The 110,903-nt window shown below is 68.6% G+C and carries 125 protein-coding genes, 4 tRNA genes and 2 pseudogenes (2 of these 131 running past the window's edge); 105 read left to right on the forward strand and 26 right to left on the reverse strand.

Annotation, left to right across the window (positions count from 1 at the left end; translation table 11 throughout):
* The 8 genes from V1227_RS30565 to V1227_RS30600 form a co-directional block, all read left to right on the forward strand.
* On the forward strand, nt 1-25 hold the final stretch of the coding sequence (locus tag V1227_RS30565; RefSeq protein WP_329788798.1) for a DUF3592 domain-containing protein. It extends 407 nt beyond the left edge of the window; 25 of the gene's 432 nt are visible here — the last part of the coding sequence; the start codon falls outside the window, past its left edge; it ends in the stop codon at nt 23-25.
* A 9-nt stretch (nt 26-34) separates the two neighbouring features.
* Entirely contained in the window at nt 35-976 is a 942-nt protein-coding gene (gene paaA / locus V1227_RS30570) for a 1,2-phenylacetyl-CoA epoxidase subunit PaaA (protein ID WP_329788799.1), read from the forward strand.
* Nucleotides 973-1,257, forward strand: coding sequence for a 1,2-phenylacetyl-CoA epoxidase subunit PaaB (gene paaB, locus V1227_RS30575; RefSeq protein ID WP_089915556.1), 285 nt, complete (start codon nt 973-975; stop codon nt 1,255-1,257). The genes paaA and paaB overlap by 4 nt, the downstream gene beginning before the upstream one ends.
* A 64-nt stretch (nt 1,258-1,321) precedes the next feature.
* Complete coding sequence (gene paaC, locus V1227_RS30580) at nt 1,322-2,206, forward strand: 1,2-phenylacetyl-CoA epoxidase subunit PaaC (protein WP_329788800.1); 885 nt, start codon at nt 1,322-1,324, stop codon at nt 2,204-2,206.
* Complete coding sequence (paaD, locus tag V1227_RS30585) at nt 2,203-2,694, forward strand: 1,2-phenylacetyl-CoA epoxidase subunit PaaD (protein WP_329788801.1); 492 nt, start codon at nt 2,203-2,205, stop codon at nt 2,692-2,694. The genes paaC and paaD overlap by 4 nt, the downstream gene beginning before the upstream one ends.
* A gap of 1 nt (nt 2,695) precedes the next feature.
* Nucleotides 2,696-3,751 (forward strand): 1,2-phenylacetyl-CoA epoxidase subunit PaaE, encoded by a 1,056-nt coding sequence (gene paaE / locus V1227_RS30590; RefSeq protein ID WP_329788802.1) that lies wholly within the window; start codon nt 2,696-2,698, stop codon nt 3,749-3,751.
* 53 nt (nt 3,752-3,804) lie between these two features.
* Nucleotides 3,805-4,527 (forward strand): hypothetical protein, encoded by a 723-nt coding sequence (locus V1227_RS30595; protein WP_329788803.1) that lies wholly within the window; start codon nt 3,805-3,807, stop codon nt 4,525-4,527.
* Nucleotides 4,473-5,102: a hypothetical protein gene (locus V1227_RS30600; RefSeq protein ID WP_329788804.1), complete on the forward strand. Its 630-nt coding sequence runs from the start codon at nt 4,473-4,475 to the stop codon at nt 5,100-5,102. Before V1227_RS30595 ends, V1227_RS30600 begins: the two co-directional genes overlap by 55 nt.
* On the opposite strand, the gene V1227_RS30605 is transcribed toward V1227_RS30600, so the two are convergent.
* On the reverse strand, nt 5,087-5,920 hold the full coding sequence (locus tag V1227_RS30605; RefSeq protein ID WP_236216858.1) for an inositol monophosphatase family protein: 834 nt from the start codon (nt 5,918-5,920) through the stop codon (nt 5,087-5,089). The two genes, V1227_RS30600 and V1227_RS30605, sit on opposite strands and share 16 nt — an antisense overlap.
* Nucleotides 5,921-6,079: 159 nt before the next feature.
* On the opposite strand from V1227_RS30605, the gene V1227_RS30610 reads away from it, so the two are divergent.
* The 21 genes from V1227_RS30610 (at nt 6,080) to V1227_RS30710 (ending at nt 28,185) form a co-directional block, all read left to right on the forward strand.
* Entirely contained in the window at nt 6,080-7,138 is a 1,059-nt protein-coding gene (locus V1227_RS30610; protein WP_329788805.1) for a glycosyltransferase family 4 protein, read from the forward strand.
* Nucleotides 7,135-8,238, forward strand: a complete 1,104-nt coding sequence (locus V1227_RS30615; protein WP_329788806.1) for a glycosyltransferase — start codon at nt 7,135-7,137, stop codon at nt 8,236-8,238. The genes V1227_RS30610 and V1227_RS30615 overlap by 4 nt, the downstream gene beginning before the upstream one ends.
* 29 nt (nt 8,239-8,267) lie before the next feature.
* Nucleotides 8,268-8,975, forward strand: a complete 708-nt coding sequence (locus tag V1227_RS30620) for a demethylmenaquinone methyltransferase (protein WP_329788807.1) — start codon at nt 8,268-8,270, stop codon at nt 8,973-8,975.
* Between the two features lie 32 nt (nt 8,976-9,007).
* Nucleotides 9,008-9,412: a hypothetical protein gene (locus V1227_RS30625; RefSeq protein ID WP_329788808.1), complete on the forward strand. Its 405-nt coding sequence runs from the start codon at nt 9,008-9,010 to the stop codon at nt 9,410-9,412.
* Between the two features lie 139 nt (nt 9,413-9,551).
* Nucleotides 9,552-9,959, forward strand: a complete 408-nt coding sequence (locus tag V1227_RS30630; RefSeq protein WP_329788809.1) for a hypothetical protein — start codon at nt 9,552-9,554, stop codon at nt 9,957-9,959.
* Between the two features lie 38 nt (nt 9,960-9,997).
* Entirely contained in the window at nt 9,998-11,263 is a 1,266-nt protein-coding gene (locus tag V1227_RS30635) for a geranylgeranyl reductase family protein (RefSeq protein WP_090094636.1), read from the forward strand.
* Nucleotides 11,264-11,530: 267 nt separating this feature from the next.
* Entirely contained in the window at nt 11,531-11,896 is a 366-nt protein-coding gene (locus V1227_RS30640) for an NADH-quinone oxidoreductase subunit A (RefSeq protein WP_030478224.1), read from the forward strand.
* Between the two features lie 7 nt (nt 11,897-11,903).
* Entirely contained in the window at nt 11,904-12,455 is a 552-nt protein-coding gene (locus V1227_RS30645) for a NuoB/complex I 20 kDa subunit family protein (RefSeq protein WP_090094637.1), read from the forward strand.
* Nucleotides 12,452-13,204 carry an NADH-quinone oxidoreductase subunit C gene (locus tag V1227_RS30650; protein ID WP_329788810.1) on the forward strand — a complete coding sequence of 251 codons (753 nt, stop codon included), beginning with the start codon at nt 12,452-12,454 and terminating at the stop codon, nt 13,202-13,204. Before V1227_RS30645 ends, V1227_RS30650 begins: the two co-directional genes overlap by 4 nt.
* Nucleotides 13,201-14,643 (forward strand): NADH-quinone oxidoreductase subunit D, encoded by a 1,443-nt coding sequence (locus V1227_RS30655; RefSeq protein WP_329788811.1) that lies wholly within the window; start codon nt 13,201-13,203, stop codon nt 14,641-14,643. The genes V1227_RS30650 and V1227_RS30655 overlap by 4 nt, the downstream gene beginning before the upstream one ends.
* The gene (gene nuoE, locus V1227_RS30660) at nt 14,640-15,359 is read left to right on the forward strand and encodes an NADH-quinone oxidoreductase subunit NuoE (protein ID WP_329788812.1); all 720 of its coding nucleotides are present in this window, start codon (nt 14,640-14,642) and stop codon (nt 15,357-15,359) included. The genes V1227_RS30655 and nuoE overlap by 4 nt, the downstream gene beginning before the upstream one ends.
* 10 nt (nt 15,360-15,369) lie before the next feature.
* Nucleotides 15,370-16,650, forward strand: coding sequence for an NADH-quinone oxidoreductase subunit NuoF (gene nuoF, locus V1227_RS30665; protein ID WP_329788813.1), 1,281 nt, complete (start codon nt 15,370-15,372; stop codon nt 16,648-16,650).
* A complete protein-coding gene (locus V1227_RS30670) occupies nt 16,647-19,094 on the forward strand; it encodes an NADH-quinone oxidoreductase subunit G (RefSeq protein WP_329788814.1) in 2,448 nt (815 codons plus the stop codon). Before nuoF ends, V1227_RS30670 begins: the two co-directional genes overlap by 4 nt.
* 23 nt (nt 19,095-19,117) lie before the next feature.
* Nucleotides 19,118-20,413 (forward strand): NADH-quinone oxidoreductase subunit NuoH, encoded by a 1,296-nt coding sequence (gene nuoH, locus V1227_RS30675; RefSeq protein ID WP_329794153.1) that lies wholly within the window; start codon nt 19,118-19,120, stop codon nt 20,411-20,413.
* Nucleotides 20,414-20,415: 2 nt separating this feature from the next.
* Nucleotides 20,416-20,931, forward strand: a complete 516-nt coding sequence (gene nuoI, locus V1227_RS30680) for an NADH-quinone oxidoreductase subunit NuoI (RefSeq protein ID WP_086666379.1) — start codon at nt 20,416-20,418, stop codon at nt 20,929-20,931.
* Nucleotides 20,928-21,776, forward strand: coding sequence for an NADH-quinone oxidoreductase subunit J (locus tag V1227_RS30685; protein WP_329788815.1), 849 nt, complete (start codon nt 20,928-20,930; stop codon nt 21,774-21,776). The genes nuoI and V1227_RS30685 overlap by 4 nt, the downstream gene beginning before the upstream one ends.
* Nucleotides 21,773-22,072, forward strand: a complete 300-nt coding sequence (gene nuoK, locus V1227_RS30690) for an NADH-quinone oxidoreductase subunit NuoK (RefSeq protein WP_030473209.1) — start codon at nt 21,773-21,775, stop codon at nt 22,070-22,072. Before V1227_RS30685 ends, nuoK begins: the two co-directional genes overlap by 4 nt.
* 10 nt (nt 22,073-22,082) lie before the next feature.
* Nucleotides 22,083-24,020, forward strand: a complete 1,938-nt coding sequence (nuoL, locus tag V1227_RS30695) for an NADH-quinone oxidoreductase subunit L (RefSeq protein WP_329788816.1) — start codon at nt 22,083-22,085, stop codon at nt 24,018-24,020.
* Nucleotides 24,017-25,585 carry an NADH-quinone oxidoreductase subunit M gene (locus V1227_RS30700; RefSeq protein ID WP_329788817.1) on the forward strand — a complete coding sequence of 523 codons (1,569 nt, stop codon included), beginning with the start codon at nt 24,017-24,019 and terminating at the stop codon, nt 25,583-25,585. The genes nuoL and V1227_RS30700 overlap by 4 nt, the downstream gene beginning before the upstream one ends.
* A 1-nt stretch (nt 25,586) precedes the next feature.
* Nucleotides 25,587-27,164, forward strand: coding sequence for an NADH-quinone oxidoreductase subunit NuoN (gene nuoN, locus V1227_RS30705; protein WP_236216832.1), 1,578 nt, complete (start codon nt 25,587-25,589; stop codon nt 27,162-27,164).
* Nucleotides 27,165-27,201: 37 nt separating this feature from the next.
* Nucleotides 27,202-28,185, forward strand: a complete 984-nt coding sequence (locus tag V1227_RS30710; RefSeq protein ID WP_236216905.1) for a polyprenyl synthetase family protein — start codon at nt 27,202-27,204, stop codon at nt 28,183-28,185.
* Here the strand turns inward: V1227_RS30710 and rarD are convergent.
* Complete coding sequence (rarD, locus tag V1227_RS30715; protein WP_329788818.1) at nt 28,182-29,111, reverse strand: EamA family transporter RarD; 930 nt, start codon at nt 29,109-29,111, stop codon at nt 28,182-28,184. The two genes, V1227_RS30710 and rarD, sit on opposite strands and share 4 nt — an antisense overlap.
* 145 nt (nt 29,112-29,256) lie before the next feature.
* Here rarD and V1227_RS30720 point away from each other — a divergent pair, with 145 nt between their 5' ends.
* On the forward strand, nt 29,257-31,251 hold the full coding sequence (locus tag V1227_RS30720) for a sunset domain-containing protein (protein ID WP_329788819.1): 1,995 nt from the start codon (nt 29,257-29,259) through the stop codon (nt 31,249-31,251).
* A 65-nt stretch (nt 31,252-31,316) separates the two neighbouring features.
* Here the strand turns inward: V1227_RS30720 and V1227_RS30725 are convergent, their stop codons facing one another.
* From V1227_RS30725 to V1227_RS30740, 4 genes are all read right to left on the reverse strand, one after another.
* Entirely contained in the window at nt 31,317-32,366 is a 1,050-nt protein-coding gene (locus V1227_RS30725; protein ID WP_236216826.1) for a 2-oxoacid:ferredoxin oxidoreductase subunit beta, read from the reverse strand.
* Nucleotides 32,363-34,201 (reverse strand): 2-oxoacid:acceptor oxidoreductase subunit alpha, encoded by a 1,839-nt coding sequence (locus V1227_RS30730; RefSeq protein ID WP_090094651.1) that lies wholly within the window; start codon nt 34,199-34,201, stop codon nt 32,363-32,365. The genes V1227_RS30725 and V1227_RS30730 overlap by 4 nt, the downstream gene beginning before the upstream one ends.
* A gap of 211 nt (nt 34,202-34,412) precedes the next feature.
* Nucleotides 34,413-35,153 (reverse strand): enoyl-CoA hydratase, encoded by a 741-nt coding sequence (locus tag V1227_RS30735; protein ID WP_329788820.1) that lies wholly within the window; start codon nt 35,151-35,153, stop codon nt 34,413-34,415.
* Between the two features lie 9 nt (nt 35,154-35,162).
* On the reverse strand, nt 35,163-35,603 hold the full coding sequence (locus V1227_RS30740; protein ID WP_166044709.1) for an Lrp/AsnC family transcriptional regulator: 441 nt from the start codon (nt 35,601-35,603) through the stop codon (nt 35,163-35,165).
* Nucleotides 35,604-35,678: 75 nt separating this feature from the next.
* On the opposite strand from V1227_RS30740, the gene ddaH reads away from it, so the two are divergent.
* Complete coding sequence (gene ddaH, locus V1227_RS30745) at nt 35,679-36,563, forward strand: dimethylargininase (protein ID WP_442916391.1); 885 nt, start codon at nt 35,679-35,681, stop codon at nt 36,561-36,563.
* Nucleotides 36,564-38,031: 1,468 nt separating this feature from the next.
* Here ddaH and V1227_RS30750 read toward each other — a convergent pair.
* Nucleotides 38,032-38,397: a MerR family transcriptional regulator gene (locus V1227_RS30750; protein WP_329788821.1), complete on the reverse strand. Its 366-nt coding sequence runs from the start codon at nt 38,395-38,397 to the stop codon at nt 38,032-38,034.
* Between the two features lie 862 nt (nt 38,398-39,259).
* On the reverse strand, nt 39,260-39,559 hold the full coding sequence (locus tag V1227_RS30755) for a GNAT family N-acetyltransferase (RefSeq protein ID WP_329788822.1): 300 nt from the start codon (nt 39,557-39,559) through the stop codon (nt 39,260-39,262).
* 181 nt (nt 39,560-39,740) lie between these two features.
* Between V1227_RS30755 and V1227_RS30760 the strand changes: the two genes are divergently transcribed.
* Nucleotides 39,741-39,962 (forward strand): hypothetical protein, encoded by a 222-nt coding sequence (locus V1227_RS30760; RefSeq protein WP_329788823.1) that lies wholly within the window; start codon nt 39,741-39,743, stop codon nt 39,960-39,962.
* Here the strand turns inward: V1227_RS30760 and V1227_RS30765 are convergent.
* A pseudogene (locus V1227_RS30765) lies at nt 39,915-40,235 on the reverse strand (hypothetical protein); the annotation flags it as partial. The gene V1227_RS30760 and the pseudogene V1227_RS30765 overlap by 48 nt on opposite strands.
* Nucleotides 40,236-41,181: 946 nt before the next feature.
* Between V1227_RS30765 and V1227_RS40735 the strand changes: the two are divergent.
* Both V1227_RS40735 and V1227_RS30775 read left to right on the forward strand, forming a co-directional pair.
* Nucleotides 41,182-41,532, forward strand: a pseudogene (locus V1227_RS40735) (transglycosylase SLT domain-containing protein); the annotation flags it as partial.
* Nucleotides 41,533-41,683: 151 nt separating this feature from the next.
* The gene (locus V1227_RS30775) at nt 41,684-41,833 is read left to right on the forward strand and encodes a hypothetical protein (protein WP_236216808.1); all 150 of its coding nucleotides are present in this window, start codon (nt 41,684-41,686) and stop codon (nt 41,831-41,833) included.
* Between the two features lie 253 nt (nt 41,834-42,086).
* On the opposite strand, the gene V1227_RS30780 is transcribed toward V1227_RS30775, so the two are convergent.
* On the reverse strand, nt 42,087-43,118 hold the full coding sequence (locus tag V1227_RS30780) for a LysR family transcriptional regulator (RefSeq protein ID WP_329788825.1): 1,032 nt from the start codon (nt 43,116-43,118) through the stop codon (nt 42,087-42,089).
* A gap of 225 nt (nt 43,119-43,343) precedes the next feature.
* Here V1227_RS30780 and V1227_RS30785 point away from each other — a divergent pair, with 225 nt between their 5' ends.
* The 4 genes from V1227_RS30785 to htpX are packed head-to-tail and all read left to right on the forward strand — an operon-like array spanning nt 43,344 to nt 45,606.
* A complete protein-coding gene (locus V1227_RS30785) occupies nt 43,344-43,754 on the forward strand; it encodes an NADH-quinone oxidoreductase subunit B (protein WP_090094656.1) in 411 nt (136 codons plus the stop codon).
* The gene (locus tag V1227_RS30790) at nt 43,751-44,278 is read left to right on the forward strand and encodes an NADH-quinone oxidoreductase subunit C (protein ID WP_329788826.1); all 528 of its coding nucleotides are present in this window, start codon (nt 43,751-43,753) and stop codon (nt 44,276-44,278) included. Before V1227_RS30785 ends, V1227_RS30790 begins: the two co-directional genes overlap by 4 nt.
* The gene (locus tag V1227_RS30795) at nt 44,275-44,727 is read left to right on the forward strand and encodes a 4Fe-4S binding protein (protein ID WP_329788827.1); all 453 of its coding nucleotides are present in this window, start codon (nt 44,275-44,277) and stop codon (nt 44,725-44,727) included. The genes V1227_RS30790 and V1227_RS30795 overlap by 4 nt, the downstream gene beginning before the upstream one ends.
* Before the next feature lie 18 nt (nt 44,728-44,745).
* On the forward strand, nt 44,746-45,606 hold the full coding sequence (gene htpX / locus V1227_RS30800) for a zinc metalloprotease HtpX (protein ID WP_236216800.1): 861 nt from the start codon (nt 44,746-44,748) through the stop codon (nt 45,604-45,606).
* Here the strand turns inward: htpX and rfbA are convergent.
* Entirely contained in the window at nt 45,603-46,475 is an 873-nt protein-coding gene (gene rfbA / locus V1227_RS30805; RefSeq protein WP_236216798.1) for a glucose-1-phosphate thymidylyltransferase RfbA, read from the reverse strand. The genes htpX and rfbA overlap by 4 nt on opposite strands.
* Nucleotides 46,472-46,963, reverse strand: coding sequence for a YajQ family cyclic di-GMP-binding protein (locus tag V1227_RS30810; protein WP_236216797.1), 492 nt, complete (start codon nt 46,961-46,963; stop codon nt 46,472-46,474). The genes rfbA and V1227_RS30810 overlap by 4 nt, the downstream gene beginning before the upstream one ends.
* Nucleotides 46,964-47,082: 119 nt before the next feature.
* Between V1227_RS30810 and V1227_RS30815 the strand changes: the two genes are divergently transcribed.
* Nucleotides 47,083-47,163, forward strand: a tRNA-Tyr gene (locus V1227_RS30815).
* Nucleotides 47,164-47,259: 96 nt separating this feature from the next.
* Here V1227_RS30815 and V1227_RS30820 read toward each other — a convergent pair.
* Nucleotides 47,260-48,054, reverse strand: a complete 795-nt coding sequence (locus V1227_RS30820) for a MerR family transcriptional regulator (protein WP_329788828.1) — start codon at nt 48,052-48,054, stop codon at nt 47,260-47,262.
* Between the two features lie 78 nt (nt 48,055-48,132).
* Here V1227_RS30820 and V1227_RS30825 point away from each other — a divergent pair, with 78 nt between their 5' ends.
* From V1227_RS30825 to V1227_RS30840, 4 genes are all read left to right on the forward strand, one after another.
* The gene (locus tag V1227_RS30825) at nt 48,133-48,495 is read left to right on the forward strand and encodes a nuclear transport factor 2 family protein (protein WP_329788829.1); all 363 of its coding nucleotides are present in this window, start codon (nt 48,133-48,135) and stop codon (nt 48,493-48,495) included.
* A 38-nt stretch (nt 48,496-48,533) separates the two neighbouring features.
* Nucleotides 48,534-49,322, forward strand: coding sequence for an SDR family oxidoreductase (locus tag V1227_RS30830; RefSeq protein ID WP_329788830.1), 789 nt, complete (start codon nt 48,534-48,536; stop codon nt 49,320-49,322).
* A 456-nt stretch (nt 49,323-49,778) separates the two neighbouring features.
* Nucleotides 49,779-50,456: a protein phosphatase 2C domain-containing protein gene (locus tag V1227_RS30835; RefSeq protein WP_329788831.1), complete on the forward strand. Its 678-nt coding sequence runs from the start codon at nt 49,779-49,781 to the stop codon at nt 50,454-50,456.
* Entirely contained in the window at nt 50,453-51,199 is a 747-nt protein-coding gene (locus tag V1227_RS30840; protein ID WP_329788832.1) for a hypothetical protein, read from the forward strand. The genes V1227_RS30835 and V1227_RS30840 overlap by 4 nt, the downstream gene beginning before the upstream one ends.
* On the opposite strand, the gene V1227_RS30845 is transcribed toward V1227_RS30840, so the two are convergent.
* Nucleotides 51,196-51,549: a winged helix-turn-helix transcriptional regulator gene (locus V1227_RS30845; RefSeq protein WP_329788833.1), complete on the reverse strand. Its 354-nt coding sequence runs from the start codon at nt 51,547-51,549 to the stop codon at nt 51,196-51,198. The genes V1227_RS30840 and V1227_RS30845 overlap by 4 nt on opposite strands.
* 82 nt (nt 51,550-51,631) lie before the next feature.
* On the opposite strand from V1227_RS30845, the gene V1227_RS30850 reads away from it, so the two are divergent.
* The 3 genes from V1227_RS30850 to V1227_RS30860 all read left to right on the forward strand — a co-directional run bounded on the left by V1227_RS30850 (nt 51,632) and on the right by V1227_RS30860 (nt 53,698).
* A complete protein-coding gene (locus V1227_RS30850) occupies nt 51,632-52,456 on the forward strand; it encodes an NAD(P)-dependent oxidoreductase (RefSeq protein WP_329788834.1) in 825 nt (274 codons plus the stop codon).
* Nucleotides 52,453-53,187, forward strand: coding sequence for an SDR family NAD(P)-dependent oxidoreductase (locus tag V1227_RS30855; RefSeq protein ID WP_329788835.1), 735 nt, complete (start codon nt 52,453-52,455; stop codon nt 53,185-53,187). Before V1227_RS30850 ends, V1227_RS30855 begins: the two co-directional genes overlap by 4 nt.
* A gap of 85 nt (nt 53,188-53,272) precedes the next feature.
* Complete coding sequence (locus V1227_RS30860; RefSeq protein WP_329788836.1) at nt 53,273-53,698, forward strand: carboxymuconolactone decarboxylase family protein; 426 nt, start codon at nt 53,273-53,275, stop codon at nt 53,696-53,698.
* A 111-nt stretch (nt 53,699-53,809) separates the two neighbouring features.
* Here V1227_RS30860 and V1227_RS30865 read toward each other — a convergent pair whose 3' ends face one another.
* Both V1227_RS30865 and V1227_RS30870 read right to left on the reverse strand, forming a co-directional pair.
* Nucleotides 53,810-54,019 carry a hypothetical protein gene (locus V1227_RS30865; protein ID WP_236216773.1) on the reverse strand — a complete coding sequence of 70 codons (210 nt, stop codon included), beginning with the start codon at nt 54,017-54,019 and terminating at the stop codon, nt 53,810-53,812.
* A 140-nt stretch (nt 54,020-54,159) separates the two neighbouring features.
* Complete coding sequence (locus tag V1227_RS30870) at nt 54,160-54,978, reverse strand: GNAT family N-acetyltransferase (protein WP_329788837.1); 819 nt, start codon at nt 54,976-54,978, stop codon at nt 54,160-54,162.
* 30 nt (nt 54,979-55,008) lie between these two features.
* Between V1227_RS30870 and V1227_RS30875 the strand changes: the two genes are divergently transcribed.
* From V1227_RS30875 to rplA, 12 genes are all read left to right on the forward strand, one after another.
* Nucleotides 55,009-55,761 carry a PhzF family phenazine biosynthesis protein gene (locus tag V1227_RS30875; RefSeq protein WP_329788838.1) on the forward strand — a complete coding sequence of 251 codons (753 nt, stop codon included), beginning with the start codon at nt 55,009-55,011 and terminating at the stop codon, nt 55,759-55,761.
* A 159-nt stretch (nt 55,762-55,920) separates the two neighbouring features.
* Nucleotides 55,921-58,527: a putative bifunctional diguanylate cyclase/phosphodiesterase gene (locus V1227_RS30880; protein WP_329788839.1), complete on the forward strand. Its 2,607-nt coding sequence runs from the start codon at nt 55,921-55,923 to the stop codon at nt 58,525-58,527.
* Between the two features lie 72 nt (nt 58,528-58,599).
* A tRNA-Thr gene (locus V1227_RS30885) sits at nt 58,600-58,672 on the forward strand.
* Nucleotides 58,673-58,717: 45 nt separating this feature from the next.
* Nucleotides 58,718-58,790 (forward strand) — tRNA-Met (locus V1227_RS30890).
* A gap of 101 nt (nt 58,791-58,891) precedes the next feature.
* Complete coding sequence (gene rpmG / locus V1227_RS30895) at nt 58,892-59,056, forward strand: 50S ribosomal protein L33 (protein WP_015105301.1); 165 nt, start codon at nt 58,892-58,894, stop codon at nt 59,054-59,056.
* Nucleotides 59,057-59,147: 91 nt separating this feature from the next.
* The gene (locus V1227_RS30900) at nt 59,148-59,597 is read left to right on the forward strand and encodes a MaoC family dehydratase N-terminal domain-containing protein (RefSeq protein ID WP_236216765.1); all 450 of its coding nucleotides are present in this window, start codon (nt 59,148-59,150) and stop codon (nt 59,595-59,597) included.
* Entirely contained in the window at nt 59,594-60,001 is a 408-nt protein-coding gene (locus V1227_RS30905) for a MaoC/PaaZ C-terminal domain-containing protein (protein ID WP_329788840.1), read from the forward strand. Before V1227_RS30900 ends, V1227_RS30905 begins: the two co-directional genes overlap by 4 nt.
* Before the next feature lie 236 nt (nt 60,002-60,237).
* A tRNA-Trp gene (locus V1227_RS30910) sits at nt 60,238-60,310 on the forward strand.
* A 34-nt stretch (nt 60,311-60,344) separates the two neighbouring features.
* Nucleotides 60,345-60,758 carry a preprotein translocase subunit SecE gene (gene secE, locus V1227_RS30915; RefSeq protein WP_236216762.1) on the forward strand — a complete coding sequence of 138 codons (414 nt, stop codon included), beginning with the start codon at nt 60,345-60,347 and terminating at the stop codon, nt 60,756-60,758.
* 40 nt (nt 60,759-60,798) lie between these two features.
* A complete protein-coding gene (gene nusG / locus V1227_RS30920; protein ID WP_329788841.1) occupies nt 60,799-61,605 on the forward strand; it encodes a transcription termination/antitermination protein NusG in 807 nt (268 codons plus the stop codon).
* An 85-nt stretch (nt 61,606-61,690) separates the two neighbouring features.
* Nucleotides 61,691-62,125, forward strand: coding sequence for a 50S ribosomal protein L11 (gene rplK, locus V1227_RS30925; RefSeq protein WP_053733180.1), 435 nt, complete (start codon nt 61,691-61,693; stop codon nt 62,123-62,125).
* Between the two features lie 81 nt (nt 62,126-62,206).
* Complete coding sequence (gene rplA / locus V1227_RS30930; RefSeq protein ID WP_167970833.1) at nt 62,207-62,917, forward strand: 50S ribosomal protein L1; 711 nt, start codon at nt 62,207-62,209, stop codon at nt 62,915-62,917.
* A 63-nt stretch (nt 62,918-62,980) separates the two neighbouring features.
* Here rplA and V1227_RS30935 read toward each other — a convergent pair whose 3' ends face one another.
* Nucleotides 62,981-63,952, reverse strand: coding sequence for a helix-turn-helix domain-containing protein (locus tag V1227_RS30935; RefSeq protein WP_329788842.1), 972 nt, complete (start codon nt 63,950-63,952; stop codon nt 62,981-62,983).
* Nucleotides 63,953-64,037: 85 nt separating this feature from the next.
* Between V1227_RS30935 and V1227_RS30940 the strand changes: the two genes are divergently transcribed.
* The gene (locus V1227_RS30940; protein ID WP_329788843.1) at nt 64,038-64,919 is read left to right on the forward strand and encodes an NAD(P)-dependent oxidoreductase; all 882 of its coding nucleotides are present in this window, start codon (nt 64,038-64,040) and stop codon (nt 64,917-64,919) included.
* A gap of 61 nt (nt 64,920-64,980) precedes the next feature.
* Here V1227_RS30940 and V1227_RS30945 read toward each other — a convergent pair whose 3' ends face one another.
* Nucleotides 64,981-65,706 (reverse strand): hypothetical protein, encoded by a 726-nt coding sequence (locus V1227_RS30945; protein WP_329788844.1) that lies wholly within the window; start codon nt 65,704-65,706, stop codon nt 64,981-64,983.
* 245 nt (nt 65,707-65,951) lie between these two features.
* On the opposite strand from V1227_RS30945, the gene rplJ reads away from it, so the two are divergent.
* The 15 genes from rplJ (at nt 65,952) to V1227_RS31020 (ending at nt 86,359) form a co-directional block, all read left to right on the forward strand.
* Nucleotides 65,952-66,506: a 50S ribosomal protein L10 gene (gene rplJ, locus V1227_RS30950; protein WP_329788845.1), complete on the forward strand. Its 555-nt coding sequence runs from the start codon at nt 65,952-65,954 to the stop codon at nt 66,504-66,506.
* 56 nt (nt 66,507-66,562) lie between these two features.
* A complete protein-coding gene (rplL, locus tag V1227_RS30955; protein WP_089915389.1) occupies nt 66,563-66,949 on the forward strand; it encodes a 50S ribosomal protein L7/L12 in 387 nt (128 codons plus the stop codon).
* Nucleotides 66,950-67,310: 361 nt separating this feature from the next.
* On the forward strand, nt 67,311-68,378 hold the full coding sequence (locus tag V1227_RS30960) for an ABC transporter ATP-binding protein (protein ID WP_329788846.1): 1,068 nt from the start codon (nt 67,311-67,313) through the stop codon (nt 68,376-68,378).
* On the forward strand, nt 68,375-69,157 hold the full coding sequence (locus V1227_RS30965) for an MlaE family ABC transporter permease (protein ID WP_329788847.1): 783 nt from the start codon (nt 68,375-68,377) through the stop codon (nt 69,155-69,157). The genes V1227_RS30960 and V1227_RS30965 overlap by 4 nt, the downstream gene beginning before the upstream one ends.
* On the forward strand, nt 69,157-69,966 hold the full coding sequence (locus tag V1227_RS30970; protein ID WP_329788848.1) for an MlaE family ABC transporter permease: 810 nt from the start codon (nt 69,157-69,159) through the stop codon (nt 69,964-69,966). The genes V1227_RS30965 and V1227_RS30970 overlap by 1 nt, the downstream gene beginning before the upstream one ends.
* A complete protein-coding gene (locus tag V1227_RS30975; protein WP_329788849.1) occupies nt 69,963-71,285 on the forward strand; it encodes an MCE family protein in 1,323 nt (440 codons plus the stop codon). The genes V1227_RS30970 and V1227_RS30975 overlap by 4 nt, the downstream gene beginning before the upstream one ends.
* Nucleotides 71,282-72,313: an MCE family protein gene (locus V1227_RS30980; protein WP_329788850.1), complete on the forward strand. Its 1,032-nt coding sequence runs from the start codon at nt 71,282-71,284 to the stop codon at nt 72,311-72,313. Before V1227_RS30975 ends, V1227_RS30980 begins: the two co-directional genes overlap by 4 nt.
* On the forward strand, nt 72,310-73,311 hold the full coding sequence (locus tag V1227_RS30985; protein WP_329788851.1) for an MCE family protein: 1,002 nt from the start codon (nt 72,310-72,312) through the stop codon (nt 73,309-73,311). Before V1227_RS30980 ends, V1227_RS30985 begins: the two co-directional genes overlap by 4 nt.
* Nucleotides 73,308-74,474, forward strand: coding sequence for an MCE family protein (locus V1227_RS30990; RefSeq protein WP_329788852.1), 1,167 nt, complete (start codon nt 73,308-73,310; stop codon nt 74,472-74,474). The genes V1227_RS30985 and V1227_RS30990 overlap by 4 nt, the downstream gene beginning before the upstream one ends.
* The gene (locus V1227_RS30995; RefSeq protein WP_329788853.1) at nt 74,471-75,610 is read left to right on the forward strand and encodes an MCE family protein; all 1,140 of its coding nucleotides are present in this window, start codon (nt 74,471-74,473) and stop codon (nt 75,608-75,610) included. The genes V1227_RS30990 and V1227_RS30995 overlap by 4 nt, the downstream gene beginning before the upstream one ends.
* Entirely contained in the window at nt 75,607-76,836 is a 1,230-nt protein-coding gene (locus V1227_RS31000; RefSeq protein WP_329788854.1) for an MCE family protein, read from the forward strand. Before V1227_RS30995 ends, V1227_RS31000 begins: the two co-directional genes overlap by 4 nt.
* A complete protein-coding gene (locus V1227_RS31005; RefSeq protein WP_329788855.1) occupies nt 76,836-77,336 on the forward strand; it encodes a hypothetical protein in 501 nt (166 codons plus the stop codon). The genes V1227_RS31000 and V1227_RS31005 overlap by 1 nt, the downstream gene beginning before the upstream one ends.
* An 86-nt stretch (nt 77,337-77,422) precedes the next feature.
* The gene (locus tag V1227_RS31010) at nt 77,423-78,208 is read left to right on the forward strand and encodes a hypothetical protein (RefSeq protein ID WP_329788856.1); all 786 of its coding nucleotides are present in this window, start codon (nt 77,423-77,425) and stop codon (nt 78,206-78,208) included.
* Between the two features lie 666 nt (nt 78,209-78,874).
* Nucleotides 78,875-82,360, forward strand: a complete 3,486-nt coding sequence (gene rpoB, locus V1227_RS31015; protein WP_236216150.1) for a DNA-directed RNA polymerase subunit beta — start codon at nt 78,875-78,877, stop codon at nt 82,358-82,360.
* Between the two features lie 102 nt (nt 82,361-82,462).
* On the forward strand, nt 82,463-86,359 hold the full coding sequence (locus V1227_RS31020) for a DNA-directed RNA polymerase subunit beta' (RefSeq protein WP_236216148.1): 3,897 nt from the start codon (nt 82,463-82,465) through the stop codon (nt 86,357-86,359).
* Between the two features lie 99 nt (nt 86,360-86,458).
* Here the strand turns inward: V1227_RS31020 and V1227_RS31025 are convergent, their stop codons facing one another.
* The 8 genes from V1227_RS31025 to V1227_RS31060 all read right to left on the reverse strand — a co-directional run bounded on the left by V1227_RS31025 (nt 86,459) and on the right by V1227_RS31060 (nt 91,116).
* Nucleotides 86,459-87,589 (reverse strand): DUF418 domain-containing protein, encoded by a 1,131-nt coding sequence (locus tag V1227_RS31025; protein ID WP_329788857.1) that lies wholly within the window; start codon nt 87,587-87,589, stop codon nt 86,459-86,461.
* Between the two features lie 70 nt (nt 87,590-87,659).
* A complete protein-coding gene (locus V1227_RS31030) occupies nt 87,660-87,941 on the reverse strand; it encodes a DUF4287 domain-containing protein (protein ID WP_329788858.1) in 282 nt (93 codons plus the stop codon).
* Between the two features lie 106 nt (nt 87,942-88,047).
* Nucleotides 88,048-88,485 (reverse strand): hypothetical protein, encoded by a 438-nt coding sequence (locus V1227_RS31035; protein WP_236216145.1) that lies wholly within the window; start codon nt 88,483-88,485, stop codon nt 88,048-88,050.
* Nucleotides 88,482-88,928 carry a hypothetical protein gene (locus tag V1227_RS31040; protein WP_329788859.1) on the reverse strand — a complete coding sequence of 149 codons (447 nt, stop codon included), beginning with the start codon at nt 88,926-88,928 and terminating at the stop codon, nt 88,482-88,484. Before V1227_RS31040 ends, V1227_RS31035 begins: the two co-directional genes overlap by 4 nt.
* A 90-nt stretch (nt 88,929-89,018) precedes the next feature.
* Nucleotides 89,019-89,324, reverse strand: coding sequence for a TFIIB-type zinc ribbon-containing protein (locus V1227_RS31045; RefSeq protein WP_090094696.1), 306 nt, complete (start codon nt 89,322-89,324; stop codon nt 89,019-89,021).
* Nucleotides 89,325-89,364: 40 nt separating this feature from the next.
* Nucleotides 89,365-90,189, reverse strand: a complete 825-nt coding sequence (locus V1227_RS31050; RefSeq protein ID WP_329788860.1) for a phosphotransferase family protein — start codon at nt 90,187-90,189, stop codon at nt 89,365-89,367.
* Nucleotides 90,190-90,202: 13 nt separating this feature from the next.
* The gene (locus tag V1227_RS31055; RefSeq protein ID WP_329788861.1) at nt 90,203-90,655 is read right to left on the reverse strand and encodes an LppU/SCO3897 family protein; all 453 of its coding nucleotides are present in this window, start codon (nt 90,653-90,655) and stop codon (nt 90,203-90,205) included.
* On the reverse strand, nt 90,652-91,116 hold the full coding sequence (locus V1227_RS31060; protein WP_329788862.1) for a hypothetical protein: 465 nt from the start codon (nt 91,114-91,116) through the stop codon (nt 90,652-90,654). The genes V1227_RS31055 and V1227_RS31060 overlap by 4 nt, the downstream gene beginning before the upstream one ends.
* 332 nt (nt 91,117-91,448) lie before the next feature.
* On the opposite strand from V1227_RS31060, the gene rpsL reads away from it, so the two are divergent.
* From rpsL to rpmJ, 31 genes are all read left to right on the forward strand, one after another.
* Nucleotides 91,449-91,823 (forward strand): 30S ribosomal protein S12, encoded by a 375-nt coding sequence (gene rpsL / locus V1227_RS31065; RefSeq protein WP_030473471.1) that lies wholly within the window; start codon nt 91,449-91,451, stop codon nt 91,821-91,823.
* Between the two features lies 1 nt (nt 91,824).
* Nucleotides 91,825-92,295, forward strand: a complete 471-nt coding sequence (gene rpsG / locus V1227_RS31070) for a 30S ribosomal protein S7 (protein ID WP_065915967.1) — start codon at nt 91,825-91,827, stop codon at nt 92,293-92,295.
* Nucleotides 92,296-92,372: 77 nt separating this feature from the next.
* Complete coding sequence (gene fusA, locus V1227_RS31075; RefSeq protein WP_236216137.1) at nt 92,373-94,475, forward strand: elongation factor G; 2,103 nt, start codon at nt 92,373-92,375, stop codon at nt 94,473-94,475.
* Between the two features lie 145 nt (nt 94,476-94,620).
* Nucleotides 94,621-95,814, forward strand: coding sequence for an elongation factor Tu (tuf, locus tag V1227_RS31080; protein ID WP_090094700.1), 1,194 nt, complete (start codon nt 94,621-94,623; stop codon nt 95,812-95,814).
* A gap of 589 nt (nt 95,815-96,403) precedes the next feature.
* The gene (rpsJ, locus tag V1227_RS31085) at nt 96,404-96,709 is read left to right on the forward strand and encodes a 30S ribosomal protein S10 (RefSeq protein WP_003938093.1); all 306 of its coding nucleotides are present in this window, start codon (nt 96,404-96,406) and stop codon (nt 96,707-96,709) included.
* A gap of 27 nt (nt 96,710-96,736) precedes the next feature.
* Nucleotides 96,737-97,387 carry a 50S ribosomal protein L3 gene (gene rplC, locus V1227_RS31090; RefSeq protein ID WP_089949042.1) on the forward strand — a complete coding sequence of 217 codons (651 nt, stop codon included), beginning with the start codon at nt 96,737-96,739 and terminating at the stop codon, nt 97,385-97,387.
* Complete coding sequence (gene rplD / locus V1227_RS31095; RefSeq protein WP_236216135.1) at nt 97,387-98,073, forward strand: 50S ribosomal protein L4; 687 nt, start codon at nt 97,387-97,389, stop codon at nt 98,071-98,073. The genes rplC and rplD overlap by 1 nt, the downstream gene beginning before the upstream one ends.
* Nucleotides 98,070-98,369: a 50S ribosomal protein L23 gene (gene rplW / locus V1227_RS31100; RefSeq protein ID WP_090046572.1), complete on the forward strand. Its 300-nt coding sequence runs from the start codon at nt 98,070-98,072 to the stop codon at nt 98,367-98,369. The genes rplD and rplW overlap by 4 nt, the downstream gene beginning before the upstream one ends.
* A 19-nt stretch (nt 98,370-98,388) precedes the next feature.
* Nucleotides 98,389-99,222, forward strand: a complete 834-nt coding sequence (gene rplB, locus V1227_RS31105; RefSeq protein WP_089949047.1) for a 50S ribosomal protein L2 — start codon at nt 98,389-98,391, stop codon at nt 99,220-99,222.
* A gap of 18 nt (nt 99,223-99,240) precedes the next feature.
* Nucleotides 99,241-99,522: a 30S ribosomal protein S19 gene (gene rpsS / locus V1227_RS31110; protein WP_030478300.1), complete on the forward strand. Its 282-nt coding sequence runs from the start codon at nt 99,241-99,243 to the stop codon at nt 99,520-99,522.
* Nucleotides 99,523-99,556: 34 nt separating this feature from the next.
* On the forward strand, nt 99,557-99,955 hold the full coding sequence (gene rplV, locus V1227_RS31115) for a 50S ribosomal protein L22 (protein WP_090094703.1): 399 nt from the start codon (nt 99,557-99,559) through the stop codon (nt 99,953-99,955).
* Entirely contained in the window at nt 99,955-100,788 is an 834-nt protein-coding gene (rpsC, locus tag V1227_RS31120) for a 30S ribosomal protein S3 (RefSeq protein WP_090094704.1), read from the forward strand. The genes rplV and rpsC overlap by 1 nt, the downstream gene beginning before the upstream one ends.
* 3 nt (nt 100,789-100,791) lie before the next feature.
* On the forward strand, nt 100,792-101,211 hold the full coding sequence (gene rplP, locus V1227_RS31125; RefSeq protein ID WP_030473461.1) for a 50S ribosomal protein L16: 420 nt from the start codon (nt 100,792-100,794) through the stop codon (nt 101,209-101,211).
* Entirely contained in the window at nt 101,211-101,453 is a 243-nt protein-coding gene (gene rpmC, locus V1227_RS31130) for a 50S ribosomal protein L29 (RefSeq protein ID WP_090094705.1), read from the forward strand. Before rplP ends, rpmC begins: the two co-directional genes overlap by 1 nt.
* Nucleotides 101,450-101,731, forward strand: coding sequence for a 30S ribosomal protein S17 (gene rpsQ, locus V1227_RS31135; protein ID WP_065915974.1), 282 nt, complete (start codon nt 101,450-101,452; stop codon nt 101,729-101,731). Before rpmC ends, rpsQ begins: the two co-directional genes overlap by 4 nt.
* A gap of 70 nt (nt 101,732-101,801) precedes the next feature.
* On the forward strand, nt 101,802-102,170 hold the full coding sequence (rplN, locus tag V1227_RS31140) for a 50S ribosomal protein L14 (protein WP_030478306.1): 369 nt from the start codon (nt 101,802-101,804) through the stop codon (nt 102,168-102,170).
* Between the two features lie 2 nt (nt 102,171-102,172).
* Complete coding sequence (rplX, locus tag V1227_RS31145) at nt 102,173-102,487, forward strand: 50S ribosomal protein L24 (protein WP_030473457.1); 315 nt, start codon at nt 102,173-102,175, stop codon at nt 102,485-102,487.
* A 2-nt stretch (nt 102,488-102,489) separates the two neighbouring features.
* Nucleotides 102,490-103,053, forward strand: coding sequence for a 50S ribosomal protein L5 (gene rplE / locus V1227_RS31150; RefSeq protein ID WP_090094707.1), 564 nt, complete (start codon nt 102,490-102,492; stop codon nt 103,051-103,053).
* 4 nt (nt 103,054-103,057) lie between these two features.
* Complete coding sequence (locus V1227_RS31155; protein ID WP_030473455.1) at nt 103,058-103,243, forward strand: type Z 30S ribosomal protein S14; 186 nt, start codon at nt 103,058-103,060, stop codon at nt 103,241-103,243.
* Nucleotides 103,244-103,364: 121 nt separating this feature from the next.
* Nucleotides 103,365-103,763, forward strand: a complete 399-nt coding sequence (gene rpsH / locus V1227_RS31160) for a 30S ribosomal protein S8 (protein ID WP_030473454.1) — start codon at nt 103,365-103,367, stop codon at nt 103,761-103,763.
* Nucleotides 103,764-103,775: 12 nt separating this feature from the next.
* On the forward strand, nt 103,776-104,315 hold the full coding sequence (rplF, locus tag V1227_RS31165) for a 50S ribosomal protein L6 (protein WP_090094708.1): 540 nt from the start codon (nt 103,776-103,778) through the stop codon (nt 104,313-104,315).
* Nucleotide 104,316: 1 nt separating this feature from the next.
* The gene (rplR, locus tag V1227_RS31170) at nt 104,317-104,718 is read left to right on the forward strand and encodes a 50S ribosomal protein L18 (protein WP_236216131.1); all 402 of its coding nucleotides are present in this window, start codon (nt 104,317-104,319) and stop codon (nt 104,716-104,718) included.
* 34 nt (nt 104,719-104,752) lie between these two features.
* Nucleotides 104,753-105,361 carry a 30S ribosomal protein S5 gene (gene rpsE, locus V1227_RS31175; protein WP_030473451.1) on the forward strand — a complete coding sequence of 203 codons (609 nt, stop codon included), beginning with the start codon at nt 104,753-104,755 and terminating at the stop codon, nt 105,359-105,361.
* A gap of 2 nt (nt 105,362-105,363) precedes the next feature.
* Nucleotides 105,364-105,549 (forward strand): 50S ribosomal protein L30, encoded by a 186-nt coding sequence (rpmD, locus tag V1227_RS31180; protein WP_090046919.1) that lies wholly within the window; start codon nt 105,364-105,366, stop codon nt 105,547-105,549.
* Complete coding sequence (gene rplO / locus V1227_RS31185) at nt 105,546-105,989, forward strand: 50S ribosomal protein L15 (RefSeq protein WP_236216129.1); 444 nt, start codon at nt 105,546-105,548, stop codon at nt 105,987-105,989. The genes rpmD and rplO overlap by 4 nt, the downstream gene beginning before the upstream one ends.
* A 1,024-nt stretch (nt 105,990-107,013) precedes the next feature.
* Nucleotides 107,014-108,324, forward strand: a complete 1,311-nt coding sequence (gene secY, locus V1227_RS31190) for a preprotein translocase subunit SecY (RefSeq protein ID WP_090095905.1) — start codon at nt 107,014-107,016, stop codon at nt 108,322-108,324.
* The gene (locus V1227_RS31195; protein ID WP_236216126.1) at nt 108,325-108,885 is read left to right on the forward strand and encodes an adenylate kinase; all 561 of its coding nucleotides are present in this window, start codon (nt 108,325-108,327) and stop codon (nt 108,883-108,885) included. It abuts the gene before it with no gap.
* 53 nt (nt 108,886-108,938) lie between these two features.
* Complete coding sequence (gene map / locus V1227_RS31200; protein WP_329788864.1) at nt 108,939-109,721, forward strand: type I methionyl aminopeptidase; 783 nt, start codon at nt 108,939-108,941, stop codon at nt 109,719-109,721.
* Between the two features lie 142 nt (nt 109,722-109,863).
* On the forward strand, nt 109,864-110,505 hold the full coding sequence (locus V1227_RS31205; protein ID WP_329788865.1) for a hypothetical protein: 642 nt from the start codon (nt 109,864-109,866) through the stop codon (nt 110,503-110,505).
* A 122-nt stretch (nt 110,506-110,627) separates the two neighbouring features.
* Nucleotides 110,628-110,849, forward strand: a complete 222-nt coding sequence (gene infA / locus V1227_RS31210) for a translation initiation factor IF-1 (RefSeq protein ID WP_005166804.1) — start codon at nt 110,628-110,630, stop codon at nt 110,847-110,849.
* A 25-nt stretch (nt 110,850-110,874) separates the two neighbouring features.
* Nucleotides 110,875-110,903: the 5' portion of a 50S ribosomal protein L36 gene (gene rpmJ, locus V1227_RS31215; RefSeq protein WP_010148647.1), read on the forward strand. It continues 85 nt past the right edge of the window; the window shows 29 of its 114 coding nt (coding positions 1-29); its start codon is at nt 110,875-110,877; its stop codon lies off the right edge, out of view.

A 110,903-nucleotide genomic window follows, 5' to 3' on the forward strand; every position in this document is an offset into this window, starting at 1 on the left:
ACGCAGATTCGGCACTCAGGTGTAACATCGGGGCATGGCGGATGACCTGGAGCTGCGTTTCGAGCGCACCGTGCAGGCCGAAGCGCGCATCGAGCCGCGCGACTGGATGCCCGACGGCTACCGCAAGACCCTGATCAGGCAGATCGCCCAGCACGCGCACTCCGAGATCATCGGGATGCAGCCGGAGGGCAACTGGATCAGCCGCGCGCCCTCGCTGCGGCGCAAGGCGATCCTGCTGGCGAAGGTGCAGGACGAGGCGGGCCACGGCCTGTACCTGTACTCGGCGACGGAGACGCTCGGCGCCGACCGCGAGGACCTGACGACCAAGCTCATCGAGGGCCGCCAGAAGTACTCCTCGATCTTCAACTACCCGACGCTCACGTTCGCCGACGTCGGCGTGATCGGCTGGCTGGTCGACGGCGCCGCGATCTGCAACCAGGTGCCGCTGTGCCGCACGTCCTACGGGCCGTACGCGCGCGCGATGATCCGCATCTGCAAGGAAGAGTCGTTCCACCAGCGTCAGGGCTACGAGCTGCTCATGACGATGATGCGCGGCACGCAGCAGCAGCGCGACATGGTGCAGGACTCGGTCAACCGCTGGTGGTGGCCGGCGCTGATGATGTTCGGCCCGCCGGACGCCGAGTCCACGAACACCGAGCAGTCGATGGCGTGGCGGATCAAGCGCGACACCAACGACGAGCTGCGGCAGAAGTTCGTGAACATGAGCGTGCCGCAGGCCGAGGCGCTCGGCGTGACGTTCCCCGACCCCGAGCTCAAGTGGAACGAGGAGCGCGGCCAGTACGACTTCGGCTCGCCGGACTGGGACGAGTTCTGGCAGGTGGTCAAGGGTGGCGGCGTCTGCAACGAGCAGCGCATCGCCCACCGCCGCAAGGCGCACGAGGACGGCGCGTGGGTCCGCGAAGCCGCGGCCGCCCACGCCGCCAAGCACGCCCCGTCGAAGGAAGGTGCCGCGTGAGCACGTCTTGGCCCCTGTGGGAAGTGTTCGTGCGCGGCAAGCGCGGGCTGAACCACGTGCACGTCGGTTCGCTGCACGCGCCGGACGCCGAGATGGCGCTGCGCAACGCCCGTGACGTCTACACGCGCCGCAACGAGGGCGTGTCGATCTGGGTCGTGCCCGCCACGGAGATCACGGCCTCCTCGCCGGACGAGAAGGACCCGTTCTTCGCGCCGTCCGGGGACAAGGTCTACCGGCACCCGACGTTCTACGCGATTCCCGAGGACGTGCCGCACCTATGAAACTCGGGTGCGGGTGTCCCGCAAAACACAGTGACAATGCCTCACCCCGCGAATGGGTGGCCTGATGGGCTTCGACAACGCCTACGAGTCCCTGCTGGGTGGTGAGGACGCGCACTGGGCGTTCGGAACGGGCTTCTCCGAGGCCCTGTCCGGCGTCGACCGCGAGTTCCCGGCCGGCGTCGACCGCGACGCCCTCGCCGCGTACTGCCTGATGCTCGGCGACGACGCGCTGATCTTCTCGCAGCGGCTCGCGGAGTGGTGCTCGCGCGCCCCCGAGCTCGAAGAGGACATCGCGCTCGCCAACATCGCGCTGGACCTCCTCGGCCAGGCCCGCATGCTGCTCACGCGCGCCGGCGAGGTACTCGGCAAGACCGAGGACGAGCTGGCGTACCTGCGTGACGAACGCGAGTTCCGCAACGTGCACCTCGCCGAGATCGACTGCGGTCCCGGCCCCGGCGGCGACTTCGCGACGACCATCGCGCGCCTGCTGGTGTTCTCGTCGTGGCGTCTCGCGCTCTTCTCGCGGTTGCGCGGCTCGGCCGACCCGGTGCTCGCCGCGATCGCCGAGAAGGGCCTCAAGGAGCTGGCGTACCACCGCGACCACGCCGCGCAGTGGACCGTCCGCCTCGGTGACGGCACCGACGAGTCGCACCGCCGCATGCAGGCGGGCCTGGAGCGCGTGTGGCCGTACGTGGACGAGCTGTTCGCGCCGCACGCGGTCGAGGCGCGCTTGAGCGGTGTCGCCGTCGACCCGGCGTCGCTGCGGTCCGAAGTGGACGGTGTGCTGGAGGCGGTGCTGTCCGCCGCGGGCCTGACGCGTCCCGCCGACACGAAGGCCGCCCGCGTCGCGGGCATGGCGGGTCGCGACGGCGTGCACACCGAGGCCATGGGCTACCTGCTCGCCGAGATGCAGCACCTGCACCGTTCGCTGCCGGGAGCGGTCTGGTGACGACGGCGCTGGAGGTCGCGTCGGCCGTGCGGGACCCGGAGCTCCCGGTCCTCACGCTGGCGGACCTCGGCGTGCTCCGCGACGTGTCCGAAGTGGACGGTCGCGTTGTCGTCACCATCACCCCGACCTACTCGGGCTGTCCCGCGATCGACGAGATGGGCGCGGACCTGCGCCGGTCGTTGCTCGGCGCGGGGTTCTCCGAGGTCGAGGTGCGCCTGTCGCTGTCCCCGGCCTGGACCACGGACTGGATCAGCGCCGAGGGCCGCGAGAAGCTCGCCGCCGCGGGCATCGCGCCGCCCGCGCGCATCGGCCCGTCGGTCGCGGGCCCGGTGCCGCTGAACCTGGTGCCGCCGTCGAGGCAGGTCGCCTGCCCGCGGTGCGGCTCGCCGAACACCTCGGAGATTTCGCGGTTCGGCTCCACGGCGTGCAAGGCCCTGCGCCGCTGCAACGCCTGCTCCGAACCGTTCGAGCACGTCAAGGAGATCTGAGTTGTCGTCCAAGACCGGAAAACGCGCGGCTGCCTTCCACAAGCTCACCGTCGCCCGCGTCGACCGCCTCTGCGACGACGCCGTGGCGGTCACCTTCGACGTGCCCGGCGACCTGGCGGACGAGTTCGCCTTCACCGCGGGCCAGTACCTGACCCTGCGCCAGGGCGACGAACGCCGCTCGTACTCGATCTGCGCCCCGGCCGGCGCCGCCCCGCGCATCGGCGTCCGCCGCGTCGACGGCGGCCAGTTCTCGACCTGGCTCGTGGACCGCCTGGTCCTGGGCGACGTGGTCGAGGTCCTGCCGCCGCTGGGCAGGTTCACCCCGTCCGGCACCGGCACCCACCACGGCCTGGTCGTCGCCGGCTCGGGCATCACCCCGGCCCTGTCGATCGCCGCCACGGTCCTCGCCACCGGCGCCCGCGTGACCCTGCTGTACGGCAACCGCAGCACCAACACGGTGATGTTCGCCGACGAGCTCGCCGACCTGAAGGACCGCTACCCGGCGACGTTCCAGCTGATCCACGTCCTGTCCCGCGAACCGCGCGACGTGGAGCTCTTCACCGGCCGCCTGACCGCCGAGAAGCTGACGGCGCTGTTCGGCAGCGTCGTCCCGTTCGACGCCATCGACGAATGGTGGCTCTGCGGCCCGTACGAGATGGTCCAGGACGCCACAGCCGTGCTGCGTGATCGCGGCGTAGCTCCCGAACGCGTGCACCACGAGCTCTTCTACGTCGACGCGCCCCCGCCCCCTCCGCGCCGCACGGAGACCGTCGTGGACGCCGCCTCGTCGGTGACGGTCGTGCTCGACGGCAGGTCGACGACCCTGCCGCTCCCGGCCGACGAACCGATCCTGGACGCCGCCCAACGTGTGCGCGCCGACCTGCCGTTCGCCTGCAAGGGCGGTGTCTGCGGCACCTGCCGTGCGCTGGTCACGGAGGGCACGGTCGAGATGCGGCGCAACTACGCGCTCGACGAGTCCGAGGTGGCGGCCGGGTTCGTGCTCACCTGCCAGGCGGTGTCGACCAGCGAGTGCGTGACGGTCGACTTCGACGCCTGAACGGAGCAGTCCGTTACTCCTTTGAGACCATATGGTCCATGTGGCATGGGTTCTTGGACGAGTCGCGTCGTGGTGCGACCTACCTCATCGCAGTGACCTTGGTGCGTTCGCGTGATCTGGACGCGATGCGATCGGTGATGCGTGGGCTGGTGAAGCGCGGGCAGCGGCGAATCCACTTCAACGATGAAGGGGACCGCCAGCGCAAGGAGGTGCTCGCGCAGATCAGCACTCTCGGCGTGCGCGCCCATGTCTGGACGTGCAAGCACAACAACGACGCCTCGGCGCGCTCCGCCTGTCTGTTCGACATGATCCCCCGCTTGGTGGACCTCGACGTATCGCGTCTGGTGCTGGAAAGCTGCCAGCACCAGGACGCTGCTGATCGTCGCGTGCTGGCGTCGGGTATCCGCAAGTTCGGGGGAACCTTCACGTACGAGCATCTGAAGCCGGTCGAGGATCCGTTGCTGTGGATCAGCGATGCGATCGCATGGTCGTACGGCGCAGGTGGGGACTGGCGCAGGCGAGCTGTTGACCTGATCGAAGAGGTATCGGCGCAGAAAGCCCCTAGACAGCGCGAAACCCGGCAACCCGTCGTCCGGCGGGTGAACCGGGTCCACTTCCGGCTCCTATTGGAACCGGCAAGAAGAACTATAGCAGCAACAGGATGCAATCCGTGGACCAGACGGCCCACGAACGGTCGAAGAACATGGCACGATCACGTGGCATGGGGGTTGTGGCCCGTTCAGCGCTCTGGGGTGCCGGCATCGGCACCCTGCTGATGGGCGCGCTCACACTGGCGATCGACCTGGCCGTGCCGAACACGAGCGGCAAGCCGCCCGCGTCCGCCCTGGTCACGCTCGTCGCGATCGTGATGGTCGCCCTGCTGTTCGGCGGCATCCCCGGCACGGTCATCGGCACCGGTGTCGGTTTCCTGCGCCGCTCGGTGCAGCGCCCGCGCGCCGCGCCGCGCCCGATGCACCCGCCGATCCCGCAGCAGCCCTACGACATGTGGTCCGACCTGGTCGAACGCTGTGCCGAGTCGACGCGCCGGGTGGCGGCCGCGGTGCAGACCGTGCCGAACTCGCCCGCCAAGGAGTGGCTGCGGCGGATCAGCGAGCAGCTGACCGGAGAGCTCGACGACGTGCGCGGCATCGCGCAGCTCGGGCGGGCGCTGGGTGCCGTCGACCGGCAGCACCCCGTCTACCAGCGGTTGCTCAAGGCCACGCACGACTTCCACCAGTTCGAGAACGAGGTCGGGCGCGTCGCCCTGCAGATGTTCGACCACCCCGAGCTGGACGAGGCGCGCACGCACCTCGAGTTCCTGGAGAAGCAGCTGCCTCAGCTGTCGGCCTGAAGCGCCGACTGCCACCAGGCGAGCACCTCGTCGGCCGCGTCCGGGGCCGCCACCAGTAAGCCGTCCACGGGCAGTTGAGCACCCTCGCCTCGTCTGTCGAGCACGACCGCACCCGACTCCACGGCCAGTGACACCGCGCCGGCGACGTCCCATTCGTGGTAGCCGTGCAGCACGGCTGCGGCCACGTGACCCAGCGCCACTTGTGCGACGGCGAGGCACTTCGACCCGAGGACGCGTACGCCCGTTCCGGCTATCGCGGCCGTGGAGATGAATTCGCCCATGCCCGGCCACGGACCGGTACGCGTCATCTCGGTGCACACGACAAGAGAGTCGCCTTGGCGTTCGGTAAGGCGGACCGGGGTCCCGTTCGCGCGCATGCCACGGCCGCGCGCGGCGGCGTAGATCTGCGAGCGGTACGGGTCGGCGACGACGCCCACGACGGGGCCCCAGCGGTCCACCAGGGCGAGGCTGTAGGCGCACCACGGCATGCCCGCCGTGTAGTTCGCGGTGCCGTCCACGGGGTCGACGACCCAGCGGAACTCCGAGTCACCGGGGACGTCGGCGTCGGTGTTCTCGCAGAACACGGGGATCGAGGGGAACTCCGCCGTGAGCACGCGGCGGGTGTGGCGTTCCAGGGTGCGGTCGGTGTCGGTGACCCAGTCGAACGGGGACTCGCCGGAGTCCGGACGCACGCCGCGGCCGGCGGTGGCCATGATGACGTCCGAGGCGTCGTTCGCCAGGCGACCGGCCACTTCCAGCGCGATGGACACCAGGCCGGGGTCTACCGGGTGCGCGGGACGGGACGACAAGACGGTCATGCTGGCCTAGTTTCACCGCGTCGTGTGTCCGGAAACCGAAGCGCAGATGACGAATCGACGATCACCTGGCCACGACGTGAGGTGTTCTGTCCGCGTCAAATCCCGCGTCACGCGGACTTCATGCGGGCACCTCAGGGTGTCGGTGTGCGAGTAGCGATCGTGACCGAGAGCTTCCTGCCCCAGGTGAACGGCGTCACCAACTCCGTGCTCCGCGTGCTGGAGCACCTGCGCCGAGGCGGCCACCAGGCGCTCGTCGTGGCGCCCGGCGCCGGCGCGGACGACCACCACGGCACGCCCGTCGTCAGGGTCCCCTCCGTCGACGTGCCGCTGGTGACCAGTCTTCCGATCGGCGTGCCGGGCCCGAGGGTGCTGCACGCCCTCGCCGGCTTCCAGCCCGACGTCGTGCACCTAGCGTCGCCGTTCGTGCTGGGCGCCTACGGCCTCAGAGCCGCGCGCAAGCTCGACGTGCCGACCGTGGCCGTCTACCAGACCGACGTGGCCGGGTTCGCGGGCAACTACGGCCTCGGCCTCACCAAGCGCGCCGCGTGGCGGTGGACCAAGCGCCTGCACACCCTCGCCGACCGCACCCTGGCGCCGTCCAGCTCGGCGGTCGAGGCGCTGGAGCGGCACGGCGTGCCGCGGGTGCACCGCTGGGGCCGCGGCGTCGACGTCGACCTCTTCCACCCGCGGCCGAGGCGCAACGACGAGCTGACCATCGGCTACGTCGGCCGCCTGGCCCCGGAGAAGCAGGTCCACCGGCTCAAGGAGCTGCACGGGCTGCCCGGCGTGAAGCTGCGGATCGTCGGCGACGGCCCGGACCGCGAGCAGCTCGAGGCGGACATGCCGGACGCCGAGTTCCTGGGCTTCCGCACCGGCGAGGAGCTGGCGGAGGCCTACGCGTCGTTGGACGTCTTCATCCACACCGGCCCGCACGAGACGTTCTGCCAGGCCGTCCAGGAAGCCCTGGCCACCGGTCTGCCGGTGCTGGCCCCGAACGCGGGCGGCCCGCGCGACCTGGTGCGCCACGGCCGCACGGGGTACCTGTTCGAGGACGACATCGTCCGGTACGTCGACCTGCTGCGCGACCCGCTGCTGCGCAGGCGGTTCGGCGTCGCCGCCCGCAGGTCGGTGCTCACCCGCACGTGGCCCGCGGTCTGCGAGCAGCTGATGGGCCACTACGCGGCGGTCATGGGACTCACCCACCAGGCGGCCGCTTGAGGATCGTCCAGCTCGCCAACTTCTACGGACCGAAGTCCGGCGGCCTCCGCACGGCGCTGCACCACCTCGGCACCGGCTACGCGCAGCTGGGCCACGAGGTGGTGCTGGTCGTGCCGGGTTCGCGCCACGCGGACGAGGAGCTCCCCGGCGGAGTCCGGCGCATCACCCTGCCCGCGGTCAAGATCCCGTACACGGGCGGCTACCGCGTGGTCGACCCGTGGCGGGTGAAGACGCTGGTCGACCACCTCCGCCCGGACCGCCTGGAGGTCTCCGACCGCCTGACCCTGCGCGGCATGGGGGCGTGGGCGGGCGAACGGGACATCCCGAACGTGGTCATCTCCCACGAACGCCTGGACCGCCTGCTCCGGTTCGTCCTCCCCGAACCCCGGGCCGTCACGGCCGCGGACTGGGCGAACCGCCGCATGGCCGCCTCCTACGACACCGTGGTCTGCACGACGGGCTTCGCACGGGAGGAGTTCGACCGCATCGGCGCCACGAACGTCACCCAGGTGCCGCTCGGAGTGGACCTCGCCACGTTCACGCCGACCCGCCACTCCGCGGACCTGCGGCGAGACCTGTTGCAGGGCAGCGAGAACCTGTTGATCCACTGTGGACGGCTGTCGCCGGAGAAGCACGTCGAACGCTCCGTCGACACCCTCGCCGAGCTCCACGACCAGGGCCACTCCGCCCGCCTCGTGATCGCCGGCGACGGCCCCCGGCGCGCCGCCCTGGAGAAGCGCGCGGCCGGCCTGCCGGTGACGTTCCTCGGCTTCGTGAAGTCCCGCTCGGACGTGGCGAACCTCCTCGCCTCGGCCGACCTCTCCCTGGCGCCGGGCCCGCACGAGACGTTCGGCCTGGCCGCCCTGGAGGCGCTGGCCAGCGGCACGCCGGTGGTCGTGAGCAGGAGCAGCGCCCTGAAGGAGATCGTGCAGCCCTCGTGCGGGGCCGCCGTCCCCGACCACGCCGCGGCCTTCGCGACGGCGGCCCGGCACCTCCTGGCGACGGGCTCGCGGGAGGCCGCGAGGGCCCGCGCCGAGCAGTACCCGTGGCACACCGCCGTCACCGGCATGCTCGCCGCGCTGAAGGTGCCCTGGAGATGATCCCGGCGACCCTGACCTAGTCTGGGAGCATGTCGCGAGCCGGCCTGGACAAGAACCCCCGCGAGGTAGCCGAGATGTTCGACGGCGTGGCCAAGGGCTACGACCGCACGAACTCGGTCATGACGCTGGGCTTCGACCGCCGCTGGCGGGAGTGGAGCAGGCGGGTCCTCGACGCCCGCCCCGGCGAGAGGGTCCTCGACCTCGCCGCGGGCACCGCGGTCTCCACCGTCGAGTACGCCGCCTCGGGCGCCTGGTGCGTGGCGGCGGACTTCTCCGTGGGCATGCTCGCCTCGGGCTCCCACCGCCGGGTCCCGAAGGTGGCCGCGGACGCCCTCCGCCTGCCCTTCAAGGACGAGTCCTTCGACGCCGTCACCGTCTCCTTCGGCATCCGCAACTTCAACGACACCGTCGCCGCCCTGCGCGAGATGGCCCGCGTGACGAAGCCCGGCGGCCGCATGGTCATCTGCGAGGTCTCCACCCCCGTGTGGAGGCCGTTCCGCTTCGTCTACATGCGCTACCTGCTCAAGCTCCTCCCCCTCATCGCGAGGTTCGTGTCCTCGAACCCGGTCGCTTACTCCTACCTGGCCGAATCCATGGCCAGCTGGCCGGACCAGCGCGCGCTGGGCGAGCTGATCTCGCAGGCGGGCTGGGAGGACGTGGCCTGGTTCAACCTGACCGGCGGCATGGTGGCGCTGCACCGCGCCACGAAGCCGAAGGTCACCCGAAACGACAGCTGATCCGACCGCCGCACCACGTCACACTGGGTCGTGTGCACGCGAACGACCTCGGTGAGAACCACGGCAACGCCGTGCAGGCGGCGTACGTCGCGCACCTGTCCGTGGGCGCGGTGCCGGACCGGCCGGCGGTTCCGAGGCAGCTGCCGTTCGCCTCACCCGGCTTCGTCGGCCGCACCGGGCACCTGGCCGTCCTCGACCGGCTGACCACCGCGCTCGACACCGGCGCCACCGTGCTCGCCGCCGTGGTCGGCACTGCGGGGGTGGGCAAGACGTCCCTGGTGCTCAGGTGGGCGCGGGAGGCCCAGCGGCACTTCCCCGACGGCACCCTGTACGTGAACCTGCGCGGCTACGGACCCGGCGGGCCGGTCGCCCCCGGCGACGTCCTGGCCGAGGCGACTGGCGGCGTGCCGAAGAGGTCTACCGCGCCAACGCGGTGACCGCGCGAGAGCTCGGCGACACGGAGCTGGTCGCGGAGGCATGCGTACACCTCGGCTGGGTGGCGGTGGAGGTGGGACGGCACGCCGCGCGCTAACCCACCTTCGCGAGGCTCTGGCCGCTCGTCCACGCGGCGCCAAGATGCGCAGCTTCATCGAGTTCTGCTTCAGCGGGGCGCACGCGGGCCTCGGTGATCACGAACGCGCGCTCGCGCACGCGGAACGGAGCCTCCGCCTGCTCGGCGAGACGGACAGCCACCGGAGCTTCGCGTGGCAGGCGGTGGCACGGGCGAGGCAGGTCGCGGGAGCCCACGCCGAAGCCGCCGAGCTGTGCGAACGTGCGCTGGCCTGGGAGGACCACCACGACAACCCCCGCAACCACGCGCTGCGGCTCGACATCCTCGGCGAGTCCCTGCGGCACCTCGGCGACACCGCGCGGGCGCTGGAGTGCTGGCGGGAAGCGCTGCGGGTGCTGGAGGAACGCGGTGACCACCGCGCGCCCGACCTGCGGCAGCGACTGGCGGCGCTGGTCTCAGCGGACTCCGGTTAGAGTCGCGGAGGAGTCACGGCACACGTTAGGGAGTCTGGATGAGCAGGCGCGGGATCAACGAGGACGCCGACGTCATCGTGGTGGGCGCGGGACCCGCGGGCTCGACCGCGGCGACCTACCTGGCCAGGGCGGGCCTCGACGTCCTCCTGCTGGAGAAGAGCACCTTCCCCAGGGAGAAGGTCTGCGGCGACGGCCTGACCCCCCGAGGCGTCAAGCAGCTCATCGACCTGGGCATCGACACCCGCGAAAGCAACGGCTGGCTGCACAACAAGGGTCTGCGCGTGGTCGGCGGCGGCGTCACGATGGAGCTCGACTGGCCGGACCTGGCGACCTTCCCGAACTACGGCGTGGTCCGCCCGCGCATGGACTTCGACGAGATGCTCGCGAACGCCGCGAAGGCTGCCGGCGCGCGCATGCACGAGCACACGACCGTCACGAAGGCCATCGTCGAGAACGGCCGGGTCGTGGGCGTGGAGGGCAAGCAGGGGCCGGAGAGGAACCCGGTCACCTACAGGGCCCCGATCGTCGTGGGCTGCGACGGGGTGAGCGCCAGGCTCGCTCTCTCCGTCGGCCTGCAGAAGGACGACGCCAAGCCCATGGGCGTCGCGGTCCGCCGGTACTACAACAGCCCGCGCACCAAGGACGACTACCTCGAGTCGCACCTCGAGCTGTGGGCGCCGGACGGCCAGCTGCTGCCCGGCTACGGCTGGATCTTCGGCATGGGCGACGGCAGCGTGAACGTCGGCCTGGGCATCCTCAGCACCTCGAAGGCCTACGGCACCACCGACTACCGCCAGCTCCTGCGCAGCTGGCTCGACGCGACGCCGGAGGAGTGGGGCTTCCGCGAGGAGAACGCGACGAGCCGCATCGGTGGCGCCGCGCTGCCGATGGGCCTCAACCGCAAGCCGCACTACCGGGCCGGGCTCGTGCTCGTCGGCGACGCCGGCGGCATGGTCAACCCGTTCAACGGCGAGGGCATCGGCTACGCCATGGAGTCGGCCAAGATCGCGAGTGAGTCGATCGTCCAGGCCCTCGCGCGGACCGGCGTCAACCGTGAACGGGCGCTGCACGGCTACCCGGTCCGGATCGAGGAGGCGCTCGGCAGTTACTACCGGCTCGGGAACGTCTTCTCGAAGCTCATCGGCAACCCGGCGATCATGCGGACCGCAACGAAGTACGGAATGCCGCGGAAACGCCTGATGAAACTCGTGCTCAAGCTCCTGGCGGGCCTCTACGACCCCAAGGACGGCGACGCAATGGACAAGCTGATCGTGGCCGCGACGAAGCTCGCTCCGACGGCATGAATTACTCCGAATAGGTGACGGCACCGGCTCTATACGAGCCGGTGCCGTTTCGTATGTTGCCCCCAGATTAAACCCCCAGGTCAGACCCTGTGACCTAGGTCATTTACAGGCGTTCTACACTGGCGATCGAGCTTGTGAATCACTTCACAACAGTGTGATCGAGCTTGTGAACTGTTTCACAAGCGTTTGTTAGGTCCGCCTAACAAACGCTTGGCAGATCTACACCCTTAGGGTGCGCCTCGACACGCGAGGAAAGGACGACGGAGCGTGCTTGACCCTTACCTCCCCCTCGTATTGATGTTCGCGCTTGCCGGGGCGTTCGCACTGTTCTCGGTGACCGCAGCTCCCTACATCGGACCCCGCCGCTACAACAAGGCGAAGCTCGACGCGTACGAGTGCGGCATCGAGCCGAGCCCGCAGCCGGTCGTGGGTGGGGGGCGCATGCCCGTCGCCTACTACCTGACGGCGATGCTGTTCATCCTGTTCGACATCGAAATGGTCTTCCTCTACCCGTTCGCCGTGGCCGCCGACAAGCTCGGCCTGTTCGGGCTGGTGGAGATCGTCCTGTTCGTCGCCACGGTCGGCTTCGCGTACGTCTACGTGTGGCGTCGCGGCGGCCTCGACTGGAACTGAGGAAGTCATGGGTCTCGAGGAGAAGCTCCCGAACGGCATCCTGCTGGTCAGCGTCGAGAAGCTGGTCAACTGGACCCGCAAGTCCTCGCTCTGGCCTGCCACCTTCGGCCTGGCCTGCTGCGCCATCGAGATGATGACGACGGGTGGTCCGCGCTACGACCTCGCCCGCTTCGGCATGGAGGTCTTCCGCGCCTCACCGCGCCAGGCGGACCTGATGATCGTCGCGGGTCGCGTCACCAACAAGATGGCGCCGGTCCTGCGGCAGATCTACGACCAGATGCCCGAGCCGCGCTGGGTGCTGGCCATGGGCGTGTGCGCCAGCAGTGGCGGCATGTTCAACAACTACGCGGTTGTGCAGGGCGTCGACCACGTCGTGCCCGTCGACATGTACCTGCCGGGCTGCCCGCCGCGGCCGGAGATGCTGATGGACGCGATCCTCAAGATCCACGCCAAGATCATGGACGAGCCGCTGGGCGCCGTGCGCGCCAAGGCGCTCGCCGACTCGGGCCACCGCACCGATCTCATCCCGTCGTCCGAGCGTTTTGCGAGGAAGAAGTGACCGAGCCAGGGGGAGAGCACTCCAGCGTCAACAACCGCGCGGGAGAGGACCTCGAGAAGACCAACGGGGACGAGGCGAAGGCCAAGGCGCCGATCCTCGCGGGCAAGGAGCGCAAGGGCCTGTTCGGCGTCACCGGCTCCGGTGACACGTCCGGCTTCGGCGGCCTGCGCCTGCCCGCCCACGTGGCGGCTCCGTCCGAGCGCCCGTTCGGCGGCTGGTTCGACGAGGTCGCGGACGAGCTGTTCGCCGCCATCGCCGACAAGGGCCTGCCCGCCGACACGGTGCAGCAGGTGACGGTCGACCGCGGCGAGATCACCTTCTACCTCAGGCCGGAGACGCTGCTGGAGGTGGCGCGCCTCTGCCGCGACACCCCGTCGCTGCGCTTCGAGCTCTGCAGCTCGGTGTCCGGTGTCGACTACGGCGTCGGCGTGTCGCAGCGCCTGCACTCGGTCACGCACCTGACGTCCATGACGTACCGCCGCCGCATCCGGCTGGAGGTCGCGGTCGACGTCGAGCACCCGCACGTGCCGAGCCTCGTCGAGGTCTACCCGACGGCGGACTGGCAGGAGCGCGAGACCTGGGACATGTTCGGGATCATCTACGACGGTCACCCCGGACTGACCCGCATCCTCATGCCGGACGACTGGGACGGCCACCCGCAGCGCAAGGACTACCCGCTGGGCGGCATCCCGGTCGAGTACAAGGGCGCGGAGATCCCTCCGCCGGACCAGAGGCGGTCGTACTCATGACCGAGCGGCTTTCGGACTTCACCACCGGGACGAACACGAGCGCGACCGGTAGCGACAGCACGGACGACGTCAAGACCCGCACCGAGGCCCCGCAGGTCGCGGACTCCGGGGGGACCAACGGGACCAACGGGACCCCCGAGGTCGCGGACTCCCGGAAGACCACCGAGGGCACCGTCTACACGGTGACCGGCGGCGACTGGGACGATGTCCTCGCGGACGCGGTCCACGACGAGCGCATCGTCATGAACCTCGGCCCGCAGCACCCCTCGACCCACGGCGTGCTCCGCCTGGTCCTGGAGCTCGAGGGCGAGACGGTGACCCACGCCCGCAGCGTCATCGGGTACCTGCACACGGGTATCGAGAAGAACTGCGAGTACCGGACCTGGGTCCAGGGCGTCACGTTCGTCACGCGCACCGACTACCTGGCGCCGCTGCACCACGAGGCCGCGTACTGCATGGGCGTCGAGAAGCTGCTCGGCATCACGGTGCCGGACAAGGCGCAGGCGATCCGCGTGCTGCTGATGGAGGTCAACCGCATCAGCTCGCACCTCGTCGCGCTCGCCACCGGCGGCATGGAGCTCGGCGCCCTCACGGGCATGACCTCCGGCTTCCGCGAGCGTGAAGAGGCGCTGCACCTGCTGGAGCACCTCACCGGTCTGCGCATGAACCACGCGTTCATCCGGCCCGGCGGTCTCGCGCAGGACCTGCCGGACGACGCGGTCGAGAAGATCACCGCGTTCGTCAAGGTCATGGAGAAGCGCCTCCCGGACTACGACAAGCTGCTCACCGGCCAGCCGATCTGGCGCAACCGCCTCGCGGGCGTGGGCTACCTGCCCGTCGACGCGTGCCTCGCGCTCGGCATCACCGGCCCGATCCTGCGCTCCGCCGGCCTCGCCTGGGACCTGCGCAAGATCGAGCCGTACAGCGGCTACGAGAACTACAGCTTCGACGTGCCCACCTCGAACGCGGCGGACTGCTTCGCGCGGTACCTGCTGCGCCTCGAGGAGATGCACCAGTCGCTGAAGATCATCAAGCAGGTCGTGAAGAGCCTGCCGACCGGTCCGGTGATGGTGGAAGACGCGAAGATCGCGTGGCCCGCGCAGCTCACGATCGGCAGCGACGGCATGGGCAACTCGCTCGAGCACGTCCGCAAGATCATGGGCCAGTCCATGGAGTCCCTGATCCACCACTTCAAGCTGGTGACCGAGGGCTTCAAGGTGCCGGCCGGCCAGGTGTACGTGCCGGTCGAGTCGCCGCGCGGCGAGCTGGGCTACCACCTCGTCTCCGACGGCGGCACGAGGCCGATGCGCGTGCACCTGCGCGAGCCCAGTTTCGTGAACCTCCAGTCGATGCCCGCGATGTGCGAGGGCGGCATGGTCGCCGACGTGATCGCCGCCGTCGCCTCGATCGACCCGGTGATGGGTGGTTGCGACCGATGACCCAGGCAGCTGAGAACACCACGTTCGACCAGACCGCCGTGGACCGCGCGCAGGCGATCATCGCCCGCTACCCGCAGGCCCGCAGCGCCCTGCTGCCGATGCTGCACCTGGTGCAGTCGGTGGAGGGCTACGTCTCCCAGGACGGCATCCGGTTCTGCGCCGGGCAGCTCGACCTGACCGAGGCCGAGGTCAGCGCGGTCGCGACGTTCTACACGATGTACAAGCGCCGCCCGTGCGGTGAGCACCTCGTGAGCGTCTGCACCAACACGCTGTGCGCGGCGCTGGGCGGCGACGAGATCTACTCGACGCTCAAGAACCACCTCGGCGTGGGCCACGAGGAGACCGCGGGCGAGCCGGGCACGCCGGGCTCGATCACGCTGGAGCACGCCGAGTGCCTCGCCGCGTGCGACCTCGGCCCGGTGCTGCAGGTGAACTACGAGTTCTACGACAACCAGACGCCCGAGAAGGCGCTGGGACTCGTGAAGGCGTTGCAGGCGGGGGAGAAGCCCGACCCCACCCGCGGCGCCCCGCTCACCGACTTCAAGCAGGCCGAGCTGCAGCTCGCCGGGTTCTTCGAGGGCCGCGACGCGGACCTCGACGGCCCGTCGGCGGCTCCGGAGTCGCTGCGCGGCGCGAAGATCGCCCAGGAACGCGGCTGGGACGCGCCGGCCATGCCGGACAACGCCGAGTTCCCGGCCCTGCCGGAAAAGAAGTAGGGGGCACAAGATGGTCGACCCGCTGACTCCCGTCCTCACCAAGCGCTGGACCGAGCCCCGGTCCTGGACGATCGAGACCTACGAGCGCACCGGTGGCTACACCGCCCTGCCCAAGGCGCTGAAGGCCCACCCGGACCAGCTCATCCAGCAGTGCAAGGACTCCGGGCTGCGCGGCCGCGGCGGCGCGGGGTTCCCCACCGGCATGAAGTGGGGCTTCATCCCGCAGGGCGACGGCAAGCCGCACTACCTCGTCATCAACGCCGACGAGGGCGAGCCGGGGACCTGCAAGGACATCCCCACGATGATGGCGGACCCGCACTCGCTGATCGAGGGCGTGATCATCACGTCGTACGCGATCCGCGCGAACTTCGCGGCGATCTACGTCCGCGGCGAGGTCCTGCACTGCATCCGCCGCCTCAACGCGGCGGTGCGCGAGGCGTACGCCAAGGGCTACCTGGGCAAGGACATCCTCGGCAGCGGGTTCGACCTGGACGTCGTCGTCCACGCGGGCGCCGGCGCGTACATCTGCGGCGAGGAGACCGCGCTGCTCGACTCGCTGGAGGGCCGTCGCGGCCAGCCGCGGCTCAAGCCGCCGTTCCCCGCGACCTCGGGCCTCTACGCGTCGCCCACCGTGGTGAACAACGTCGAGACGATCGCGTCGGTTCCCTTCATCGTCAACGGCGGCGCCGACTGGTTCCGCACGATGGGCCGCGACCGGTCGCCCGGTCCGAAGATCTACTCGCTGTCCGGCCACGTGACGAACCCCGGCCAGTACGAGGCGCCGATGGGCACGACCCTGCGGCAGCTGCTCGACATGGCCGGGGGCATGAAGGACGGCATCCCGCTGAAGTTCTGGACGCCGGGTGGCTCGTCCACCCCGCTGTTCACGGCGGAGCACCTCGACGTGCCGCTGGACTTCGAGGGCGCGGCCGAGGCGGGCTCGATGCTCGGCACGACCGCGATCCAGATCTTCAACGAGACCGTGTCCGTGCCGTGGGCCGTCATGAAGTGGACGGAGTTCTACAAGCACGAGTCGTGCGGCAAGTGCACGCCGTGCCGCGAGGGCACGTACTGGCTCGTGCAGATCCTGCAGCGGATGGTGGCGGGCAACGGCACGGCGAGCGACATCGACACGTTGCTCGACGTCTGCGACAACATCCTCGGCCGTTCCTTCTGCGCGCTCGGTGACGGTGCGGTCAGCCCGATCACCAGTGGCATCAAGTACTTCAAGGACGAGTTCCTGGCTCTCTGCGACCAGAACTCCAAGGTCCTGGCTGGAGCGAACGCATGACCATCGCGCCTGACAAGCCCAACGCAACCGAGCTCGTCGTGCCCGAGGGTCACGTCAAGCTCGTCATCGACGGTGTGGAGGTGGTCGCTCCCAAGGGAGAGCTGCTGATCCGCACCGCCGAGCGCCTCGGCACGGTCATCCCGCGCTTCTGCGACCACCCGCTGCTGGAGCCCGCGGGCGCCTGCCGCCAGTGCCTCGTCGAGGTCGAGATGGGCGGCCGGCCGATGCCGAAGCCGCAGGCCTCCTGCACGATGACGGTCGCGGACGGCATGGTCGTGAAGACCCAGCTGACCTCGCCGGTCGCGGACAAGGCCCAGCAGGGTGTGATGGAGCTGCTGCTCATCAACCACCCGCTGGACTGCCCGGTCTGCGACAAGGGCGGTGAGTGCCCGCTGCAGAACCAGGCGATCGCCCACGGCCGCAGCGACTCCCGCTTCCACGAGCACAAGCGCACGTTCCCGAAGCCGATCAACATCTCCACGCAGGTGCTGCTCGACCGCGAACGCTGCGTGCTCTGCCAGCGCTGCACCCGGTTCTCCGCGCAGATCGCCGGTGACCCGTTCATCGAGCTGCTGGAGCGCGGTGCGCTGCAGCAGATCGGCACGGCGCCGGAGAAGCCGTTCCAGTCGTACTTCTCCGGCAACACCATCCAGATCTGCCCGGTCGGTGCTCTCACCAGCGCCGCCTACCGGTTCCGCGCCCGGCCGTTCGACCTCGTGTCGACGCCGAGCATCTGCGAGCACTGCTCGTCGGGCTGCGCCGAGCGCACCGACTGGCGGCGCGGCAAGGTGCAGCGCAAGCTCGCCGGCGACGACCCGCAGGTCAACGAGGAGTGGATCTGCGACAAGGGCCGGTTCGCCTTCCGCTACGCCACGACGGCCGACCGCATCAAGCGGCCGATGGTGCGCGACGCGGAGACCGGTGAGCTGCGCGAGTCGTCCTGGACCGAGGCGCTGCAGGTCGCGGCGGCCGGTCTGACGGCGGCCCGCGAGGCGAACGGCGTCGGCGTGCTGACCGGTGGCCGGCTGACCGTCGAGGACGCCTACGCGTACTCGAAGTTCGCCCGGATCGCGTTGCGCACCAACGACATCGACTTCCGCGCCCGGCCGCACAGCGCCGAGGAGCTGGAGTTCCTGTCCGGCACCACGGTGTTCACCAACCCGGACAACGGCGTCACGTTCGGGGGCATCGAGTCCGCACCGGCCGCGCTGCTGGTCGCGTTCGAGCCGGAGGAAGAGGCGCCGATCGTCTTCCTGCGCCTGCGCAAGGCCGCCCGCAAGGGCACCAAGGTCTTCCACCTCGGCCAGTTCACGACCCCGGCCGTGGAGAAGACGCTCGGCACGCTGCTCGCCTGCGTGCCCGGTGCCGAGGCGAACGCGATCAACGCGCTGCCGGACCACGCGGCCGACGTCGTCGAGCTGCTGTCCAAGCCCGGTGCGGTGATCCTCGTCGGCGAACGCGCCGCCGTGATCCCCGGTGCGTTCACCGCGGTCGCCCGGCTGGCCGAGCGCACCGGCGCCCGGGTCGCGTGGATCCCGCGCCGCGCCGGTGAGCGCGGTGCGCTCGCGGTCGGTGCCACGCCGAACCTGCTGCCCGGTGGCCGTCACGTCGCGAACGCCGCGGCGCGCCTGGAGGTCGAGCGCACCTGGGGCGTCGAGGAGGGCTCGCTGCCCGCGACGCCCGGCCGCGACACCACCGGCATCCTCGAGGCCGCCGCGAGCGGTGAGCTGTCCGGCCTGGTGGTCGGCGGCGTCGACCCGTTCGACCTGCCCGACCCCGTGCTGGCCGAGAAGGCCCTGGCCGGCGCCGGATTCATCGTGAGCCTGGAGCTGCGGCCGAGCGCGGTCACCGCGCACGCGGACGTCGTGCTCCCGATCGCCCCGGCGGTCGAGAAGGCCGGCAGCTACCTCAACTGGGAGGGCCGCCGCCGCGAGTTCGGCACCACGCTCGAGGGCACCGGCTCGCTGCCGGACTGCCGCGTGCTCGACACCCTCGCGGTGGAGATGGACGCGGATCTGTTCACGCAGACGCCCGCCGCCTCGGCCGCCGACCTGGCCCGCCTCGGCGAGGGTGCCGCCACCGGCTCCTCGCTGAACGTCGCCGCGCCGCTGGTGTCCCCGGCCGGTCCCGGCAAGGCCGTGCTCGCCACGTGGCACCGCCTGATCGGCAACGGCTCGCTGCAGGTCGACGAGCCGCACCTCGCCGGCACGGCCCGCCCGGTCGTCGCGAAGGTCGCGGAGACCACCGCGGCGCAGTTCGGCCTGGAGACCGGCGGCCACGTGACGGTCTCCACGGAGCGCGGCGCGATCACGCTCCCGGTCGAGACCGACGACCTGCCCGAGGGCGTCATCTGGCTGCCCACCAACTCGGGTGACGTGACCGTCCGCGCCACGCTCGGCGCGGGTCACGGCTCGATCGTCTCCGTCAGCGGAGGAAAGTCATGACCCAGCAGTTCGTCGCAGCGGAGATCGGCGAGACCGCCAAGCTCCTCGCGGACGACCCGATCTGGCTGATCCTGGTCAAGGTCGTCGCGATCTTCGCGTTCCTCGTGGTCATGACGCTGTTCATGATCAACTGGGAGCGCAAGGTCGTCGCCCGGATGCAGCACCGCCCCGGCCCCAACCGGGTCGGCCCGAACGGCTGGCTGCAGTCGCTCGCGGACGGTCTGAAGCTCGCGTTCAAGGAAGACATCCGCCCGGTCCTCGCGGACAAGTGGGTGTTCTTCCTCGCGCCGGTGATCTCCTGCATCCCCGCGTTCCTCGCGTTCTCGGTGATCCCGCTCGCGGGCGAGGTCAACCTGTTCGGCGAGCAGACCGCGCTGCAGCTCGTCGACCTCCCGGTCGGCGTGCTCGTGGTGCTCGCCTGCTCCTCGATCGGCGTCTACGGCATCGTGCTGTCCGGCTGGGCCTCCGGCTCGCCGTACCCGCTGCTGGGCGCGCTGCGGTCGGCCGCGCAGGTGATCTCCTACGAGATCGCGATGGGCCTGTCGATCGTCGCGGTGATCATGTTCACCGGCTCGATGTCGACCGGTGACATCGTCGGTGCGCAGGCGTCCACCGTGCTCGGGTTCGCGCCCGGCTGGTTCGGACTGCTGCTCTTCCCCAGCTTCGCGATCTACGTCGTGTCGATGGTCGGCGAGACCAACCGCGCCCCGTTCGACCTCCCCGAGGCCGAGTCGGAGCTCGTCGGTGGCTTCCACACGGAGTACAGCTCGCTGAAGTTCGCGCTGTTCTTCCTCGCCGAGTACGTGAACATGGTGACCGTCTCGGCGCTCGCGACGACGCTCTTCCTCGGCGGCTACCACGCCCCGTGGAGCGGCGACTTCATGAACACCGGCTGGTGGGGCCTGCTCTGGTTCATCATCAAGACGCTGGGCTTCCTGTTCCTGTTCATCTGGCTGCGCGGCACGCTTCCCCGCATGCGCTACGACCAGTTCATGCGCCTGGGCTGGAAGGTGCTGGTCCCGACCAGCCTCGTCTGGATCATGGCCGTGGCGGTCATCCGCACCGGTGCGATCCAGCAGCTCTCCACGGCACAGCGGCTCATCGCGCTGGGCGTGGTCGTCGGCCTCGTGCTGCTGGTCTCGTTCCTGCTGCCGGACAAGAAGGTCCAGGACTCCAAGGGCGTTCCGCTCGCGGGTTCGGGCTTCCCCGTCCCGCCGCTCGACCTCGCGGTCCCCAAGTCAGCGCCCAAGCGCAAGGTCAAGGTCGCCACCATCCCCGCGGAGAAGGCAGCCGTCACCACCGGTAAGGAGGCTGAGTAGGGATGTTCGAGTCCCTGAAAGGCTTCGGCGTCACCTTCGGCACCATGTTCAAGAAGGTGGTGACGGAGGAGTACCCCGAGGTCAAGAAGGTGACCGCGCCGCGGTTCCACGGTCGTCACCAGCTGAACCGGCACCCGGACGGGCTGGAGAAGTGCGTCGGCTGCGAGCTGTGCGCGTGGGCCTGCCCCGCGGACGCGATCTTCGTCGAAGGTGGCGACAACACCGAGGAGGCGCGCTACTCACCCGGTGAGCGCTTCGGTGCCGACTACCAGATCAACTACCTGCGCTGCATCGGCTGCGGCCTGTGCATCGAGGCCTGCCCGACCCGTTCGCTCACGATGACGAACGAGTACGAGCTTGCCGACGACAACCGCCAGGACCTGATCTTCACGAAGGAGGACCTGCTCGCCCCGCTGCTGCCCGGCATGGAGCAGCCGCCGCACCCGATGCGGCTCGGCGAGAACGAGCAGGACTACTACGTGAACGGCCCGCAGCTGGCCAAGGAGGCCCAGCAGTGAGCCTCCTCGCGTTCCTCGCCCAGCAGCCGGAACCGGTGCAGCGCGCGGTCGACACCGTGACCACCGGCGAGGCGATCTCGTTCTGGGTGCTCGGCCCGCTCGCGCTGGCCGGCGCGCTCGGCATGCTCTTCGCGCGCAACGCGGTGCACTCCGCGCTGTGGCTCGTCGTGACGATGCTCAGCCTCGGTGTGCTCTACATGGTCCAGCAGGCGCCGTTCCTCGGCTTCGTGCAGATCATCGTCTACACCGGCGCGATCATGATGCTGTTCCTGTTCGTGCTCATGATGGTCGGCCGCGACAGCTCGGACTCCGTGGTCGAGGTCATCCGCGGGCAGCGGCTCGCGGCCGCGTTGCTCGGCATCGGCTTCGCCGTGCTGATGGTCGCCTCGATCGCCCGCGCGCTCACCTCGGTGCAGTCCGCCGGCCTGGCCGAGGCGAACACCACCAATGGCGGCAACGTCGGCAACATCGGCACGAAGCTCTTCACGGAGTACCTCTTCGCGTTCGAGCTCACCTCGGCGCTGCTGATCACCGCCGCCCTCGGCGCGATGATCCTGGCGTTCGTCGGCCGCGACGGGAAGCCCGCCAAGAAGACGCAGAAGGAACTCGTCGAGGAGCGCTTCCAGGAGGGCAGGCGGGTCGGGTCCATCCCCGGCCCCGGTGTCTTCGCCACCGCGAACTCGGTGGCCACCCCCGCCCTGCTGCCCGACGGCAGCGTCGCGGAGGAGTCGCTGTTCGACGTCATCGAGACGACCGACAGGTCCGCCCTCTCCGACGACGTCTCCGAGGTCGCGGGCACCGGTCACCAGCCGGACTCGCACGCGCTCAAGGGAAGTGAGTCGTGACTCCCACGTACTACCTGCTGCTGTCGGCACTGCTGTTCAGCATCGGCGCCGTCGGTGTCCTGGTGCGGCGCAACGCCATCGTGGTCTTCATGTGCGTCGAGCTCATGCTCAACGCGGTCAACCTGAGCCTCGTGACGTTCGCGCGGATCAACGGCTCGCTCGACGGTCAGGTGATGGCGTTCTTCGTGATGGTCGTCGCCGCGGCGGAGGTCGTCGTCGGCCTCGCGATCATCATGTCCATCTTCCGGACGCGTCGCTCGGCCTCGGTCGACGACTCGAACCTGCTGAAGTACTGAGGGGTCACCGGTGACGGAACCTGTTGTCGCCAGCGGGGTCGCGAGCTTCGCCTGGTTGCTGTTGGCGCTGCCCGCGTTCGGTGCGGCGGTGCTGTTGGTCAGTGGTCGGCGCGCGGACAGGTGGGGCCACCTGCTCGGCAGCGCCACGCTGCTGGCGTCGTTCGGCTACGCGCTCGCGCTGTTCTTCTCGACGCTCGGTGTGTCGAACCCCGAGGAGCGGGTGCAGAACCTGCACCTGTTCAACTGGATCGACGTCAACGCGCTGACCGTCGAGTTCGGACTGCGGCTCGACCCGCTGTCGCTCACGTTCGTGCTGCTGATCACCGGTGTGGGTTCGCTGATCCACATCTACTCGATCGGCTACATGGCGCACGAGGAGGGCAGGCGCAAGTTCTTCGCCTACCTCAACCTCTTCGTCTCGGCGATGCTCCTGCTGGTGCTGGGCAACGGTTTCGTGACCCTGTACTTCGGCTGGGAGGGCGTCGGTCTCGCCTCGTACCTGCTGATCGGCTGGTACCAGTACAAGCCGGAAGCGGCGTCGGCGGCCAAGAAGGCCTTCCTGATGAACCGCGTCGGTGACCTGGGCCTCGCGATCGCGATCTTCCTGATGTTCAACAAGCTCGGGACGACGCAGTACACCGAGGTCTTCGCGCGGGTGAGCGAGTTCTCCTCCGCCGAGGTCCTCGCGATCACGCTGCTGCTGCTCCTGGGCGCCTGCGGCAAGTCGGGCCAGTTCCCGCTCCAGGCCTGGTTGCCGGACGCGATGGCCGGCCCGACCCCGGTGTCCGCCCTGATCCACGCGGCGACGATGGTCACCGCGGGCGTGTACCTCATCGCCCGCTCGAACCCGCTCTACAACCTGAGCGCGGACGGCCGCCTGGTCGTGATGATCATCGGTGGCGTCACGCTGCTGATCGGCTGCATCATCGGTTGCGCCTACGACGACTTCAAGAAGGTCCTGGCGTACTCGACGGTCTCGCAGATCGGCTACATGATCCTCGCGGTGGGCCTCGGCCCGATCGGGTACGCGCTCGGCATCATGCACCTGCTGACGCACGGCTTCTTCAAGGCCGGGCTCTTCCTCGGTGCCGGTTCGGTCATGCACGGCATGAACGACGAGGGCAACATCCGCCGGATGGGCGGGCTCTACAAGTTCCTGCCGATCACCTTCGTCACCTGGACGCTCGGCTACCTCGCGCTGATCGGCATCCCGCCGTTCGCGGGCTACTTCTCGAAGGACGCCATCATCGCGGCGGCGTTCGGCGCGGAGGGCTGGCGCGGGTACGTCTTCGGCGGTGTCGCACTGCTCGGTGCCCTGCTGACCGCGTTCTACATGACGCGCCTGCTGATCCTGGTCTTCCTGGGCCAGCCCCGCTGGAAGGACCTGAAGGCGGAGAACGGCAAGGACTACCACCCGCACGAGTCCCCGCTGACGATGACCGTTCCGATGATCGTCCTCGCGGTCGGCTCCGTCGCCGGTGGCTGGTTCCTCTCCTCCGGCGGCCGTCTCGCCGGGTGGCTCGAGCCCTCGCTGGGCGAGCTGCAGGAGTCGCACGGCGTGCTGTCGCACGGCATGGTCGGGATCCTGACCGTCGTCCTGTCGCTCGTCGGCGCCGGCCTCGCGTTCCTGCTCTTCGGCCGCGGCAAGCAGCCGGTCGAGCGGCCGGAGCGGGTGTCGTTCCCGGTGCGCGCGGCCCGTGCGGACCTCTACGGCAACGCACTGAACGAGGCCCTCTTCGCGCGGCCGGGCACCTGGCTCACCCGCGCGCTGGTGTACCTCGACCTCAAGGGCGTCGACGGTGTGGTCAACGGCACCGCGGCGCTGCTCGGCGGTAGCTCCGGCCGGTTGCGCAGGCTGCAGACCGGGTTCGTCCGCTCCTACGCACTGTCCATGCTGCTGGGCTCGATCTTCGTGCTCGGGGCGCTCCTGGTGGTGAGGTTCTCGTGAGCTGGGTTCTGATCGCACTCATGGTGGTGCCGCTCGTCGGCGCACTGGTGGTGGCGTTCCTGCGCAAGAACGACCGCACGGCCAAGCTCGTCGCACTGGCGATCTCGCTCGTGGAGCTCGTGCTCGCCGTTCTGCTGTGGACCGCCTACGACCCGGACGGCGAGCGCATCCAGCTCGCCTCGGGCGTCGACTGGATCCCGGCGTTCGGCGTGCGGCTGTCGTTCGGCATCGACGGCATCGCGCTGGTGATGATCGCGGTCATCGCGCTGCTGATCCCGCTGGTGATCGGCGCGGGCTGGACGGAGAAGCTGCCCGCCGGCCGTTCGCAGGGCGGCTACCTCGCGCTGATCCTCGTGCAGGAGGCCGTGACGGTCGCGGTGTTCGCCGCCACCGACGTCTTCCTGTTCTACGTGCTGTTCGAGGTCATGCTCATCCCGATGTACTTCCTGATCGGCGGCTACGGCGGCGCGCGCAGGCAGTACGCGGCGGTCAAGTTCTTCCTGTACTCGTTCCTCGGCGGCCTGATCATGCTGGCCTCCGCGATCGGCGCCTACGCGATGGCGTCGGACGAGCTGGGCAAGGGCACGTTCGACTGGGCGACGCTCGTGACCGTGGTCCGCGACGCCGACCCGACGACGCAGACCTGGCTGTTCCTCGGCTTCTTCCTCGCGTTCGCGATCAAGGCGCCGCTCGTGCCGTTCCACACCTGGCTGCCCGACGCCGCGGCCGAGGCGCCCATCGGCGTCACGGTGATCGTCGTCGGCATCCTCGACAAGGTCGGCACGTTCGGCATGCTGCGCTACCTGCTGCCGATGTTCCCGGAGGCGTCGAAGAACCTGGCGCCGTACGTGCTCGTGCTCGCGGTGGCCGGTGTCCTCTACGGATCGCTGCTCGCCACGGGCCAGCGGGACATGAAGCGGTTCCTGGCCTACGTCTCGATCGCGCACTTCGGCTTCATCGCGCTCGGCATCTTCTCGTTCACGTCGCAGGCCGGCGTGGGCTCGGTGTCGTACATGCTCAACCACTCGATCTCGACCGGCATGCTGATCCTGGTGATCGGCATGGTGATCGCGCGCGGTGGTTCGTCGCAGATCTCCGACTACGGCGGCATGTCGAAGGTGGCGCCGCTGCTCGCCGGCATGCTGCTGATCTCCGGTCTGACCACCCTGTCGCTGCCGGGCACGAACTCGTTCGTCTCGGAGTTCCTGGTGCTGATCGGCTCGTTCCCGACCCGTCCGGTGTTCACGATCATCGCGACGGTCGGCATGGTGCTCGCGGCGCTCTACGTGCTGTGGCTCTACCAGCGGATCATGACCGGCCCGCTGCGCGGCGACGCCCTCATCGGTGCCGCGGCCGGTCCGGGTGCCGTCGGCGACCCGGAGAAGAAGACCGCCATCGGCGACCTCACCAAGCGCGAGATCGCCGTGCTGGCACCGCTCGTTGTCATCGTGCTGGCACTCGGGTTCTACCCGCAGCCGGTGCTCGACGTCATCACCCCGACTGTCGGGGCGACGCTGACCGAGGTCGGCGTGACCGACCCGGTCACCGTGCAGGAAGGCAAGTGACGTGAACCTTCTCGTCGCTCAGGCGCAGACGATCGAGGCGCCGGAGATCGATTACGGCGCCATCGCGCCGCTGCTGGTCGTGCTCGGTGCCGCGTGCATCAGCGTGCTGCTGGAAGCGTTGCTGCCCAAGCACCAGCGCTGGGCCGTGCAGCTCGTCCTGACGCTCGTCACGATGGTCGGCGCGACCGGTGCGCTGATCCTCTACGCGACGTCGGAGCGTCCCGAGCAGGGCGTGGCGACGCTGGCGGGCGCGATCGCGGTCGACTCGCCGTCGCTCTTCCTGTGGGCCACGCTGCTGGTGCTCGGGTTCGGCTCGGTGCTGCTGATGGCCGACCGCTCGGTGGAGCCGGGCGGCGCGTTCGTGGCGCAGGCCGCGATCCGCCCCGGCACGGTCCAGGACCGCGCGCAGGCGACGAAGACCGGCATGCAGACCGAGATCTTCCCGCTCACGCTGTTCGCGCTCGGCGGCATGATGACGTTCGTCGCCTCGAACGACCTGCTGACGATGTTCATCGCGCTGGAAGTCCTGTCGCTGCCGCTGTACCTGCTGTGCGGCCTCGCTCGCCGCCGTCGCCTGCTCTCGCAGGAAGCGGCCGTGAAGTACTTCCTGCTCGGCGCGTTCGCCTCCGCGTTCTTCCTCTACGGCGTGGCCCTGCTGTACGGCTACGCGGGTTCGGTGAAGCTCTCGGCCATCGCGACCGCCGCGGGCGGCACGGACCGCTCCGACACGCTGCTGTTCGCGGGCTTCGGCCTGCTGGTGGTGGGTCTGCTGTTCAAGGCGGCCGTCGGCCCGTTCCACGCCTGGACGCCGGACGTGTACCAGGGCGCCCCGACGCCGGTGACGGCGTTCATGGCGGCCTGCACCAAGGTCGCCGCGTTCGGCGGCATCCTGCGCGTGCTCACGGTGGCGTTCGAGAACACGCAGTGGGAGTGGCGCGGCGTGCTCTACGGCGTCGCGGTCGTGTCGATGGTGATCGGCGCGGTCCTGGGTCTCACCCAGACCGACGTGAAGCGCATGATCGCGTACTCCTCCGTGGCGCACGCGGGCTTCCTGCTGATCGGCTCGATCGCGCTGACCCCCGAGGGCGACGCCCCCGGTGTGAGCGCGACCATGTTCTACCTGCTGGCGTACGGCTTCACCACGATCGCCGCGTTCGGCATCGTGTCGCTGGTCCGCAACTCGGACGGCGAGGCGACGCACCTGTCGCAGTGGGCGGGTCTCGCCAAGCGGTCGCCGATCGTGGCGGGCGTCTTCACGTTCCTGCTGCTGGCCCTGGCCGGCATCCCGCTGACGTCCGGCTTCATCGGCAAGTTCGTCGTGTTCAGCGCGGCGATCGACGCCGGCCTGACGCCGCTCGTGGTGATCGCTCTCGTGGCCTCGGCCGTGGCGGCGTTCTTCTACCTGCGGGTGATCGTGCTGATGTACTTCAGCGACCCGGCCCCGGACGGCCCGACCGTCACGGTCCCCGGCGCGTTCACCACGATCGCGATCACGCTGGGCGCCGTCGTGACCTTGGTGCTGGGTCTGTGGCCCACCTTCGTGCTCGATTGGGCGGGTACCGGCACCTTCCTCAGCTAGGTGTACGTACGCTGCTGGTGTGACCAGTAGCGAGCAGTTGGGGCCGGGGTTCGCGTTGGTGGACCCCGTGCTCACCGAGGTAGTCCAGGACGGCCTGGCCGAGGTGGAGCGCATCCTGCACGACGTCGTGCAGAGCGAGTTCCACCCGGTCACGGAAACCTCGCTTCACCTTGTGGAGGCGGGCGGGAAGCGGATCCGCCCGCTCTTCACGCTGCTCGCATCGCAGTTCGGCGCCGACTGGGACCGGGACAAGGTCATCAAGGCCGCCACTGTGGTCGAGCTCACCCACCTCGCGACGCTCTACCACGACGACGTCATGGACGAGGCGACCATGCGGCGCGGAGCGGTCTCCGCGAACGTCAAGTGGGACAACAGCATCGCGATCCTGACGGGCGACTTCCTGTTCGCCCACGCGTCCCGGCTGACCGCCGACCTGGGGACGGACGCGGCGCGGATCATCGCGGAGACGTTCTCGGTCCTCGTGACCGGCCAGATGCGCGAGACCGTCGGCCCGCGGCCCGGCGAGGACCCGATCTCCCACTACCTCAAGGTGATCGAGGAGAAGACCGGCGTCCTGATCGCCACCGCGGCGCTGTTCGGCGGCATGTTCTCCGACGCGACCGACGAGCAGACGGACGCCCTGCGCCGGTACGCCGAGGTGATCGGGGCCGCGTTCCAGATCTCGGACGACGTGATCGACATCGCCTCCCCGTCCGTCGAGTCCGGCAAGACGCCCGGCACCGACCTGCGCGAGGGCGTGAAGACGCTGCCGATGCTCCACTCGCTCGCCGACCCGGCCGAGACGCGCCTGCACGAGCTGCTGGCGGGACCGATCACCGACGACGCGCTGGTGGACGAGGCCCTCGAGCTGCTGCGGAAGTCCTCGGGCATGGACAAGGCCCGCGAGACCCTCGACGACTACGCGGACCGGGCCCGCACGGAGCTGGGCAAGCTGCCGCCGTGCGCCGCGCGGGACGCGTTGGAGGAGCTGGCCACGTACGTGGTCGAGCGCACTCGCTAGGGCCCGCTGACCGGCGCGAGCGCCTGCTTGCGCCGGTTCCGCACCGCGTCGACGGTGAAGACCGCCAGGGCCAGCCAGACCAGGCCGAACCCGATCCACCGGCTGGCCGGCATCGGTTCGTGCACGACGAACACGCCCCACGCGAACTGCAGGATCGGCGCGATGTACTGCAGCATCCCCATGGTGCTCAGCGGGATCAGCCGGGCACCCGCGCCGAACGCCAGCAACGGGATCACCGTCACGATGCCGGTGCTGACGAGGAGCAGGGCGTGGCCGGTGCCGGCGGCGGCGAACGTGTTCGCGGTGCCGAGCGTGAGCAGGTAGATCAGCGCGATCGGCGCGATGACGGCGTTCTCGGCGGTGAGACTGGAGATCGCGTCCAGCGGGACCTTCTTCTTCAGCAGGCCGTAGATGCCGAACGAGCAGGCCAGCACCAGCGAGATCACCGGTAGCCTGCCGTAGTCGATGGTGAGCACGATCACAGCGATCACGGCCACACCGATGGCCGCGACCTGAGTGATGCGCAATCGTTCCTTGAGGAAGATCATGCCCAGTGCCACGCTCACCAACGGGTTGATGAAGTAGCCGAGTGCGGCCTCGACGACATGATGGCTGTTCACGGCGTAGATGTACGTTCCCCAGTTGACCGTGATCAGAACGGCCGCCGCGGTGACGATGAGCCAGCCCCGTCCGGACAGCTCGAGCAGGGGACGCCACCGGCGGAGCACCGCGACGACGATGGCGAGCACGACGAACGACCAGACGATCCGGTGTGCGAGCACCTCGACCGGCTGGGCGGGTACGAGGAGTGGCCAGTACGCCGGGAACAGGCCCCAGAGGACGTAGGCGATTGCGCCGTAGGTGACCCCTCGCCCCTGGGTGTGAACTTCTGGCGAAGTGAGGGCAGAGGTTGTCGGAGGGGGCACAAAATCCCACTCTACGCTGGGCTTTCCACCCGTTATTTGCGCTGAACGGCGTAGTGACGGAGCATCATCAAAGGCACTGTAGTTTGGCCATGCTCACCCTTCCGAGTGAGTGAGGTCGGAGTGTGGTCGTAGAAGGGGCTTACCCGTGAACATCTTCGGGCAGGTCTGGCTGTGGAGCCTGCTGTCCTTCGTTGCGGGAGCGCTGGTCACCTGGCTGGTGTACGTACGCCCCGCGCGCAAGCGGATCGCCGACCTCAATGATCAACTTGTCTACGCCCGCAGGTCGTCCGCGCCCGTCGCGGCACCGGCCCCGGTCGACGACTTCGTGATCGACGAGTGGGCCGACGCGCCGCCGCGGTCGCTGAGCGACGAGGTGCCGGCACCCCCGGCACCCGCTCCCGTGCCCGCCGCCGCGCCGTACGTGGAGCCGCCCGCCTACTTCGGCGAGCCCGTCGCGGCACCCGCGCCGCCGACCGTCGTCGAGGAGGAGTCCGCTCCCGCCGCCGAGGAGCGCCGCGACCAGCCGGAGGAGCTCGAGGAGCACGACGAGCCGTCCGCACCGGTCCGCCAGTACCTGGAGCCCGACGAGGCGCAGCGCCGCTTCGAGGAGCAGCTGGCCGAGCAGAGGGCGCTGGCCGACACCGAGGACGACGACCGCCCGCGGTCGCTGTTCGAGCGCCTCTCGCACGACGAGGTGCCCGCCGAGACCCCGGCCGAGCAGACGACGGTCCTGTCGCAGTCCGGCCTCGAGGCCGCGGACTTCGACGACGAGCCGGAGCTCCCGGCCGAGCAGACCTCGTACGTGCCCACGGTCCCGCCGGTCGCCGAGCCCGGCGCCCCGGCGGCGCAGCCGACCGCCGGTCCCGAGGTCGAGCAGACCGACGACTTCGTCTACCAGCCCCGCGAGGTGTGGGCGCAGGACGAGCCGGAGACGTACCTCGACGAGGCCGCCGAGCAGGAGGACGAACCCGCGCCGACGCGCTCCGAGCAGACGACGTTCATCGCCGTCGAGGAGAGCAGCTGGCCCGACAACGACCTCACCGGCGAGTACCCCGGCCTGCGCGACGAGATCTCCGGCCAGCTGGACGGCTTCACCGAGCCGGAGCCCGAGGCCGAGGCCGAGGTCCAGCCGGAGGAGCCCGCCGAGCAGACCGGCCTGATCGAGCCGATCGACCTCGACGCCCCGCAGGTGCGCAACGGCGTCTTCGAGCCGACGCCGGCCGAGGAGCCGCAGCCGGAGCCCGAGCTGGCGGCTCACGCCCCGCGCGAGGAGCCGGTCCACCAGGAGCCGGCTCACCGGGAACCGGTCTACGAGGAGTTCGTCGAGCCCGAGTACACCGGCTCGTTCACCCAGCCGTTCGTGGCTCCGGGAGCCCCCGCCCCCGCACCGTTCTCGGCGTTCGAGCCGCGTGTGGAGACCGACGAAGCCCCGGAACGCACCCCGCGTGCCGTCGGCGCCGCCTTCTCGCACAACGCGGAGACCCCCGAGGCCCCCGCGGCACCGGTGGCCGACCGCCCGCGCTCGCTCTTCGAACCGCTGCTGGACGCCGACGAGCCGCTGCCGCCCCTCGGCCAGACCCGCACGCTCCCGGACACGTCGAACGACCAGCCGTTCGTCCCGAAGTTCGTGCCGAGCGACGAGCCCCTGCTCGCCGCCCCGCCGGAGCCCGAACCCGAGCCGGTGCACCTGCCCCAGCGCCACACCGAGGCGGGCCTGCCCATCCGCGAGGCCAGGCGCACGACCCCGCAACGCCAGCAGAGCTTCCCGGCGTTCGCGGCGTTCGAGTCCCCGAAGCAGGAGGCCCCCAAGCCCGCCCCCGCACTCCCGGCGCGCCCCCGCCCGGTCGGCTTCTCGCCGTCCACCGGCGGCCGCCCGAACGGTGCCCCGGCAGGCGGCGGCACCGGTCCGGCCCGCTTCCAGCAGCCGGAGGGCTTCAACCCGCGCTCGCCGTTCGGCCCGGGCTCGGTGCTGCCGAAGTCGGACGGCACGGCGCCGGCCGCGGACTTCGCCGTGAAGGCCACGCTGACCGGGCGTCGTTACTACTCCGAGGGGTCCGCGAACTTCGTGGAGACGCGGGCCGACGTGTGGTTCCGCACGGAGGCCGACGCGGAGAAGGCCGGGTTCCGCCCGGCACCCTGATCCTCGAAGCACAACGGAAAAGGCCCCCACCGCGTTCGGTGGGGGCCTTTTCCGTCGCTCCGCGGTCAGCCGACCACGGTCCAGGTGTCCTTGCCGTGCAACAGCTTGGCCAGGTCCGCGGCCTTCGTGGCCTTGGCCTCGCCGACCTGCGCCCGCACACCGTCGTCGTACGTGGTGCGGTTCGCCCGCCGGAACACACCGGTGACGGTGTGCGTGAGGTCCTGCGTCGACAGCCGCGACAGCGCGAACGACAGGTTCAGGTCCGACGCGTCGTGCACCACGACGTCGCTCGCGTCCACGTCCGCGGACTTGGCGACCGCGAGCCCGAAGCCCTCGCGCACCACGCAGTACTCGCCCTCGCGGCCGAAGCGGATCGGCTCGCCGTCGACGACGTTGATGATCCGCCGCTGCGCCTCGTCCGCGTCCTTCAGCACGTCGAACGCGCCGTCGTTGAAGATCGGGCAGTTCTGGTAGATCTCGACGAGCGCCGACCCGCGGTGCTCGGCCGCCTGGCGCAGCACCGAGGTCAGACCGGCCTTGTCCGAGTCGAGCGCCCGGCCGACGAAGGAGGCCTCCGCGCCCAGCGCCAGCGACACCGGGTTGAACGGGTGGTCGAGCGACCCGAGCGGGGTCGACTTGGTGACCTTGCCCTCCTCGGAGGTGGGCGAGTACTGACCCTTGGTGAGGCCGTAGATCCTGTTGTTGAACAGCAGGATCTTGAGGTTCACGTTGCGCCGCAACGTGTGGATCAGGTGGTTGCCGCCGATCGACAGCGCGTCGCCGTCACCGGTCACCACCCACACGCTCAGGTCCGGCCGCGCCACGGCGAGACCCGTGGCGATGGCCGGCGCACGGCCGTGGATGGAGTGCATGCCGTAGGTGTTCATGTAGTACGGGAAGCGGGACGAACACCCGATGCCCGACACGAACACGATGTTCTCGCGCTTGAGACCCAGCGAGGGCAGGAACGACTGCACGGTGTTGAGCACGATGTAGTCGCCGCAGCCGGGGCACCAGCGGACTTCCTGGTCGGACTTGTAGTCCCTGGCCGTCTGCTTCTCGTCGGTGGTGGGAACCCCGGTCAAGCCGGGGATTCCGAGGTCGATCGCGGTCACGCCGACACCCCCTTGATCACGTCAGCGAGCACGTCCTGCAACTCCTCCGCCTTGAAGGGCAGGCCCTGGACCTTCGTGTACGACACGGCGTCCACCAGGTACTTCGCCCTCAACAACAACGCGAGCTGGCCCAGGTTCATTTCCGGCACGACCACCTTGTCGTAGCTGCGGAGCACCTCGCCCAGGTTCTTCGGGAACGGGTTGAGGTGCCGCAGGTGCGCGTGCGCGACCGGCAGGCCCAGCTTGCGGACCCGGCGGGCCGCCGCGCCGATCGGGCCGTACGACGAACCCCAGCCCACGACGAGCACGCGGGCGTTGCCGTCCGGGTCCTCGACCTCGACGTCCGGCACCTCGATGCCGTCGATCTTCGCCTGGCGCAGGCGGACCATCTTGTCGTGGTTCTCGGGGTCGTACGAGATGTTGCCGGTGACGTCCTGCTTCTCCAGGCCGCCGATGCGGTGCTGCAGACCGGGGGTGCCCGGCACGGCCCACGGGCGGGCCAGCGTCTCCGGGTCGCGGGAGTACGGCTGGAAGTTCTCCGGGTCGGTCGCGAACTCGACGGTGAGGTCGGGCAGCGAGTCGACGTCCGGGATCAGCCACGGCTCGGAGCCGTTCGCCACCGCGCCGTCGGACAGGAACAGCACCGGCGTGCGGTACTTCAGCGCGATCCGGCACGCGTCGACCACGGCGTCGAAGCAGTCCGAGGGGGACCGCGGCGCCACGACCGGCACCGGCGACTCGCCGTTGCGGCCGAACATCGCCTGCAGCAGGTCGGCCTGCTCGGTCTTGGTCGGCAGACCGGTGGACGGGCCACCGCGCTGCACGTCGATCACGAGCAGCGGCAGCTCGGTCATCACGGCGAGGCCGATGGTCTCGGACTTCAGCGCGATGCCGGGGCCGGACGTCGACGTCACGCCGAGCGCGCCGCCGTAGGACGCGCCGAGGGCGATGCCGATGCCCGCGATCTCGTCCTCGGCCTGCACCGTGGTGATGTCGAAGTTCTTGTGCTTGCTGAGCTCGTGCAGGATGTCCGACGCCGGCGTGATCGGGTACGTGCCGAGCACGACGGGCAGCTTCGACAGCTGCGCGGCCGCGACGATGCCGTACGCCGTCGCCGTGTTGCCGGTGATCTGGCGGTAGGTGCCGACGTTGAGCTTCGCGGGCGCCACCTCGTAGGTGACGGCGAAGGCCTCGGTCGTCTCGCCGTAGTTCCAGCCGGCGCGGAAAGCGAGGACGTTGGCCTCGGCGATGTCGGGCTTCTTCGCGAACTTCTCGCGCAGGAACCGTTCCGTGCCCTCGGTCGGCCGGTGGTACATCCACGAGAGCAGCCCGAGCGCGAACATGTTCTTCGCGCGCTCGGCGTCCTTCTTGCCGAGGCCGGTCTCCTCGAGGGCGCCGATGGTCAGCGTCGCCATGGCGATCTTGTGGACCTGGAAGCGCTCGAGCGAGTCGTCCTCGAGCGGGTTCGAGTCGTAGCCGACCTTCGTCAGGTTCCGCTTCGAGAACTCGTCGGTGTTGACGATGAGGATGCCGCCGTCCGGCAGTTCCCCGACGTTCGCCTTGAGCGCGGCCGGGTTCATCGCGACGAGGACGTCGGGACGGTCGCCGGGCGTCAGGATGTCGTAGTCGGCGAAGTGCAGCTGGAACGACGACACACCGGGCAGGGTCCCCTGTGGTGCGCGGATCTCGGCGGGGAAGTTGGGCTGCGTGGCGAGGTCGTTGCCGAACGCCGCCGCTTCCGACGTGAACCGGTCTCCGGTGAGCTGCATACCGTCACCGGAGTCGCCGGCGAAGCGGATCACGACGCGATCCAGCTTGCGGGTCTCAGTGCTCATTCCTACGCCGATACCTCTCTCCAAGGGTGGCTGTGCCCCACCGCGAGGGTAGCCGCCAGGACCGCCAGCGAGACGGGCCGTGTACCACTAGGCGAGACGAACTGTCCCATCTGCCGCACCGGGGCCCCAACTGGACGGTAAGCACAGCACTACCAGCGGATACCCGGACGCGGCAGACGTCACCCTCGATACCTGTTACCCAAGGTAACACCTAACGCCCGCTGATCCGAGCCTTCATCGCGGCAAGCCTGGCAGCGAATTCTGGAGTGTCGATCGAAGTCACCTGTGGCCGCAGCTCGGTCTCGACGGCGTGCCCGTGGTCCTGCATCGCATCGGTCAGCCGCATCGTCGCCTTGATGGTCCGGACGAGTCCGGCCGGAGCGTCGGCGGCGGCCCGCGCCATCTCCTCGGCCGCTGCCAGCGGGTCCTCGGCCCTGGAGTGGGCGAGCCCGACGCGCACCGCCTCGTCGGCGTCGAGGATCTGCCCGAACAGCGTCATGGCCGTCGCGGTCTGCCTGTTCGTGATCCTCTGCAGCATCCAGGTCATGCCGCCGCCGGGGTGGATGCCGAGCTGGAGGAACCGCGCGTCGAACCGCGCCTTCGGCCCCGCGATCCGCACGTCGGCGGCCAGCGCGAGGTTGAGCCCGGCGCCGACCGCCGCGCCGTTGACCGCGGCGATCGTCGGGATGGTGGCGTCGGCCACCGCGAGGAAGCCCCGGTAGATCTGCTTGAGGCCCTCGTCCTTGGAGTTGCCGAGCTGCGTGAGGTCCGCGCCGGCGCAGAACGCGGGCGGCGCACCCGTGACGATCAGCGCGTTGGCTTCCTGCTCGGCCTGCTTGACCTTGTCGTGCAGCTCCTTCGACAGGTCGATCGTCAGTGCGTTGCGCCGGTCCGGATCGTTGATCGTGATGACGGCGACGGAGTCGTGGTGCTCCAGCAGAACCTCAGCCATGCCCGAACCCTAGGGTGCGGGCGGCCGGTCCAGGAGCCGGGACAGCACGACCGTGGACACGGTCCGGTCGATGATCTCGACGGCCCGCAGCCGCTCCAGCGCCGTCTCGAGGTGGTGGATGTCCGCCGCGCGCAGGTGCACGATCGCGTCCGCCGCGCCCGACACCGTGTAGGCCGCGCTGACCTCGGCCATCGGCTCCAGCCGGTGCTGGATGTCGTGCGGCGCCACGTTCCCCTTGCAGTGCACCTCGACGAAGGCCTCGGTGCCCCACCCGAGCGCCTCGGGGTCCACCACGGCCGTGAAGCCGCGCAGAACCCCGGTGTCCAGCAGTTTGTCCACCCGCCGCTTGACCGCGGGAGCGCTCAGCCCCACCTCCTTGCCGATCTCCGCGTAGCTGGAGCGCGCGTTGGCCATGAGGCACGAAATGATTCGCTGGTCGATGCTGTCCACACGCAACATTCTGCCCTAATCAACGCAATGTCGCGGCGTTGTTCGATGGTCTAGCGGCCCTTTACATTTCGATCCATGACCGTCTCCATCTCCGGGCCCGGCGAGCCGATCACGCTCGACATCGCAACGCCCCTCGTGCCGACGCGCGTGCCGACCACCCGTCGGTACCTGATGTGCCCGCCGACGTACTTCACGGTGGAGTACGCCATCAACCCGTGGATGGACCCCACCCGGCCGACCAGCACAACCCTGGCCGTGGAGCAGTGGACGGCCCTGAAGGAGACCTACGAGCGCCTCGGCCACGACGTCGAGGTCATCGACCCCGTCCCCGGCCTGCCCGACATGGTCTTCTCGGCCAACAGCGGCACCGTGATCGACGGCCGAGTCCTCGGCTCCCGCTTCCGCGCCTCCCAGCGCTCGGCCGAAGCCGACCACTTCCGCCGCTGGTTCCTCGGCGCGGGCTACAAGTCCGTGGTCATGCCCACCGCCGTCAACGAGGCCGAGGGCGACTTCACCTGGACCGGCTCCCTGCTGCTGGCCGGCACGGGCTTCCGCACCGACCCCCACGCGCACGCCGAGGCCCAGGAGGTCCTGGGCGTCCCGGTCGTCTCGCTGCAGCTGGTCGACCCGCGCTTCTACCACCTCGACGTGGCCCTGTTCATGCTCGACGACCAGTCCGCCTCACCGCTGGTCGCCTACTACCCGGAGGCGTTCTCGCCGGGCTCGCAGCAGGTCCTGAAGCGCCTGTTCCCGGACGCCGTGATCGCCAACGACGACGACGCCGTCTGCCTGGGCCTGAACGCGGTGTCCGACGGCAAGCACGTCGTCATGCCCGTCGAGGCCGTGCACCTGGCGGAGCAGGTGGCGCGGCGCGGGTTCGAGCCCGTGTTCGTGGACATCTCGGAGTTGCGCAAGTCGGGCGGCGGCCCGAAGTGCTGCACGATGGAGATCAGAGACTGACGAACCGCTCCACGGTTCTCGGTCTGCATTGAGCGGAGTTCTAAGCTTGCTCCGCTCAATGCAGATCACCCACGCGGTGCAGACGTAGCGTGTTGGGCTCAGCCCCGTCTGGTCGCCCAGAAGTCTTGTTGGTCGGGCTACATCCCAGAGATGAAGTCCACAGACTGGTCGACTACGAAAGGCTTCCCAGGGCAGGTTGGTGACCAGCCCTGGGCGAGGGCTGTGCGGATGCTGCTGGCGACGTCGGCCGGCCTGACCGGAGCGGCAGATGCGTTGACCCAGTTGCTAGGGTGCGGCTGGCTGGTTTTCACGACCAGGACGGCTCCCGCGGAGTCAGCCTGTTCGACTGCATAGCTCAACGGCGTCCAGGCGAGACCTTGGCAGTACGACGGTTTGTGCCGAACGCGCCAGCGGTAGATCGTGCCGTCGACGACGATCCGCCGAGAACCTTTTCTGGTCAGAGCCATGCCCGCCCCAAGGATCGCTTGTCAGAGCACGAAACGTACCCGTACCGGCATCGTCGTTTACACCGATATCCGCTGGTACGCGCGGGCAGCTTGTCCTTGAAATTCCGCAGTCCGCCTTCGAGCGCGGTGCGGGACAGCTGCGGGACAAGGGCTGTCCACAGCGGGTTGCTGCAGCTAGGAGATCTGCGAGTCTCCGGTTCAAACGCCGCACGATGGAACTGCGCGGCCAGACCTCGCCCGCGCAGTCCTGTTCCGCTGTTCCTGCGTGAAGGCCTGATATGCGGGTTGACCTGCTCTGATGCTGCCAACGACGTCAACGTCGGCAGGTAACCGTCTGTCGCTGACTGCGGTCTTCTGCGGCTGTCCCTGGAACATGTGTGGAACAAGAAGAGCCCCCGGCGAGGTCATCGCCGGGGGCTCTCTCAGTTCGTGTACCTGCGTCAATGCCTTCAGGTTGAGCTGGCGGCTTGTCGGTCCGACCGCGGTGCAGAAGATGAGCCGCCTCGATCTCACTCAACTCTGCCAGAGCGTGCTCACCGTCCACTCGTAGAGGAGCGTCGTACTCGATCAGCCATTTGAGCGCTTGCTCGAACGTGATGCGTTCAACCGGCAGGTAGCGGTCAAAGTCCGGCGGAAGGTGCATGTGCGGGCCTCTTTCGGGGCTCCGGCCGGCGGAATGCCAGCGCAAGCGCCACAGGTCGTGTCCGCGGGGCATTGGTCGCCTAAACTTTGGTCACAAGTCGCTCTTGATGTGGTTCTGCAGGCTCACGCTCGTCTCGGATGCGATGCGTCGTGTCGTGCTGCCGAGCACGCCAGCGCAGATCGTTTTCATCCCTGACGAACCGGACCGAGCAAAGCTCAGGCTGATGTTCGCAGTGGCCGATCGGCGACTGCGGAAAGCATGGTCGAGGCGCGCAGTAGGGCGATGTCGTCCCACAACAGTGGGATCCGGGACGTCGACGCGCTCGCTCACCGCTTCGACGTCCCGCCTCTCAAAGAGGTCACACGCCCTGCAACGGCAAGTGCGGCTCGTCGGACGCGGTCTTGGCGTTGAGTGCTCGAGCTTCCTCGAGCTGGTCTTCCAGGGTGACGATGCGGCAAGCGGCATCCAGTCCCGTGCCCTGGTCCACCAGAGCACGGACGCGGGCGGCCAGCCGGAGTTGGTGGCGGGAGTACCGGCGGTGTCCGCCGGCTGAGCGCTGCGGCTCGATGAGTTTCGCCTCGTCGAGGCTGCGCAGGAAGTTCGCCGACGTGTTGAGCAGTTCCACGGCCCGGCCCATCGTGTAGGCGGGGTAGTGCTCGTCGTCGAACTTCTCGGCTGTTGTCCGCGGTTCGTTGTCCGCTGTTCCGATCGTGTCTGGGGTCATCGCGCCTCCGCATCACGAGGGGCCCCGGTGCGTAGCACCGGGGCCCCAGGGTTGTTGGGTTTCACTTCCACCTAGCCGACCGTGAGATCGGCTCTCTCTGTCCGCATGACCTCTGTGAAAGCGGGCGTTGCGGGGATCGCGTGTGCGTAACCGAAGACCACCTACCAATCTGATGGAACTGCGGTACCCGCTCGGCGGAGTTCAGCCGAAGACGGGCGATCCGATGGTGTGCAACCCTTCCCTTCTCCTCTGATTACTACTTTTTCTCACGTGGGCTGTCGGCGCCGGGCCTCATGCACGTGCCGGCTTCACTTCCACCGACTGCCCTCGGCCACCTGCCAGGACCCCTTTCACTGATTGGCCCCGGCACATCTGACCGTCTTGCACTTGCACCTTCAACTGCGTCTTGCACTTACAACTACAACTTGCGACTTCAACTGCGTCTTGCACTTACAACTACAACTTGCGACTTCAACTGCGTCTTGCACTTACAACTACAACTTGCGACTTCAACTGCGTCTTGCGCTTACAACTGCAACTTGCACTTGATGAAACGGCTGCCGGCTCCGGGGTGTTGCGTACTACATCCGGTCTTGCGCACCGACTGCCCTTGGTCGTCCGGCTCGGAGCCCTCGAACTGCGGCTCTGGCCCGACTGACCGACTTGCACTTGCTCACGGGTAGTTCGTCATCTCCCGTGCCATCTATCTCTCTTCCAACGAGGAGAAGACTACACACAGCCAACGCCGATTGTCTACCTCCACCACCATAGATTTGCTCGTTCGGGTGACATAGGTGTCCTCACCTGCGGATCTTCGTGGATCCGGTCTCGTCGGGCGCGGTCCAGCCGGGCTCCTGGCGGCTCAGATCTCCAACGCCCACTTCACATACCGCTTCGTCGCCGTGAACCTGGCCTTCTCGGAGGTCCGGGACGCCCCGTGCGCGTTCGCCGAGTCCACGGTCAGCAGTGCGCGGTCGTAGCCCTGCTCGAAGACGGTGTGCAGGGCATGAGCGATCAGAGTGCTCGCGACGCCGCGGTCGCGGTGTGAAGGGAGCGTTCCGATCACGATGAAGTGCACGTCGTGGATGCCGGTGGTTTCCGCGTCGGCCTCCCAGTTCATGGTCACCAGCACGCCCACCGCCGTCGCGGCGTCTCGCAGCAAGAAACTTGCCGAGGCCGGAACGTCTGGTTGGTGACCTTGTTCTTCCAGAGTTGGACGGGCATCGCACCGCGTCCCAGTTGTCCCGGTACGCCGCGTTCCGCACGGACCGGAACTCCTCGTCGTTCTTCGGCGACCACGGCTCGATCCGCGGATCGGCGGAAACCGGAACGTCGGAAAGGCCGTGCTCCAGCGCTGGTGGTGGCGGACCGGCTTGAACCCCTCGGCCTGCACGAGCGATGCGGTCGGGGCGGAAGACGTCGATGGCGAGCTCCAACGCCGGGTGGTGCAGGGCGTGCAGCACCTTGGCCGCGTCGATCCCGGCCCGCACGAGCCGCGTGCCGATGCCTCGGCGGCGGTAAGCGGGGTGCACGCCGCCGTCGAGGGAGACGCGGTGGACCTCTGAGGCGGTCGGGCGGTGCTGGATCTTCGTGTAACCGACCGCGACGTCGCCGTCGAAGGCCGCGAGGCTGGCTCGTTCGAGGTCCGCGCAGGGGTCGTCGAGCTCTTCCGGGTCGTCGTCAACGAGGTGCACCCACGCCGGCCGGATGTGGCGATCGCGTTCAACGGCAGTCCTGGCGACAGTTCGGACCGGGTGCTCGAGGCCCTCCGGCAGCGTCGCGGCCGCTGGGACAACAGCCGGGGCGGAGCAGCCCGGCGCGGTTCGCGCGTCCACCACCTCGCGGACGCGAAGCCTTCAGCGAGCTTGGAGCACAGCCTCCGAGTGTCCCTCGGCGTGATCACCCACCTGAGGCCCCAAGTGAAGTGAACCGCCCACGCGCTTCCTCCGTACCCCTCGTCAGACTCGGAGAACGCTGGCCGGCGATCAGGTCTTCGCAGGTCAGCACCGCGCATTCCGACAAGGTCGCGAGGCACGAACCGAACTGACGGACAGCGTCGCCAGTTCGTCAGGAGGCAACGATGAACTCACGCAGGACACACACGGCTAGCTAACTGTCCGTTAGCAACGCAGGGTCCAACTGATCAGAAACGTGACGAGAGTCACGCCGCAGGCTCTCGGGCTTGCCTGTGCTCGTGACGCGAGGTTACGTTCTCGCCCGCCGATAACGGTTTGGTCACCGGCAGGACAAGGAACCGCAGTCAGTGGGTCCGAGGTCCGGCCCGGAATCCCCCGCCAGGAGAGTCCGGTGGCCAAGCTCCCCGACGCAGGAGGCTTCCCCTTGGCCCGGCACAGCAAGGCCGATGGCCGAACCGTGTACACGGTCGTGCCCAGAGCAGCAGTGAAACCCGGCGCGCACCGAGTCGAGGACGACAAGGTCCCGCTCGCCCACCGCGTGAGCGCCATCGTCGTCGCGGCGGGTGTCGCCGCCGGCACCGCCGCCATCGCCAACGCCGCGACCAGCGGCACGGCCACCGAACTCGCCGCGGGTGCGGCCGAGCTGGGCGCTCTCCCCGACCAGCAGGCCAAGACCATCCAGACGGTGCACGACGTCAACCCGGGCAACCAGGTCGGTCGTCTCCTGCAGTTCCAGCAGATGTACGCGCAGCAGACCTTCGAGCAGGCCACCAAGGTCGCCGCCGACGCGCACGCCCAGCGCGAAGCGGCCGCCAAGGCCGAGGCCGAGCGTCAGGCCGAGATGCGCAAGCCCGCGAAGCAGCGCGAGGTCGAGGGCTGGATCAAGGAAGCCATCAAGGTCCTGCAGGCCAACGGCACCAACATCGACAACGGCTCCATGGACGAGATCTACACGATCATCATGAAGGAGTCGAACGGCAACCCCAACGCCGTGAACAACTGGGACTCCAACGCGATGCGCGGCACGCCGTCGAAGGGCCTGATGCAGTGCATCGACCCGACGTTCCGCGCCTACAAGCTGCCGGGGTACGACAACATCCTGGCGCCGGTGGACAACATCATCGCGGGCGTTCGCTACACCTACGCGCGCTACGGCGGCTTCCACAACCACCCCGGTCTGGTCTCCATGAACCTGGGTGGCGGGTACCTGGGGTACTGAGGAAGCGGCACGCCGCGCCGCGTCGGGGTGCGGGGGACGTATCGACGGGCAATGCTGTCAATCAGGTTCACCCACAAGAATGGCGGCCCTAGCGGGCGCACGCCCGGTAGTGCTCCCATCGAACGCGATCCCCGAACGCAGGGAGTGGCCGATGAACGAGCAACAGGCACGCGAGAACGAGCTGGAGAAGATCCGCTCGGAGGCGACGAGCTGGCTGGCCAAGATGGCCCAGGCGCAGCACCGTCCCCGGGTCGAGCAACGCAGGCCTGAGCACGACGCCATGACACCCGCGAAGCAGTAGGCGGCACGCAGCGGAAGCGCCCCGGTCACGGCCGGGGCGCTTCCGCGTTCTCGGGGCAGGGGAACGCCTCGGGGGAGCTGGTGTTCCTGAGGGTGACGTCGGTTAGCCCGTTCGAGGCGTCAGACCGCGAGGGTGGAGCCGCTCCCGGTAGCGCTTTCGGGCCCTGAGATCCACTCAGGACGCCCGCGGCACGGGGAACCGGGTCCGGGGGCCCGAGAGGGCTCGAGAGAGGGCCGGTGGACGCGCCGACCGGTCACACGGTCGGAGCCTCCCGTTCGAACGCGGTCCACAGCAGCTTCAACGGGTGGTCCGCGGGGTGCTTCGCGAGTGCGTCGGTGCGGGCGAACACGCCCACCAGCCGTTCGAGCGAGTCGTCGGCGAGCTGCACCACGCGCAGACCGCTGCCTTCGCGCAGTTCGTTGTTCGCCGCCACCACTCCCAGGCCGGACGTCACGATCATCGCGCCCTTGACCAGGTTGGAGCGCAGCAGGGAGATGCCGTACTGGATCTCGTCGATCTCGGCGGCGATGTCGAGCCCCTGCCGGTAGTCGGGGCCGAACCAGCCGCGCAGGAACTCCGCGATCAGCCCGGCGCCGGGCACGACCAGCGGCACCGACCGCAGCGCCGGCACGCGCACCTTGTCCCCGACGACGGTCTCCGGCAGGTTCGTCAGCAGCGCGAGCCCTCCCCGGCGCCACTCGATCACGTCGAACTCGGGGCGCTCCCACCCCGCGCCGGCCCTCGTGACGACGCTGCCGCACACGAGGTCGACCTCCTGCGTCTCCAGCTTGGTCCAGATGTCCTTGGTGCGGATGTGCACGACCTTGAGGTCGACGTCGCGCTCCTGGAACTCGTCCTCGACGTGGTGCCACGCCTTCGCGAGCGTGTCGAGCATGTACCGCGTGGTCCCCACGGTGACCGTCGTGCCGAGCTTGCGGCGGCACTCGTGAATTCCGTCGAGCCACTCCGCGAGCGTGTCCCGCGCCAATTCGACGAGCGACTCACCGGTCGGCGTGAACAGCACGTCCTTTCCGCGTCCCTGCTTCACCACGAGCGCTTCGCCGCACAGTTCCAGGAAGTTCCTGTTCAACGTGTCGAGCTGCTTCTGCACGCTCGACTGCTCGCGCCCCAGCGCCCGCGCCGCCCGCAGCGCCGAACGGGTCTCGTGCACCGTCAGCAGTGTCCTGAGCTGGTCCATCGTGGTGTCCAGCAGGGCTCCGGGCATGTTCAACAGGCGGTGCAGCGTGGTACTTGTGGGGAGCACCAACTGGGACGAGCCGGACATCGAGACCCTCTCTGGTGTTCTGTCGATCAGTTGAACTGAACTTGACCGCATTTCGCCGACAAATATCCTGGAGATCCTGTCGGCAAATCCCTGGACACTTATCGCGCGGTGTACAAAACTATCCGCGGCGACCACGCGTGGGAGCCGATTCCGGGGGGAATCATTGGGGGGTGGGGGTCCGCCAGGCGCGAGCCGGCGGGCCCCCAAGTACTACTCTCAGCCGTTGTGACGGCTTCCGCTCGCCTGGACTGGGGCACCACCTACCAGGTCACCGTTCTCGAACTCGGACTCGCCTGCTGCGGAGTCGAAGTGATGGCAGCTCTCGACCGCCTTCCCGACCTCGGCGTCACGCCGGTGGACGGCGCGGGTGAGGCGCACGTCCTCGTCGTCTCCGGCACCGTCACCGACGTCATGTTGCCCGCTGTCCTCCGCAGTTTCGAGGCCATGCCCGAACCCCGTTACGTCATCTCCGTGGGCGCCTGCAGCAACACGGGCGGCCCGTACTGGGATTCCTACAGCGTCACCAAGGGCATCGACCAGGCCCTCCCCGTCCACGTCGCCGTTCCCGGCTGCCCGCCGCGCCCCGAAGCGCTGCTCGAAGGCCTCAAGGCGCTGCACCGGCTGGTGAACGCGTGACGACCCCGAAGACCGCTTTCGGTCAGACGATCCACCACGTGGAGCTCGCCGCCTGGAGCGCGACGGCCGCAGCGAACCACGCCGGGGGCTTCGTGATGTTCGACTGGCTCGGCGTCGAGGACGCGGGCCGCCCCGGTGCCGTCGGGCAGCGCCACGCCGTGTTCCTGCACGTGATCGACCCGCGGACGCGCGAGGGCGTGATGCTGCGCACCGAGCTCGGCCCCGACGAGGCGCTGCCGAGCGTCGCCCACCTCTGGAAGGGCGCGCACTGGCACGAGCGCGAGGCCGCCGAGATGTTCGGCATCACCGTCGGCGGCGCGCCCGAGCACCTGCTGCTGCCGGACAGCTTCCAGGGCCACCCGTTGCGCAAGGACTTCGTGCTCGCCTCCCGCGTCGTGCGCCCGTGGCCCGGCCGCCTGGAGCCGGGCGAGGACACCACCAGCGCGCCGAGCCGCCGCCGCACCGCACCACCAGGAGTGCCGGACCCGTCCTGGGGCCCGCGCCGTGAAGAGGAGCAGTCGTGACGAACCTTCCACCGCGCACGAGAGGCGTCATCGCGCTGCTGGAGGCCAACTGCACGGTCTGCATGATCTGCGCGCGCGAATGTCCTGACTGGTGCATCCACATCACCAGCCACACCGAGGTCGAGCAGCAGCCCGGCAGCGCCCGCCCGCGCAGCCGCAACGTCCTCGACCGGTTCGCGATCGACTACGGCCAGTGTCTCTACTGCGGCATCTGCGTCGAGGTCTGCCCGTTCGACGCCCTGCACTGGGCGCCGGAGTTCGGCTACCCGGGAACGGGCTCGGTCGAGGGCGACGGTGCCGTGGCGGAACTGGTCCACGAACGGGACGTGCTCGCCACGTGGGTCGAGAAGGTGCCACCGCCGCCACCGCTCGACCCGGCCGCGGAGGCCGCGCCGGAGACGGCGACAGGAACTGGCAGGCGGCCTGGTTCGTTGAGAGGTAGGACGTAAAGACCCGGAGGCGCAACCGTGCACAAGCACTTCAACGGGTTGAAGACGGCCGTGCTGCTCGGCGGGATGAGCGCGCTGATCGTGCTGGTCAGCAGCTTGTTCGGGCGAACGGCACTGGTCATCGGCCTGGTGCTGGCCTTGGGCGTGAACGCCTACGCGTACTTCAACTCGGACAAGCTCGCGCTGCGGGCGATGCGGGCGCGGCCCGTGTCGCAGGTGGAGCAACCCGTGCTCTTCGCGATCGTGCGGGAGCTGTCGCAGAAGGCCCGCCAGCCCATGCCCAGGCTGTACCTGAGCCCGACGGTGGCCCCCAACGCGTTCGCGACGGGCCGCAACCCCCGCAACGCCGCCGTGTGCTGCACCACGGGCATTCTCGACCTGCTCGACGAACGCGAACTGCGCGCCGTGCTCGGCCACGAGCTCGCGCACGTCTACAACCGCGACATCCTGATCAGCTGCGTCGCCGGCGCGCTGGCGGGCGTGATCACGATGCTCGCGAACCTGGCCCTGTTCGCCGGGATCTTCGGCGGCAGCGACGACGACGAGGGCCCCGGCCCGCTCGGCCTGCTGCTGATCGCGTTGCTCGGCCCGGTCGCGGCCACGGTCGTGCGCCTGGCCGTGAGCCGCTCCCGCGAGTTCCAGGCCGACCAGTCCGGTGCCGAGCTCACCGGCGACCCGCTGGCGCTGGCCTCGGCGCTGCGCAAGATCGAGCAGGGGACGCGGGCGGCGCCGCTCGCACCGGAGCCGGAGGTGGTGTCGCAGAGCCACCTGATGATCGCGAACCCGTTCCGCTCCGGGGAGCAGTTCGCGAAGTGGTTCTCGACCCACCCGCCGATCGCCGACCGCATCCGCAGGCTCGAGGAGATGGCCCGGCGCTAGCGGATCGCCTGCGCCACGGCCATGAGGTACTCGCCGTACCCGGACTTGCCGAGCTTCTCGCCGAGCGCGTAGCACTCCTGCGCGGAGATGAAGCCCATGCGCAGTGCGATCTCCTCGGGACACGCGATGCGCACGCCGGTCCGGTGCTCCAGCACCTGCACGAACTGCGCGGCCTCGAGCATCGAGTCGTGCGTGCCGGTGTCGAGCCACGCGAAGCCGCGGCTGAGGTCCACCAGGTGCGCACGACCCTCGCGCAGGTACGCGAGGTTGACGTCGGTGATCTCCAGTTCGCCGCGCGGCGACGGCTTGAGGCCGCGCGCGATGTCCACCACGCCGTTGTCGTAGAAGTAGAGCCCGGTGATCGCCCGGTTCGACTTCGGCTCCTTCGGCTTCTCCTCGATGGACAGCAGCTTCCCGGTCGCGTCGACCTCGCCCACGCCGTACCGCTCGGGGTCCTTCACCTGGTACCCGAACAGCACGCACCCGTCCAAAGTGGACGCGTGGTGCTGCAGCGTCGTGGAGAAGCCCTGGCCGTAGAAGATGTTGTCGCCCAGCACCAGCGCCACGTCGTCGTCCCCGACGAAGCCGGCGCCGATGACGAACGCCTCCGCGAGCCCGTTCGGCGCGGCCTGCTCCGCGTACTCGAACGACATGCCCCACTGCGACCCGTCGCCGAGCAACCGCCGGAACAGCGGTAGGTCGACCGGCGTGGAGATGATCAGCACTTCCCGGATGCCGGCCAGCATGAGCACCGACAGCGGGTAGTAGATCATCGGCTTGTCGTACACCGGCAGCAGCTGCTTGGAGACGGCCTGCGTGATCGGGTGCAGGCGCGTCCCGCTGCCACCGGCGAGGACGATCCCCTTCACCGGTAGTTGGTGAACTGGAGGGCGATGCCGAAATCGGAGCCCTTGAGCAGCGCGATGACCTCCTGCAGGTGGTCCTTCTTCTTGCCCGACACCCGCAGCTGGTCGCCCTGGATCTGCGCCTGGACGCCCTTGGGCGCCTCCTCGCGGATCTTCTTGGCGATCTCCTTGGCCTTCTCGGAAGTGATGCCCTGCACGAGGTTCCCCGTGACCTTGAACACCTTTCCGGACACAGCCGGCTCGCCCACCTCGAACGCCTTCATCGAGATGTTGCGCTTGACCAGCTTCTCCTGGAAGACGTCGATCGCCGCCTTGCAGCGCTCCTCGGTCTCCGAGGTGAAGGTGATCGCCTCCTCGCCGGCCCAGGCCACTGTGGTGCCGGTCCCGCGGAAGTCGAAGCGGGTGCTCAGCTCCTTGGCCGCCTGGTTGAGCGCGTTGTCGACCTCCTGCCGGTCCACCTTGCTCACCACGTCGAACGACGGGTCCGCCACGACTTCACTCCTCCACGATCTCGGGGTCACAGCCAGCGTCGATGCTACTGGGGTACCCCGATTTGGGGCCTCCCGAAGGGGTTATGTATTGTTCTGCCCGCACCGTTACGACGGTGTGGGGCGGGTTGCCCGAGCGGCCAATGGGAGCGGACTGTAAATCCGTCGCGAAAGCTACAGAGGTTCGAATCCTCTACCCGCCACATCGAAAGGTCCCTGTGACCAGCGCGAGCTGAGTCACAGGGACCTTTCTGTCGTGCGCGGTCGATTTCGGCGTTCTCCGACTCCGCGTTGACCCCTTACGTGACGCGGAAGACCGGCCAGCCGATCTCGGTGCGCCACTCGGCGGGATCGCTCGAGTCACGAGGGCCGACGACGTAGACCTCCCGCACCGGCCCGGCCACCGACATCGCGTTCTCCACCACCCAGGTCCCGAGTGCGCCGTACGTGACCTCGATGCCGTCGTGCTCGCCGACGTGGGTGGTGACGGCCAGTTCCGCGGCCGGGAGGGTTGCGGGGTGCACGCGTCCGGTGCGAGGCGGCGCGGCGGTCGGCAGGTAGACGAGCGCGTGACCGCGCTCCTGCTCGAAGAGGGCGTTGTCGTAGTTGCCGCCCGGTGGTCCGGTCACGGTGGCGCCGACGGCCGCCTCCAACTCGGCCATCGCGCCCGCGTACCAGGTCGTGATGTCGCTGCTTGCGACCACGGCCTCCACCGCCGCGACGGTCCGGGCCGGCTCCGCGCGCAGTTCGACGTCGATCGGCGCGGGGTCGGGCCGGAGCAGGCGCCGCAGCGACACGACCGCGGCCCGCGTGCGGTCGAGCACGTCCTCGAGGCGTTGCAGGTGGTCCGCGACCAGGGCCGCCCGGACGTCCGGGTCGGGGGTCCGCAGGATTCGCTGCACGTCGCTCAGGGGGACGTCGAGCTCGCGGAGCCGGTGGATGACCTGCGCGGTCGGGATCTGGTCGACGCCGTAGTAGCGGTAGCCGGAGTTCTCGTCCACCACGGCGGGTTCCAGCAGGGCCGCCTCGTGGTACCGGCGCAGGGTCCGCACGCTCAGGTGGGTCAGGCGCGAGAACTCCCCGATGGTCAACATCCGTTCATTGTGGACTCTCTCCCCGGGGGAGGGTCCACGGCTTGACCCTCCCGCGTCGCGAGGCCGCACGGTGGGCTCATGACACAGCACACCGACCTCCCGTCCGATCTGCTCCCGACCACCGTGCGCGAGTTCCTCGCCGCCCACGTCGTCCGCGACGCCGACACCGCCTCGTCGTTCCTCACCGAGGACGCGGTGGTCGTCGACCAGGACGAGACCTTCCGCGGCAGGGAGGAGGTCCACGCGTTCCTGCGGGACGCCGGGTCCGAGTTCGAGTACACGACCGAGCAGATCGGTGCCCGCCGCGTCGACGACGACCACTGGGTGGTGACCGTGCGGATCGAGGGCACCTTCCCGGGCGGAGTCGCCGAGCTCGACTACCGGTTCGCGCTGCGGGACGACCTCGTCGCCGAACTCGTCATCGCCAACCACACGGCCTGACCGAAGCCGTGCCACACCGATCTTCAGCGGAGGAACGAATGTCCGGTTCGGACCGCGATCGTCTCGACGGTCGCCGGGCGCTGGTCACGGGCGGGTCGAAGGGCTCGGGCAAGGCCGTCGCGGAGCGGCTGCGGGAGATGGGCGCTGACGTCTACGTGACGGCGCGAACGATGCCCGACGGGTACGAGCACCCCGACCGGTTCATCGAAGCGGACGTGACGACGGTCGAGGGCACCACCGCGGTGGCCGCTCGGATCGCCGAGGCCGGCGGCGCGCTCGACATCCTGGTGCACGTCGTCGGAGGTGCTTCGACGCCGCCCGGTGGGTTCGCGGTCATCACCGATGACCAGTGGCTCACCGAGCTGAACCTCAACTTCCTGGGAGCGGTGCGGCTCGACCGCGCCCTTCTCCCGGCGATGGTCGAGTCCGGGGCGGGCGTGGTGCTGCACTTCACCTCGATCCAGCGGGAACTGCCCCTGTACGACGCGTCCCTGGCGTACGCGGCGGCGAAGGCCGCTCTGCGCACGTACAGCAAGGGACTCGCCAACGAGCTCGCGCCGCGCGGCGTGCGGGTCAACGCGATCAGCCCCGGCGGGATCGAGACCGAGGCCTACGAGAGGTTCGTGGACCGGATCGCCGAGGGCAACGGACTCACGCGTGAGGCGGCCAAGCAGACCATCTTCGACTCCTTGGGAGGCGTGCCCCTGGGGCGGTTCGCGCAGACCGAGGAGATCGCGGACCTGGTGGGGTTCCTGGTCTCGGACCGCGCCTCGGCGATCGTGGGCGCCGAGTACGTGATCGACGGCGGGACCGTTCCGACCGTCTGAGCCGGGAGCCGGTTCCGGGCAAGCCACTCACGAGCGACCAGCACGGAGAACACATGACCACGCGAGTCGCGGACCGGTCCTCCACCCAGCCGGTCGGACCGCCACCGCCCTTCGACCCGGAGCTCGCTCCCGTCGTCGAGGTGCTGACCAGCCTGCGGCCCCCGACGCGTACCGCCCGGACAACATCGTCGAGATGCGCGAGCCCGTTCCCGGGGTGGAGACCCCCGACCGACTTTCCCGGTGAGGCGCTGAGCCGGGCGCGTGACCCGTGATCAAGTGCTGGTCCGGGAGCGGATCGCGCAACCGTGCCGGTAGGCTCCGCAGGACCAGGCCAAACGTGGTGGGCGCGGCGATCTCTGGAGAGTTCTCCACCCGCCACGCGAGCCGATGGGCCTCTGACCGACAAGGTCAGAGGCCCATCGTCGTACATCGGCTGTTGTTGCGGAGGGGGACGCTGTGCGCACGCAGATGGCGACGGAGGCGGGACGGACGACCGCGCCGAGCGAGGACCGGGCGCTCGTCGGGCCGAACCTGCTCGCCGTGCTCGACGGCGTGACGGCCGAGCCGGAAACCGGCTGCGAGCACGGTGTCGGCTGGTTCGCCGACCAGCTCGCCGCGGAGATCTTGCGCTTCGCCCACCTCGACCCGTCCGCGGCGCTCACCGAGGCCGTCCGGCAGGCCGCCGATCTGCACTCCGGCACGTGCGACCTCGGGCACCCGGACTCGCCGAGCGCGGCGATCGCGCTGGTGCAGATCAAGGACGACGTGCTGCGGTACCTGGTGCTCGGCGACGCCACGGTGGTGGTCGACGGCAAGCGCGAGCTGCTCGTGGTGAGCGACACGCGGTCCCGGCGCACGGCCGGCCCCCGGGTCGCCGACGTCGAACACGCGCTCACGGGTGAGGTGCCGCTGCAGGACGTGCGGAGGGTCGCGATCCTGTCCGACGGGGCGGCGCGGGCCGTGGACCTGTTCAACCTCTTCGACTGGCGTCAGGCGCTTGAGCTGATGGCGGCCAACGGGCCGGACGACCTCATCCGCAAAATGCGCGCCGTCGAGAAGGAAGACGCGAAGGCCGTGGAGTGGCCGCGCGAGAAGGTTTCCGACGACGCCACTGTCGTGTACTTCGACCGGTGACGCTCACCGCCCTCGACGACGTGGTGCGCAAGGCGTCGCACGTTCGTTTCACCGAGGTCGGCACGCCGGACGAGTTCGTCGAGGTGGGTGTCGACGACGAGCTGCGTGCGGCGCTCGCCGTGGAGTCGTCGCCGGGCGGGGTGTGCGCGTGCCGGGGCGATGTCCGGTTCGAGTTCCTCGGTGCGCGGCGGGAGGTTCTCGCCGCGGTCGTCCTCCACCACGGCATCACCCTCGCCTGGAACGGGTGGCACGGCCACGCGGTGCTCTCCGACGGGGAGGCGCTGCGAGCCTGGCTCCGGCGGCGCGACACCGCGCGGCCGGCCGACGAGGACTGGGTCGCCGCGATCCCGCCGGCGTTGCGAGGGCTGACCCGGCGGATGCTCCGTCCCGTGCGGTGGACGGCCGGGTCGCGTCTGCTCGCCCAGGCCCGCACGCTGCTCGGCGCCGTCGATCCGGTGACCGGAACGCTGCAACTGCTGGCGTGGCGCGGGTCCGGCGGGGCCCAGCACGCGGAGATCCCGGCACTGCTCCTGCTCGCCGTGCCGCTCTCGAAGATCGGCACCGCGTTGAAGGACCCGCGCGCGGACGAACGGCACTACGCGGGTGCCGTCCGGCACCTCCTCGGCGCGGACGGGAGAGAGCGGTCCGACGCCGGCCGGTTGCCCCGGTCCGTCCGGATGCGGCTCGCCGACGCCGCGGGGGAGATCCCGGAGTGGGCGGAACCCCTGCTGCGCAAGGCTTAGTGCCGGGGCGCCGGCTCCACCCCACGACGGCGCGCGATCGCCCGCATGTTCTCCTCGCCCCAGTCGCCCAACGGCAGCAGCGCCTCGTTCAGCCGCACGCCGAGTGGCGTCAGCGAGTACTCGACGCGGGGTGGCACCTCGTGGAACACCTCGCGGTGCACGATCTCGTCCGCCTCCATCTCGCGCAGCACCTGGATGAGCATCTTCTCGCTGATGCCGGACACGGACCGCCGCAGTTCGCCCGTGCGCATCGGGCCGTGGTGCAGCGCCCAGAGGATCAGGGCCTTCCATCGGCCGCCGATGACGTCGATCGCCGCGTCGAGTCCGCAGGCGTAACTTCGTGGCTTCATCAGGATCCTTACCAAAAGGTGGGTACCTGACAAAATAGTAGGTACTTGTCGAGAAGTCAGTGTCGGAACGAGCATTTCCGGCATGGGGATCAAGAAGACCGTGAGCGTGCTCGGCCTGGGGCGGATGGGCAGCGCGCTCGCCAAAGCCCTCGTCGCCAAGGGCTACGAGGTGACCGTGTGGAACCGGTCCGAGGACAAGCCGACGCCGCCGAACACCACGCGTGTCAGCACGCCGGAAGAGGCGTTCAAGAGCGATGTCGTGGTCACGTGCCTGTCCACGTACGAAGCTCAGCAGCCGTTGCTCACCAACGACATCAAGACGCTCGTCAACCTGACGTCCGGAACGCCGGAGCAGGCCAGGAACACCGCTCAGTGGGCCGAGGCCAACGGCGTCGAGTACGTGGACGGCGTGATCATGGCGGTGCCGCAGCAGATCGGCACGCCGCAGGCGCGGATCCTGTTCAGCGGCAACGAGAACCACCACGTGCTCGACGCGTTCGGCGAGCCGGTGCACGTGGGGGAGGACGCCGGGCTGGCCGCGCTGCACGACCTGGCGCTGCTCGGGCTCATGTGGGCCATGTTCGGCGGTTACCTGCAGGCGGTCGCGTTGATGGGCAGCGCGGGCATCGCGCCCGAGAGGTTCACGCCGATGGCCGTGAGCTGGCTGAACGAGATGTCCACCCTCCTGCCCGAGATGGGCGAGGAGACGCAGAGCAGGCAGTACGAGACCGAGGTGTCCGCTTTGGACATCAACGTGGCCGGGCTGCGGATGCTCACCGAGGCCGGCCGGGAGCAGGGGCTCGACACCACCCTCCCGCAGGCCCTGCACGACCTGTTCGAACGCGCCCAGCGCAACGGCCACGGCGCGCACAGCATCGCGAGTGTCATCGAGGAGATCCGCAAGTGAAGTACCTGGGGAAGAAGGCCGTCGTCACGGGCGGCACGCACGGCATGGGCCGCGCGACCGTGGAGATGCTCGTCGAGAACGGCGTCGACGTCGTGCTGACCGGCCGCACCGCGGAGCAGGCCGAGGGGCTCAAGGCCCACGCGATCGCCTCCGACGCGACGGACCTCGGCGACATCGCCAGGCTCAGGTCCGAGGTGGAGCACCGGTTCCAGGACGTCGACCTGCTGTTCGTCAACGTCGGCTTCTCCACCCTCACGCCGTTCGACCAGGCGAGCGAGGCCGACTACGACCGCACGTTCGACGTGAACACCAAGGGCGCGTTCTTCACCGCCCAGCACCTGGCGCCGCTGGTCAAGGAGGGCGGCTCGATCGTCTTCACGACGAGCGTCGCCACGGTTCTCGGCTCGCCCGGCCTGAGCGTCTACGCGGGGGCGAAGGCGGCGGTGCGGGCGTTCGCGCGGGGGCTCGCGGCCGAGCTGGCGCCGCGGAACGTCCGGGTCAACGTCGTCAGCCCCGGCTTCATCGACACGCCGTCGATGGGCGTCTCGGGTGTGCCGCGGGAGGTGCTCGAGCAGTTCAAGGAGGAGGGCGACCGCATCACGCCGCTCAAGCGCCACGGCACGATGGACGAGGTGGCGAGCGCCGTGCTGTTCCTCGCCTTCGAGGCCACCTTCACGACCGGTGCCGAGCTCGCGGTCGACGGCGGTCTCGGCCAGGGGGTCAGCGCGTAGGGAAGATCTTCGGAGAACCTGTCACACCTCTGTCGCCCGCCGGGTCGAGAGAGCGGAAGACGAAGAGACGACAGGGAGAACGACGATGAGGATCGCCAACCCGATCATGTCCGTGCCCGGCGCGATGAAGGCACTGCTGGACCTGTCCGAGGCCGCGGCCGCCACGGGCCTCGACGGGAACTACGTGGAGCTGATCTGCCTGCGCGTCAGCATCATGAACGGCTGCGGCACGTGCATCGACTACCACACCAAGTTGTTGCGCAAGGCGAACGTGGCGGACGAGAAGGTCTACGCCGTCGCGGGCTGGCGGGACGTGCCGTACTACACCGACGCCGAGAAGGCCGGATTCGCTCTCGCGGAGCAGATCACGCGCGTGCACGTGAGCGACGAAGTCTGGGACGAGGCGGCGAAGCACTACTCCGACGAACAGCTCGCGGGTCTCGTGATCGCGATCGGCGCCATCAACTTCTGGAACCGGATGAACGTCGCAACCGGACAGAAGGTCGCCTGAGGAAGAGCGAGGCCGGCGCGCAAGAGCTTCCTCTCTCTTGCGTGCCGGCCTCAGCGCGCAGCATACCTCATGTCGAACAAATGTTCGATCATCAGGTGATCGGCGCGCCGGTCAGCTGGCGGCGAGTGCCGCCCGGCCGTCGTCGGTCAGTTCCGCGCCGACGCGCAGGCCGAAGCTCGTCGGCCGCGAGGGTCGCAGCAGTCCCGCGTGCACGAGGTCGTGTGTCGCCATCTGGTCGCAGCAGGGGAGTCCGTCGACGTAGAGCTCGGGCTCCACGCCGCCTGTCACCTCGGCGCGTCCTGCGGCGACAGCCCGCAGCATCGCTCTCGCTCTTCCGCTGAGTTCCATCTCGACCCCCCAGGAGTGGTGTCCGAATCGCTTGCCCCTTTGTCGAATTAGAGGCCGGATTCGTTCCACAAGTACGGGTTCGTTCGGCTTCTTCCCGTGTGCGAACGGCTGGATCATGTCTCATTAGGCCGTTCGGGGAGCGCAGACACGCCGGGGGACGAGCGCAGCGCGGGGCGGCGGACCCACACCGTCCACCGCGGGCGGTAGCCGTGCGAGTACCAGAACGGCGTCGAGCGGGGGTTCGCCAGGGCGTGGTGGAGCAGGGTCGACGCCACTCCGGCGCGGTCGAGGACGTCGTGCGCGTGTGCCGTCAGGGCACTCCCGGCGCCTGTGCCCCGTGCGTCCGGCCGAACACCCAGGTGTGCCAAGTACGCGAACGGCCGCGCGGAGGCGAACCGCTCCATCCACCCCGCGTGCTCCGGCATGTCGACGTAGAGCATGCCGACGGGCGCGTCGCCGTGGAGCGCGAGCCACATCGCCTCGTGGTCGCGGTCGAGCACCTCGGCGAGCGCGGTCCTCAGGTGCTCCGCGGTGTTCGCGCGCTCGGTCACCATGCCGAACGCGGAGTCGTACCGGACCGTGTGCAGGTTCAGCTCGACCGCCACGTCCAGGTCGGCCCTCGTCGCCGGGCGCAGGCGCACCTCGGCCGGCCGCGACGGCACCGGCGTCCCGGCGCGGCGCTCGGCGATCACGGTGAGCGGGGCGAAGCCGTGGCGGAGCAAGGGCGGGGTCTCGGAGACCTCGTGGCTCGGCACCGTCACGAGCGCGGCGGTGTCGGGGTCGTCGAGGCCCGTCAGCCGGGCCTCCCACTCGTCGAGCAACGCGGGCAGGTCGCAGCCCGGCTGCCAGGTGAGCCTGTGCGTGCGCAACGGCCCCCACGTCGCCGCCAGGGAGTCCTGACCGGTTTCGGTGAAGGAGAAGATCTCGGTCACGCCCCATCTGAGCATGGCAGGGTCGGCCGTGTGGAGATCTTCGTCGTGGATGCGTTCACCGGCAGGCCCTTCGCGGGCAACCCCGCCGGGGTCGTCCTCCTGACCGAGCCGCGCGACGACGCCTGGATGCAGCGGGTCGCCGCCGAGATGAAGCACGCCGAAACCGCGTTCGTCACCCCGGACAACCACCTCCGCTGGTTCACGCCGGAGGTCGAGGTGGACCTCTGCGGGCACGCCACGCTCGCCACCGCGCACGTGCTGGGCGGGGACCAGGAGTTCACCACGCGTAGCGGGGTGCTCACATGCGCAAACGACGATGGGTGGGTGCGGATGGACTTCCCGGCGGACCCCCCAGAGTTGACTGACCCGCCAATCGGTCTAGCGGAAGCGCTGCCACATGCGACGATCAAGTCCGTGGCGCGCGGTCGCTTCGACTTCCTGGTGGAGCTGGAGAGCGCCGCGGAAGTCCGCTCCGTGCGACCCGACGTCCAAGGACTGGCACAAATCCAGTCACGCGGAGTGATCGTGACGGCCGTCGGCGACGGGGAGGCGGACATCGTCAGCCGGTGCTTCTACCCGGCCGTCGGCGTCCCGGAGGACCCCGTCACCGGTTCGGCCCACTGCACGCTTGCGTCCTATTGGGTGCCTCGGCTCCAGCGCGCTGACCTGCTCGCGGAGCAGGCGTCGCCGCGCGGGGGCTTCGTCAGGGCGACCCTCGGCCAAGATCGCGTGCTGCTCGCGGGGCAGGCCGTGACGGTGCTTCGGGGACGCCTGAACGTCTAATCACGTCTGGGTGAATCGATGTCACCAAACGTGCTCGACCTGCCATTTCGTACCCCGAGAGGGGTACATTGGTGCCCCTGGAGGGGTCCTGATCGCGAAGTGCGGGACCCCTCAGTCACGCCCAGAGGTTCCCCCACAGCAGGCCGACGAGGAGGCTGGATGTCCGACCGAGCGTCGGCCCCCGTGTCGGACTCGGCCGCCTGGTCGGCCAAGTCGACCAACCGCGCGTTCAGCGCGTTCGCCATCACCCTCCTGGTGGCCGGCGTCGTCTGCGCGGGCATGGTCGCGGCGTGGCTCCCGGAGAAGGAGAACACCTCCCTCTTCTGGATCGGCCCCCTCCTCGTCGTCGGCTTCCTGCTGGCGGAACAGCTCGCGATCAACGTCGACGTCCGCAGCGGCGTCGCGTGGACGATCTCCTTCACCGAGATCCCGCTGGTCCTGGGCCTGCTGGTCGCCCCGTTCGAGATAGTGCTCGCCGCGCACGTGGTCGCGGGCGTGGGCACGTTGCTCGGCAGGCGGATCCTCGACCGCGCCGTCTACAACGCGGGCCTGATGTTCATGGAGATCTCCGTGGCCTTCGCGGCCGCGGAGGCGGTGAACCGGATGATCGGCGCCGGTGGCCCGTTCTGGGCGGGCGCCTTCGTCGGCACGATCACCGTGCCGCTCCTCGCGAGCGTGCTCGGCCTCTGCGCGTTGCGCCTCATGGGCAAGTCGATGCGCGTGGGCAACAGCGTCCGTCTCGTGCTGCAGACGCTCGTCGTGGCGCTGCTGAACACCTCGGCCGGCCTCGTCGGCTTCCAGATCGTCTCCACCACCGAGTGGGGCGGCGTCCTCATCTTCCTGGTGCTCGCGGGCATCGTGGCCACCTACCTCGCCTACTCCGGGCTCCTGCGCGAGCAGCGCGACCTCGAGGCGCTGAGCGAGGTCAGCCTGCGCGTCGCGAGGTCGGGACAGCACGGCACCGGCCCCCGCCAGCCCGACGACGACCTCACGACGGGCGTCGAAGAGGACGAGTGGCAGCTCATCGCGGAACGCATCCGCGAGCAGCTCAACGCCAACAGGGTCGTGCTGCGCCTGCGCACCGACCCGCAGGAAGCCATGATCACCCTCGTCGCCGGCGAACCGCTGCCGGAGGAGATGACGGCGACGGACCCGCGTGCCGTGCGCGAGGACCCCGTTCTCCAGCTGCCCGGCACGCACGTCCGCTACTACCGCGTGGCCGACGCGACCGAGGACATCACCGAGGCCCTGCTGCGCCGCGACGCCCAGGAGGCGCTCGTCGTCCCGTTGCGCGGCGCCACCCAGCTGCTCGGCGCCGTCGAGGCCCACGACCGGCTGTCCCGCTGGCGCGGTTTCGGCAAGGCCGACATCCAGCTGCTGCGGACCCTGGCCTCGCACCTCGCGACGGCCGTCGACAACCGCCGCCTGCTCGCCAGGCTGCGCCACGACGCCTACCACGACCCGCTGACCGGCCTGCTGAACCGGCCGGGCTTCCGCGAGGCCTGCGCCGAGCCGTTGCGCGAGTCCCGGGGCGGGGTGGTGCTGCGCATAGACCTCGACATCCTGTCGACCGTGTCCGACGCGCTGGGCCAGGCCTGGGGCAACCGGATGGTGGTCGCGGCCGGACGCAGGCTGCGCGACGCCCTCGGCGCCGACGTGCCGCTCGCACGCCTGGAGGGCGGCGCGTTCGCCGCCTACCTCGACGACGACCGCGCCGCCACGGCCCGCGAGATCGCCGAACGCCTGCGCGCCGGCCTGTCGGTGCCGTACCCGGTCGACCGGCTCACCGTCGAGGCCTCCGCGGTCGTCGGCTACGCGTCGAAGGCGGACTCCGAGACCGAGGACCCGGACCCCGACGTGTTGCTGCAACGCGCGGATGTCGCCGTGCGCGCAACGTCCGAGGGCACGCCCGTGAAGGCCTACGCGCCGTCGATGGGCCACCTGTTCCTGCGCCGCTTCCAGCTCGTCACGCAGTTCCGCCAGGCCGTCGAGACCGGCCAGATCTCGGTGCACTACCAGCCGAAGGTCGCCCTGCCGTCACGTCAGGTCGTGGGCGCGGAGGCCCTGGTGCGCTGGACGCACCCGGAGTTCGGCCGCGTCGACCCGGACGAGTTCGTGCCGGCCGTCGAGGCCACCGGGCTCGTGGACGTGCTGACCGACTTCGTGATGGACCGGGCGCTGGAACGCGTGCGCCGCTGGCTCGACCGCGGCCTGCGCATGTCCATCGCGGTCAACCTCTCGGTCCGCACGCTGGGCGACGAGGACTTCCCGAACCGCGTCGAGGCCGCTCTGCGCCGCCACGACGTGCCGTCGGGCCTGCTGACCTTCGAGCTCACCGAGTCGGGCGTCATGGCCGACCCCGAACGCGCCCTGCCGGTGCTGCGGCGCCTGCACGCGATCGGCGTCGTGCTGGCCGTCGACGACTTCGGCACCGGCTACTCGTCCCTGGCGTACCTGAGGCAGCTGCCGGTCGACGAGGTGAAGATCGACAAGTCGTTCGTGCTCGGGATGGGCACGGACCTCGGCGACATGGCCGTGGTCCGGTCGATCGTGGAGCTCGGGCACTCGCTCGGTCTGGTCGTCGTGGCCGAGGGCGTGGAAGACGACGCCGCGCGCGACCAGCTGGTCGGCATGGGCTGCGATGTCGCGCAGGGGTACCTGATCTCCCGGCCGCTGTCCGAGGACCGCTTCGAGGCCTGGCTGCGGGCGCGAACGGTGCAGGTCAGGGGTGCTCGAGATGAGACGGTGCTCACCTTGGTCCACTAAAGGGACCCCCGGATTTCGTTCTTGGTTGAGGCGTGTTGTAGAGTTCTACGTGTCAGCAAGAACGAAGTGCTGGCCCCTTTAGCTCAGTCGGCAGAGCGTCTCCATGGTAAGGAGAAGGTCTACGGTTCGATTCCGTAAAGGGGCTCTACAACTGGCCGCAGTGCTGAGCGCTGCGGCTTGTGTTGTGTAAAGCGGTGTAGCTCAGTTGGTAGAGCAAGCGGCTCATAATCGCTGTGTCGCCGGTTCAAGTCCGGCCACCGCTACTCAGCAGGATCTCGGGCGACCTCAGTCGCCCACCCTCGCCAGACGGTAAGCCCGGACTGGGTCCCACGGGGGTTCGCGTGCTCTCAGGAAGGCAAGGACCGTGGCTGCAACCGACGTACGCCCCAAGATCACCCTCGCGTGCGAGGAGTGCAAGCACCGGAACTACATCACCAGGAAGAACCGGCGCAACGACCCGGACCGCCTGGAGATCAAGAAGTTCTGCCCGAACTGCAAGACGCACCGCGCGCACAAGGAAACCCGCTGAGCGCGTAGCAGTCTTCGGCGAAGCCCGTCCCGCACCCCGGGGCGGGCTTCGTCGTTTCTGTGGCGTTCGAGGGGCCCTATAGGCTGCTCAGGTGCCTCTCGACCCCGCTTTCACCGGACGTAGTTATCCGCCGTCGCAGCCGTACGACGTGAGCCGCGAGAAGATCCGCGAGTTCGCCGACGCGATCGGCGCGACCAGCCCGGCCTACCGCGACGCCGAAGCCGCGAAGGCGTTGGGGCACAGGGACGTCATCGCCCCGCCGACGTTCGCGATCGTCGTGTCGATGAAGACGAACGAGACGGTCATGTTCGACCCGGAGCTGCAGCTCGACTACAGCCGCGTCGTGCACGGCGACCAGAACTTCACCCACCACCGGCCCATCACCGCGGGCGACCAGCTCGTCAGCGTGGCGCACATCGACTCCATCACGTCCCGCATGGGCAACGACATGGTGACCGTGCGGACCGAGATCAGCACGGTCGACGGCGAGCTCGTCGCCACCGCCAAGTCGATGCTCGTCGTGAGGGGACAGGACGCATGACCGTCGAAGTGGGCACCGAGCTGCCGGCGCTGTCCGTGCGCCTCACGCGAGCCGACCTGGTGCGCTACGCGGGCGCCTCGCTGGACTTCAACCCCATCCACTGGAACGAGAAGACCGCGAAGGACGTCGGCCTCCCGGACGTCATCGCGCACGGCATGCTGACGATGGCCGTGGCGTCGCGGATCGTCGCCGAGTGGGTCGGCGACCCCGGCGCGATCGTCGAGTACGGCTGCCGCTTCGGTCGGCCGGTCGTCGTGCCGAACGACGACGGGGGCGCGCTGGTCGAGGTCACCGCGAAGGTCACCAAGGACTTCGAGGACGGAACTGTGAAGGTCAACATCAACGCGGCTTTTGACGGCAAGTCGGTGTTGACGGGCGCCTTCGCCCGCGTGCGCGTCGCGTGATCTTGTGATCAAGAACACCACCGGGTCACCCGGTCCGGTGGTGTTTGCGGTGCTCACGGGATGTCCGGACCCGCGGGCGCCCTCAGTTGCACGACCCTGATTCGTGTTCTCGGCCCACGTGTGGGTAGGCTGTGCGACAGGCCGCTCGGCAGGTGATTGAGCGGTCTGGTTGGAATGGACGGGACAGCCTCCCGTACACTTCCTGCTTGGCCAGGGGATCCCGATCGGGATCCCGAAGGGGTGTAGCTCAACTGGCAGAGCAGCGGTCTCCAAAACCGCAGGTTGCAGGTTCAAGTCCTGTCGCCCCTGCTGTCGAAGCGTCATGGGTGGAGTGGAGGACGGCATGAGCGAGGGCCGCGAGCAGGACCAGCCGGAGGAGCGCGAAGGCGCTGTCCGGCCGTCCACTGCTGCGGCGCGGCGTGAACGTCGTGCCTCCTCTCGCCCGGCCGCCCGCAAGGACGGCAGCAGCGCTGAGTCGAAGAAGAGCGTCCTCAAGGCCGACACCTCGGACGAGGACGTGAAGAAGGGTCGCCCGACCAAGACCCGTGAAGGACAGGAGAAGCGTCCCTCGCTGATCGGGCGGGTCTTCCGCTACATCCGCGAGGTCGTCGGCGAACTCCGCAAGGTGATCTGGCCGACGCGCAAGCAGTTGGTCACCTACACCGGCGTCGTGCTGGTGTTCGTGGTCTTCATGGTGGCGCTGGTGTGGGCTCTCGACCTCGGCTTCGGCGCGGCTGTTTTCGAGCTGTTCGGCTGAGCCGGACAGCTGCCGCTGCAACCAGGAAGCGAGATCCACAGTGAGCTCCGACAACGGCGTTGACGCCCAGGAGAAGACCGACCTCATCGACGACGAGGTGTCCGAGGACACCGCCGCCGACGAGACGGTCGAGTCGGAGGCTGTGGACTCCGAGGACGTCGAGGACGCCGACGTCGAGAACCCGTCCGAAGAGGACGTGGACGTTCTCGCGATCGACGAGACCCCGATCGACGAAGAGATCGCCGACCCCGCCGAAGAGCTGCGCCAGGCCCTGCGCCACGCGCCCGGCGACTGGTACGTCGTGCACTCCTACGCCGGTTACGAGAACAAGGTCAAGGCGAACCTCGAGACTCGTATCCACACCCTCGACATGGAGGACTACATCTTCCAGGTCGAGGTGCCGACCGAAGAGGTCACCGAGATCAAGAACGGCCAGCGCAAGCTGGTGCAGCGCAAGGTGCTGCCCGGCTACATCCTGGTCCGCATGGAGCTCACCGACGCGTCCTGGAGCGCCGTCCGCAACACGCCGGGCGTCACCGGGTTCGTCGGAGCCACCTCGAAGCCCTCGCCCCTCACGATCGACGAGGTGCTGAAGTTCCTGCTCCCGCAGCAGGAGCAGAAGCCGGCCGAGGGCAAGAAGGCCGCCTCCACCAGCGCACCGAAGCCGACCATCGAGGTCGACTTCGAGGTCGGCGAGTCGGTCACCGTCATGGACGGCCCGTTCGCCACGCTGCCCGCCACGATCAGCGAGGTCAACGCGGACGGCCAGAAGCTGAAGGTCCTGGTGTCGATCTTCGGCCGGGAGACGCCGGTCGAGCTGTCGTTCAGCCAGGTCTCCAAGATCTGAGCGGTCTCCCTCCGGGACGACCGATCGGCCACGCTGCGGCTGGCAGGGCCGCGCGCGGACACCGCAATAACAGGAAGTACGGACAATGCCACCCAAGAAGAAGAAGCTGTCAGCGATCATCAAGCTGCAGATCAAGGCTGGTGCCGCCAACCCGGCGCCGCCCGTTGGTCCCGCGCTGGGTCAGCACGGCGTCAACATCATGGAGTTCTGCAAGGCCTACAACGCCGCGACCGAGTCGCAGCGCGGTCAGGTCGTGCCGGTCGAGATCTCCGTGTACGAAGACCGCTCGTTCGACTTCAAGCTCAAGACCCCTCCGGCCGCGCGACTCATCCTCGCCGCCGCGGGTGTCGACAAGGGCAGCGGCGAGCCGCACCGCCTCAAGGTCGCCAAGGTGACCATGGAGCAGGTGCGTCAGATCGCGCAGACCAAGATGGTCGACCTGAACGCGAACGACATCGACCAGGCCGCGAAGATCATCGCCGGCACCGCCCGTTCCATGGGCATCACGGTCGAAGGCTGACCACACCCTCTTTTGAGCAAGCGTGGGAGAGCCGAGCGCGGCTCATTCACCACGAACTGATCCACGGTAAGGACAGAGTTTATGAAGCGCAGCAAGGCCTACAAGGCCGCCGCCGAGCTGGTGGACCGGGAGCGGCTGTACTCGCCGCTGGAGGCCGCCAAGCTCGCCAAGGAAACGTCCAAGGTGAAGCTGGACGCGACCGTCGAGGTCGCGATTCGCCTCGGCGTCGACCCCCGCAAGGCCGACCAGATGGTCCGCGGCACCGTGAACCTGCCGCACGGTACGGGCAAGACCGCCCGCGTGATCGTCTTCGCAACCGGTGACAAGGCCGCCGAGGCCGAGGCCGCCGGTGCGGACGCCGTCGGCTCCGAGGACCTGATCGAGCGCATCCAGGGTGGCTGGCTCGACTTCGACGCCGCGATCGCGACCCCCGACCAGATGGCGAAGGTCGGCCGCATCGCCCGCATCCTCGGCCCGCGTGGCCTGATGCCGAACCCCAAGACCGGCACCGTGACCCCCGAGGTCGCCAAGGCCGTCAACGACATCAAGGGCGGAAAGATCAACTTCCGCGTTGACAAGCAGGCCAACCTGCACTTCGTCATCGGCAAGGTGTCGTTCGACTCCGAGAAGCTGGTCGAGAACTACGCGGCCGCGCTGGACGAGGTGCTCCGCGCCAAGCCGTCCGCGGCCAAGGGCCGGTACGTCAAGAAGGTCACCGTCTCCACGACGATGGGCCCCGGCATCCCGGTCGACCCGAACCGCACCCGCAACCTGCTGGTGGACGAGGCCTGAGCCTCTCCGGTTCGAGCACGACCCCGTGAAAGGCCCCCGGTTCGCCGGGGGCCTTTTCGCTGTTCAGCGCCGGAACGCCTGCCGGTGGTCGCTGGGGGACCTCCCCACCTGCTTCAGGAAGTGGTGGCGCAGGTTGTTGGCCGTGCCGATGCCGCTCAGCGCCGCGACCTTCTCCATCGGCAGGTCGGTCGACTCCAGCAGGACCTGCGCCCTGGTGATGCGTTCGCCCAGCAGCCACTGCAGCGGTGTCGTGCCGGTGGTGGCCTGGAGCCTGCGGTAGAACGTCCGGGGGCTCATCGCCGCCTTGCGGGCGAGGTCCTCGATCGTCAGCGGCTCGTCGAGGCGGGCGCGGGCCCAGTCGAGCACCGGCGCCAGGCCGTCGGCGTCACTGGTGGGGACGGACAGGTCGACGAACTGCCCGAGGTGGCCGGGGCGGTGTCCCGGCACGACCATCCGCCGGGCCAACTGGTTCGCGACGTGGGCGCCGAGGTCGCGGCGGACGAGGTGCAGGCACACGTCGAGACCCGCGGACATGCCCGCGCTGGTCAGCACGTCACCTTCGTCGACGTAGAGCTGGGAGTCGTCGACGTGGATCTTCGGGTAGCGCTCGGCCAGCAGCGCCGTGTGCATCCAGTGCGCGGTGGCCCTCTTGCCGTCCAGCAGGCCGGCTTCGGCGAGGGCGTACGCGCCGACGCACGCCGACACGATCCGTGCGCCGTTGTCGTGAGCGGCGCGCAAGGCCGCGACCAGGTCGGGCGGTACGGGCGCGTTGTCCTCGATGACCTCGTCCGGCACCCACGACACGATGACGGTGTCCGCGCGCACGACGTCCTCAAGCCCGTGCGTGCTGTGCAGGGTGAAGCTCGGAGTGGTGGTGCCGGTGCGGTTTCCGGTGCCGCACAACCACAACTCGTACCAGGGGTCGGCGAGGTCGGGCTGGGGCATGCCGAAGACGGCGGCGGGGATGCCCAGTTCGTAGAGGTCGGCGACGCCGAAGTCGCCGGGGACGATCAGGGCGACGGAACCAGCGCTCATGCCCGCCAGCCTATGGCAGGAATTTGGTGAAAGGGGTCATTCCGGTCACTCGCCAGAGGTGATCACCTCTGGCGAAGCTGGAGCCATGACATCTGAAGCGATCACCGTGCTGGGACTGGGCAATCTGGGGCGTGCGCTGGCCGAGGCGTTCCTGCGGGGCGGGCACTCGGTCACCGTGTGGAACCGTTCCGCCGCAAAGGCTTCCGAGCTCGCGGTGGGCGGAGCGGTGGTGGCGCCGACGGTCGCCGAGGCGGTGGCGTCCGCCGACCTCGTGGTCGTCGCCGTGCTCGACCACGCGGCGGCGCGGGAGGTTCTGCGCGGGGCTGACGTGCGCGGGCGGGCGCTGGTGAACGTCACCTCCGGCACCCCGGAGGAGGCACGCGAGATGGCTCGCCGGGCGGCGGAGCAGGGTGCCGAGTACCTGCACGGCGCCGTGTACGCCGTGCCGCAGACGATCGGGACCGCCGAGTCGTCCATCAACTACAGCGGTTCCTCCGCGGTGCACACCCGGTGGCGGGAAGTGCTGGAGCTGCTGGGAAAGGTCACGTTCCTCGGGGACGACGCCGGGCGCGCGTCCGGGTTCGACGTGGCGATCCTGTCCGCGATGTACGGGTTGCTCGGCGGCTTCCTGCACGCGGCGGCGCTGGCCCGGTCGAGCGGGATCGAGGTCGCCGAGCTCACGCCGCCGCTGCTGTCGTGGCTGACTGATCTGCAGCCCGCGCTGGTCACGTTCGCCGGCGAGATCGACAGCGGGAGCTACGCGGCGGGGGAGTCGAGCCTCGCGATGAACCAGACAGGACTGGGCATGCTCCTGCGTGCCACGCGAGCGCAGGGCGTTCCGTTCGCCGCGCTCGAGTCGGTCAAGGAGCTGGTCGACCGGCAGGTCGCCGAGGGGCACGGCACGGACAGCCTCGCCCGTGCCGTCGAGTCTTTCGAGGCGTCACAACGGTTTGCGGTTCGCGAGTAGGAACACGGGCGGCGCGGCGGGGAAGTCACCGGTGCGCGGGCCGGCCGGCCCGCGCACGCGATCAACCACAGGTGCTGGGGTTCCAGTCGGTGATGACCCAGCCGGCGTTGACCTTCTCGACGACGAACGAGCCGAGCCGCGGGCCGCCCTCGACGGTCAGGGCGCAGGAGTCGATGGTGACCACGTTGGAGGTCGGGGTCTTCAGCATGTCCGGCGGGAACATGACCTGCTGGTACCTGTCGACGCTGGTCACCTGGGCCTTCAGCGTCTTGACCGCCGCCGCGCAATCGCTTGCGCCGTAGGCGTTCGCGAACTTCTGGCGGGTGTCGTCGCGCAGGAACAGCGTGCAGGCGCGGGTCGTGTCCGCGAACGAGACGTGCTTGTAGAACATGCCGACCGTGCCCTGCAGGCCCGCCGGCGCCGAGAGGCCCTGGGCGGGGCCGGTGACGCCACCGCTGTCCTGGGCGATGTCGCCGGGGTCGTCGACGCCGAAGAAGTGGTTGTAGGCCCACATCGCCGAGAAGACGACGAGCAGGAAGAACAGCGCGCGCCAGAAGATGCGGCTGCCGAGCACGACGAGCCACCAGCGCTTGCCGCCGGGCTGCTGCGGGACCTGCGGTGCCTGGCCCGTCGCCTCCTGGTAGCGCTGGAACTCCTGGAAGCGCTGGAACTCCTGGAACTGCCGCAGCTGCTCCGGGTCGATCTGCGGCGCGGGTTGCTGGGGCGCCGGGGGCTGCGGCGTGGGCGGCTGGCGGGGCGCGAGGTCCTTGCCGGGCTCGTCGGTCACACGTCACATCATGCCGATTTGGTCCGCTGCTACACAGTCGAGTACTGTTTTCGATGGTTCTACCGAAGACCGCAGGTTTTCTCCGCGAGGAGAACGAAGGCCCCGTTGCAACACGGGCGGCCCGCGCAGGGAGGACGAGGCAAAGCTTCTTGTGACGCCCCGTGCTGCTTGTGCGCGTGGGCGTTTTTGTTGTTTCGGGACCTTCTCCGATCTGTGGTCTAACCCAGCCCAGAGAGGAGGCGATCATGGCGAAGCCCAGCAAGGTTACGGCGGTCGCTGAGCTCGCGGACCAGTTCCGCACCAGCTCGGCAGCGGTTGTCACCGAGTACCGTGGCCTCTCCATGGCGCAGCTCACGACGCTGCGTCGCGCTCTCGGCGCGGGCACCAAGTACACCGTCGCGAAGAACACGCTGGTCAAGCTGGCCGCCGCGGACGCCGGCATCGAAGGCCTCGAGGCCCTCATGTCCGGTCCGACCGCCATCGCGTTCGTCGAGGGCGAGCCCGTCGACGCCGCCAAGGCGATCCGCGACTTCGCGAAGGACAACAAGGCCCTGGTCATCAAGGGCGGCTACATGGATGGCCGCCCGCTCTCGGTCGAAGAGGTCACCGCCATCGCGGACCTCGAAAGCCGTGAGGTGCTGCTCGCGAAGCTCGCGGGCGCGATGAAGGGCAACCTGGCCAAGGCCGCGGGTCTGTTCAACGCCCCGGCTTCCCAGGTCGCTCGCCTGGCTGCTGCCCTGCAGGAGAAGAAGGCCGCCGCGGCTCCCGCCGCCGAGGCCGACGCTCCCGCCGAAAGCTGATCACCCGAAGACACGCCCGGCGCTTTCGCGCGGGAGATTAGAAAGGACCGCCGATCATGGCGAAGCTCAGCACCGAAGAGCTGCTCGACGCTTTCAAGGAGATGACCCTCCTGGAGCTGTCCGAGTTCGTGAAGCAGTTCGAGGAGACCTTCGAGGTCACCGCCGCGGCGCCCGTCGCCGTTGCCGCCGCGGGCCCGGCCGGCCCCGCTGCCGCCGCCGAGGAGGAGAAGGACGAGTTCACCGTCGTTCTCGAGGGCGCCGGCGACAAGAAGATCCAGGTCATCAAGGTCGTCCGCGAGGTCGTCTCGGGCCTGGGCCTGAAGGAGGCCAAGGAGCTCGTCGAGTCCGCTCCGAAGCCGCTGCTCGAGAACGTCGCCAAGGACGTTGCCGAGGCCGCCAAGGAGAAGCTCGAGGCTGCCGGCGCCAAGATCTCGCTCAAGTGAGACCTGCCCCTTCGGGGGCTTGACCCCTCCGGGGGTCGGCGTTCTGCCTTGCAGTGCCTGAAGCGGGCGCGCACCTTTCAACGGGGGTGCGCGCCCGCTTTTCGCGTTCTCCGGGTTCGTCCGGTTCGCAGGCGGCTGCCGTTGCAGGCGGTGTGTTTGGAGTCACATCGGTCTCGAAAATCCCGGTTGTCAGGCGGTGGCCCAGGCGTCGGTGACCGTTTTGCGAGGTCACGCTGCGTGCTGTTATCCGACCGCAACCGTCGTTAGGCCAACTGGTGAGTAACCTGCCGCGAACGAACTCGTTGCCCCAGTGTGACGCCGATCGCCTCGGCGTCCTCGGGCCGTGTGCGGAGGTGCGTGGATGGGTGTCGAGGTGGTCGTCGAGGGTCTGACCAAGTCCTTCGGCAAGCAGACCATCTGGCAGGACGTCACGCTCACGTTGCCGCCGGGTGAGGTCAGCGTGATGCTCGGGCCGTCGGGCACGGGCAAGAGCGTGTTCCTGAAGTCGTTGGTCGGATTGCTCAAGCCCGAGCAGGGCAAGATCGTCATCAACGGCACGGACCTCGTGCGGTGCTCCGAGCACAAGCTGTACGAGATCCGGAAGATGTTCGGCGTGCTGTTCCAGGACGGTGCGCTGTTCGGGTCGATGAACCTGTACGACAACATCGCCTTCCCGTTGCGGGAGCACACCCGCAAGACCGAGGCCGAGGTCCGGCGGATCGTCCTCGAGAAGATGGAGATGGTCGGTCTCGTCGGTGCGGAGAAGAAGCTCCCCGGTGAGATCTCCGGCGGTATGCGCAAGAGGGCCGGTCTCGCCCGTGCGCTGGTGCTCGACCCCGAGATCATCCTGTGCGACGAGCCGGACTCCGGGCTGGACCCCGTCCGGACCGCCTACCTCAGCCAGCTGCTGATCGACCTCAACGCGCAGATCGACGCGACGATCCTGATCGTCACGCACAACATCAACATCGCCCGGACCGTGCCGGACAACCTCGGGATGCTGTTCCGGCGGGAGCTCGTCATGTTCGGGCCGCGCGAGGTGCTGCTGACCAGTGACGAGCCTGTCGTCGAGCAGTTCCTCAACGGGCGGCGGCTCGGGCCCATCGGCATGTCCGAGGAGAAGGACCAGGCGACGATGGCCGCCGAGCAGGCCCACGCCGACGCCGGGCACTCGGACGGGTCGCCGGACGAGGACATGCGGGGTGTCGTGCCGCAGCTGGAGCCGACGCCCGGGCTGCCCTACCGGGATGCGGTGCGGCGGCGGAAGGACCGGGTCATGTCGATCATCCACCAGCTGCCGTTCGAGGCCCAGCAGGGGATCATCGCGAGCCTGACGAGCGAGGAGCAGGTGCGGTACGGCGTGCACGTCGGGATGCCCGTCCCCGCTCCCGCGCCTTCCCCCTGGCCGCGGCACGGTGGTGTGCTGTGAGCACCCAGACCTTTCCCGGGGCCGGCGCTCTGCGGGAGACCGGCAAGCTGTGCCAGCTCGGGATCGACGTCGTGCGGACGTCGTTCCGGCGGCCCTTCCAGCTGCGCGAGTTCATCCAGCAGAGCTGGTTCATCGTCAGCGTGACGGTGTTGCCGACGGCGCTCGTGTCGATTCCGTTCGGCGCGGTCATCGCGCTGCAGCTCGGGTCGCTGACGCGGCAGATCGGTGCTCAGTCGTTCACGGGTGCGGCGAGCGTGCTGGCGATCATCCAGCAGGCCAGTCCGATCGTGACGGCGCTGCTCATCGCGGGCGCGGGTGGCAGTGCCATCTGCGCGGACCTCGGGTCGCGGAAGATCCGCGAGGAGATCGACGCGATGGAGGTGCTCGGCGTCAGCCCGATCCACCGGCTCGTGGTGCCGCGGGTGCTGGCGGCGATGCTGGTGTCCGTGCTGCTCAACGGCATGGTCAGCGTCGTCGGTGTGCTCGGCGGCTACTTCTTCAACGTGATCATGCAGGACGGCACGCCCGGCGCGTACCTCGCGAGCTTCTCCGCGCTGGCGCAGCTGCCCGACCTGTGGATCAGCGAGCTCAAGGCGCTGATCTTCGGGTTCATCGCGGGCATCGTCGCCGCCTACCGGGGCCTCAACCCGTCCGGTGGGCCGAAGGGCGTCGGGGACGCGGTCAACCAGGCCGTGGTCATCACGTTCCTGCTGCTGTTCTTCGTCAACTTCGTCCTCACCACGATCTACCTGCAGGTCGTGCCCGCGAAGGGGAGCTGATGGCGAACAAGGTGCTGTCCACCCTGGACGGGTTCGGCGACCAGCTGTCGTTCTACATCAAGGCGCTGGCCTGGACGCCCCGCGCGCTCAGGCGGTACTCCAAGGAGACGCTGCGGCTGCTGGCCGAGGTGAGCTTCGGCAGCGGTGCGCTCGCGGTCATCGGCGGCACGATCGGCGTGATGGTCGGGCTGAGCGTGTTCACCGGGACCGTCGTCGGCCTGCAGGGCTTCACGGCCCTCAACCAGATCGGCACGTCCGCGTTCGCGGGCTTCGTGTCCGCCTACTTCAACACCCGCGAGATCGCGCCGCTGGTCGCGGGACTGGCCCTGAGCGCCACGGTCGGGTCCGGCTTCACGGCCCAGCTCGGCGCGATGCGGATCTCCGAGGAGATCGACGCGCTGGAGGTCATGGGCATCCCCAGCCTGCCGTTCCTCGTGACCACGCGGATCATCGCGGGTTTCGTCGCGATCATCCCGCTCTACGTGATCGGCCTGCTGACGAGCTACCTGGCGGCGAGAACGATCACCGTCGAGTTCTACGGGCAGTCGGCCGGCACGTACGACCACTACTTCAACCTGTTCCTGCCGCCGATCGACGTGCTCTGGTCGTTCGGCAAGGTGCTGGTCTTCGCGGTCGTGATCATCATGACCCACTGCTACTACGGCTACCGCGCGTCCGGTGGCCCCGCCGGTGTCGGTGTCGCGGTCGGCCGCGCGGTGCGGACCGCGATCGTCACGACGGCGCTGCTCGACTTCTTCCTGAGCCTCGCGATCTGGGGCGCGACGACGACGGTGAGGATCGCGGGATGATGCCGAAGAAGGGGTCGCAGCGCGTTCTGGGCATCGCCTTCCTCCTCGCGATCGCCATGTTCCTGTCGCTCACGGTGGCGCTCTACAAGGACGTCTTCAGCGACTACGTCGAGGTCACGCTCAAGACCGACCGCATCGGCAACCAGCTGCAGACCGCGAGCGACGTCAAGGTGCGCGGGCTGATCGTCGGCTCGGTCAAGGCCGTGCGCACCAGCGGTGACGGTGCCGAGCTGGAGCTCGCGCTGCTGCCGGACAAGGTGGAGCAGATCCCCGCCAACGTCAGCGCGCGGCTGCTGCCCAAGACGTTGTTCGGCGAGCGGTACGTGAACCTCGTGCTGCCGCAGCGCAAGGGCGCGGCCATCACCGAGGGCGCGGTCATCGAGCAGGACCGCACCAGCAGCGCGATCGAGCTCGAACGCGTGCTGGACAACCTGATGCCGGTGCTGCAGGCGATCCAGCCGGAGAAGCTCGCCACCACCCTCACCGCGTTGTCGCAGGCGCTCGACGGCCGCGGCAAGCCGCTCGGCGAGACGCTGGTGTCGCTCGACTCCTACCTCGGCGAGCTCAACCCGCAGCTGCCCGCGCTGAAGGAGAACATCTCCCGGCTCGCGGACGTCTCGAACGTCTACGCGGACGCCGCGCCGGACCTGCTGCAGGCGCTCAACGACATGACCACGACGACCAGGACCGTCGTCGAGCAGCGCGACAACCTGCTGTCGCTCTACGGCACGCTGACCACGACGTCGCAGGACCTCACGAGCTTCGTCACGGTCAACAAGAACAACATCATCAACCTCGCCGGCACGAGCCGCCCGACGCTCGAGCTGCTCGCGAAGTACGCGCCCGAGTACCCCTGCCTGCTCAAGGGCCTCGCGGAGTTCGAACCGGTCATCAGCAAGGCGTTCGGCCAGGGCACCAACGAGCCCGGTCTGCACATCACGCTGGAGATCACGCAGAACCGCGGCAAGTACCGGCCGAACCTCGACGAGCCCGAGTACCGCGACAAGCGCGGACCCCGCTGCTACGACCTGGTCCCGCGGCCGGACCCCTTCCCGCAGTACCCGCCGGACGGGCCGGTGCAGGACGGCTCCAGCTCACCGCCGCCCGCCCGCGTCGCGAACGACGGGGTCCTGCCGCCCGGCTCCACCATCCCGTCGTCCGCGCGGGACGCCGTCAACCTCGCCAACTCGCCGGAGGAGGCGCGGCTGGTCGCGGCGCTGTTCGGTCCCCGCGTCGGCGTCGAGCCGCAGGACATGCCGGGCTGGTCGAGCCTGCTGCTGGGACCGCTCGTGCGCGGAGCGGAGGTGACGGTCGAGTGAAGGGCGTGCTCGCACCGCTGCTCAAGCTGATCACCTTCGCGCTGGTCACGATCCTCGCCACGACGCTGCTCGCGGTGACGATCGCCAACGTGGACCTCGGCGCCGCCACGGACTACAAGGCGCAGTTCACCGACGTCACGGCGTTGAACGAGGGTGATGACGTCCGCATCGCCGGCGTCCGCGTCGGCCAGGTCGACGAGATCCGGATCGTCGACCGCAAGACCGCCGAGGTGGCGTTCTCGATCGACGGCGACCGCAGGCTGCCGGGGTCGGTGACGGCGACGATCAAGTACCGCAACCTGGTGGGGCAGCGGTACATCGCGCTGGAGTCCGGCACGGGCGACACCAGCGCCGTGCTGCCCGAGGGCGGCACGATCCCGCTGGACCGCACGAAACCGGCGCTCGACCTCACGGTGCTGTTCAACGGCTTCAAGCCGCTCTTCCAGGCGCTGTCGCCGGAGGACGTGAACAAGCTGTCGTTCGAGATCATCCAGGTGCTGCAGGGAGAAGGCAGCACGATCGACAGCCTGCTGCGGCACACGGCGTCGCTGACCAGCACCCTCGCGAGCAAGGACGAGGTGATCGGCGAGGTCGTCGACAACCTCAACACCGCCCTCGAGACCGTGAACTCGCGCGACGAGGACTTCACCAACCTCGTCGTCACGTTGCAGACGCTGGTGTCCGGCCTCGCGCAGGACCGCCAACCGATCGGGGACGCGATCACCGCGCTCGGCGACCTCACCCAGGCCACCGCCGGGCTGCTGGAGCAGGGGCGCGAGCCGTTGCGCAACGACATCGCGCAGCTCGGCATCGTCTCGAAGACGCTGGGGGACAGCGAGGCCGTGGTCGACGGCATGCTGCAACGCCTGCCGAACAAGCTGGAGACGATCACGCGGACCGCGACCTACGGCTCGTGGTTCAACTTCTACCTGTGCGAGGCCAGCGGCCAGGTCGCCGTGCCGCCGGTCATCAGCAACCCGATCCCGATCACGGCGCTGCCGGTGACGCAGCAGAGGTGCCGCCGATGAAGACCACCAACCCGATCAGGACCGGCGCGATCAGCCTGACGTTGATCGCCCTGTTGCTGCTGGCCGCGTTCTACTCCGACGACCTGCCGATCGTCGGCGGCGGCACGAGCTACGCCGCGGACTTCAGCGAGGCCGCGGGACTGGTGCCGGGCAACGAGGTCCGCGTCGCCGGCGTGAAGGTCGGCAAGGTCACCAAGGTCGAGCTCAACGGCGACAGGGTGCGGGTGACGTTCAAGGTCAAGGACGCCTGGGTGGGCGACCGGACGACCGCGATGATCCGCATCAAGACGTTGCTGGGCCAGAAGTTCGTGGCGCTGGACCCGCAGGGCAGCCAGCCGCTGTCGCCGGGCAACCCGATCCCGAAGGAACGCACGCTCGCGCCGTACGACGTGAACGAGGCGTTCAACGGGCTCGCGACGACGGTCGGCCAGATCGACACCAAGCAGCTCGCGGACAGCTTCACGGTCCTGTCCGACACCTTCAAGAACTCGCCGGAGCACGTCCGCGGCGCGCTGGACGGCCTGTCCGCGCTGTCGAAGACGATCTCCTCGCGCGACGAGCAGCTCGCGAAGCTCCTGGACAACACCCGGCAGCTGACCAAGACGCTCGCCGACCGCAACGCGGAGTTCGAGAAGCTGCTGTCGGACGGCAACCTGCTGCTCGGCGAGCTGCGCAAGCGACGCGAGGCGATCAGCGCGCTGCTGACCGGCACGCGCGACCTGTCCCGTGAGCTCAGCGGTCTGGTGCAGGACAACCAGAACCAGCTCAAGCCGGCCCTGGAGCAGCTCGGCCGGGTCACCGGGGTGCTGGAGCGCAACCAGGAGAACCTCGACCGCAGCCTCGCGCTGATGGCGCCGTTCTACCGGGTGTTCGCGAACACCCTGGGCAACGGCCGCTGGTTCGACACCTACATCTGCGGTCTGCTGCCGCCCTCGGTGAACCTCGGCGTCGTCGGGTTCAACGAGGAAGGCTGCCTGCCTCCGGGGGTGCGGCGATGACTGACGTGGCACAGAGCAGGGTCGGGCGCTTCATCGCGATCGCGTGCGTGCTCGCACTGGTCGTGACGGCGGCGCTCTGGTGGGTCTTCGCCGGCATGAACGGGCGGAGGGTCACCGCGCACTTCGCGGCGGCCGTCGGCGTCTACCCCGGCGGTGACGTGCGGGTGCTCGGCGTGAAGGTCGGCACGATCGACGAGGTCACGCCCGAGGGCAGGACCGTGAAGGTCGTGTTCACCCTCGACCGCGACGTGCGGGTGCCCGAGAACGCGCAGGCCGTCGTGGTCTCGCCGAGCGTGGTCAGCGACCGGTACGTGCAGCTCGCGCCCGCCTACACCGGTGGCCCCGCGCTGGGCGACGACGCCGTGATCCCGCGCGAGCGCACCGCGACGCCGGTCGAGCTGGACGAGCTGTACTCGTCGCTCGACAAGCTCACGACCGCGTTGGGACCCAACGGCGCGAACGCCGACGGGGCGCTCGCCGACCTGCTGAACTCGGCGGCGAAGAACCTCGAGGGCAACGGCCAGGCGCTCAACGACACGCTGAAGAACCTGGGCCAGGCCACGCGCACGCTGTCGGGGTCCAAGGAGGACCTGTTCGCGACCGTGGACAACCTGCAGAAGTTCACCGCGATGCTGGCGGCGAACGACAGCCAGGTGCGGGACTTCAACAAGCAGCTCGCCGACGTGTCGAAGATGCTCGCCGACGAACGCGGCGACCTCGGTGCCGCGCTCTCGGAGCTCGCCACCGCGCTGGGGCAGGTGCAGGGGTTCGTCAAGGACAACCGCGAGGTGCTCAAGTCCAACGTGGACAAGCTCGCCACGATCACGCAGGTGCTGGTGAACCAGCGGGCGGCGCTGGCCGAGACGCTCGACGTCGCCCCGCTGGCCCTGGGCAACCTGCAGAACTCCTACAACGCGGCGTCCGGCACGCTCGACACCCGCGCGAACATCAACGAGCTGAACCAGCCGCCGATCGTGCTGGTCTGCAAGCTCGTGCAGCAGGCGACGCCGAACAACGTGCCGCCCGTGCTCGCGCAGACGTGCAAGCAGCTGGAGCCGTTGCTGACCGGCGCGATCCCGCTGAAGTCGCCGGCCGAGGTGCTGGGCGACCTGAACGCGGGCAGGCTGCCGCTGCCCCTGCCGCTCGCGGGGGTGCCGCAGTGAGGAAGCTCGTGGCGGGACTGACCGCGGTGCTGCTCGTGTCGGGCTGCGGCTCGGGTGGCTTCGACGGCGTCTACACCATGCCGCTGCCGGGCGGTGCCGACGTCGGTGACCACCCGTACCGGGTGAAGGCGCAGTTCAAGGACGTCCTCGACCTCGTGCCGCAGGCCGGCGTGAAGGTCAACGACGTGCCGGTGGGGCGCGTGGAGAAGATCGACCTGGGCTCCGACGGCTGGACCGCCGAGGTGACCATGCTGGTCAACGGCGACGTGCGGCTGCCGGCCAACGCGTTCGCGAAGCTGCGCCAGTCGGCGCTGCTGGGCGAGAAGTTCGTGGAGCTCGGCAAGCCCTCCGACGCGACCGGCACGCTGGCGGACAACGCGGTGATCCCGTTGTCGAAGACGAACCGCAACCCCGAGGTCGAAGAGGTCTTCGGCGCGTTGTCGATGCTGCTCAACGGCGGTGGTGTCGCGCAGCTGCAGAACGTCACCAAGGAGCTCAACGCGGCGCTGGAGGGCAACGAGCAGGAGATCCGCTCGTTGCTGGGCAACCTCAACACCTTCGTCGGGGAGCTCGACGAGCACAAGGCGGAGATCGTCCGCGCGCTCGACTCGATGAACCGGCTCGCCGGGACGCTGGCGCAGCAGCGCGAGAAGATCGCCGTCGCGCTGACCGACCTGGAGCCCGGCCTGCGCGTGCTGGCGGAACAGCGCACCCAGCTCGTGACGTTGCTGAAGTCCCTGGACACCCTCTCCGACGTCGCCACGGACACCGTGAACCGCAGCCGTGACGACATCGTGGCGGACCTGAAGGCGTTGCAGCCGACGCTGACGAAGCTCGCCGAGTCGGGGCAGAACCTGCCGAAGTCGCTCGAGCTGCTGCTGACCTACCCGTTCCCGGACGAGGCGCTCGACGGCATCAAGGGCGACTACACCAACGCGTTCATCGACCTCGACCTGAACCTGGGGACGATCGTCGACAACCTGGGCCGGTCGCGGCAGTCGCCGATCGACTCTCTGCTGCCGACGCCGGGTACTCCGTTGCCGATGCCGAACATCCCGCTGCCGAACCCCGGGCAACCGACCGGGTCCGGGCTGGGCGACCTGCTCGGCGGTCTGCTGGGAGGGGGTCGCAAGTGATCCTGCGGTCGACGAAGCTCAAGATCGGCGCGTTCGTGCTGGTCGCGTTGCTGGGCATCTCGTACGTCAGCGCGACGTACGTGGGCCTGTTCAAGTCGGCGTCGACGGTCGTGACGATGCAGCTCGCCGACTCCGGCGGCATCTTCACCAACGCCGAGGTCACCTACCGCGGCGTCACGATCGGCCGGGTCGGGCAGCTGCGGCTGACCTCCGACGGCATCGAGGTCGACCTGGAGCTCGACGCGGACGCCCCGCGCGTGCCGGCCGCGACCGAGGCCGTCGTGGCCAACCGGTCCGCCGTCGGCGAGCAGTACGTGGACCTGCGGCCGAAGTCGGACGAGGGCCCGTTCCTCCAGGCCGGGTCGGTCATCCCGCGCTCGGCCACCAGGACGCCGCCGCCGGTCGACGGGCTGCTGTCCAACCTGGACGCGTTCGCGTCGTCGGTGCCCACGGACTCGTTGAAGACCGTGGTCGACGAGCTGCACACGGCGTTCAACGGGACCGGTGGCGACCTCCAGCTGCTGATCGACAACACCGCCGCGTTCACGGCCGCCGCGCGCGAGCACCTGCCGCAGACCACGAAGCTGCTCGCGGACGGGCGGATCGTGCTCGGCACGCAGGCCGCCGCCGGTGGAGCCATCCGGTCGTTCAGCGGTGACCTGCGGCTGCTCGCCGAGCAGCTCAAGGCCTCCGACGGCGACCTGCGGCGGCTCATCGTCGCCGTGCCGCCCGCGTCGGAGCAGGTGTCGGCGTTGCTGAAGGAGAGCGGGCCGAACCTCGGGGTGGTCTTCGCGAACCTGCTGACCACCTCGAACATCCTCGTGACCAGGCGCGACGGTCTGGAGCAGATCGCCGTGACGTACCCGATCGCCGTCGGTGGCGGCTTCACCGTGGCGCCGGGTGACGGGACGGCCCACTTCGGGCTCGCGCTGAACGTCTTCGACCCGATGCCGTGCACGGCCGGGTACGAGGGCACGACCATCCGCACGGGCGACGACACGTCCGCCGCGCCGCTGAACACGCAGGCCTACTGCGCTCTGGCGCGCGGGTCGGCGACGTCGGTGCGAGGCTCGCAGAACGCGCCGTACGGAGGAACGCCGACGACACCGGTGGGCAACGCGACGACGCAGCCCGGTCAGGAGCCGGCCGGGCAGCAGGCGGCGCCCGAGGTGCCGCTGCTGACGTCGCTGGGCCAGCTGCTCGGTTTGCCAGAGGAGAAGAAGTAGTGCGGATCTTCACGGTGGTCGCCGTGGTGCTGGCGGTGCTGGCGTTCGGCTTCGCGGCGTACGCGGGCGTGGCCTGGTACTCGGCGTCGCACTCGTCGGAGTCGTCGTTCGCCGCGACGCGCGACGAGGCCCTGCGCTCCGGCCAGGTCGGCATCACGAACTTCCTGACGCTCGACTACCGGAAGGTCGACGAGGACCTGCAGCGCTGGCTCAGCTCGTCGACCGGCGACCTGCGCGCCGAGATCGACAAGGACAAGGACTCGCGCAAGAAGCAGCTGGTCGACGCCAAGTCCGTGACGACGTCGAAGGTCCTCGACGCCGCGATCACCGAGCTGGACGACCGCGCGGGCAGCGCCTCGATGATCGCCGTCGTCGAGAGCACCGTGACGCCCGACGGCGGCCAGAAGGTCACCAAGATCAACCGGTACCTGACGAAGCTCACCCGCACCGAGGACGGCTGGAAGCTGAGCCAGCTGGGCCCGCTGCGGGCCGGCGTCTGATCCGGCCAGAGTTGATTGGACGAGTGCACGTGCCCCCATCCCGCCGCCGCCCCATCCCCACGCCGCCCGCAGGAGGCCGCCCGAAGGTGGCCGGTCTGAACCGCCGCCCCGCCGCTTCCCCGGCCGAGCCCGCCGAGCCGGCTGAGGCCGTGCCCGCCGCTCCGGGCGCGGTCGAGGAGGCGGAGCTCAAGGCGCCGGCGCCGGTCGAGTGGGAGCCGCCGGCGGTGAAGAAGCCGTCGGGCGAGAAGGCGGCGGACAGGGCCGCTGCTGACGAGCCTGCCACCGCCGAGGCCGTGGACGAGCCCGCCTCGGCTGAGAAGGCCGACGAGCCGCCGGCCGCGAGGACCGGCTGGCTGCTCCCGGTGTCCCTGCTGGTGGTGGCGGTGCTGCTGGGCGGCCTGGGCACGTTCTTCCTGATGAAGTCGCGCGCGGTGGGCTACGACGCGGCCCTGGTCGACTCGGCCACCACCTCGGCCGTGAACGGCCAGGTCCGCGAGGCCGTCGAGAAGTCGTTCTCGTACAACTTCGCCGACGTCGAGGCCACCGAGAAGGCCGCGAAGGAACTGCTCACCGGCAAGGCCCTGTGCCAGTACAACGCCGTCTTCGGCCCGGTGAAGGAAGTCGCGCCGCAGCAGAAGCTCGTCGTGACCGTCCGAGTGGTCTCCTCGGCCGTGTCGTCCCTCAAGGACGGCCGCGCCGCCGTCCTCGTCTTCGCCGACCAGGTCACCACCCGCACGACCGACAACCAGACCGGTGGCGGCACCGCCATGCTCCGCGTGAGCGCCGTGGACGCCGACGGCCGCTGGAAGATCGACAACATGGAGATGTTCGGCGCGACGGCCGAGCAGAACCGCCAGCTCCAGGGCTGCTGACGGATCCGCTCGGGAGCGTGTCGACCGCGGCCCTGCCACGAGCCGACCGCGCAGGGCCGCGCCCACGCCCCCTGGGACCGCCACACCTCACCCTCGGGGTGCCGTGGGCCGTCCTGACCCACCCCGCCCCGGCGCCGCCGGCCGCGAGCCCCGGCACAACCGCGCCCAAGATCGTTTGGCCCGGCCCGGCTCCGGGTACCTGATCTCCACTGGCTAAGATCAACTCCCTGCGAGGTCGCCTCAGGAGCCCCAGAAGCACCGAACCGACGTCCTCCGCCAGCCCCGACACGCGTGATCTCGGTCACACGAATTCTCGTGGCGCTCTGTGAGACCGCTTGAAGCCGTCAACTTCCCACCAAACCGGCCGCACACGTGTTTGTGCAGGTCATTCGGCTGGAGGGAAGAGAACGCCGCTCCATCCAGAGGGTGGATCGGCCCGCAACATCTTGACTGCGCGCTCATGCAGGGTCACTCTGTCGGTGAGCAAGAGGAGGGTCCTTCCAGGTGCCTCTCGACAGTCGCCGTGCGCGTGGCTAGACTGCCCCTTTGCGCTGCCCATTTTCCGCTTGCCCTTCGCCGAGAGCGTGGATTAGTCGGGCATCGCCGCACCCTTGACAGCCGTGCTAGTTCGCTCTAGCCAGCTACCTGTCCCTGGAAGGACGCATCTTGGCGATCTCTCGCGCGACCAAGGCCACTGCTGCGACCAACTCCACGTCGGGGATCCCTGGAGCGCCGAAGCGAGTCTCCTTCGCGAAGATTCACGAACCGCTTTCGACGCCCAACCTGCTCGACCTGCAGATCCAGTCCTTCGAATGGCTCACCGGTGACGAGGCGTGGTTCCAGCGCCGCGTCGACGCCGGTGACGAGACCCCGACGGGCGGCCTCGAAGAGGTCCTCAACGAGATCTCGCCGATCGAGGACTTCTCCGGCTCCATGTCACTGTCCTTCTCCGACCCGCGCTTCGACGAGGTCAAGGCCTCGACCGAGGAGTGCAAGGACAAGGACATGACGTACGCGGCACCTCTGTTCGTCACGGCCGAGTTCACCAACCACACCACTGGCGAGATCAAGAGCCAGACGGTGTTCATGGGTGACTTCCCGATGATGACGAACAAGGGCACGTTCATCATCAACGGCACCGAGCGCGTGGTGGTTTCTCAGCTCGTGCGTTCGCCCGGTGTGTACTACGACACCGCGGTCGACAAGACGACCGACAAGGACGTCTTCAGCGTCAAGATCATCCCGTCCCGGGGTGCTTGGCTGGAGTTCGACGTCGACAAGCGCGACACCGTCGGTGTCCGCATCGACCGGAAGCGTCGCCAGCCGGTGACGGTGCTGTTGAAGGCTCTGGGCTGGAGCACGGAGCAGATCCGCGAGCGGTTCGCGTTCAGCGAGACGTTGCTGACCACGCTCGAGAAGGACCACACCGCGGGTACCGACGAGGCGTTGCTCGACATCTACCGCAAGCTGCGTCCGGGCGAGCCGCCCACGAAGGAGTCCGCGCAGGCCCTGCTGGAGAACCTGTTCTTCAAGGACAAGCGCTACGACCTGGCGAAGGTTGGCCGCTACAAGGTCAACAAGAAGCTGGGCCTGGACACCGACATCAACACCGGTGTGCTGACCGAGGACGACATCGTCACGACGATCGAGTACCTCGTCCGCCTGCACGCCGGTGAGACGATGATGGACGGCGCCAACGGCACCGAGGTCCCCGTCGAGGTCGACGACATCGACCACTTCGGCAACCGCCGTCTGCGCACGGTCGGCGAGCTGATCCAGAACCAGATCCGCGTCGGCCTGTCCCGCATGGAGCGCGTCGTCCGCGAGCGCATGACCACGCAGGACGTCGAGGCCATCACGCCGCAGACCCTGATCAACATCCGTCCCGTCGTGGCGGCGATCAAGGAGTTCTTCGGCACCTCGCAGCTGTCGCAGTTCATGGACCAGACCAACCCGCTCGCGGGTCTGACCCACAAGCGCCGCCTGTCGGCGCTGGGTCCGGGTGGTCTGTCCCGTGAGCGGGCCGGCATGGAGGTCCGCGACGTCCACCCGTCGCACTACGGCCGCATGTGCCCGATCGAGACGCCGGAAGGCCCGAACATCGGCCTGATCGGTTCGCTCTCGTCCTACGCGCGGGTCAACCCGTTCGGCTTCATCGAGACGCCGTACCGCAAGGTCGTCGACGGCCGGGTCACCGACCAGATCGACTACCTGACCGCGGACGAGGAAGACCGCTTCGTCAAGGCGCAGGCGAACTCGCCGACCGACGACGAGGGCAACTTCACCGACGACCGCGTCCTGGTCCGCAAGAAGGGCGGCGAGGTCGAGTTCATCGACCCGACCGACGTCGACTACATGGACGTCTCGCCGCGCCAGATGGTGTCGGCCGCGACGGCCATGATCCCGTTCCTCGAGCACGACGACGCGAACCGCGCCCTGATGGGTGCGAACATGCAGCGCCAGGCCGTGCCGCTGCTCCGCTCCGAGTCGCCGCTCGTCGGCACCGGCATGGAGCTGCGCGCCGCCGTCGACGCCGGTGACGTCGTCGTCGCGAAGAAGACGGGTGTCGTCGAGGAGGTCTCCGCCGACTACATCACCGTCATGGCCGACGACGGTGCGCGCAACACCTACGCGCTGCACAAGTTCCGCCGCTCGAACCAGGGCACCTGCATCAACCAGAAGCCCATCGTGAACGAGGGCGACCGGGTGCAGGAGGGCCAGGTCCTGGCCGACGGGCCGTGCACCGAGAACGGTGAGATGGCGCTCGGCAAGAACCTGCTCGTGGCGATCATGCCGTGGGAAGGCCACAACTACGAGGACGCGATCATCCTGTCGCAGCGCCTCGTGCAGGACGACGTTCTCACCTCGATCCACATCGAGGAGCACGAGATCGACGCCCGCGACACGAAGCTCGGCGCCGAGGAGATCACCCGGGACATCCCGAACGTCTCCGAGGAGGTCCTGGCCGACCTCGACGAGCGCGGCATCATCCGCATCGGTGCCGAGGTGCAGCCGGGCGACATCCTCGTCGGCAAGGTCACGCCCAAGGGCGAGACCGAGCTGACGCCGGAGGAGCGCCTGCTCCGCGCGATCTTCGGTGAGAAGGCGCGCGAGGTGCGCGACACCTCGCTGAAGGTGCCGCACGGCGAGTACGGCAAGGTCATCGGCATCCGCGTCTTCTCGCGTGAGGACGACGACGAGCTGCCTCCGGGCGTCAACGAGCTCGTCCGCGTCTACGTGGCCCAGAAGCGCAAGATCCAGGACGGTGACAAGCTCGCCGGCCGCCACGGCAACAAGGGCGTCATCGGCAAGATCCTCCCCGCGGAGGACATGCCGTTCCTCGAGGACGGCACGCCGGTCGACATCATCCTGAACACCCACGGTGTGCCGCGTCGTATGAACATCGGCCAGGTGCTGGAGACCCACCTCGGGTGGATCGCCAAGCAGGGCTGGAGCGTCAACGGCGACCCGGACTGGGCGAAGAACCTGCCGGAAGAGCTGTACGACGTCGAGCCCGGCACCAAGACCGCGACCCCCGTCTTCGACGGCGCCAAGGAAGAGGAGATCACGGGCCTGCTCGGCTCGACGATCCCGAACCGCGACGGCGAGCGGATGGTCAAGGAGAACGGCAAGGCGCAGCTCTTCGACGGCCGCTCCGGCGAGCCGTACCCGTTCCCCGTGTCGGTCGGCTACATGTACATCCTGAAGCTGCTGCACCTGGTGGACGACAAGATCCACGCGCGTTCGACCGGCCCGTACTCGATGATCACGCAGCAGCCGCTGGGTGGTAAGGCGCAGTTCGGTGGTCAGCGCTTCGGTGAGATGGAGTGCTGGGCGATGCAGGCGTACGGCGCCGCATACACCCTGCAGGAGCTGCTCACCATCAAGTCCGACGACGTGCTCGGCCGCGTGAAGGTCTACGAGGCCATCGTCAAGGGCGAGAACATCCCGGAACCCGGTATCCCGGAGTCCTTCAAGGTGCTGCTCAAGGAGCTGCAGTCGCTCTGCCTCAACGTCGAGGTCCTGTCTTCGGACGGTGCCGCGATCGAGATGCGCGACGGCGACGACGAGGACCTGGAGCGCGCGGCCGCGAACCTCGGCATCAACCTGTCGAGGTCCGAGTCGCCCTCCGTGGACGACGTCGTCAACTAGTCACCTCGCCGGCCAGGGAGCGCAACGCCTCCCGTGTAGCGCTCCCTGGCCCTCCCGACCAGCTCCTTTTGCCACCGATTAAAAAAGGGGAAGAGAGTAGACGTGCTCGACGTCAACTTCTTCGATGAGCTCCGCATCGGTCTCGCGACCGCGGACGACATCCGCCAGTGGTCTTTTGGCGAGGTCAAGAAGCCCGAGACCATCAACTACCGCACGCTCAAGCCCGAGAAGGACGGCTTGTTCTGCGAGAAGATCTTCGGTCCCACCCGGGACTGGGAGTGCTACTGCGGCAAGTACAAGCGCGTGCGCTTCAAGGGCATCATCTGTGAGCGCTGCGGCGTCGAGGTGACCCGCGCGAAGGTGCGTCGTGAGCGCATGGGCCACATCGAGCTCGCCGCTCCGGTCACGCACATCTGGTACTTCAAGGGCGTCCCCAGCCGGTTGGGCTACCTGCTCGACCTGGCCCCCAAGGACCTCGAGAAGATCATCTACTTCGCCGCCTACGTCATCGTGGGCGTGAACGCCGAGCTGCGCCACAACGACCTGCCGACGCTCGAGAGCGAGATGCAGGTCGAGCGCAAGCGCGTCGAGAACCGCCGCGACGCCGACGTGGAGGCCCGCGCCCAGAAGCTCGAGGCCGACCTGGCCGAGCTCGAGGCCGAGGGTGCCAAGTCCGACGTGCGCCGCAAGGTCAAGGAGGGCGGCGAGCGTGAGATGCGCCAGCTCCGCGACCGCGCCCAGCGCGAGCTGGACCGCCTCGACGAGATCTGGTCCACCTTCACCAAGCTCGAGCGCGCCCAGCTGATCGCGGACGAGCTGCTCTACCGCGAGCTGTACGACCGCTACGGCGACTACTTCACCGGTGCCATGGGCGCCGAGGCCATCCAGAAGCTGCTGGGTGACTACGACGTGGACGCCGAGGCCGAGGTCCTGCGCGAGACGATCCGCAGCGGCAAGGGCCAGAAGAAGCTGCGTGCGCTCAAGCGCCTCAAGGTCGTTGCCGCCTTCCAGGCGACCCGCAACAACCCGCAGGGCATGGTCCTGGACTGCGTCCCGGTCATCCCGCCGGACCTGCGCCCGATGGTGCAGCTCGACGGTGGCCGCTTCGCGACGTCCGACCTGAACGACCTGTACCGCCGCGTCATCAACCGCAACAACCGCCTCAAGCGACTGATCGACCTCGGCGCGCCCGAGATCATCGTCAACAACGAGAAGCGGATGCTGCAGGAGGCCGTCGACGCGCTGTTCGACAACGGCCGCCGCGGCCGTCCGGTCACCGGACCGGGCAACCGCCCGCTGAAGTCGCTGTCCGACCTGCTGAAGGGCAAGCAGGGCCGGTTCCGCCAGAACCTGCTCGGCAAGCGCGTCGACTACTCCGGCCGTTCGGTCATCGTGGTCGGCCCGCAGCTCAAGCTGCACCAGTGCGGTCTGCCCAAGCAGATGGCCCTGGAGCTGTTCAAGCCGTTCGTGATGAAGCGGCTCGTGGACCTCAACCACGCGCAGAACATCAAGTCCGCCAAGCGGATGGTCGAGCGTGCGCGCCCGGCCGTGTGGGACGTGCTGGAAGAGGTCATCACCGAGCACCCGGTGCTGCTCAACCGTGCTCCTACGCTGCACCGCCTCGGCATCCAGGCCTTCGAGCCGCAGCTGGTCGAGGGCAAGGCCATCCAGCTGCACCCGCTGGTCTGTGAAGCGTTCAACGCCGACTTCGACGGTGACCAGATGGCGGTCCACCTGCCGCTGTCCGCCGAGGCGCAGGCCGAGGCCCGCGTGCTGATGCTGTCGTCGAACAACATCCTGTCCCCGGCGTCCGGCAAGCCGCTGGCCATGCCGCGTCTGGACATGGTGACGGGTCTGTACCACCTGACCCGTCACAAGCCCGGCGACATCGGCGAGGGCCACTTCTACTCGTCGCCCGCCGAGGCCCTGATGGCGTTCGACCGCAAGGTCCTGGGCCTGCAGGCGATGGTGAAGATCCGCGTCTCCGACAAGAACCCGCCCAAGGGTCAGGAGCCGGAGGGCTGGGAGCCCGGTCAGCCGTGGCTCGCGGAGACCACGCTGGGTCGCGTGCTGTTCAACGAGATCCTGCCGCAGGACTACGCCTTCATCAACGAGGTCATGCCCAAGAAGCGGCAGGCCATCATCATCAACGACCTGGCCGAGCGGTACCCGATGGTCACCGTCGCCCGGACGCTGGACAAGCTGAAGGACGCCGGCTTCCACTGGGCCACCCGCTCCGGTGTCACGGTCGCGATCTCGGACGTCCTCGTGCCCGCGGCGAAGCAGGACATCCTCGAGGAGCACGAGCGCCTCGCGGACGCCGTCGAGAAGCGCTACCAGCGCGGTCAGCTCTCCCACGAGGAGCGCAACTCCGAGCTGGTCAAGGTGTGGACCAAGGCCACCGAGCAGGTCCACGAGATCATGGAAGACAACTTCCCCGAGGACAACTCGATCCGCGTCATCGTGCAGTCCGGCGCCGCCGGCAACATGACGCAGGTCCGTTCGCTCGCGGGTATGCGTGGTCTCGTGACCAACCCGAAGGGTGAGTACATCCCGCGTCCGATCAAGAACTCGTTCCGCGAGGGCTTGTCGGTGCTCGAGTACTTCATCGCGACGCACGGTGCCCGCAAGGGTCTGGCCGACACCGCGCTGCGCACCGCCGACTCGGGTTACCTGACCCGTCGTCTGGTGGACGTCTCGCAGGACGTCATCATCCGCGAGGTCGACTGCGGCACCACGCGTGGCGTGAACATGACCGTCGGCGAGCAGCTGGGCGACAAGGTCGGCCTGCACGAGTTCGCGCAGACGTCGGTCTACGCCCGCACGGTCGCGGACGACATCCACGACGCCCAGGGCAACCTGGTGCTGAACCGCGGTGACGACCTCGGCGACCCGGCTCTGCAGTCGCTGGTCGAGGCCGGCATCCTGCGGGTCAAGGTCCGCTCGGTCCTGACCTGCGAGTCCGCGGTCGGTGTGTGCGCGTCCTGCTACGGCCGCTCGATGGCCACCGGCCAGCTGGTCGACGTCGGCGAGGCCGTCGGCATCGTCGCCGCCCAGTCGATCGGTGAGCCGGGTACGCAGCTGACGATGCGCACCTTCCACCAGGGTGGTGTGGCCGGTGACGACATCACGACCGGTCTGCCGCGTGTCCAGGAGCTCTTCGAGGCCCGCGTCCCGAAGGGCAAGGCGCCGATCGCCGACGTCGACGGCCGCGTCCGCATCGAGGACGGCGACCGCTTCTGGAAGATCACGCTGATCCCGGACGACGGCTCCGAGGAGATCGTGTTCGAGAAGCTGTCCAAGCGTCAGCGTCTCGCCAACACGGCCACCGGCCCGCTGCAGGACGGCGACCACGTGGCCGTCGGCCAGCAGCTGCTGGAAGGTACTCCGGACCCGCACGAGGTCCTGCGCGTCATGGGCCCGCGCGAGGCCCAGCTGCACCTGGTGCAGGAAGTGCAGAAGGTGTACCGCGCCCAGGGTGTGGCGATCCACGACAAGCACATCGAGGTCATCGTCCGGCAGATGCTCCGCCGGGTCACGATCATCGACTCGGGTGCGACGGAGTTCCTCCCGGGCTCGCTGGTCGAGCGCGCGGACTTCGAGTCGGGCAACCGCGCCGTCGTCGCCGAGGGTGGCGAGCCGGCAGCCGGCCGTCCGGTGCTGATGGGTATCACGAAGGCCTCGCTGGCGACGGACTCGTGGCTCTCCGCCGCGTCGTTCCAGGAGACCACGCGTGTGCTGACCGACGCCGCCATCAACGGGCGTTCGGACAAGCTCATCGGTCTGAAGGAGAACGTCATCATCGGTAAGTTGATCCCGGCCGGTACGGGCATCAACCGCTACCGCAACATCCAGGTCCAGCCGACCGAGGAGGCGCGTGCCGCTGCGTACGCGATCCCCTCGTACGACGACGGGTACTACACCCCGGACGTCTTCGGCACGGGCACGGGTGCCGCGGTGCCGCTGGACGACTACGACTTCGGTCGCGACTACCGCTAGTCGGTGGTCTTGGAACGGCCCCCGGAGCCTCGCGCTCCGGGGGCCGTTCCCGTTCCCGGGAGTGGGTGGGCCTGCGCGGCAGGACCAGGCCGTGCCGGGCTACCTGGACTGCTGGGCCAGCGCGGGAGCCGGTGGGAGCGGAGGACGCGCCCCGGGCTTCTTCTTGCGCCGCCCGTACGTCAGGAACCGCAGCAGCACCTCCAGTGGCCCGCGGATGCCGGCCAGGTGCATGCCGAGCGACAGCACGACGGTCGCGAGCCAGGTGAGCAGACCGACGAGCGAGGCTTCCGCGACGCCGATGCGGTAGCCGAGGCCGCCGATCGTGAACACCAGCGTCCACGACACGGACTGCAGGATGTAGTTGGTCAGCGAGCGCTCACCGGTCGCGGCGATCGCCACCATCAGCAGGTTCGGCTTCTTGACACGGGCGGAGATCCAACCCATCAGCGCCGCGTAGCCGAGGCCGCCGGGCAGGACGCTGACGGTGTGCAGGACGACGAGCGGCATCGGCACGCCCGGCAGCACCTGCGCGACGGTCAGGGCGAGCGGCAGGCTGCCGACGATCATGAAGCTGATGCCGCCGATCGCCACGTTCCGCAGGAACCGCACGTGCCGTTCCGGCTCCATGAGCATCTTGTGCCGTGCGGCCCACATGCCCAGCACCACCGGCACCAGCACCGCCGCGGGCCACGCCACCGAGTGCAACGCCCAGGTGGCGATCCCTTCGGGGAACACCCCGTCGACCTTGATGAGGCGGAACGCCGACAGCACGACGTAGGCCAGGTACACGACCATCCAGCCGCCGGCGAGCGCGAGCAGCGACTGGTCGCGCCACACCATCGTGCCGACCAGGATCAGCCCGAGCAGGCCGTAGGTGCCGAGGATGTCCGCCTCGAACAGGAAGTGCGCGTGCAGGCCGCCGAGCACGATCATCCAGAAGCAGCGCTTGACGACGGTCCAGCGCGCCGCGGGCCACGTGGGCTGCCGACCTGCCAGCTGAACCAGCCCGTAGCCGAACAACGCCGCGAACAGCGGCAACGGCTGTCCGTCGACGAAGACCATCTGCACGCCGGCGATCGCGAGGTCGAGCGAGTCGCCGTCCGTCGGGTAGTTGCGGTGGGTGGTCGGATGCCCGCGGATGAACTGGTGCGCGTGTGAGAGCGCGATCAGCATCAACATCAAGCCGCGCGCCAGGTCAGGCGCCAGCGACCGCTTGCTCACCGTGTTCATCCGAGTCCCCAGGGTCAACAGCACCAGCGACGTGCTGACCTGGGAATATACGTGACGGAAGCTTCACGTTTCAGCGGTTTGCGAGGCCGTCCAGGCGAAGTGTGGCGGAGTCGTCGCGGTGGCTGCCGGTGGTGCCGACGTGCTTGGCGCTGATCTCCGGTCCGTTCTTCAGGACGTGGAACAACGCCATTCCGTGACCGCGGCCCAGGTCGTAGTCCTTCTTCAGCCACTCCAGGAACTCGCCCGCCTTGGTCGTGGCGTCGTAGCCCCGCTCGGCGGCCGCGGCCAGCAGTTCGGCGGGGGTCTTGCCCGTCTTCTTCTCCGCGCCGTCGAGGTAGGCCTGGAAGGACATCGTGGTCTCCGTTCGTCTGGTGGGACCGAGACTAGGACAACCAACTCTGTCTTGACAAGAAAATTTGTCGGCGAGATCAGGTGGGGAGTGCGCGGAGGTTGCCGGCCTAGCGGCGGCGGGCGCGGGCCAGTGCGCGGGCGCGGATGACGAGGTCGTCCACCAGGTGCTCGTCGACCAACGGCGGCACGCCGCTCTCGTCGGTGCAGCAGCGGGGCTTGGTGCGCTTCTCCGACAGCCGGGGTCGCACGCCGGCCATCTCGTACAGGGCCTCGTAGAGGTCGACCCCCGGGTCGTCGTCGTGCGGGCCCACCAGGAGCACCCACACGACGTCGGGGGAGGGGAAGGCGACGACCACGCGGTCGGCGCCGCGCAGGTGCTTCACGCACAGGCGCGGCAGGGGCTCCGGGCCCGTGACCCGGTAGCCGAGGGCGGCGCAGCCGGAGTGGGCCAGCTCGTCGAGGAAGCGTTCGTAGGCCAGGCGGGCACGGCCGCGCAGGCCGTTGGCCTGGGCGTGGGCGGTGTGGGTCTCTACTACCTGGATCAAGCTGTGCGGACCACGCGTCCCTTGCCGTTGCGCATCTCGTCGAGGGAGGTGGCGAGGTCGGACCTGTCGAGCAGGGACTGGTCGCTGAGGCGGCGGTGCACCTCGTCGATGAGGCCGCGGGTCTTGCCGGCGCGGCGGAGGTCGGAGACGAGGTGCAGGACCTCGTGCAGGCGCACGGTGTCGAGCAGCATGCGCGGTTCTCGGCTGTGGATGGCCAGCACGCCTTCGCGGGCCCAGGCCTTCACGGTCTTCTCGGTGAGGTCGAGGAGCTCGCCCGCCACCACGGGACGTACCGGTGGGGCCTGGCGGAGGGTCTTGGCCACCACGCCGTCGAGGCGGCGGCGGCGTTCGTCGTCTTCGGAGAGGGACGAGGCTACGGCCTCGATCTCCTCGATCGTGTCGAAGAGGTCGCGGATCTGGGCGGCCTCGGTCGCGACGGACATGGCTGCACCTCCCTTTGACTACCGATTATCCACCTGTTTTTCGGTAGTCGTCAACGGCCCCGGAGCAGGGATCCGGGGCCGTCGCGCAGATCAGGAGGAGAAGAACAGGCCGCCGAGGCCGCGGTGCTTGCGGTGGCCGTAGCCGTAGCCCGCGTGGCCGCCGTGGTGGTGGTGGACCTGCTGCGGTGCGGCACCCCAGGCGGGCTGGGCCGGCGCCGGGTAGGCGGCGGGCGGCGGGGCGACGGGCGGCGGAGCCTGCATCTGGGCCTCGAGGCGCGTGATCGACTCGAGCTCGCCGTAGTCGAGGAAGACCCCGCGGCAGCCGTCGCACTGCTCGATGTGGACGCCCATGCGGTCGAACGTGCGCATGTTCGCATGACACTTGGGACACTGCATCGTGGTGAGCCTCCTGCGGTGGGACCGGACAAAAACGATATTAGCCGCGGTCACTGCTCTCGTACGTCGCGACGATCCGACGACAGGCCTCGACCAGCGGTTCCACTGCCTGCAACCCGGACATGAGCGCCCGCGCCGCCATCTGCACAACGTACGCCTGAGCCGGGATGTTGAGCGCTTCCCACTCGGATGTCGGCAGCGCCACACCTCCCGTTTCACGGTAGGCGTTCAGGAACCGCGCCCACAGGTCGGTGGGCAGGACCCCGGCCGCGAACAACGCCGCAGGCCGGGCCAGGTCCCAGACCGGATCCCCGACCCCCAGGTCGTCCACGTCGATGAGCCGCCAGGCACCCCGGTGCACGAGCTGCCCGAGGTGCCAGTCGCCGTGGATGAGGGCCTTCGCCGACATGCCGAGAGGCGGCAGCACCTCGAACGCCCTCAGCACCACGTCGGCGTGCGGCAACTCCGGCGGCAACGCCTTGATGGCGCGCACGATCCGGTCCGGCGCACCGGCCACGGGACCCTGTGCGGGCAACGCGTGCAACTTCGCCAGCAGTGCCGCGCTTTCCTCCCACGGCGCGGCATCGGGATCCGCCTGGCTCACCGGCGTCCCGTACGGCCACACCGTCACGGGCCGGTCGTCCACGAACTGCAACGGCATCAGCGGCGGCAGCATCAGCTCCGGGTGCGCCGCCGCGATGTCCAGCCGCTGCCGCAGCGCCTCGACGTCGGTGTCCGCGGGCAGCGCCTTGGCCACCACGTCGCCGACGCGCACCACCACGACGTCGCCGCGGTCGCCGCCGAGCACCTCCGGGTCGGCGGGGGAGCCGGTCAGCGAGGCCATCGCCGCGATCAGGTCGTCCACGCGCACAAGTAGATCAGGCCCTGCCGACGCAGATCGTCCTCACCGGCTGCGTGTACGTCTTCGAGTCGTCGCCCGCGCACAGCGCCCGGTCGGACTTCCCGTCCACGACCTTCGTGACCTTGCGCGTCCCCGCACCGCATTTCACTCGTTCGAAGTACTGGTTGACCGCTTTCAGGCAGTCACCCTCCTTCACGTTGAGCACGTAGCAGAGCCTCGTCCTGCCGTTCTTCTTCGACCTGCCCGACGACTCCGTCAGGTAGTCGCCGGTGGGACACATCGTGCGCCGCTCACGGGAGGAGACGCGGTACACGGCCTCCTGCGACGAACAGTCGACCTCGGCCATGTTCACGCTCGTGTCGTTCAGGTCGACCTGCTTCGCGCACTCGCCGACGCCGGCCTGCTCCGCGCAGCCGGCACACCCGGTCGCGGCCAGCACCAGGGCGGCGACCAGCGCCGCGGACTTCACGCCTTCTCCAGGCAGACCGTCATCGCGGGGTCGGGGTAGACGCGGGCCTCGCGGCCGCCGCACAACGCCCGGTCGTGGGCGCGGGCCACCTTGGACACCCTCTGCGCACCGCTGGTGCCGCACGCGACGCGCTCGTGGAAGGCGTCGCCCCGCTTGAAGCAGTCGCCCTCCGCCGCGTTGAGGACGAAGCAGAAGTACTTCCTGCCGCCGCTCTTGCCCGCCGCCCGCTCGGAGCGCGCGAGGTAGTCGCCCTCAGGGCACCCGCGCTTCCGATCGAGGCGCACGAGCCGGTAGGCCGCCTCCCGCGCTGTGCAGTTGGTCTCATCCATGTCGAACCCGCCCTCCGACTCGGCGACCGGCTCGGCGCAGTCACCGACCTCCAGTTCCGACAGCACCTCGGGGATGAAGATGATCGCCGGAACGATCAGCACCAGACCGAAGAACGTGACCACACCACGCATGTACCACTTCTCGAAGCCGCTCGCCTGCGACAAGGTCGTTCCCCCGTAGCGTGTTGATCAAGCGCACCATGTCTGCTGCAGGCGGTGCTGCGGTACCCCCGTTTTGACCCAGGTAGACGTGGGCGGGTATCTTTGCTACTCGTGCCCGACCCATGTCGGGCCGCTCCGCGTGCCCGTGAGGCCGCGGTGTCCTCCACTCGCAGGGGCAGTTGAACTGTTGCCTGCGGACCTGGGGAGAGGGCGACACGCCCGACCTCGGGTGCAGAGAGGGAACAAGAAACACGAGGGTGAACCGCAAGGGAATCCCGCAAGACGGAAGAAGCAGCCGGCGAATGCCAACGATCCAGCAGCTGGTCCGCAAGGGCCGCCAGGACAAGGTGGCGAAGCAGAAGACGGCGGCCCTCAAGGGCTCGCCGCAGCGGCGCGGTGTGTGCACCCGCGTTTACACCACCACCCCCAAGAAGCCGAACTCCGCACTGCGCAAGGTCGCTCGCGTGAAGCTGACCAGCGGTATCGAGGTCACGGCGTACATCCCCGGTGAGGGTCACAACCTCCAGGAGCACTCGATGGTGCTCGTGCGCGGCGGTCGTGTGAAGGACCTGCCGGGTGTTCGTTACAAGATCATCCGTGGCTCTCTCGACACCCAGGGTGTGAAGAACCGCAAGCAGGCTCGCAGCCGTTACGGCGCGAAGAAGGAGAAGAGCTGAGATGCCCCGCAAGGGACCGGCCCCCAAGCGGCCGCTGATCTCCGACCCGGTCTACAGCTCGCCGCTGGTGACCCAGCTGATCAACAAGGTGCTGGTCGACGGCAAGCGCTCGGTGGCCGAGAAGATCGTCTACGAAGCGCTCGAGGGTGCTCGCGAGAAGACCGGCACCGACCCGGTCGTCACGCTGAAGCGCGCGCTCGACAACGTCAAGCCGGCCCTCGAGGTCAAGAGCCGCCGCGTCGGTGGCGCGACCTACCAGGTCCCGGTCGAGGTCAAGCCCGGCCGCTCCACCACGCTGGCGCTTCGTTGGCTGATCACGTTCTCCCGGCAGCGCCGTGAGAAGACGATGGTCGAGCGTCTGATGAACGAGCTGCTCGATGCGAGCAACGGTCTCGGTGCGAGCGTCAAGCGCCGTGAGGACACTCACAAGATGGCCGAGTCCAACAAGGCCTTCGCCCACTACCGCTGGTGATGTGACGCCCGGCCTCCAAGCAGGCCGGGCGCTCCCGGCCCTAGTGAGCTGACAAGCTCAAGACAGGGGAAAGACCCGTGGCACAGGACGTGCTCACTGATCTTGCCAAGGTCCGCAACATCGGGATCATGGCGCACATCGACGCGGGCAAGACCACGACGACTGAGCGGATCCTCTTCTACACGGGGATCAGCTACAAGATCGGCGAGGTTCACGACGGCGCGGCCGTGATGGACTGGATGGAGCAGGAGCAGGAGCGCGGCATCACGATCACGTCGGCCGCGACGACCTGCTACTGGAAGAACCACCAGATCAACCTGATCGACACGCCCGGCCACGTCGACTTCACCGTCGAGGTCGAGCGCAACCTGCGCGTCCTCGACGGTGCCGTTGCCGTCTTCGACGGCAAGGAGGGCGTCGAGCCGCAGTCCGAGCAGGTCTGGCGGCAGGCGACCAAGTACGACGTCCCGCGCATCTGCTTCGTCAACAAGATGGACAAGCTCGGCGCGGACTTCTACTTCACCATCCGCACCATCTCCGAGCGCCTGGGCGCGAAGCCCCTCCCGATCCAGATCCCGATCGGTGCCGAGAGCGACTTCATCGGCGTCGTCGACCTGGTCGAGATGCGCGCGCTCACGTGGCGTGGCGAGGTCCAGAAGGGCGAGGACTACGCGGTCGAGGAGATCCCGGCCGACCTCGTCGACAAGGCGAACGAGTTCCGCGAGGGGCTCCTGGAGGCCGTCGCGGAGACCAGCGACGAGCTGATGGAGAAGTTCCTCGAGGAGGGCGACCTCACCGTCGACGAGATCAAGGCGGGTCTCCGCAAGATCGTCGCCGAGGGCACCGCCTACCCGGTGCTGTGCGGTTCCGCGTTCAAGAACAAGGGCGTCCAGCCCATGCTCGACGCGGTGATCGACTTCCTGCCGTCGCCGCTGGACCTCCCGCCGGTCGAGGGCACGCTGCAGGACGGCGAGACCGTCGTGTCGCGCAAGGCCTCCTCCGAGGAGCCCTTCTCGGCGCTGGCGTTCAAGATCGCCGTGCACCCGTTCTTCGGCAAGCTGACCTACATCCGGGTCTACTCGGGCAAGGTCGCCTCCGGCACCCAGGTCGTCAACGCGACCAAGGACCGCAAGGAGCGCATCGGGAAGATCTTCCAGATGCACGCCAACAAGGAGAACCCGGTCACCGAGGCCATCGCGGGTCACATCTACGCCGTGATCGGTCTCAAGGACACCACGACCGGTGAGACCCTCGCCGACCCGCAGCACCCCATCGTGCTCGAGTCGATGACCTTCCCCGAGCCCGTCATCCAGGTGGCCATCGAGCCCAAGACGAAGGCGGACCAGGAGAAGCTCGGCACCGCGATCCAGAAGCTCGCCGAGGAGGACCCGACGTTCCGGGTCAACCTCGACGAGGAGACGGGCCAGACCATCATCGCCGGCATGGGCGAGCTCCACCTGGACATCCTGGTGGACCGCATGCGCCGCGAGTTCAAGGTCGAGGCCAACATCGGCAAGCCTCAGGTGGCGTACCGGGAGACCATCCGCAAGGCGGTGGAGAAGTACTCCTACACCCACAAGAAGCAGACCGGTGGTTCCGGCCAGTTCGCGAAGGTGCTCGTCACCGTCGAGCCGCTGCCGAAGTCCGACGACGGCGCTCTCTACGAGTTCGTCAACGCGGTCACCGGTGGTCGCATCCCGCGTGAGTACATCCCGTCGGTCGACGCGGGTGCACAGGACGCGATGCAGTACGGCGTGCTGGCGGGCTACCCGCTGGTCGGCGTGAAGGTGACGCTGCTCGACGGCGCCTACCACGAGGTCGACTCCTCGGAAATGGCGTTCAAGATCGCCGGCTCCATGGCGCTGAAGGAAGCTGCTCGTCAGGCTTCCCCCGCGATCCTCGAGCCGATCATGGCCGTCGAGGTCACGACGCCCGAGGACTACATGGGTGAAGTGATCGGCGACCTGAACTCCCGCCGTGGCCAGATCCAGGCCATGGAGGAGCGCAGCGGTACCCGTGTCGTCAAGGCGCTGGTCCCGCTGTCGGAAATGTTCGGGTACGTGGGTGACCTGCGGTCCAAGACCCAGGGTCGTGCCAACTACTCGATGGTGTTCGACTCCTACGCAGAGGTTCCCGCGAACGTCTCGAAGGAGATCATCGCGAAGGCGACTGGGGAATAGCCCCACACCGGAGCACCGCAGTTCCACCGCGGGCTCTCCGGGGTTGATTCCCTGGGGTCCGCTACTTTTTGACCCTGACGTGTAAGTCCGGCCGGCCGCCACCTAGCCGGCCGGACCAGCAAAAGAAGTCCAGGAGGACAATCCAGTGGCGAAGGCGAAGTTCGAGCGGACGAAGCCGCACGTCAACATCGGCACCATCGGTCACATCGACCATGGCAAGACCACGCTGACCGCGGCGATCTCCAAGGTTCTGCACGACGCGTACCCCGATGTGAACGCTTCGTTCGCGTTCGACCAGATCGACAAGGCGCCGGAAGAGAAGCAGCGCGGCATCACGATCTCGATCGCGCACATCGAGTACCAGACGGAGAACCGTCACTACGCGCACGTCGACTGCCCCGGTCACGCCGACTACATCAAGAACATGATCACCGGTGCGGCGCAGATGGACGGCGCCATCCTGGTGGTCGCGGCGACCGACGGCCCGATGCCGCAGACGAAGGAGCACGTCCTCCTGGCCCGCCAGGTCGGCGTCCCCTACATCGTCGTCGCGCTCAACAAGGCCGACATGGTCGACGACGAGGAGATCCTGGAGCTCGTCGAGCTCGAGGTCCGCGAGCTGCTCTCCGAGTACGAGTTCCCGGGCGACGACCTGCCGGTCGTGCGCGTTTCGGCGCTGAAGGCGCTGGAGGGTGACGAGACCTGGGGCAAGTCCGTTCTCGAGCTCATGAACGCCGTCGACACGGCGATCCCGGAGCCCGAGCGCGAGACCGACAAGCCGTTCCTCATGCCCGTCGAGGACGTCTTCACGATCACCGGCCGCGGCACCGTCGTGACCGGTCGCATCGAGCGCGGCATCATCAACGTGAACTCCGAGATCGAGATCGTCGGTATCAAGGAGCAGTCGAAGAAGACGACTGTCACCTCGATCGAGATGTTCAAGAAGTTCCTCGACGAGGGTCGCGCCGGTGACAACGCCGCGCTGCTGCTCCGCGGCATCAAGCGCGAGGAGGTGGAGCGCGGCATGGTCATCGTCAAGCCGGGCACCACGACCCCGCACACCGAGTTCGAGGCGCAGGTCTACATCCTGTCCAAGGACGAGGGTGGCCGCCACACGCCGTTCTTCAACAACTATCGTCCGCAGTTCTACTTCCGCACGACGGACGTGACCGGCGTTGTGACGCTGCCCGAGGGCACCGAGATGGTCATGCCGGGTGACACCACCGGTATGTCGGTCAAGCTGATCCAGCCGATCGCCATGGACGAGGGCCTCCGCTTCGCGATCCGCGAGGGTGGCCGCACCGTCGGCGCCGGCTCGGTCACCAAGATCATCAAGTGACCTAGCTCGACCCAGTTCGGCGACAGGCCGGGCCAACGGCTTCCCGTTGGCCCGGCCTTCGTCGTTCCTCCGGGCGAGCTGTGCGGCAGCTCACGCCGAGCAGTCGCCGGGAACCGGCGAACGAGGACGCGTCGGCGAACCCGTTGCCGGACAATGGAACCCGCACCGCCGTCGCTCCACACACGACGGACGGGGCGGCTCACCGGTCAAGATCCGGACGTGATCTGGGACCAAGTCGCCCACCCCGATTTGGAGTGCCTCACGACCGTGTGGCATTCTTTACGGGTTGCTCGACGAAGGCCGGGTCGCATCCGTGCGTGCTCGAACCATTCGACCGAGCGTCCGCGCCCTGTTAGTGAACGCCTCCTTGCGGAGATGGGCATCAGGGTGCATGGGCTGTGGTAGGCCCAATCCCACCGGGGAGACCTTGCGTGGGACCGGTATGCGCACCGGGCGCGACACGCCCGACCGCGTGGACCGGGCACCATGACACTTCAACAGGGGCGGAGCGCGCCAAGAGGCTGTAACAGGCCTCATCCGAGGCACCGCACCGCAGCGGTTACGAGAAGCAGAGGAACGGCAAGCCATCATGGCGGGACAAAAGATCCGCATCCGGCTCAAGGCCTACGACCACGAGGCGATCGACGCGTCTGCGCGCAAGATCGTTGAGACCGTGACGCGCACCGGCGCTCGGGTTGTCGGGCCCGTGCCGCTGCCCACTGAGAAGAACGTGTACTGCGTCATCCGCTCGCCGCACAAGTACAAGGACTCGCGCGAGCACTTCGAGATGCGCACGCACAAGCGGTTGATCGACATCCTCGACCCGACGCCGAAGACGGTGGACGCGCTCATGCGCATCGACCTGCCGGCCAGCGTCGACGTCAACATCCAGTAAGCGTTGGGCGCGGAGAGTAACGGACCAATGTCTGACAGGCAGATGAAGGGCATCCTGGGCACCAAGCTCGGCATGACTCAGGTCTTCGACGAGAACAACCGGGTCGTCCCGGTGACCGTCGTCAGGGCTGAGCCCAATGTCGTGACCCAGGTTCGCACCGAGGAGAAGGACGGCTACACCGCCGTCCAGCTGGCGGCCGGCGCGATCGACCCGCGCAAGGTCAACAAGCCCGTCGCGGGCCACTTCGCCAAGGCCGGGGTCACGCCTCGCCGCCACCTGGTGGAGCTGCGCACGGCGGACGCCGGCGAGTACACGGTCGGCCAGGAGATCACCGCTGAGGTGTTCGAGGCCGGCGCTGTTGTCGACATCACCGGCACCAGCAAGGGCAAGGGCACCGCGGGTGTCATGAAGCGCCACAACTTCCGGGGTCTCGGCTCCAGCCACGGCACCCAGCGCAAGCACCGCTCGCCGGGTTCCATCGGTGGCTGCGCCACCCCGGGTCGCGTCTTCAAGGGTCTGCGCATGGCCGGCCGCATGGGCCACGTGCGCGTCACGACCCAGAACCTGAAGGTGCACAAGATCGACGCCGAGAACGGCCTGCTGCTCATCAAGGGCGCTGTTCCCGGCCCCAAGGGTGGTCTGGTGTTCGTCCGGACTGCCGCGAAGGGTGGTGCCTGATGTCGACGGTTGAGATCCGTACGCCGGACGGTGCGTCCGCCGGCACGGTCGAGCTCCCCTCGGCTGTTTTCGACGCGCAGGCGAACGTCGCGCTGCTGCACCAGGTCGTGGTGGCCCAGCAGGCCGCCGCTCGCCAGGGCACGCACGCCACGAAGACCCGCGGCGAGGTGTCCGGTGGTGGCAAGAAGCCGTACCGCCAGAAGGGCACCGGTCGTGCCCGCCAGGGTTCGACGCGTGCTCCGCAGTTCGCCGGCGGTGGCGTCGTCCACGGCCCGCAGCCGCGTGACTACTCGCAGCGGACGCCCAAGAAGATGAAGGCCGCCGCTCTGCGTGGCGCCCTCTCCGACCGGGCCCGCGCCAACCAGGTGCACGTCGTGTCCGGCCTGGTGGACGGGGACACCCCGTCGACCAAGACCGCGCGCAAGGTCCTGGAGTCGGTCACCCAGGCTCGTCGCGTTCTCGTGGTGCTCAACCGCACCGACGAGGTCGCGTGGGTCAGCGTGCGCAACCTGCCGCACGTGCACGTGATCGCGCCCGACCAGCTCAACACCTACGACGTGCTCGTCAACGACGACGTGGTGTTCACCAAGGACTCGCTCGACGTGTTCCTCGCCAGCAAGGCCCAGTCGGGTTCTGGCTCGGCCGAGGCCACGGCGACCGTGGTGGACGAGGAGGCCTCGAAGTGATCCCCGACCACAGGGACGTCCTGCTCGCGCCCGTGATCTCCGAGAAGTCCTACGGACTGCTCGAGGAGAACAAGTACACCTTCCTGGTGGCTCCGGGTTCGAACAAGACGCAGATCAAGATCGCCGTGGAGAAGGTCTTCGGCGTGAAGGTCGTCAGCGTCAACACCATCAACCGGCAGGGCAAGCGCAAGCGCACCCGCACCGGGTTCGGCAAGCGCAAGGACACGAAGCGCGCGATCGTGACCCTGTCTTCGGACAGCAAGCCGATCGAGATCTTCGGCGGCCCTGCCGCCTGATGACGAGGACTGCGTAGAGATGGGCATTCGCAAGTACAAGCCGACGACCCCCGGTCGTCGCGGTGCGAGCGTCTCCGACTTCGCCGAGATCACTCGGTCGACTCCGGAGAAGTCGCTGATCCGTCCGCTGCACAAGCTGGGCGGCCGCAACGCGTCGGGCAAGATCACCACGCGGCACAAGGGTGGCGGTCACAAGCGGGCTTACCGCCTGATCGACTTCCGCCGCAACGACAAGGACGGCGTGCCGGCCAAGGTCGCTCACATCGAGTACGACCCCAACCGCACCGCGCGCATCGCGCTGCTGCACTACGCGGACGGCGAGAAGCGCTACATCATCGCCCCGGAGAAGCTCAAGCAGGGTGACACGGTTGAGAACGGCCCCAAGGCCGACATCAAGCCGGGCAACAACCTGCCGCTGCGCAACATCCCGGTCGGTTCCGTGATCCACGCGATCGAGCTCCGCCCCGGCGGCGGCGCGAAGATCGCCCGCTCCGCCGGTGCCTCGGTGCAGCTCGTGGCGAAGGACGGCCCGTACGCCCAGCTGCGGATGCCTTCGGGCGAGATCCGCAACGTGGACGTGCGCTGCCGCGCCACGCTCGGCGAGGTCGGCAACAAGGAGCACCAGAACATCAACTGGGGCAAGGCCGGCCGCATGCGGTGGAAGGGCAAGAAGCCCACCGTCCGCGGTGTCGCCATGAACCCCGTTGACCACCCGCATGGTGGTGGTGAAGGTAAGACCTCCGGTGGTCGCCACCCGGTCAACCCGGCTGGCAAGCCCGAAGGCCGTACCCGCCGCCGTAAGCCAAGCGACAAGCTCATCGTCCGGCGTCGTCGCACCGGTAAGAAGCGCTGAGCAGGGAGGGAGTGAAGGATGCCTCGCAGCCTTAAGAAGGGTCCCTTCGTCGACGACCACCTGCTCAAGAAGGTGGACGTCCAGAACGAAGCGGGCAAGAAGACCGTCATCAAGACGTGGTCCCGCCGGTCCACGATCATCCCGGACATGCTCGGCCACACCATCGCGGTGCACGACGGTCGCAAGCACGTCCCGGTGTTCGTGACCGAGGCGATGGTCGGGCACAAGCTGGGCGAGTTCGCCCCGACCCGCACCTTCAAGGGTCACATCAAGGACGACCGGAAGTCTCGTCGCCGCTAGGCGTCGAACTGAGAAGAGCAAGGGAAAAGCAGCGATGAACGCCCGTAAGGACGCTGAGGCGCAGGAGTTTCCGCGCGCCGTGGCTCGGGCTCGCTACGTCCGCGACACCCCCATGAAGGTCCGTCGCGTCGTCGAGCTCATCAAGGGTCGTAACGCCAGCGAGGCCCTGGCCGTGCTCCAGTTCGCGCCCCAGGCCGCTTCTGAGCCGGTCGCGAAGGTGCTCGCCAGCGCCATGGCCAACGCCGAGAACAACCTGTCCCTGGACCCCGCCACCCTCTGGGTGTCGGCGGCCTTTGTGGACGAGGGTCCGACCCTCAAGCGTTTCCGCCCGCGTGCCCAGGGCCGCGCGTACCGGATCCGCAAGCGGACGAGCCACATCACCATCGAGGTGGAGTCTCGTCCCAAGAAGACCAGCGCGAAGGGAACGCGGTAGTGGGCCAGAAGATCAACCCGCACGGCTTCCGGCTGGGGATCACCACCGACTGGAAGTCCCGCTGGTACGCAGACAAGCAGTACGCCGAGTACGTGGCGGAGGACGTCAAGATCCGCCGCCTGCTCAGCAAGGGCATGGAGCGTGCCGGCATCTCCAAGGTGGAGATCGAGCGGACCCGTGACCGGGTGCGCGTCGACATCCACACCGCCCGGCCGGGCATCGTCATCGGCCGTCGCGGTGCCGAGGCGGACCGCATCCGCGGTGAGCTCGAGAAGCTCACCAAGAAGCAGGTCCAGCTGAACATCCTCGAGGTCAAGAGCCCCGAGTCGGACGCGCAGCTCGTGGCACAGGGTGTCGCCGAGCAGCTGTCCAACCGCGTCGCCTTCCGGCGCGCGATGCGCAAGGCCATCCAGTCGGCCATGCGTTCGCCGCAGGTCAAGGGCATCCGCGTGCAGTGCGGCGGTCGCCTCGGCGGCGCCGAGATGTCCCGCTCGGAGCACTACCGCGACGGCCGCGTGCCGCTGCACACGCTCCGCGCCAACATCGACTACGGCTTCTTCGAGGCCCGCACCACGTTCGGCCGGATCGGCGTGAAGGTGTGGATCTACAAGGGCGACATCGTCGGTGGCATCTCCGCCAAGCGCGCGCTCGACGCGGCTGCGCCTTCGCAGGCCGACCGCGCCCCGCGCCGCGACCGTGGCGAGCGTCCGAACCGGGCCCGTCGCTCCGGTGCCAGCGGCACCACCGCGACGAGCACCGAGGCCGGTCGTGCCGCAGCTGACGCTTCCGCGTCGGCCGAGGCCCCGGCTGCTGCAGAGAAGACGGAGAGCTGAGTCATGCTCATCCCTCGTAGGGTCAAGCACCGCAAGCAGCACCACCCCAAGCGGTCGGGTGCTGCCAAGGGCGGCACGAAGGTCACCTTCGGCGAGTACGGCATCCAGGCTCTCGAGCCGGCGTACGTCACCAACAGGCAGATCGAGTCCGCTCGTATCGCCATCACGCGCCACATCCGTCGTGGCGGCAAGGTCTGGATCAACATCTTCCCGGACCGTCCGCTGACGAAGAAGCCGGCCGAGACCCGCATGGGTTCCGGTAAGGGTTCGCCGGAGTGGTGGGTGGCCAACGTCAAGCCGGGTCGCGTCCTCTTCGAGATGGCCTTCCCGAACGAGCAGGTCGCTCGCGAGGCGCTCCGCCGCGCGATCCACAAGCTCCCGATGAAGTGCCGCATCGTTACGCGTGAGGGTGGTGAGTTCTGATGGCAGCGGGTACCACCGCTTCCGAGCTGCGTGAGCTCACCGAGGAAGAGCTCGTGCTGCGTCTGAAGGAGTCGAAGGAAGAGCTCTTCAACCTTCGCTTCCAGATGGCCACGGGCCAGCTCGACAACAACCGGCGTCTGCGCACGGTCCGGCACGACATCGCCCGGATCTACACCGTGATGCGGGAGCGGGAGCTCGGACTCTCCGCTTCGCCGGATTCCACTGGTGAGGGTGCGGCATGACCGAAAGCAACGAAGTCCAGACCGAGAAGCGCAACGACCGCAAGGTCCGCGAGGGCCTCGTCGTGTCCGACAAGATGGACAAGACGATCGTCGTGGCGCTCGAGGACCGCAAGAAGCACCCGCGTTACTCCAAGATCATGCGCTCCACCACCAAGGTGAAGGTGCACGACGAGGAGAACGCGGCGGGCATCGGCGACCGCGTCCTGCTGATGGAGACCCGACCGCTGTCGGCGACCAAGCGCTGGCGGCTCGTCGAGATCCTCGAGAAGGCCAAGTAAGTCCTTTCTAGACAGACCGAGCCCGTCGGGTCGGAAATCCGGCGGGCCAGGAATGGTCAGGAGCAAGTAAGTGATTCAGCAGGAGTCGCGGCTTCGTGTCGCCGACAACACTGGTGCGAAGGAAATCCTTTGCATCCGTGTTCTCGGTGGTTCGGGCCGCCGCTACGCGGGCATCGGCGACATCATCGTCGCGACCGTCAAGGACGCGATCCCCGGTGCCGGTGTGAAGAAGGGTGACGTCGTCAAGGCCGTCATCGTCCGCACCGTCAAGGAGCGCCGTCGTCCGGATGGCTCGTACATCCGCTTCGACGAGAACGCCGCCGTGCTCATCAAGAACGACAACGAGCCCCGCGGTACCCGCATCTTCGGCCCGGTCGGTCGTGAGCTGCGCGACAAGAAGTTCATGAAGATCATCTCGCTGGCTCCGGAGGTGCTCTGACCATGAAGGTGAAGAAGGGCGACACGGTCGTCGTAATCGCCGGCAAGGACAAGGGCGCGAAGGGCAAGGTCATCCAGGCCTACCCGGAGACCGGCAAGGTCCTGGTCGAGGGCGTCAACCGGATCAAGAAGCACACCCGGATCACGCAGACCCAGCGGGGCGCGCAGTCCGGTGGCATCGTGACCCAGGAAGCCCCGATCAACGTCTCCAACGTGATGGTGGTCGACTCGGACGGCAAGCCGACCCGTGTTGGTTACCGTACGAACGACGAGGGCAAGCGGGTCCGCATTTCCCGTCGTAACGGGAAGGACATCTGATCATGACTACCGCAGAGAAGATCATCCCGCGGCTCAAGACGCGCTACCGCTCGGAGATCACCGGCGAGCTGCAGAAGCAGTTCAACTACGCCAACGTGATGCAGATCCCGGGCGTCGTGAAGGTCGTCGTCAACATGGGTGTCGGCGACGCCGCCCGTGACGGCAAGCTGATCGAGGGTGCCGTCAAGGACCTCTCGATCATCACCGGCCAGCGTCCCGAGGTCCGTCGGGCCCGCAAGTCCATCGCGCAGTTCAAGCTGCGCGAGGGCATGCCGATCGGCGCGCGCGTCACGCTGCGCGGCGACCGCATGTGGGAGTTCTTGGACCGCCTGCTGACGATCGCTCTCCCGCGCATCCGCGACTTCCGCGGTCTCTCGGGCAAGCAGTTCGACGGCAACGGCAACTACACGTTCGGTCTGAACGAGCAGTCGATGTTCCACGAGATCGACCCCGACTCGATCGACCGTCCCCGCGGCATGGACATCACCGTCGTCACCACCGCCACGAACGACGAGGAGGGCCGGGCGCTGCTGAAGCACCTGGGCTTCCCGTTCAAGGAGAACTGAGTCGATGGCCAAGAAGGCGTTGATCAACAAGGCCGCGAAGAAGCCGAAGTTCAAGGTCCGGGGTTACACCCGGTGCCAGCGTTGCGGCCGCCCCCACGCGGTGTTCCGCAAGTTCGGCCTCTGCCGGATCTGCCTGCGCGAGATGGCTCACCGCGGTGAGCTGCCTGGCGTGAGCAAGTCCAGCTGGTAATTCCAAGCTCCATTACTTCGCTGTAGGCCCGCACACGACCGTCCCGCGCCTCCCTCTCCGGGGGAGGCCGGGTCTGGACCCTGAGCGGCGAACCGCAGCGAGAAAGGTTGACCAGGTCACCATGACGATGACCGACCCGATCGCAGACATGCTCACTCGTCTGCGGAACGCGAACTCGGCTTACCACGACAAGGTCGTGATGCCGCACTCGAAGCTGAAGGCCAACATCGCCGAGATCCTCAAGCGCGAGGGCTACATCGCCTCGTACCGCGACGAGGAGGGCGAGGTCGCGAAGAACCTCGTCGTCGAGCTGAAGTACGGCCCGAACCGCGAGCGCAGCATCGCCGGCCTCCGCCGCGTGTCGAAGCCCGGCCTGCGCGTGTACGCGAAGTCCACCGGCCTGCCGCGAGTTCTCGGCGGTCTTGGTGTGGCGATCATTTCGACCTCTGGCGGTCTCATGACCGACCGCCAGGCCAACAAGGCAGGCGTGGGCGGAGAAGTCCTCGCCTACGTTTGGTAAGGGGGAGTAGACATGTCGCGCATCGGTAAGCAGCCGATCATTGTCCCCTCCGGGGTCGACGTGAACATCGCCGGCCAGGACGTCAGCATCAAGGGCCCGAAGGGCACCCTGACGCTGACGATCGCTGAGCCGATCAGCCTGGAGAAGGCTGAGGACGGCACGCTCGAGGTCAAGCGTCCGAACGACGAGCGCCGCAACCGCGCGCTCCACGGCCTGTCGCGCACGCTGGTGCACAACATGGTCGTCGGCGTGACCCAGGGTTACGAAAAGAAGATGGAGATCCACGGCGTCGGTTACCGCGTCGCGCTCAAGGGCTCTGAGCTCGAGTTCGCGCTCGGTTACTCGCACCCGGTCAAGGTGGAGGCCCCCGCGGGCATCACCTTCGCGGTCGAGACCCCGACCCGCTTCTCCGTTTCGGGTATCGACAAGCAGCTGGTCGGTGAGGTCGCCGCCAACATCCGCAAGCTGCGCAAGCCCGACCCGTACAAGGGCAAGGGCGTCCGCTACTCGGGCGAGAAGATCCGTCGCAAGGTCGGAAAGACGGGTAAGTGACATGAGCGAGTCGACTGTTACGAAGCGCAAGCCGGTGGGCAAGGACATCTCCACCAGGCGTCGTGTTGCGAAGGCCCGTCGCCACTTCCGCCTCCGCAAGAAGGTCAACGGTACCGCCGAGCGTCCGCGCCTGGCCGTGCACCGTTCGTCGAAGCACATCACCGTGCAGATCATCGACGACCTCAAGGGCCACACGATCGCGTCCGCGTCCTCCATGGAGGCCGACGTCCGTGCCCTCGAGGGCGACAAGAAGGCCCGTGCGGCCAAGGTCGGCCAGCTGGCCGCGGCCCGTGCCAAGGACGCCGGCGTCACGGCGGTCGTGTTCGACCGCGGTGGCAACGCGTACCACGGCCGCATCGCCGCTCTGGCTGACGCCGCTCGCGAGGCGGGGCTGGAGTTCTGACAATGATCATCACCGGAATTGAGAGGGACGCCTGATGCCAGGACGTACGCGTCGCGAAGGCGGCGGGGGCGAGCGCGGAGAGCGCCGCGACCGTCGTGACGGCGGCCGCGGCGGCGCGGCCCAGGAGAAGACCCCCCACCTCGAGCGCGTGGTTGCTATCAACCGCGTCTCCAAGGTGGTCAAGGGTGGTCGTCGGTTCAGCTTCACCGCCCTCGTGGTGGTGGGCGACGGCGACGGCATGGTCGGCGTCGGCTACGGCAAGGCCAAGGAAGTTCCCGCGGCCATCGCCAAGGGTGTCGAGGAAGCGAAGAAGAACTTCTTCCGCGTTCCCCGCATCGCCGGCACCATCCCCCACCCGGTCCAGGGTGAGAAGGCCGCTGGCGTGGTCCTGCTGCGTCCGGCCTCGGCCGGTACCGGTGTCATCGCGGGTGGCGCTGTCCGCGCCGTCCTCGAGTGCGCCGGCGTGCACGACGTGCTGTCGAAGTCGCTCGGCTCCGACAACGCGATCAACATCGTGCACGCGACCGTGGCGGCCCTCAAGGGCCTGCAGCGTCCCGAAGAGGTCGCGGCCCGTCGTGGCCTGCCCCTCGAGGACGTCGCCCCCGCCGGCATGATCCGCGCTCGCGCGGGCCAGGGGGTGTGATCATGGCTCAGCTGAAGATCACGCAGGTTCGCAGCACCATCGGTACCAAGCACAACCACCGCGAGTCGATGCGCACCCTCGGGCTGCGCAAGATCCGCCAGTCGGTCGTGCGCGAGGACACCCCCCAGGTGCTCGGTCTGATCCACACCGTGCGCCACCTGGTGGTTGTTGAGGAGGTCCAGTCGTGACCATCAAGATCCACGACCTGCGTCCCGCCCCCGGAGCCAAGACCGCCAAGACCCGCGTCGGTCGTGGTGAGGGCTCCAAGGGCAAGACCGCCGGCCGCGGCACGAAGGGCACGGGCGCTCGCAAGAACGTCTCGCCGCGCTTCGAGGGTGGCCAGATGCCGCTGCACATGCGGCTGCCGAAGCTCAAGGGCTTCCGCAACCCGTTCCGCACCGAGTACCAGGTCGTGAACGTGTCCGACATCGCTGCCTCGTTCCCCGAGGGCGGTTCGGTCGACGTTCCGGCGCTGGTCCTGGCCGGGCTGGTCCGCAAGGGCTCGCTCGTCAAGGTGCTGGGCGATGGTGAGGTCAGCGTCAAGCTGGACGTCACCGCCGACAAGTTCTCCAAGTCCGCTGTGGAGAAGCTGGCCGCTGCCGGTGGGTCTTCCACCGTCGCGTCCTGACGTTTCCTTCTGGGACGTTGTCGAAGGGCCCCGAGGCTTTTGCCTCGGGGCCCTTCGGCGTTGCTGGGGGTCGGGTTGGTTCCAGCGGGGTGATTGCGCTGGCGCGGTCGGGTCGCCTTGCGAGGGTGGTCCGTCAGGTCGGGACGAAGCGTTGGGGTGGCGATTGGGGCTTGACCTCGAGCCTCTGGCGGGATGCTGAGACGGCCTTCAAAAGCCGGGCTGAAAAGCGCCCGGCCGTGCCCGAGAGGGGAGCATCCCGCCCCTCGCGGTAAAGCCCCGATCGCCTTCGCCGGTGCCGACCGCTACCCGGCGGCGCCAGGTTCATCCGGCTCGCTGCGCATCGCCACGCCAGGCTGCGTGCGTGGCCGGGTGCGACTTCGGCTGTCCGGTTGAGTGCGCGCGCCGGGCCTGGGTGCGTGGTTGGTTTGCGTTGGCGGGTGCGGCTGGGTACGCGCGCCGGGTCTGGGTGCGTGGTCGCCTTGAGATTGCGGCTGTCCGGTTGGGTGCGCGCCGGGCCTGGGTGCGTGGTCGCCTTGCGTTGGCGGGTGCGGCTGGGTACGCGCGCTCGTCCTGCCCGGCTCCGCCTGTCCCGTGCTCGCCGTGCCCTTGCCGAGGCCGCCCACCCAGCGCCGCCTCGTCTCACTCGCCGTGCCCACCGTCGCCTGGCAGGCGCCGCCGTGCCGTCCTCGCCGTGCGCCTTGGTCGGCGACGCGCGTGCGGGTTCGCTTTGCGGGGATTTCTGCGGGAACAACGGAGGTTCCGCAAACGTTCGCGGGCGGCGTAATGGCTGCTGGTAGCACGGAAGTGGAGGAGTTTCTACCCCGGATGGGCTAGTGGTGTGGTGAGAGATCAACGAGTTGGAACCTGTGATTGGCCACTGGGTACGGCGGAGTCGTGGGGGACTGTTAGAGTCGCGGGCTGAACCCGGATGTCCTCCGGGTTGCTTGGTCGTGGCTGCCTGCTTCGGCCTGCCAACTACCGCATGTGCCGGTCCCTGGGGGTCGGCAACGCTCAGGAGGTTCGCGTGCTCGGCGCATTCCGCTCGGCTCTCGCGACGCCGGATCTACGCAAGAAGATCCTGTTCACGCTCGGGATCATCATTGTGTACCGGCTCGGTGCGACCATGCCCGCGCCGGGCGTGTCCTTCAAGAACGTGCGGGCGTGTGCCGAACAGCTCGAGGGCCAGAACATCTACTCGCTGATCAACCTGTTCAGCGGTGGCGCCCTGCTCAACCTGTCGGTGTTCGCGCTGGGCATCATGCCCTACATCACCGCGAGCATCATCATCCAGCTGCTCACCGTGGTCATCCCGCGGTTCGAGCAGCTGAAGAAGGAAGGGCAGGCCGGTCAGGGCAAGCTGACGCAGTACACGCGCTACCTGACGATCGGCCTCGCGATCCTGCAGTCGACCGGTCTGGTGGCGCTGGCGGTGCGCGGTCAGCTGTTCGGCGAGTGCGACCAGGACGTCATCCCCAACAAGGACAGCATCTTCACCCTCATCGTGCTGGTCATCACCATGACCGCCGGTACCTCGGTCATCATGTGGCTGGGTGAGCTGATCACCGAGAAGGGCATCGGCAACGGCATGTCGTTGCTGATCTTCACCGGTATCGCCGCCCGCATCCCGGCCGAGGGCAAGAACATCCTCGACAAGAGCGGCATCACCTTCGCCCTCGTGGTCGTGGCCGCTCTGATCATCATCGCGAGCGTCATCTACGTCGAGCAGGCCCAGCGCCGCATCCCGGTGCAGTACGCCAAGCGCATGATCGGCCGCCGCATGTACGGCGGCACGTCGACGTACCTCCCCCTCAAGGTGAACCAGGCCGGCGTCATCCCGGTCATCTTCGCCTCTTCGCTGCTGTACCTGCCGGACCTGATCGTGCGCCTCACCCAGGGCTCGTCGACCGAGCCGAACTGGTTCTCGACCTTCGTCCAGACCTACCTGGTCAAGCAGTCGAGCTGGGTGCACATCGCCACGTACTTCCTGCTCATCGTCTTCTTCACGTACTTCTACGTCGGCATCACGTTCAACCCGGACGAGCGCGCCGACGAGATGAAGAAGTTCGGTGGCTTCATCCCCGGCATCCGTCCCGGCCGCCCGACCGCCGAGTACCTCAAGTTCGTCCTGGGTCGCATCACGCTCCCCGGTTCGCTCTACCTCGGCATCGTGGCGATCCTGCCGAACCTGTTCCTGGACCTGACCGGCGACGGCCAGAACCAGAACTTCCCGTTCGGCGGCACCGCGGTTCTGATCATGGTCGGTGTCGGTCTCGACACCGTGAAGCAGATCGAGAGCCAGCTCATGCAGCGCAATTACGAAGGGTTCCTCCGCTAGATGCGACTCGTTCTCGTTGGCCCGCCCGGCGCGGGCAAGGGCACCCAGGCCGAAGTTCTGAGCCGCAAGCTCGGAGTGCCGCACATCTCGACGGGCGACCTCTTCCGGTCACACATCAGCAACCAGACCGAGCTCGGGCTGGAGGTGCAGGGCATCCTCGACGAGGGCGCTCTCGTGCCGGACTCCATCACCAACGAGATGGTGCGCAAGCGCCTCGCCGAGGCCGACGCGACGGACGGATTCCTGCTCGACGGGTTCCCGCGCAACGTCGCCCAGGCGGACAAGCTCGGTGAGTTCCTCGCCGTCGGTGGCCACACGCTCGACGCGGTGCTGGAGTTCCGGGTCGACGAGGACGTCGTCGTGGAGCGGTTGCTCGCCCGCGGGCGCACGGACGACAAGGAAGACGTCATCCGGCACCGCCAGCAGGTGTACCGCAACGAGACCGCGCCGCTGCTGAGCTACTACGCGGACAAGGTCGTCTCCATCGACGCCGTCGGGGAGATCGACGAGATCAGCGAGCGCGCGCTGGCCGCGCTGCACTCACTGCGCGACGAGAAGTGACAGGTGGACTGGTTGACCGGCTCCGCACTGCCATCACGGGTGGCAGCGACAGCATGAGCAAGATCGAGATCAAGACCCCCGGCCAGCTGGAGGCCATGCGCGCCTCCGGCCTGGTCGTGGCTCGGGCCCTGAAGAACGTCGTCGCGGCGGTGAAGCCCGGCGTCTCCACGTGGGAGCTCGACGAGATCGCCGAGCAGACCATCCGCGACGCCGGCGCCATCCCGTCGTTCAAGGGCTACCACGGCTTCCCCGCGAGCATCTGCGCGTCGGTGAACGACCAGATCGTCCACGGCATCCCCAGCAAGACCCAGGTGCTGGCCGAAGGCGACCTGATCTCCATCGACTGCGGTGCGATCCTCGACGACTGGCACGGCGACTCGGCCGTCACGGTCGGCGTCGGCGAGCTCTCGCCCGCGGACCACAAGCTGTCCGAGGCGACCAGGCTGTCGATGCTCGCGGGCATCGAGGCCGCGGTGCCCGGTGGCAGGCTCACGGACATCTCGTTCGCCATCGAGTCCTCGGCCCTCGAGTCGGGCGACCGCGACGGCATCGAGTACGGGATCGTCGCCGACTACGGCGGCCACGGCATCGGCTCCAAGATGCACATGGACCCGTTCCTGCCGAACTACGGCAAGCCGGGCAAGGGGCCGAGGCTCAAGGTCGGCATGGCGATCGCGATCGAGCCGATGCTGACGCTCGGCACGGACGACTCGCAGGAGCTGGAGGACGGCTGGACCGTCGTCACGCTCGACGGCACGCGTGCCGCGCACTGGGAGCACAGCGTCGCGATCACCGAGGACGGTCCCTGGGTGCTCACGGCCCCCGAGGACGACTGATCCAGGCTTGGGCGTAACCCCGTTCACCGCGTGCGGTGGACGGGGTTATTTCGTTTGTCATCGCCGATACCGTCGATGGTGACGAACGAGTCCAATGCTTGGGGGCATTGTGGGGGTAACCCGTTTCGTCCTGTCCGCGCTATTGGTCCCACTTGCCGGCTGTGCTGCCACCAAGCCGGCCACCGACTTCACCTACCAGGACGTTCCGGCCGAACGGGTCGCCGACCGGATCTTCCTCGCCGACACCATCGCGGCCGTCGAGCAGTGCGATCCGCCGTTCTCCGACGTCGTCGTCCGCCGGCCGACCTTCACCGGCGCGCCACCACCCGTGGACGGCGGGTGCGGTGGTGCGATCAGGGCCGGCGCCTCGTGGGAGTACTCCGACGCGGTTAACCGTGTCACGGCGCTGCACGACACCGTGGTCCGCGAGTGGGAGGTCCTGCTCGGGTCCGGGCCCGAGGCCGCCGAGACGCGGGCGATGACCGCGACCCTGCTGCACTGCCTCGACCGGGCCGGGTTCACCCAGCGCGGTCCCGGTGACCCCGGCCTGGAGAGCTACGGGGTCTCCCAGGGCGACGTCGCGCTCGACAACGCAGCTCAGAGGTGTTCCGACGAGACCTGGTACGGCACCGGCATCGCTGCTCAACGCCTGCGCACGCTGCGTTCGGTGCTCGGCAGGCACGAGGAGCAGATCAACCGGATCGCGAAGCTCCGGCCCGTCCTGGAGAGGGGAGCGGTGCCCGACGGTGGCCGCGACCGGGCCCGATTTGGGTTGCCGGAGTGAACTGCGTACACTGGTCAGGTGGCGCATCCGTCGCGCCGGTTCTGTCATGCCCTCGCAGGTGAGATCGAACCCGGCTGACGCGCGTCCAAAGGTTATTATCACCGTCACGAAACGCGGAGGACATGGGCAAGAAGGACGGGGCCATTGAGGTCGAGGGCCGCGTAGTCGAACCGCTTCCCAACGCGATGTTCCGCGTCGAGTTGGAAAACGGTCACAAGGTACTCGCGCACATCAGCGGCAAGATGCGTCAGCACTACATCCGCATCCTCCCTGAGGACCGGGTTGTCGTGGAGCTCTCGCCCTACGACCTGTCCCGCGGGCGCATCGTCTACCGCTACAAGTGACCTCCAATAGCAGGAGACTTCAGGCGTGAAGGTCCAGCCGAGCGTCAAGAAGAT

Source organism: Lentzea sp. DG1S-22, assembly GCF_036321065.1.
Classification (GTDB): Bacteria; Actinomycetota; Actinomycetes; order Mycobacteriales; family Pseudonocardiaceae; genus Lentzea; species Lentzea jiangxiensis.

Bases quoted from the DNA above. Each gene is read 5' to 3' on its own strand.
- V1227_RS30940 (WP_329788843.1), top strand. From the start codon at position 64,038: ATGACATCTGAAGCGATCACCGTGCTGGGACTGGGCAATCTGGGGCGT.
- V1227_RS30645 (WP_090094637.1), top strand. From the start codon at position 11,904: ATGGGTCTCGAGGAGAAGCTCCCGAACGGCATCCTGCTGGTCAGCGTC.
- V1227_RS30985 (WP_329788851.1), top strand. From the start codon at position 72,310: ATGAAGACCACCAACCCGATCAGGACCGGCGCGATCAGCCTGACGTTG.
- V1227_RS30960 (WP_329788846.1), top strand. From the start codon at position 67,311: ATGGGTGTCGAGGTGGTCGTCGAGGGTCTGACCAAGTCCTTCGGCAAG.
- V1227_RS31040 (WP_329788859.1), bottom strand. From the start codon at position 88,928: ATGTCCGTCGCGACCGAGGCCGCCCAGATCCGCGACCTCTTCGACACG.
- rplB (WP_089949047.1), top strand. From the start codon at position 98,389: ATGGGCATTCGCAAGTACAAGCCGACGACCCCCGGTCGTCGCGGTGCG.
- V1227_RS30850 (WP_329788834.1), top strand. From the start codon at position 51,632: ATGGGGATCAAGAAGACCGTGAGCGTGCTCGGCCTGGGGCGGATGGGC.
- V1227_RS31060 (WP_329788862.1), bottom strand. From the start codon at position 91,116: ATGCGTGGTGTGGTCACGTTCTTCGGTCTGGTGCTGATCGTTCCGGCG.
- V1227_RS31045 (WP_090094696.1), bottom strand. From the start codon at position 89,324: ATGCAGTGTCCCAAGTGTCATGCGAACATGCGCACGTTCGACCGCATG.
- V1227_RS30780 (WP_329788825.1), bottom strand. From the start codon at position 43,118: ATGTCCGGCTCGTCCCAGTTGGTGCTCCCCACAAGTACCACGCTGCAC.
- V1227_RS30600 (WP_329788804.1), top strand. From the start codon at position 4,473: ATGGGGGTTGTGGCCCGTTCAGCGCTCTGGGGTGCCGGCATCGGCACC.
- V1227_RS30935 (WP_329788842.1), bottom strand. From the start codon at position 63,952: ATGAGCGCTGGTTCCGTCGCCCTGATCGTCCCCGGCGACTTCGGCGTC.
- V1227_RS30880 (WP_329788839.1), top strand. From the start codon at position 55,921: ATGTCCGACCGAGCGTCGGCCCCCGTGTCGGACTCGGCCGCCTGGTCG.
- V1227_RS30655 (WP_329788811.1), top strand. From the start codon at position 13,201: ATGACCGAGCGGCTTTCGGACTTCACCACCGGGACGAACACGAGCGCG.
- rplD (WP_236216135.1), top strand. From the start codon at position 97,387: ATGTCGACGGTTGAGATCCGTACGCCGGACGGTGCGTCCGCCGGCACG.
- nuoI (WP_086666379.1), top strand. From the start codon at position 20,416: ATGTTCGAGTCCCTGAAAGGCTTCGGCGTCACCTTCGGCACCATGTTC.
- V1227_RS31195 (WP_236216126.1), top strand. From the start codon at position 108,325: ATGCGACTCGTTCTCGTTGGCCCGCCCGGCGCGGGCAAGGGCACCCAG.
- rpsS (WP_030478300.1), top strand. From the start codon at position 99,241: ATGCCTCGCAGCCTTAAGAAGGGTCCCTTCGTCGACGACCACCTGCTC.
- rplR (WP_236216131.1), top strand. From the start codon at position 104,317: ATGAGCGAGTCGACTGTTACGAAGCGCAAGCCGGTGGGCAAGGACATC.
- rplV (WP_090094703.1), top strand. From the start codon at position 99,557: ATGAACGCCCGTAAGGACGCTGAGGCGCAGGAGTTTCCGCGCGCCGTG.
- infA (WP_005166804.1), top strand. From the start codon at position 110,628: ATGGGCAAGAAGGACGGGGCCATTGAGGTCGAGGGCCGCGTAGTCGAA.
- V1227_RS31030 (WP_329788858.1), bottom strand. From the start codon at position 87,941: ATGTCCTTCCAGGCCTACCTCGACGGCGCGGAGAAGAAGACGGGCAAG.
- nuoF (WP_329788813.1), top strand. From the start codon at position 15,370: ATGGTCGACCCGCTGACTCCCGTCCTCACCAAGCGCTGGACCGAGCCC.
- V1227_RS30620 (WP_329788807.1), top strand. From the start codon at position 8,268: ATGTCGCGAGCCGGCCTGGACAAGAACCCCCGCGAGGTAGCCGAGATG.
- rplK (WP_053733180.1), top strand. From the start codon at position 61,691: ATGCCACCCAAGAAGAAGAAGCTGTCAGCGATCATCAAGCTGCAGATC.
- V1227_RS30860 (WP_329788836.1), top strand. From the start codon at position 53,273: ATGAGGATCGCCAACCCGATCATGTCCGTGCCCGGCGCGATGAAGGCA.
- V1227_RS30975 (WP_329788849.1), top strand. From the start codon at position 69,963: ATGATGCCGAAGAAGGGGTCGCAGCGCGTTCTGGGCATCGCCTTCCTC.
- map (WP_329788864.1), top strand. From the start codon at position 108,939: ATGAGCAAGATCGAGATCAAGACCCCCGGCCAGCTGGAGGCCATGCGC.
- V1227_RS30630 (WP_329788809.1), top strand. From the start codon at position 9,552: ATGCGCAGCTTCATCGAGTTCTGCTTCAGCGGGGCGCACGCGGGCCTC.
- rpmC (WP_090094705.1), top strand. From the start codon at position 101,211: ATGGCAGCGGGTACCACCGCTTCCGAGCTGCGTGAGCTCACCGAGGAA.
- rpmD (WP_090046919.1), top strand. From the start codon at position 105,364: ATGGCTCAGCTGAAGATCACGCAGGTTCGCAGCACCATCGGTACCAAG.
- rplA (WP_167970833.1), top strand. From the start codon at position 62,207: ATGAAGCGCAGCAAGGCCTACAAGGCCGCCGCCGAGCTGGTGGACCGG.
- V1227_RS30775 (WP_236216808.1), top strand. From the start codon at position 41,684: ATGAACGAGCAACAGGCACGCGAGAACGAGCTGGAGAAGATCCGCTCG.
- ddaH (WP_442916391.1), top strand. From the start codon at position 35,679: ATGACCGTCTCCATCTCCGGGCCCGGCGAGCCGATCACGCTCGACATC.
- V1227_RS30820 (WP_329788828.1), bottom strand. From the start codon at position 48,054: ATGTTGACCATCGGGGAGTTCTCGCGCCTGACCCACCTGAGCGTGCGG.
- V1227_RS30845 (WP_329788833.1), bottom strand. From the start codon at position 51,549: ATGAAGCCACGAAGTTACGCCTGCGGACTCGACGCGGCGATCGACGTC.
- nuoE (WP_329788812.1), top strand. From the start codon at position 14,640: ATGACCCAGGCAGCTGAGAACACCACGTTCGACCAGACCGCCGTGGAC.
- secE (WP_236216762.1), top strand. From the start codon at position 60,345: ATGAGCGAGGGCCGCGAGCAGGACCAGCCGGAGGAGCGCGAAGGCGCT.
- rpsG (WP_065915967.1), top strand. From the start codon at position 91,825: ATGCCCCGCAAGGGACCGGCCCCCAAGCGGCCGCTGATCTCCGACCCG.
- rplE (WP_090094707.1), top strand. From the start codon at position 102,490: ATGACTACCGCAGAGAAGATCATCCCGCGGCTCAAGACGCGCTACCGC.
- V1227_RS31025 (WP_329788857.1), bottom strand. From the start codon at position 87,589: ATGAACACGGTGAGCAAGCGGTCGCTGGCGCCTGACCTGGCGCGCGGC.
- rplP (WP_030473461.1), top strand. From the start codon at position 100,792: ATGCTCATCCCTCGTAGGGTCAAGCACCGCAAGCAGCACCACCCCAAG.
- V1227_RS30670 (WP_329788814.1), top strand. From the start codon at position 16,647: ATGACCATCGCGCCTGACAAGCCCAACGCAACCGAGCTCGTCGTGCCC.
- rpsE (WP_030473451.1), top strand. From the start codon at position 104,753: ATGCCAGGACGTACGCGTCGCGAAGGCGGCGGGGGCGAGCGCGGAGAG.
- rplL (WP_089915389.1), top strand. From the start codon at position 66,563: ATGGCGAAGCTCAGCACCGAAGAGCTGCTCGACGCTTTCAAGGAGATG.
- V1227_RS30730 (WP_090094651.1), bottom strand. From the start codon at position 34,201: ATGAGCACTGAGACCCGCAAGCTGGATCGCGTCGTGATCCGCTTCGCC.
- V1227_RS30865 (WP_236216773.1), bottom strand. From the start codon at position 54,019: ATGCTGCGGGCTGTCGCCGCAGGACGCGCCGAGGTGACAGGCGGCGTG.
- rplC (WP_089949042.1), top strand. From the start codon at position 96,737: ATGTCTGACAGGCAGATGAAGGGCATCCTGGGCACCAAGCTCGGCATG.
- rplF (WP_090094708.1), top strand. From the start codon at position 103,776: ATGTCGCGCATCGGTAAGCAGCCGATCATTGTCCCCTCCGGGGTCGAC.
- rpsQ (WP_065915974.1), top strand. From the start codon at position 101,450: ATGACCGAAAGCAACGAAGTCCAGACCGAGAAGCGCAACGACCGCAAG.
- V1227_RS31155 (WP_030473455.1), top strand. From the start codon at position 103,058: ATGGCCAAGAAGGCGTTGATCAACAAGGCCGCGAAGAAGCCGAAGTTC.
- paaC (WP_329788800.1), top strand. From the start codon at position 1,322: ATGGGCTTCGACAACGCCTACGAGTCCCTGCTGGGTGGTGAGGACGCG.
- rpsL (WP_030473471.1), top strand. From the start codon at position 91,449: ATGCCAACGATCCAGCAGCTGGTCCGCAAGGGCCGCCAGGACAAGGTG.
- rpsJ (WP_003938093.1), top strand. From the start codon at position 96,404: ATGGCGGGACAAAAGATCCGCATCCGGCTCAAGGCCTACGACCACGAG.
- V1227_RS30635 (WP_090094636.1), top strand. From the start codon at position 9,998: ATGAGCAGGCGCGGGATCAACGAGGACGCCGACGTCATCGTGGTGGGC.
- V1227_RS30735 (WP_329788820.1), bottom strand. From the start codon at position 35,153: ATGGCTGAGGTTCTGCTGGAGCACCACGACTCCGTCGCCGTCATCACG.
- rplJ (WP_329788845.1), top strand. From the start codon at position 65,952: ATGGCGAAGCCCAGCAAGGTTACGGCGGTCGCTGAGCTCGCGGACCAG.
- V1227_RS30830 (WP_329788830.1), top strand. From the start codon at position 48,534: ATGTCCGGTTCGGACCGCGATCGTCTCGACGGTCGCCGGGCGCTGGTC.
- V1227_RS30990 (WP_329788852.1), top strand. From the start codon at position 73,308: ATGACTGACGTGGCACAGAGCAGGGTCGGGCGCTTCATCGCGATCGCG.
- rplX (WP_030473457.1), top strand. From the start codon at position 102,173: ATGAAGGTGAAGAAGGGCGACACGGTCGTCGTAATCGCCGGCAAGGAC.
- paaA (WP_329788799.1), top strand. From the start codon at position 35: ATGGCGGATGACCTGGAGCTGCGTTTCGAGCGCACCGTGCAGGCCGAA.
- V1227_RS30905 (WP_329788840.1), top strand. From the start codon at position 59,594: ATGACCGTCGAAGTGGGCACCGAGCTGCCGGCGCTGTCCGTGCGCCTC.
- V1227_RS30825 (WP_329788829.1), top strand. From the start codon at position 48,133: ATGACACAGCACACCGACCTCCCGTCCGATCTGCTCCCGACCACCGTG.
- V1227_RS30750 (WP_329788821.1), bottom strand. From the start codon at position 38,397: ATGACCCCAGACACGATCGGAACAGCGGACAACGAACCGCGGACAACA.
- V1227_RS30605 (WP_236216858.1), bottom strand. From the start codon at position 5,920: ATGACCGTCTTGTCGTCCCGTCCCGCGCACCCGGTAGACCCCGGCCTG.
- rpsH (WP_030473454.1), top strand. From the start codon at position 103,365: ATGACGATGACCGACCCGATCGCAGACATGCTCACTCGTCTGCGGAAC.
- V1227_RS30970 (WP_329788848.1), top strand. From the start codon at position 69,157: ATGGCGAACAAGGTGCTGTCCACCCTGGACGGGTTCGGCGACCAGCTG.